Genomic DNA, 114,607 nt, shown 5'->3' on the forward strand with positions numbered 1-114,607 from the left:
CCCTAAAATTCTAAATTTTCCTTTTTTTTAAATAATATTCCCAAATTTGGGGTTGTTTTTTTTTGGGGCGGGGGGGCCACTCTTGGGGGGGGTTTTTTTTGGGCAATTCCGCCCCCAAACCCCCCGACCGCTGCTGTCAGATGACGATACCGAGCGCGGCCAGAAGTGTAGAGGCGCTGAGGCCGACGAGATTGACAAGTCCTCCGAGTACTGCTTCGAGCATTGTCTCGTCCTTTCCTGGGGGACCCGCACTGTGCGGACAACTAGCTAATCGGCGGCTGTGCGCGATGCGTTTCACGGAATTTCCAGAAAAAGAAAATAGCTCGCTGACCGGGGAATGTCGGAAAAAAGCGGTGTTCGCCAGGTGCGGAACGTGCTGGCCAGGTGGACAAATCGGACATTCGGCCGGTCGCGGATTGTTTCCCGGTCGCCGGATGTGGCGGGCAATTGCGGTGACGCTTCGGAATTGCCCGCTCAGTCCTGGGATTTAACTCACTCGTGCTTCTGATCGACCTTCGCCATGGACAGCACATCCAGCCGCCGGTCGAGTTCCTCGAGGCTGAGTTTGTCGCCGATGAGGCCGCGATCGATGACCGTCTGGCGAATGGTCTTGTGTTCCTTCACCGCCTGTTTCGCCACGGCCGCCGCTTCTTCGTATCCGATGACCGAATTCAGCGGCGTGACGATGGACGGCGAGGATTCCGCGAGCCGGCGCAGGCGTTCGGTTTCGGCGACCAGGCCGACGACGCACCTGTCCGCGAACAGGCGCGAGACATTGGCCAGCAGTCGAATCGACTCGAGCACATTGCGGGCCATCACCGGAATGTAGACGTTCAATTCGAACGCGCCGTTGCCGCCGCCCCAGGCGATCGCGGCGTCATTGCCGATGACCTGCGCGGCCACCTGCGTAACCGCTTCGGGCAGTACCGGATTCACCTTGCCCGGCATGATCGAGGAACCGGGCTGCAGGTCGGGCAGCTGCAGTTCGGCGAGACCGGTGAGCGGTCCCGACCCCATCCAGCGAATGTCGTTGGCGATCTTGGTCAGGCTGATGGCGACCGTGCGCAGCGCCCCGGACAGCTCGACCAGGCCGTCGCGCGCGGCCTGCGCCTCGAAGTGATCGCGCGCCTCGGACAGGGCGTCGAGTCCGGTGGATCGCTTGAGCTCCACCACGACCCGGCCGCCGAAACCGTCCGGCGCGTTGAGGCCGGTGCCTACCGCCGTGCCGCCGATGGCCAATTCGCCCAGGCGCGGCAGCGTGGTCAGCAGGCGTTCGATGCCCGCGCTCATCTGCCGGGTGTAGCCGCTGAACTCCTGGCCGAGGGTGATCGGCACCGCGTCCATCAGGTGCGTGCGACCGGACTTGACCACCCCGGCCCACTCCACCGACTTGTCCAGCAGCGCGAGCCGCAGATGCTCCAGCGCCGGAACGAGATCCTTGACCACGCCCTCGGTCGCCGCGACATGCGTTGCGGTGGGGAAGGTGTCGTTCGAGGACTGCGACATGTTGACGTCGTCGTTGGGGTGCACGGTGACGCCCTCGCGCGCGGCGATGCTCGCGATCACCTCGTTGGCGTTCATGTTCGAGCTGGTGCCCGAGCCGGTCTGGAAGACGTCGATGGGGAACTGGTCGTCGTGCTTACCGTCGGCGATCTCGGTGGCGGCCGCGATGATCGCGTCGGCCTTGACCTTGTCCAGCAGTCCGAGGTCCCGGTTCACGGTGGCGCAGGCCGCCTTCAGCAGCCCCAGCGCCCGGATCTGCGCCCGCTCCAACCCGCCCCCGCTGATCGGGAAGTTCTCCACCGCCCGTTGGGTTTGCGCACGCCACAGGGCGTGGACGGGGACGCGAACTTCCCCCATGGTGTCGTGCTCGATCCGGAACTGGGTTTCCTCGGTCATGTTTTCGACCATAGGCCCGGACCGGGGCCGAGTGGGTTGCCACGCCTGAGGCAATGAGCACACCCGGCGGCGGAATACGGTCCGCGAACGCGAACGGCGTACCGGGGCAAGCCGGTACGCCGTTCGGGGATGTCAGCTGCGGGCGCGGGGTGGTCCGGGGACCACTCAGGGCATCGGCGGGGCCGCGTGCTCGTCGCCGACGAAGTCGACCGAGGAGTACTCGCGCAGCTTGGTGAGGCGGTGGTAGGCGTCGACCATCCGGACGGTGCCGGACTTGGCGCGCATCACGATCGACTGGGTCGAGGCGCCGCCGCCGAAGTAGCGCACGCCGCGCAGCAGGTCGCCGTCGGTCACGCCGGTCGCGCAGAAGAAGACGTCGTCGCCGGACACCAGGTCCTCGGTCGACAGGATGCGGTCCAGGTCGTGGCCCGCGTCGATGGCCTTCTGGCGCTCCTCGTCGTCCTTCGGGGCCAGCTTGCCCTGCAGGGCGCCGCCCATGCAGCGCATGGCCGCCGCGGCGATGATGCCCTCGGGGGTCCCGCCGACGCCGATGAGCATGTCCACGCCGGAGTCCGGGCGGGCGGTGGCGATGGCGCCGGCCACGTCACCGTCGGAGATCAGGCGAATGCGAGCGCCCGCGTCGCGGACCTCCTGGATGTGCTTGGCGTGGCGCGGGCGGTCGAGCACGCACACCGTCAGGTCGGAGATGAAGGAGCGCTTGGCCTTCGCGACCCGGCGCAGGTTCTCCGCGATCGAGGCGGACAGGTCGATGACATCGGCGCCCTCGGGGCCGACGGCGATCTTGTCCATGTAGAACACGGCCGACGGGTCGAACATGGCGCCGCGCTCGGCGACCGCGAGCACCGAGATCGCGCCCGGCAGACCCTTGGACATCAGGGTGGTGCCGTCGATGGGATCGACCGCGAAGTCCAGGTCGGCGCCCTCGCCGTTGCCGACGTTCTCGCCGTTGTAGAGCATGGGCGCTTCGTCCTTCTCGCCCTCGCCGATCACCACGATGCCCTTCATGGACACCGTCGACACCAGCTGCCGCATGGCGTCGACGGCGGCGCCGTCGCCGCCCTCCTTGTCACCGCGGCCGACCCAGCGACCCGCGGCCAGCGCTCCGGCTTCGGTGACCCGGACCAGCTCGAGTGCGAGGTTGCGGTCGGGGGCCTCGCGGCGGCTCGGTGCGGGTGTGGGTGCCGTCATTACGGTGCCTCCTAGGTTCGCCTAACTACTGGGTGAATTGTCTCATTGCGGTTCGTGGCTCTAAACAAGTACTGACGTTTCACTTCCGGGCCGGTCAGGAACGCATACGGAACTCGTGCACGTCGCGTGGACTGTGAGCCGGGTCGCATCCGCCCGCCATGGATACTGGGCCTGTGCCGAACACGAAGCCACGGATTTTCAACGACTGGAAAGACCTGCTCTGGTCGCTGCTGCCCCTGGTGCTGATCTGCCTGGTCATCGCGGGCATCGCGAGCCAGTGCACGTTCACCACGGGCGGGCCCACGCAGGGCCGGATCCCCACGTTCGACGCGCACACCTCGCTGACCGAGGACGCGCGCAACCTCGGTTTCCCCATCCGCGAACCCGCGCTGCCCGCCGACTGGACACCCAACTCCGGCGGCAACGACCCCATCGCCGGGGCGGCCACCAGCACCGTCGGCTTCATCACCCCGCAGGGCAGCTACATGCGCCTGACCCAGTCCGCGGCGACGGAGGAAGCGCTCGCCAAGGACGTGGTGGGTACCCGCTACGCCACCGGCACCGAGCAGGTGGGCAACCGCAAGTGGGTGGTCTACGCCGAGCCGGGCACCGAGCCCGCGTGGATCGCGGACCTGGGCGACGTGCGAATTCTCGTCAAGGGCGCGGGCAATCGGGGCGCGTACATCACCCTCGCGACCGCGGTCGGAGCGGCACAGCCACTGCCCGCGCACTGATCCGCGTCAGCCCTGGTCGGTGCGGTGGGCGAGCGCGTCCTCGACCCGCTTGCGCGCACCGGCCAGATGCTCCTCGCAGCGGTTGGCCAGCGCCTCGCCGCGCTCCCACAGGTTCAGCGATTCGTCCAGATCCATCCCGCCCTGCTCGAGCATCTTCACCACGTTGACCAGTTCGTCGCGGGCGCGCTCGTAGCCGAAGCCGGCGATCTCGGTGAGGTCGGTGTCGTTCATGAGGCGGTGGAATCCTTTCGGGGACCGAGGGGTTGGGCGGCGAGCGTGGCGGCGGTGAGCGCGCCGTCGGCCACTCGAATCCGGAGCTGGCTCCCGGGCGGCGCGTCGTCGATGGAACGGACCACTTCGCGATCCTTGCCCGTCACCTTCTGCACCACCGCGTAGCCGCGGGCCAGGGTGGCCGCCGGGCCGAGCGCGGAGAGCTTCTCACGCAGGTGCCGAGTGGCGGTGGATTCGGCGGTGAGGGCGTGGTTCACGGCGCGGCGGGCCGCGGTGCGCAGCCGTTCGGCCTCGTCGTACCGCTGGTCGAGCAGGCGCAAGGGCTCGGCCAGCACCGGGCGCGAACGCAATTGGGCGATGCCGCGGGCCTCGCGATCGACCCAGCCGCGCAGCGCCGCGTTGGCGCGGGCCTGCAGGTCGCGCAGCAGCGCGGCCTCGGCGGCGGCGTCGGGGACGATGCGCTTGGCGGCGTCGGTCGGCGTGGCCGCGCGCAGGTCGGCCACGTAGTCACTGATCGGATTGTCGGGTTCGTGGCCGATGGCGCTGACGATCGGGGTTTTCGCGGAAACGATTGCGCGGCACAGTGTCTCATCGGAGAAGGCGAGGAGATCCTCCACGCTGCCACCGCCGCGCGCCAGCACGATCACATCGACTTCCGGATCCGCGTCCAGCGCGGCGAGGGCCTCGAGGATCTGCGGCACCGCGGTCGGGCCCTGCACGGCGGCGTTGCGAATCTCGAAGCGCACCGCGGGCCAGCGCTGGGTCGCGACCGAGACCACGTCCTTCTCGGCGGCGCTGGCGCGCCCGGTGATGAGCCCGATGCGGTTGGGCAGGAAGGGAATCGGGCGTTTGAGCCGCGGGTCGAACAGGCCCTCGGCGGCCAGCAGCCCCTTGAGCCGCTCGATGCGCGCGAGCAGTTCGCCGATGCCGACCGGGCGAATCTCGGTGACGCGCAACGACACCGTGCCGCGACCGGTGAAGAACGAGAGCTTGCCGTAGACCACGACCCGGCTGCCCTCCTGCAGCGGCACGGGTGAATTGCGCAGCAGGTCCGGATCACACGTGACCGACAGCGACATGTCAGCGGCGGTGTCCCGCAGCACGAGGAAGGCGGTGCGGGTGCCGGGCCGCAGATTGATCTGGGTGATCTGTCCCTCGACCCAGACCGCGCCGAGCCGATCGATCCACTGCGCCACCTTGACGGCGATGGTGCGCACCGGCATCGGATTCTCGGCGGTGCTGCTCGGCTGCCGCGCTGGCTGGTCGGTGGTCACCGTAGTGATTCTGGCAGGAGCCACCGACTCCGTGTGCCACACCCGGCAGACGGCGGTCGCGCCGCACCCGGCGGACGGCGGTCCGCCCGCGGCGAGAGACCGGCCCCGGACAAACGAAATGCGCCGACCGTCCGGGGTACCCACCCGGCCAGTCGGCGCCGCGGAAGCTCGGACTACTTGGCCTGCACCGTGGCGATCCGGTTGGTCAGCATCGTGACGAACGGAGCGCGCGCCTGGGTCTGCTGCTCGTACGCGAGCAGCGCGGTCAGGTCCTCGACGGTGAGCTGACGCAGCCGGGCGCGCAGCTGCGCCAGGGAGATGTTCGCGTAGTCGTACCGGGTGGCGACCTCGGGCTCGACGACGGCGGCGGGTGCCTCGGGCTCGGCGGGAGCGACGGGCTCGGCCGCCACGGCCGCGGCCACCTCGGGCTCGGCCACCGCGACGCTGCCGTTACGGCCGTTGGTGGCGGCCTTGGAAACCGTTGCGGGGGCGGACGATTCGACCGGTTCCGGCGCGGGGGCCGGCTGCTCGGCGACCGCCTCGGCGACCGATTCCGCTTCGGCCACAAACGGTTCCGCGCCCGTCTCGGGGGTGGAATCCACGGGGCTGAACAGATCGAAGCTGCTCTTGCGGGCCGTGCCCGCGGCGGCGCTCGGCGTGTGCCCGAACGGCTCGTCCTCGTCGAAGGTCGCCCATTCGGGCTGCTCCTCCGGCTGGATCAGGCGATCGAAAACGGCGTCGCCCTTGAGCGCGAGACTGGTCACGAACTGCTGGAAATGCATGGTGGTCTGCAGCAGCTGACTGATCGCGGTGATCGGGAAGTTGATGGCGTTGGCGGGTAGCCGTCGAGTTTCCTCGAGGGCATAGACGGCGGCCCCGGCGGCGACCCGGGCCAAGAACGGAGGTCGGAACATGCCCCTAGCCTGCCCGAAACGCCCTGTGATGCAAAGGTTGGAAGTCACATAAAGTGATTCTGACGTCAATTTTTCGCTGTTGTTCACACGGGGTGACCTACCTGCGGCGTCCCTGCGTGTCGCGCCGGTGTGAATCCCGAGCTGGAGCACGGCCCCTGCCGGGTGCCAGTATCCTTGGCGGCATGTCCTCGGCTATCCCTTTGAACGTCGGAATCGTGCGGTCCGCGACGGCTGCGCCCGATGCGCCGAAACGCGTACTGCTCGCCGAACCGCGTGGCTACTGCGCCGGTGTGGACCGGGCGGTGGTCACGGTGGAGAAGGCGCTCGAGAAGCACGGCGCGCCGCTCTACGTGCGCAAGGAGATCGTGCACAACCGCCACGTGGTGGAAACCCTGCGGGACCGCGGGGTGATCTTCGTGGACGAGACCGACGAGGTGCCCACCGGCGCGGTCGTCGTGTTCTCCGCGCACGGCGTCTCCCCGGCGGTGCACCAGTCCGCCGCCGAGCGCGATCTGCACACGATCGACGCCACCTGCCCGCTGGTGACCAAGGTCCATCAGGAAGCCAAGCGCTTCGCGCGCGAGGATTTCGACATTCTGCTCATCGGCCACGAAGGCCACGAGGAGGTCGAGGGCACCGCGGGCGAGGCCCCCGATCACGTGCAGCTGGTCGACGGCCCGGACTCGGTGGACCGGGTCACCGTCCGCGACGAGAACAAGGTGATCTGGCTCTCGCAGACCACGCTGTCGGTGGACGAGACCATGGAGACCGTGCACCGGCTGCGCGCGCGCTTCCCGAATCTCCAGGATCCGCCGAGCGACGACATCTGCTACGCCACCTCGAACCGCCAGACCGCGGTCAAGGCCATGGCCCCGGCGTGCGATCTGGTGATCGTGGTCGGTTCGCGCAACTCCTCGAACTCGGTGCGGCTGGTCGAGGTGGCGCTGAACGCGGGCGCCAAGGCCGCGTACCTGGTCGACTACGCCCGCGAGGTCGACACGACCTGGTTCGAGGGCGTGCGGACGGTCGGTGTCACCTCGGGCGCCTCGGTGCCGGAGATCCTGGTCGAGGGCGTGCTGGAACTGCTGGCCGCCAACGGTTACGGCGAGGTGCAGTCGGTGACCACCGCGAACGAGACACTGGTGTTCTCGCTGCCGCGCGAGCTGCGCCCCGCGCGCGGCTAGGGCGCTCCCGCTCCACGAACGACGAATCCCCGTATCCGCCGCCCTGATTCGCGGCGGGTACGGGGATTCTCGTGTGTTCGGGGTGTGCGGCCGGGCGCGTCGCGCTCCGGCCGCGGGCGGTGCTCAGCGCTCGATGCGGCCGGAATCGCGTTCGCGGTAGCGCACATTCGGGCGCGGGTGCGGGGGCACCTCGCCGCCGGCCTGGCTGCGGCGCCGGCCCTGGCCGCCGGTGCGGTCCGGGGCCGCGGCGCGGTCGCCGGTGGGCGGGATGCGATCGCCGGCGGCCGGGCGCGGCTTGCGCTCCCCGGCCGGTTTGCGGTCACCCGCGGGCTTGCGATCGGTACCCGCGGCGGGTCGCTTGCGCTCACCCGGCGCCGGGCGCGCGGCGCCCTGGCCGGGCGCGGGCTGGCGGGCGTCGCCACCCACCCGGGGCGGGCGCTCGGCGACGCGGCCCGCGGGGCGGCGGCGCGTCGTGCCGGCAGCCGACGCGTCGGCCGCCGGGGTTCCGTCGGCGGCGCGGCCGCGACGGCGAGGGGTGTCCTTCGCGTCCTTGGCGTCGGCGGTCCCGCGACCGCGCGACGGGCGCGGTCCGGCGGACGGGCGCGGGGCCCGGGGGGTCGGCCTGCGCAGCGCGCTCAGCGCGGTGCCGTCGAGTTCACGGCGATGCAGCGCCACCCGGATCGCGCCCGTGATGAGCACGAGCACGGTGGCCAGCGCCATCGTCGGAAACCGGTTCACCAGGGGGATGGCCAGATTGAGCAGCATCTCGCCGACCTTGCTCCGGCCGCTGCCGCCGCCGTCGCCGGAGTTGCCGAGCATGAGCTGATAGGCCAGCGGTACCGAGAGGAACAGCAGCAGCGGCGGCAGCACCATCGTGGTGAACAGGCCGCGGTAGCGGACCGCGGCCACGGCCAGCAGACAGCCGAGCACGTACAGCGTGGCGAAGGTGCCGGTGAGCTCCGAACCACCCGAATCGATGAAGAATCCGATGAAGGTGCAGGTCACCGCAATGAGCACCGCCGCCCCCGCCGGCACTCCGGGAACCGTCGGCACGATCGAACGGTGCGACGAGGGGACCTCGGCTCGCTCGCTTTGGGTAACTGCCACGTCAAGCACACTAAGGCATGCGGGGACCGCGCGAGGGAGCCGACATCACGCGTACTCGAGGAACGGCGTGTGAAAAGGAAGCTGTCCGGTTAGTCGTTTTCCGCGAATCCCACCGCCCGTGGCCAGGATTCCACCCGGCCGATATCGGGGACGGGCGCCTCGGCTATTTCCAGGTCGTGCAGTTTGCGGGCCGTCACCATGACCCGCGTCTCCACGGAGGCCACGGTGTGATTGAACGAATCCACCGCCTTACCCAATTGCGCGCCCAGCCGATCGAGGTGGCGGCCGGTGGTGCCGAGCCGCCCGTACAGTTCCCGGCCGAGCTGCTGGATCACGGCCATGTCCGCGGTCATGGCCTCCTGCCGCCAGCCCAGCGCCACCGTGCGCAGCAGGGCCATCAGGGTGGTCGGGGTCGCCAGCACGACGTTGCGGGTGAAGGCGTATTCCAGCAGTCCCGGATCGGCGCCGAGGGCGGCGTCGAGGAACGGATCGCCGGGGACGAAGAGCACCACGAACTCGGGAGAGGGATCGAACGCCGCCCAATACTCCTTGGCGGCCAGCTGTTCCACGTGGCTGCGCAGGTGTTTGGCGTGGCGGGCCAGATGCGCGTCGCGGGCGCGCGGCTCCTCGGTGGCGGCGGCCTCCAGGTACGCGGTGCACGGCACCTTGGCGTCGACCACGATGTGGCGTTCGCCCGCCAGCCGCACCACCAGGTCGGGGCGGACGACGCCCTCGGTGGCGCCCGAGCTGCCCGCGCGGCGCGTGACCTGGGTGTCGAAATCGCAGTGCCGCGTCATGCCCGCCAGCTCCACCACCCGCTCCAGCTGGATCTCGCCCCAGCGCCCGCGCACCTGCGGGGCACGCAGCGCGGCCACCAATTGCCCGGTCTGCGTGGAGAGTTGGTGCGACATGCGCTGCATGCCCGCGACCTGTTCGCGCAGCCCGGAGTAGGCGTTGATGCGGTTGTGCTCGACCTCCTGGATGTGCCGGTTGAGGGTGCCGACCGCCTCGCGCAGCGGCTCGACCAGCGTGCCGATCGCGTGCGATTGCCGCCGCGCCGCGTCCTCGCTGGCCGCCCCGAGCGACTGGCGCAGCAGCCGTTCGTTGTCGTGCATGGCCGATAGCCTGGCCTCGGCCACCGCCGCGCGCTGACCCGCGCGCGCGGCATGCCCGAGCCAGCCGACGGCCAGCCCCGCGATGAACACCAACAGCAGCGCGAACAGCATCGGTGCGGTCATGGGTGCAGATAGTGCCGTACGCCACCGACAATTTCGGGAAAGCGGCAAACCCTCGGCGATGCATGCGCGCAATTCCGACAGGGTGCCGGGGTACGGCCCGATCTGTCGGTCGCATCGCCTACGGTTCTGCGGCATGCGCATCCTGCACACCTCCGACTGGCATATCGGGCGCACCTTCCACGGCGTCGATCTGCTCGCCGATCAGGAAGCCTCGCTCACCGCCATCGCGGAGGTGGTGGCGGCCGAGCGCGTGGACGCGGTGGTGCTGCCGGGGGACGTGTACGACCGGTCGATTCCGAGCGCGGACGCTATCGCGGTGTGCAATCGGGGATTCGAGGCCATTCGCGCGGCGGGCGCGACGATCGTGGCGACCTCCGGCAATCACGATTCGCCGACCCGGCTCGGGGCGCTCGGGAGTTTCGCGGCGGCGGGGGGTCTGCATCTGCGCTGCCGGATCGCGGATGTGGCGCGGCCCGTAATGCTCTCTGATTCGCACGGAGAGGTCGCTTTCTACGGTATTCCGTACTTGGAGCCGGAGATCACCCGCGTGGAACTGGGCGTGCCGCAGGCGCGTTCGCACGCGGAGATCCTGGACGCCGCCGTGCGCCTGATCCGCGCGGATCTCGCCGGGCGCGCCGGGGTGCGGTCGGTGGTGCTGGCGCACGCGTTCGTGGTGGGCGGGGAGGCCACCGGTTCGGAGCGGTCGATCTCGGTCGGCGGGGTGGAGACGGTGCCGCTGGGGGCGTTCGCCGGGCTGGACTACGTGGCGCTGGGGCATCTGCATTCGCCGCAGACGCTCTCGGAGTCGGTGCGGTATTCCGGTTCGCCGCTGCCGTATTCGTTCGGGGAGCGCTCGCATCGCAAGGCGGTGTGGCTGGTGGAGCTCGGGGCGGAGGGGTTGTCGGGGGTGACGCGGCACGAGCTGCCGGTGGTACGCGGGCTCAGTCAGCTGCGCGGCACCCTGGAGGAATTGCTGACCGCGGCCGAGCACGCCGCGGCCGAGGGCGATTACGTGTCGGCCACCCTGGTCGACGAGGCGCGGCCGGTGGACGCGCTGCGCCGGCTGCGCGAGCGGTTCCCGCACGCGGTGCACGTGGAATGGTCGCGGCCCGAGGGGAATTCGGACCTGCGGTATCGCGAACGGGTGCGCGGGCGCCGGGACACCGAGATCGCGCAGAGCTTCCTGACCGATGTGCGCGGTGCGCCGAGCGCGGGGGAGATGACGTGGCTGGAGCGGGCGCTCGGGGCGGCGGTGCGGGAGCAGGATCGGCCGCGGCGGGGGAGCGGCGCGGCGGCGGAATCCGGCGCGCCGGAGGTCGCGGGCGAGCTGCCCGGCCGATCGGCGCCGGGCGGGCTCTTCGAGGTGGAGACCGGCGACGAGAATCGCGGTGACGCAACCGGGTTGACCGCGTGAACGGTGCGGCGGCGCGGGGCTCGGCGTGTCCTGCCCGGGCGGGCGCGCGCGGGGTAGTTGGATTGTTGACGGCTGTAATTCTCGGAGGGAATGACGCGTGCGGCTGCATCGACTGGAATTGACCGCGTTCGGCCCGTTCGCCGACACCGCCGTGGTGGATTTCGACGAGCTGGGGGCCGATGGGCTGTTCCTGCTGCACGGGCAGACCGGGGCGGGGAAGACCACGGTGCTCGACGCGATCGCCTTCGCGCTGTACGGGAGCGTGCCCGGGGCGCGCGGGGAGATCAAGCAGCTGCACTCCGATCACGCCGACAAGCAGGTCGCGCCGCAGGTGCGGCTGGAGGCCACGCTCGGGGGCCGCCGGTTGCGCCTGGTCCGCAAGGCGGGGTATATGCGGCCCAGCAAGCGCGCGAAAACCGGTGTGACGGAAGAGAAGCCGTCGGCCACGCTGGAGTGGCTGGACGGGCGGGGGCAGAATCTGTCCCGCATTCCCGACATCGGGGACGAGGTGCTGCGGCTGCTCGGGATGAGCGCCGATCAGTTCTTCCAGGTCGTGCTGCTGCCGCAGGGCGATTTCGCGCGATTCCTGCGCGCGGAGAACGAGGAACGCGAGAAGTTGCTCGAAAAGCTCTTCGACACCGAGCGTTTCGGCGCCGCCGAGAAATGGCTGACCGACAAGCGCCGGGAGAGCACCGCGGATCTGGATACCCGCAAACAGGCCATCGACCGCCTCATCGCGAGCGTCGGCACCGCGGCGGGGCTGCCGACCACCGCGACCGCAGGACCGCTGGAATCGGTCGGCTGGTCCCAGTCCCTGCTCGGCGCGGCGCGCATCGAACTGACCGCCGCGACCACCGAACTGCGTGCACAGCAGGGACATTCGGCCGCCACCCGGCGGGCCGCCGAGGCGCAGCGCGGTCTGCACGAGCTGCACCGCCGCCGCGCCGAGGCCCTGACCCGTCTCGAGGAACACGCCGCGGGCGCCGACCGGCGCGAGGCCAGCCAGCTCGAACTCGACCGCGCCCGCCGCGCCGAGCCGGTGGCGGCCGCACTCGCCGAGGCCCGCGCGGCCGCCGTGGCGCTGCGCCGCCGCGAGGACGAGGCCACCCGTACCGCCGAGCAGCTCGCCGACCGGCTCCTCGAGCCGGCGAGCGCAGAGCTGCCGGGAACACGCTGGGCCGCACAGGATCTGGCCGCCGGTGAACTGACTGGCAGCGATCTCGCCGTCGAGCTCGAAGGCATGGAGGAGCCGACGACCGACGCGGGCGCGCCGCACGAGTTCGCGGGCGGGGCCGGTGCCGCGTCCGGTCCCGCCGAGGCGGCGGACGAGTCGATGGCCGATGGCTCCGATGCCGGAGCGGCGGCGGGGGATGCGGCCGGTGCCCGGGATGGGCTGGGCGCGCAGCGGGCCGCGGACCCTGGTGTATCCGGTGGTGCGGGCGGAACGGTGGCTACCTCCGGCGCACCTGGGTCGGGGGCGGCCGAGTCCCGTGATGGCTTGGACGCGAACAGGACCGGGGGCTACGGCCCGGACGGGACCGGTGTTCCTGGGGCGCCGGGTCATTCGGCGGGGGTGACGGCCGAGGTGTCGGCGATGCCCGGGCCGTCTATGTCGGCCGCGCAGTCTCGGCGGTCCGGCCTCGAGGCCGCGGTGCAGCGGTGGAGTGGGCAGATGGGGGCGCTGGACGAGGTACGGGCCGACGCGGAGTCGGCGCACCGGCTGAACGCCGAGCTGGCGCGGTTGCGGGAGGAGCAGCGGGTGCTGGGGGAGCGGACCGCGACCGTGGAGCGGAAGCGGGGGGCGTTGCCCGAGCGGCTCGTCCGGGTGCAGGGGGAACTGCGCGAGGCCACGGACGCGGCGGCGGGGCTGCCGGTGCTGGAGGCCGAGCGGGAGCGGTGGAAGAACGCCGCGAGGGCCGCGTTGGAACTGGACCGGCGGCGGGCGGAATTGGACAGTGCGCGCGCGGATTTCGAGGCGCGGCGCGGCGCCCACCTGGACGCGCGGGAGCGCACCCTCGCGCTGCGCGAGCAGCGGCTGGCGGGGATGGCCGCGGAGCTGGCGGCGGATCTGGTGGACGGCGAAGCCTGTTCGGTGTGCGGGTCGGCCGAGCATCCCGCGCCCGCGCGCCCGGCCGCGCACGCGGTGTCGAAGGAGGCCGAGGAGGCCGCGCTGGCCGCCGAACGCGCGGCCGAGGCGGCCCGGGATCGGGTGGGGCAGTCGATCACCGAGCTCGAACGGGCCGTCGAGGTGCTCGTCGAGCGCGGGGGCGACACCGACAAGGCGGAGCTGGCCGCCGCCCTCTCCGCCGCCGAGACCGGCTGGGCCGCGAGCCGTGCGCTCGCCGGCGAGGCGGCCGCGCTGACAACGGAGTTCGAGCGCCTGCGCGCCGAGGAGGTCAGGCTCCAGGACGAACTGCGCGACTGCGAAAGCCGCGCCAGCGCGACGATGGAACGCTTGGTCGCCGCCGATCGGCGGCTGGCCGAACTGACCGAGCGGCTGCGCGCCGCCGCCGGAGCGGACGGAACCGTGGAGCGCCGGCGCGCCCGGTTGGCCGCGCTGGTGGAGGCGGCGACCGCCGTGCGCGAGGTGCGCGGCGCGGTCGCGCTGGCTCGCGAGCAGGTCGAGGCGCTGGCGGTGCGCGTCGAGAAGCTCGCCGGGGCAGCGGGTGTGGTGGACGCGCCGCCGCCGGTGCTCGGCGCGAACGGCATCGACTACGCCGTGCTGCGCGTGTACGGGCAGGCGGTGGACGCGGCCTCGCGTTCGGCCGCGCAGCAGAGCGAGATCGAGGCCGCGCTGGTCGCGGCCGATCGGGCGCGGGCGCACGCCGAGACCGTGCTGGCCGAGCCGGACATCCGCGCGGCGGCCGACCAGCCGCCCGGTGATCTCGCCGGGCTGGAAAGCGCCGTGGCACAGGCGCAGACGCTGCTGGAGCGCGCGGTGGCGGCGCACTCCGAGGCGGCCCGCCGGGTGGAACAGCTCGAGGAGCTGTGCTCGCAGCTGTGGGCGGCGGTGGATCGCATCGCGCCGCTGCAGCGCACCCACGACGAACTCGCCCGCCTGGCCGAGGTGGTGGCCGGGCGCGGGGAGAACAACCGCCGTATGTCGTTGCGCTCCTACGTGCTCGCCGCCCGGCTGGAGGAGGTCGCGGTGGCCGCGTCGTCCCGGCTGCGCCTGATGTGCGGCGGCCGTTACGAGTTCGTGCACTCCGACGCCGCCGGCCGCCACGGCCGCCGCGGTGGCCTGGGCCTGGACATCCGCGACGACTACACCGGCGCCGTCCGTCCCGCCAAGACCCTGTCGGGCGGCGAAACATTCATGGCCTCACTGGCTCTGGCGCTCGGTCTGGCCGACGTGGTGGCCGCCGAGTCCGGCGGCCTGGTCCTGGACACCCTGTTCATCGACGAGGGTTTCGGCAGCCTCGACGCCGACACCCTCGACGCCGTCATGGGCGTCCTGGACGAGCTCCGCTCCGGCGGCCGCGTGGTCGGCGTGGTCAGCCACGTGGACGAGATGCGCCAGCGGATCCCCAGCCGCCTCCACGTGGTCCGCGGCCGCACCGGCTCCCGCCTCGAAACCTCGATCGGCGCATAGCTTCCGGCGATGGATTGCCGGCGCCATGGGAACTGTGTCACCGTCGAGGGGTGACGGTGCGGCGCGACACGGTCCTGAGCTGCATGCTGATCTTCGGGCTGCTGGCCCTGGGGCTCGGCACGCTGGCCTCGATGGAGATCGGGCATCCGGGTGAGATGACGTTCCCGCTCGGCCTGGGAGTGACGCTGGTGGCGGGTTCCTATGTGGGGAGGCCGATTTCGGTGCCTCCGTCGCGACCGGACAGCTGGGTCGAGCGCGGGCTGGTGGTCGCCGCCCGGGTGGCCGTGGTGGCGGTCGGGGCCTACGTCGGAGTGATTCTGCTCCTCCTGCTGAGTGTTTCGGGCAGCTAGGCCTCGTGATCCAAAAGCCAGCGCTTGATGTCCAGGCCCCAGCGGAAACCGCCGAGGGTGCCGTCCGTGCGCAGGACGCGGTGGCAGGGGACGAACAGGGCCGCGGCGTTGCGGGCGCAGGCGCCGGCGGCGGCGCGGACGGCGTCGGGGCGGCCGGAGCGGGCGGCGTACTCGGTGTAGGTGACGGGGTCGCCCGCGGGGATCTTGCGCAGGACCTCCCAGGCGTGGACCAGGAACGGGCCGGACTGCTGGCGGACGGCGATCGGGTCGATCGCGGTGAGATCGCCCGCGTGGTAATCGGTGACGGCCTTGGTCACCTCGCCGAGCGCGTCGCGCTCGCGCAGTTCGGCCGGGCGCAGGGTGGGGTGGATCAGGCCGCGCAGGTTCTCCGCGTCGGCGGTCCAGCCCGCCGCCAGGACCGCACCCTCGCGGTCGACGAGGGCGGTGAACGGGCCCGCCGGGGTGGTCACGGTCGCGAAATCGGCTGTAGCGGTGGTGTTCACGGTGCTGTTCTCGCTTTCCAGGCGCCGGTGGCGCCATCGGGGACGGGTGCGGGGCCGGCGGGATTCGCCAGCGCGTGTTTCCAGAGGTGCATGGTCAGGTAGGAGCGCCACGGCGCCCAGCGCGCGGTATCGGTGAGGTCGATGCCGAGCAGGCTCGCGCCGCGCCGCACGACCAGGTCGGTGGGCAGCAGTACGTCGGGATCGGCGAGCAGGCGCATGGTGACGTAGTCGGCGGTCCACGGGCCGACCCCGTCCAGCGCGAGCAGGTCGCGCCGGAGTTCGGCGGCGGTGCGCCCGGAATGCAGGACGAGGTCGCCGTCGGCGAGGGCGCGGGCCGCGCCCACGATGGCCTCGACCCGCCGGGCGGGCCCGGTCAGCACCTCCGCGCCGTGCTCGGCGATGGCCGCGGCGGTGGGGAACAGGTGCGGCGCGGGCCCGGGGATCGGCTCGCCCAGCGCCCGAACCAGCCGGGCCACATGGGTATTGGCGGCCGCCACCGAGATCTGCTGCCCGATCATGGTGCGCAGCAGCAGTTCCGGCCCGTCCAGGCAGCCGGGCACCCGGATGCCCGGGGCGAGCACCGCGCCCTGCCCGCCCGCGCGGTGGGTGGATTCCAGTCCGGCGGACAGGGCTTCGTCGATGCCGATCGGGTCGGCGTCCAGATCGAGCAGGTGCCGCAGCCGCGCCACGGTCGGGGCGAGATCGCGCATGTCGTGCAGCGCCAGGGAGGCGCGCACGTGCCCGGGCTGGACCGAGAGCCCGACGGTGGCGTGCCCGTGCGGCGTGCGCAACGCCCGCGTGTAGACGCCGTCCTCCCACAGCTCCAGGCCCGGTGCGGCGTGCGCGGACAGGAACCACTCCAGCCACGTGCGGTCCAGGGGCTCGCGGTACGGCAGCCGCAGCGTCAGCGTGCCGTTGGTGGCGGGCAGGGTGTCCCCGTTGCGGCGGCGCGATTCGTCGCGCAGCGTGGTCGGGCTGACCGCGAACACCTCGCGCACGGTGTCGTTGAACTGCCGGATGCTGGCGAAGCCCGCCGCGAAGGCGATGTCCGACATCGACAGCCGGGTGGTCTGGATGAGCAGCCGGGCGGTGTGCGCCCGGTGCGCCCGGGCCAGCGCGAGCGGGCCGGCGCCGAGTTCACTGGTCAGCACCCGGGTGAGCTGGCGCTGGGAGTAGCCGAGGGTGTCCGCGAGGGCGGGCACGCCGCCGCGCTCGATGACACCGTCGGCGATCAGCCGCATGGCGCGCGCGGCCAGGTCGGCGCGGGTGTTCCAGAGCGGGGAGCCGGGCGCGGCGTCGGGCAGGCACCGGCGGCAGGCCCGGTAGCCGCCCTGCTGCGCGGCCGCGGCGGTGGGCATGAAGGTGACGTTGGCCGGTTTGGGAGTTATGGCGGGGCAGGAAGGGCGGCAATAGATTCCGGTGGTTCGCACCGCCGTGAAGAATTGCCCGTCGAAGCGCGCGTCCCGAGTCGTCACGGCTCGGTAGCAGCGCTCGAAATCCAGATCGTTCGCACTCACACGATCAACGATGGCAGCCCGCGCCGAACTCCGCTAGCGGAAATCGGACGCCACCGTCAGCGGAAAACGGACACACTCAGCAGCAGCGCTGCTGGGGATTGCGGGTGGCCGAGTCGTGCCGTTCCCGCCAGTACTCGCGCTCGCTCGGAATCTCGCAGCCGGGATGGCGCAGCCGCAGATGCTGCACGTACCGCTGGTAGTCGTTGCCGCCGAGCACGGAGTCGAACCACCAGATCAGCGCCCGCACGGCTCGTACGACCGCGCGGCCCGCCGCCCGCAGCAGTGCCGCGGGCGACGGGACACGCGAGGTGTTCATCGGCATATCAGTGCGCGTGCGCCGAACCCGGCGGACGGACCTTGCCCTCGGCGATGAGGGCGTCCCATTCCCGCTGGACCTCCTTCTCCGCCTTGGTCGCCACGAACGAGCTGGGTCCGAAGATCTTGGACGGCACCTCCGGCGACTCGGTGGTCTCGGCGCCGCCCTTGCGCGCGGCGTGCACGCACACCAGCACGCCGACGACCGCGACGATCAGCACCAGCACCGCGAACACGATGGAGAGCGTGCCCTGCACGAACGTGTTGCGGACAATCTTGTCGAGGTCGTCCAGCGCCTTCTGCAGCGCGGCCGCGTCCTTGACCCCGGCGGGCAGCTGCCCGGTGTCCAGGGCCGCCTGGTAGTTCTCGCGCTTGGTGACCGCGTCGCTGTGCGCCCGCCAGTAGCCGATCTTCGGATCGCCGGAGAAGATCTTCTGCCAGGACGCCGTCATGGTGACGACGAGGTCCCAGGCCAGCGGTACGCCCGGAATCCAGGCCCACTTCAGCAGGCCCTTCTTCACCACGATCACCAGCACCACGGTCAGCGCGACGGCCGCGAGCAACTGGTTGGAGATGCCGAACAGCGGATAGAGCGTGTAGATGCCGCCGAGCGGATCGGTCACGCCCATGAGCAGCACCGAACCCCACGCCGCGACCACGATCGCCGAGCAGATGAACACGCCCGGCCACCACGACGGATCCTTGAACTTCTTGGCCGCGCCGCCGAGATTGCCCAGCGCGTCCGAGACCATGAAGCGCGCGACACGGGTGCCCGCGTCGATGGTGGTGAGGATGAACAGCGCCTCGAACATGATCGCGAAGTGGTACCAGAAGGCCTTCCAGCTCGCGCCGCCCAGGAACTGGTGCAGCACTTCGGACATGCCGACCGCGAGGGTCGGCGCGCCACCGGTGAGCGAGACGATCTTCTTCTCGCCGATGTCGGCCGCGGCCTGATCCAGCTCCGCGGCGGTGATGGGCGGCCCGTCGAGCCCGAGGCCGTTGACGTAGGTCGCGGCCTTCTCCGCCGAGTTGCCGGTCAGCGCGCCGCTGGCGTTCATGGCGAAGTACAGGTGCTGATCGATGATGCTCGCGGTGATGATGGCCATGACCGCGACGAACGATTCCATGAGCATGCCGCCGTAGCCGATCATCCGGGCCTGCGACTGCTTCTCGAGCAGTTTCGGCGTGGTGCCCGAGGACACCAGCGCGTGGAATCCGGACAGCGCGCCGCACGCGATCGTGATGAACAGGAACGGGAACAGGCTGCCCGCGAAGGCGGGACCGTTGCTGTTGCCGGCGAACTGGGAGATGGCCGGGGCCTGCAGCGTCGGCATGGTGACCAGCACGCCGACCGCGAGCAGGCCGATGGTGCCGATCTTCATGAAGGTCGAGAGGTAGTCGCGCGGGGCGAGCAGCATCCACACCGGCAGCACCGAGGCGATGAAGCCGTAGGCGATGAGCAGCCACGCGATGGTGGTGCCGGTGAGGGTGAACACCTCACGGCCCCAACCGGATCCGGCCACCCAGTTGCCCGAGACGATGGCCAGCATGAGCAGGGCGAAGCCGATGATCGACACCTCGCCGACCTTGCCCGGGCGCACGTAGCGCAGGTAGAAGCCCATGAGCAGCGCGATGGGGATGGTCATGGCGATGGAGAACACGCCCCACGGGCTGCCGCCCTCGAGGACGCCGGTCTCCTTGTTCGTGGTGGCGGCCAGCGCGTTGGTGACCACGATGCCGAGCACCGCGAGCAGGATCATCATGATGACGAGCACGGCCACGATGGCCGCGACGCCGCCGACCCGGCCCAGTTCCTCGCGGGCCATCTGCCCGAGGCTGCGGCCCCGGCGCTTGGTGGAGGCCCACAGCACCAGGTAGTCCTGCACCGCACCGGCGAACACGACGCCGACGATGATCCAGATGGTGCCCGGCAGATAGCCCATCTGCGCGGCCAGCACCGGGCCGACGAGCGGGCCCGCGCCGGCGATGGCGGCGAAGTGGTGCCCGAAGAGCACCCGCCGGTCCATCGGCATGTAGTCGCGGCCGTTCTCCATCTCCTCGGCGGGAGTGGCCATGTCATCGCGCGGCTTGGTGATCTTCCAGGCGATGAGGCGCGAATAGAACTGGTAGGCCAGCACATAGGTGCAGACCGCGGCGATGACGATCCAGACCGCGTTCACGTTCTCGCCGCGGACCACGGCCAGAATGGTCCACGCGACGGCCCCGAGCAGGGCGATGACGAGGAACACGCCCTTCTTCGCACGCGTCATGGGTGTGCGGTCCACGACGCCGACCGGGGGTAGGTCGGGGTCCGTCCGTAGATATTCGATGGTCGCCATGGGCCAACTCTCCCTGCGGTACAGCGGAATCCAGTGGATCTCGGTGAAATGGTGACAACGTAGCGGAACCGACATGCCGGGAAGTCGGCTTTCTCGCGCCGTTCACCCGGTGTCGCGCCGCGGGGTACGGGTGGCCCGGCGGCGGCATGGTGCCGGGAGCGGGGGTGTCGCGGCCCGGCAGGCTGTCCCGCGCTTCCGCGTGTTCTCCGCGTGTCGCCGGTTGCTCACCGTATGCTGCCATGCTGATCTGCGACCTGGGCCACAGGGTCCGGTGGGTTCGCCAGCGACCGCGAGGAGATCCGATGCCCGTTTCGCCGTCCCGTCGGCGCGCGTTGCCGCCCGGGCCGTCGAATCGTCCATGCCCGTACTGTCGGCGCTCGCGGGCGGCGGGCGATCGGATTGCGACGAGTGGCCGGGCGAGTGCGACGAACGGTAGAAACCGGACGACGAGTGGCGACCGGACAGTGTTGTCCGCGTGCGATTGTCGGGGACCGGCGGTGCGGGGTGACCGTTCGGAGCGGGGAGCGCGAAAGCCACGCGCGCGCTTGCGAGCCGATCACGCGCGGGGCGACGCCGGGCGGACCACGGCCGTGTCGGGCTCCGGAGGCGGAACCACCGCACGGCAGTGCGACCGATGACCGCGCCGCCGGCCGGCCTTCCCCGTGCGGTCGCTCCCGATGCGCGCTTGCCGCAGGCGTTCTCGCGACGCTCGATACTCCGCGCGGCCGCCGCGGCCGCGCCACTGGCGGCGCTCGGGGGCTGTGCCGCGGACGACGATGACGCGGTCACCTTCTTCTTTCAGGCGCGGCCCGAGGAGGCGCGGGCGCGGCTGCGGATCATCGAGGAGTTCGAGCGGCGGCGGCCGGACATCCGGATCCGGACGATCATGTCGGGGCCGGATCCGCTGCAGCAGATGCTGACCTACTGCGCGGGCGGCAAATGCCCCGACGTGCTGATGTCGTGGGAACTGCTCTACGCGGGACTGGCCGAGCGGGGCGTGCTGGTCGACCTGCGGGAGTTCCTGGACCGGGACCCGGGGTACGCCGCCGCGCTGCGGGCGGACGGATACGCGCCGCTGCGGGAGACGTTCGCGTGGCGCGGCGGGCAGTACGCGCTGCCGGAGCAGTGGTCGGGGGTGTTCCTCTACTACAACCGGAAGCTGTTCGCCGAGGCGGGAATCGAGCCGCCGGGCCGGTGGGCGGACGCGTGGACATTCGCGGAGTTCCTGGCCGCGGCCACCGCGCTGACCCGGCGCGACGGTGACGGCCGCACCGAGCGCTGGGGTTTCGCCGACGCCTGGGTGCCGTACTTCTCCGCGGCCTGCTTCGGTATGAACAACGGTGCGGAGTGGTTCAGTCCGCCGGTGCGCCCCGAGCGCACCAATCTCGGCGACCCGCGCTTCGCCGAGGGCCTGCAGTTCTACGCCGATCTCGCGGTCCGGCACCGGGTCGCGCCCGGAGTCGGTGACCGGCAATCGGTCTCGGCCCAGGACCTGTTCCGCAGCGGCCGCGCGGCCATGCTGCTGGGCGGGCACTGGCTGTTCTCCGAGTTCACCGGCCGCGACGATCTGGACTTCGACGTGACGGTGCTGCCCGTCGGCCCGCACGGCGGTCCGGGCGCGATCACCGACGTCGGCAGCACCGGCCTGGCGATCGCGGCGGCCAGCCCCCGCCGCGAAAAGGCTTGGGAATTCGTGAAGTTCGCGACCGGTCCCGAGGGTCAGGCGCTGATAGCGGAGTCCGGCCTGTTCGTTCCGGTCCTGCGATCCGCCATGGCCGCAACGGGTTTCGCCGCAGCGCACCCCGGGATCCGCAACCTCGAGGTCTTCACCGGCGGCCCCGCCGCCTCCCGCCAACTCGCCGTCACACCCCTGTGGGGCAAGGTCGAGTCCTTGCTCGAACGCGGCTGCAACCGGGTCCTGCGCGGCGCGGCCACCGCGGATTCGCTCGCGGGCCGCACGGCGGCGGATATCGACGAACTTCTGCGGGCGGCGACATGAGCGAGTCGCACGCTGCCGCGGACCGGGGTGAAGCGCCGGACGCCGACCTCGCCTCGTACGCGGGCGCCGCCCCGGCTCGGAGCGGCGACCGCGAGCGCGCCGCCATTGCGGCGGCGTCCGGGACCTCGGGTCGAGCTGCCGGGCAGGGTGTCTCGGGGAGCGCCGGTGTCGGCGCGAAGCACGCGGATCGGGTCCGCCGTGAGGCACGGGCCGTTCGCACGGATTCCGACGGCCGAGGCGCCGAGAAGCGCACGGGGCCGTCGGGTTCGGGTGCTGCGAGCCCGGGGCTGGCCCGGCGGCGGGCAAGGGCCGGAGCGTTGTTCATCGCGCCCAACCTCGCGGCGGTGGCGGTGTTTCTGCTTTTCCCGCTGGGGTTTTCGCTCTACCTGAGTTTCCACTCCTGGGATCTGTTCAGCGCGCCGCGGTTCGTGGGTGTGGACAACTACCGGAGGCTGTTCTCCGCGGATCCGCTGTTCTATATCGCGCTGCGCAATTCGGCGGTCTTCACCGTCCTGACCCTGGTGCCGACGGTGGCGGTCAGTCTGGTCATCGCCGCGCTGCTGAATCGGAAGCTGGCCGGTATCGGGGTGTTTCGCACGATCGCGTTCCTGCCGCTGGTGGCCTCCACGGTCGCCATGGCCGTGGTGTTCCGGTTCATCTTCGCCAGTAACGACGGGCTCGCGAATCTGGTGCTGGGGTGGGTGGGGGTCGGGCCGGTGCCCTGGCTGACCGAGCCGGGGTGGGCGCTGGTGACCCTGAGTCTGGTCACGGTGTGGAAGAGCGTGCCGTTCGCGACGGTGATCCTGCTGGCCGCCATGCAGGGGGTGCCCGAGAACCTGTACGAGGCAGCGCGAATCGACGGTGCGGGAGCGCTGCGCCGTTTTCGGTCCATCACCGTGCCGCTGATTCGCGGCGCGCTCTCGTTCGTCTTCGTCATCACCGTCATCAATTCGGTGCAGGCCTTCGATCAGGCGTACGCCCTGACCGGCAGTAACGGCGGGCCGGAAACGGGCACGTATGTCCTGGGAATCATGCTGTTCCAGAACGCCTTCCGTTTCTACGAGGTCGGCTACGCCTCGGCGCTGGCCTGGGTGGTCTTCGCCATCCTGCTGGCCCTGACCCTGATGCAGCTGCGCTTCTCGCGCCGTGCCGAGGCCGAACTGTGAAGCGGGCGTTGCTGATCTACCTCGCCCTGATCGCGGTGGCGTGGGCGGCGCTGGCCCCCGTCCTGTGGGCGCTGACGACCTCGCTGAAGTCCGACGGCGAGCTGGCCGACCCGGCAGCGCTGCCCGCGCATCCCCGATGGTCCAACTACTCGGACGTTTTCGATGTCATCCCGCTCGGCCGCATGCTGGCGAACACCGCCGTCTACGCCGCCTGCGTCACCGCGGGTCAGGTGTTCTTCTGCTCGCTGGCCGGGTACGCGTTCGCCCGCCTGCGCTTCCCGGGCCGCGACGCGGTGTTCCTGGCCTACCTCGGGACACTCATGGTTCCGCTGACCGTCACCGTCATTCCGCAGTTCCTGCTCATGCGCGCGTTCGGCTGGATGGACACGCCCTGGGCGATGATCGTGCCCGGCCTGTTCGGCAGCGCCTTCGGGACCTATCTCATGCGCCAGTTCTTCCTGACGCTCCCCGTGGAATTGGAGGAGGCCGCCACCCTCGACGGCTGCACCCCCTGGCAGATCTACTGGCGCGTCCTGCTCCCGCACGCCCGCCCCGCCGTCATGGTCCTGGCCGTGCTGACCTGGATCACCGTGTGGAACGACTTCCTCTGGCCCCTGATCATGATCCAGCGCAACGACTACGCGACCGCCACCCTCGGCCTGGTCCGGCTGCAGGGCCAGTACTCCACCGACTGGCCCCTGCTGATGGCGGCGGCGATGGTGATCCTGTTGCCCCTGCTGCTGCTCTACGCCGTGACCCAGCGCGCCTTCGTGCGCGGCATCGCCATGTCCGGCCTCGGCGGTCGCTGAGGCCGTGTGAATTCACTGGTGCGCACGGGGGCACTGCCCCATGATTGGCAGGCCGATTCGTCGTCAGGGCCCGGCACGGCGTCCGGGCCGGTGGGGAGAGCCAATGTCCGAGCCGATCAAGCCCGCGATTCTGCTGGATGTGGACGGCCCGCTGAATCCGTTCGCCGACTGCGACCGCCCCCGCGCCGCGACCTACCGGGCGCACCTGTTGCGGCCCAAGATATTTCCCGGCCGTCCCGCCGAGAATCGCACGGTGTGGCTGGATCCCGGGCACGGCGCGCTGCTGCTCGACCTCGCCGCCGCGACCGGCGCGGACCTGGTGTGGGCGACCCTGTGGGAGGACGAGGCCAACAGGCTGCTGGCGGCCCCGCTCGGCCTGCCCGAACTCGAGGTGATTCGCTTCGCGGGCACCGCCTTCCAGCACTCGGACGGCCACCACGCCAAGATTCGCGGCATAGATTCCTGGGCGGGCCGGCGTCCGCTGGTCTGGTTCGATGACCAGTTCCAGCCGCGTGACGCGGGCTGGGCCGGTGACCGTTCCGCTCGTACCGCCCCGACCCACCTCATCCCGATCGATCCGACGATCGGCCTCACGAGCGCCGATGTCGATGCGGCACGGGACTTCCTGCTGACCGTCCGCCGCATGGCCGCCCTCGCACGCCTCGGTGACATGGCCGACCGCGGTGACTTCGACGAGTTCCTGGGCGACGGCGCGAATCACCGCGGCTGAAGGCTCGCCGCTACTTCTCCGGAGGAGTCGATTCGCTGTAGCGCCGGGCCAGGGTGCGCAGGTGCGCCACCAGTTCGGGCGGCCCGTCCACCCGGAAGTCCATCATCAGCATGCTCAGGTAGATCGCGATGGTCTCCAGTGCGTCCGCTCCCGTCAGCAGGCGGCAGGTGTGCTCGGTCAGCGGCTCGACGATGCCCACCGCCGGATTGATGCGGGCGATCACCGTCGCGGCGGGCTGCAGCACGGTGACCTCGGCGTGCACCTTCCAGCCCGAGAGCGAGACCTCGCGCAGCACGAAGCCGACCAGGTCCTGCTGGGGCAGCGGGCGCGGGGCGAAGGGCCGGTCGCCGGGCACGAGTTCCCCGATGGACGCCACCGGCAGCGCTCGCCAGGTGTGGGTGTGCAGGTTGTAGGCCACCAGGAACCAGCGGCGCGTGGCGCTGATCAGGCGGTAGGGCTCGTACTCGACGCCGTCCGCGCGCAGGGTGCGAGCGGCGCGGATGGCGGTGGCGACGGTGGCCAGGGTTTCGGCGGGGACCGGCGCCTCGGGTTCGCGGGAGCCGATGACCGCCGGACCGACGTCGGTGGCGGTGCGTAGCGCGGTCACCTTGCGCTGCAGGCGTTTCGGGAGGATGCGTTCCATCTTCGCCAGGGCGCGCGCGAGGGTGGCGTCGATGTCGGCGACGCCGGTGCTGCCCTTGGCGGTCAGGCCCATCGCGACGGCGATGGCCACCGCCTCCTCGTCGTCGAGCAGCAGGGGCGGCATGGTCGCGCCCTGGCCCAGGCGATATCCACCCACCGCGCCCCGTTCGGCGTGCACCGGATAGCCGAGTTCGCGCAGCCTGGCGATGTCCTGGCGCAGCGTGCGATCGGTGACGGCCAGGCGTTCGGCCAGCTCACGACCGGTATGCGTGCCGTTCTGCAGCAGGGAGAGCAGACGCAGCAACCGGGTTGTGGTGGAGGTCACATTGTTCTCTTTCGGTCAGCGGATCTATTAGGAAGAAAACAAGCCTAATTGCCTCATACCTTTATCTCAACGGATCGAAACGACCGAAACGAACTGAGAGGCAAGACAATGAACGCCACCGAGAACACCGCGAACAACACCCCCGCCGCCGCCCTCGCCCCCGTCTGGCGCGAGGTGCTCGCCACCTCCTACCGGGCGCTGACCGACGCGGTCGCCGGCGTCGCCGACGACCAGTGGCAGCTGGCCACCCCCTGCTCGGAATGGACTGTGACGCAGGTGGTTCAGCACGCCGCCGGGGATCAGCTGGCCTACGCCTCCGCGCTGGGCATCGGCGCCGGCCCGGCCTACGACCCCTTCTCCCCGTCCGGCGCGATCGAGGGCACCCCGGCCAAGCTGATCGCGGCCGCCGTGGAGGAGACCGCCACCGCGTGGGCGACCGTCTCCGACGACACCGAGGCCGTGCCCACCCCGCTGCCCTTCGGTGATCTGCCGACCCCCGTGGCCGGTGTCCTGTGCGCCATGGACGCGGCGGTGCACGCCTGGGACATCGCCATCGCCACCGGTCAGCCGTCCCCGCTCACCGACGAGATCGCCGGGCACCTGCTCACCGCGGCCCGCGGGCTGATCGAGCCGCTGCGCCAGTACGGCGTGTTCGCGGACATCGTCGAGCCGGGCACGCCGAGCGCCACCCCGGTGGTGGACGAGCTGCTGGAGTACCTCGGCCGCGACCCGCGCGCCTGAACTACTGGCAGAATGCGCCTACCCGACGGTAACTTGGTGGGCGGGCCAGCGAGTGGTCTTGCTGGACCCGCCCGGGCGGCACGCAGCCGACGAAGGGAATCCCCGCCGTGCGCATCGCCGCCGTCATCCTCGGAGCGCTCCTCCTGCTCACCGGAGCCGGAGCCGCCGCACCCCCGCCCGCCTTCGAGTGGCAGGCGGTGTGGACCACCGCGACCCAGCGGCCCGGCGACAGCTTCAACTGGTCCACCTCCGGATTCGGGAATCAATCTGTGCGCCAGGTGATTCGGGTCAGCGCCGGGGGTTCGACCCTGCGGCTGCGACTGTCGAACCGATTCGGTGACCGGCCGCTGGTGGTCACCGGGGGGACCATCGCCCGCAGCGCGGGCGGCGCCGCCCTGTACCCGGAAAGCCTGCAGCCCTTGACCATCGGGCGCGAATTCACCTTCCGGATCGACGCCGGGGCCGAGGCCGTGACCGATCCGGTCGCCCTCCCCGTCGCCGCGCTCGAAGCGCTCACGGTCACACTGTATTTCGCCGAGGCCACCGGTCCGGCCACCTACCACGCGCTGACCCCGAACACCGCGTACCTGGCCTGGGACGACCATCGCGCCGACGGCCCCGGCGACGCCTTCGCGGTCACCTCCACCTCCTACTACTACCTGGACGCGGTCGAAGTCGCCGACTCGCACCCGCACCGGCCCGCGGTCGCGCTGTTCGGGGATTCCTTCACCGAGGGCGTCGGATCCACCCGCGACGAGCACAACGCCTATCCCGATCAGCTGGCCGAACTCCTGCTCGCCCAGGACCGCCGGCGCGCGGTGCTCAACCTCGGCATCAACGGCAACTGCGTCATCGCCGATTCGCAGTGGCTCGGTGAAGGCGGGTTGACCCGATTCCAGCGCGACGTGATCGCGCGTCCCGGGGTCGGCACCGTGGTGATCCTGCAGGGCATCAACGACATCTGGGTCGGTGGCGCGAACCTGGCGCTGGGACCGCTCACCGGCGGGCTTTCCGCCGAGGAGGTGATCGAGGGCCTGCGGGGCCTCATCGCCCAGGCGCGGGCCGCGGGCCTGCGGGTGATCGGCGCGACCATCGCGCCGGTCGGCCGCTCCACCTTCGACAGCGGGGACCGGGCCAGGTTCCGCGAGCGCGAGGGGGTGCGCCGGGCGGTCAACGACTGGATCCGCGACTCCGGCGAGTACGACGCGGTGGCCGACATCGCGACCGTGCTGGCCGATCCCGCCGCCACCGATCGGCTCGCCGCGGTCTACGACATCGGTGATCACCTGCACCCCAACGACGCCGGTCACGCGGCCATGGCGGCCGCCGTCGCGGCGGTGCTGGACTGAGCCGTCACGGTCGTGCTCGACCGAGCCGGCACGGCGGTGCCCGACCGGCGCGTGGCGGGGGTGCCTGCCCGATTCGGCGTGGACGCGGGTGAACACCCGCCACCGATTCCGGTTATGTTGTCCGGTGCGGGCCGCGCCGCAACGATCTCGAGGCCGAGGGCCTGTCGCGCGCCGCGGGATTTGCTGTCGGGGAATGCGGGAGTTCGAAGATGCTGCGCAGCGGTGAGGTTTTCGCCGAGTATGTGGTCGAAGGCGAGCTGGGCCGTGGCGGCATGGGTTCGGTGTTCCTGGCCCGGCATCCGCGCCTGCCGCGGTTGACGGCGCTGAAAGTGCTGAATCGGCACCTGTTCTCCGATCCGGAGAGCCGGGCCCGTTTCGATCGGGAAGCCGAACTCGTGGCGCGGCTGGATCATCCCAACATCGTGGCGATCTACGATCGCGGCGCCGAGGGTGAACAGCTGTGGATCTCCATGCAGTACGTGGACGGCCCGGACGCCTCGGCGGTTCCCGATCACGAGATGACCGCCGACCGCGCGGTGCGCATCGTCTCGGAGGTGGCCGAAGCGCTGGATCACGCGCACAGCCGCGGCGTCCTGCATCGCGACATCAAGCCCGCGAACATTCTGCTGGAGCAGTCCGCGAACGGGCGGCCCGAACGAGTGCTGCTGACCGACTTCGGAATCGCGCGCCTGCGCGATGACGCCGGGCATCTGACGCGTACCGGAACCTTCACCGCCACTTTGGCTTACGCGTCGCCCGAGCAGCTCTCCGGCGAGCAGCTCGATGCCCGGGCCGATCAATACTCGCTGGCGTGCACGATGTTTCGGTTGCTGACCGGGGTCGGGCCGTACGAGTCGGATCATCCGGCCGTGGTGATGCAGGGGCACCTGTACGAGCATCCGCCGTCACTGTCCGCCATTCGGCCGGATCTGCCGGTCGCGCTGCACCGGGTGCTGGCGCGGGCCATGGCCAAACGGCCGCAGGATCGGTTCGGATCCTGCGCGGAGTTCGCCGCGGCGGCGCGGCGGGCGCTGGCCGACGGGATCGACGCGACCGCGACCGTGCCGTTCACCGGCGCACCGGCGCGCGCGGAGCAGACGCGGGTGATCGCGCCGCCGAGCGCGCCCGCGCCGCGCCGTTCGCGCCGCGGGCTGTTCGCGGGCATCGGCGCCGCGGTGCTCGCCGTCGTCCTGGCGGTGGCCGCGGGTCTGTTCTTCATGGACCGGGGCGACGCGGGCAATCAGACCTCGGCCGGCGACCTGGACGCGCTGTGGGAGGCGTTCCCGCGCATGGTGCCGGTCGACAAGGGGCGCAAGGAAGGCTTCAACGCCGCCACCTGCAAGAGCTACGAGCCCAAGGATCGCCCGTCGGACAGTGATGACGGTCTGGACGTGGGCCGCTGGACCGCGCAGTGGGAGTGCGACGGCGGCAACAGCTACAAGGACCCGACCTTCCGCTTCTACGCCTATCGCTCGGCCGACGACGTGCGCGCGGTGACCGCCCTGCTCGACCCCGCCACCAGGTTCACCGAGGACAACCGCGGCACCTCGTACGTGAACTATCGCGTGAAGTCGTACTGGGGTGAGTCGATCGTCACCGTCTTCCTGGACACCGACGATCGCGCGCCCTTCCTGATGTACTCGCGCCCGCGTTCCTCGAGCGACAAGCCCGACATCGTCGCGTGGTGGAAGACGACCCGGTTGGATTAGTCGAGTGGGTCGCGGGCGATGGGGCAGGTCATGCAGTGCCCGCCGCCGCGCCCGCGCCCGAGTTCGGCTCCGACGATGGTGATGACCTCGACGCCCTGTCGCCGCAGCTCGGTGTTGGTGTGCGTGTTGCGGTCGTACGCGAACACCACCCCGGGTTCGGCCGCGACCAGATTGTTGCCGCTGTCCCACTGCTGGCGTTGATTGGCGTAGTAGCCGCCGCCGGTCTCCACCACGCGCAGCTTCGCGAGGTTCAGCGCATCCGCCACGACGTCCAGGAACGACGACTTCTCCGCGGTGACCTCGACGCCCGCCGCGGAGTCCCCGGGCCGCAGCGAGAACGCGTGAATCCCGTCCACCACATCGGGATACGCGGTCACCAGGTCGCGATCGGCGAAGGTGAAGACGGTGTCCAGGTGCATGGCCGAGCGCAGTTTGGGCATGCCCGCGGCGATGACCCGGGTCGCGGCGCCACTGTCGAACAGGACCTTGGCCAGCTGGGTCACGGCCTGTCGGGAGGAGCGTTCGCTCATGCCGATCAGTACCGCGCCGTTGCCGATCGGCATGACGTCGCCGCCTTCGAGAGTGGCGTTGCCCCAGTCCTTTTCGGGATCGCCCCACCAGATTCGCGCGCCGGTGAAGTCGGGGTGGAAAGTGTAGATCGCCTTCATCAGCAGCGTCTCGTCATGGCGCGCCGGCCAATACAGCGGATTGAGCGTGACGCCGCCGTAGATCCAGCAGGTGGTGTCGCGGGTGTACAGCGTGTTCGGCAGCGGCGGCAGCAGGTATTCGCGCACCCCGGCCTGTTCGCGGGCCAGCGCGCGGTATCCGGCGGCGTATTCACCGGGCAGGTCCGCGACCGCCATTCCGCCGATGAGGTACACCGCGAGGTCCCGGTCGCTCAGTTCGGCCAGGTACGAGCGCACCTCGTCCACCAGGCCGAGTCCGACCTGGTTCACGGTGATGGTGCGGTCGAGCAGCCAGGCGCGGGCCTCGGGGATCGCCAGGGTGGCGGCCAGGACCTCGTGCAGTTCCACGACCTCGATGCCGCGATCGCGCATCTTGGTGACGAAGTCGAGGTGGTCGCGCTTGGCGTTCTGCACCCACAGCACGTCGTCGAAGAGCAGGTCGTCGCAATTGGACGGGGTGAGCCGGTCGTGGGCCAGGCCGGGGGCGCAGACCAGGACCTTGCGCAGGGCGCCCACCTCGGAGTGCACGCCGAATGCTGTCGGGCTGTTCATGATTCGGTCTCCTCAGATGGATATCAAACCGGTGGCCAGGGCGATGATCGCGGCGATCGCGCCGAGCACGGTGATGGCGAACAGCACCGATTCCGCTGGGCTGAACAGCTTTTCGCCACGCTCACGGCGCGAGAGAATGAACAGGACGGTGCCCGGGGCGTAGATGATGAAGGACAGCAGGACGAATTCGAGGCCGGCGACCAGGATCATGAAGGCGGTATAGAACGTCGCGACGCCCGCGATGAACAGTTCCCGGTTGCGGTCCTGCGGGCGGATCTCGTCGTAGGTCTCGCGGGTGCCCGCCAGTTTCAGCGCATACGCCGCCGCCAGCAGATACGGCACCAGCGACAGCGCGCTGCTGAGTTTGAGCGTGAAGGTGAAGGCGTCGTCGGAGAACAGGGTGGTGAGCAGGACCAGCTGGATCAGCACGGTCGTGAAGGTCACCGCCACGACCGGCACCCGATTGGCGTTGACCCGGGCCAGGAACGAGGGCATGTCGTCGTCCTCGGCGGCGACGAACAGCACTTCCGCGGCCATCAGCGTCCAGGCGAGGTACGCGCCCAGCACCGAGACGATGAGCCCGATGCTGATGAACCACGCGCCCCACGGGCCGACCGCGGATTCGAAGACCGGCGACATCGAGGGCTGCTGCATCGTGGCGAGCCGCTCGCGGGGCACGATGCCGAAGGACACCATGGTGACGGAGGCGAAAACCGCCAGCACGCTGAGGAATCCGAGAATCGTGGCCCGGCCGATGTCCGCGCGGCTGCGGGCGTAGCGGGAGTACACGCTCGCGCCCTCGATGCCGAGGAAGACGAACACGGTGATCAGCATCGTGGCGCGCACCTGGCTGAACAGCGATTCGGTGTAGCCGTCGCCGCCCCAGAAGTTGTCGGCGAACACCCCGGGGTCGAAGTAGAACAGCAGCACGATGACGAAGACCAGGATGGGCACGATCTTCGCGATCGTCACGATCTTGTTGATGGTCGCGGCCTCCTGCACGCCGCGCAGCACGGTGAAGTGGAAGGCCCAGATGAAGACCGTGGACAGCAGCACCGCGGGCACGGTGTTTCCCTCGCCGAAGATGGGCAGCACCTGGCCGAGGGTCGACTTGATCAGCACCCAGTAGGAGACGTTGCCCACGCACGCGCTGGCCCAGTAGCCGAACGCCGAGATGAAGCCGAGGTATTCGCCGAACCCGGCCTTGGCGTACGCGTAGACGCCCGCGTCGAGATCGGGTTTGCGGACCGCGAGGCTCTGGAATACCAGGGCGAGGGTGAACATGCCGGTGCCCGCGATGGTCCAGGCGATGATCGCGCCGAAACCGCCGGTGGCCTGGCCGAAGTTGCGCGGCAGCGAGAACACGCCCGCGCCGACCATCGAGCCGACCACCATGGCCGACAGGGTGAGCAGCGGCATGGTTCTGGTGGGGGTGTGGTGGGTCTTCGTGGCCAAGGCTGCATCCCTTCGACCGGCGGTCGGCTCCCGGGCCCGGGAGCGGCGGACACTCACCGCGATTGGTCAGCTATCTCCGGTGCGGCGTCTTCATCAGTTGTACAAGCCCTTCTCGTGCGGCAAATCGACCATTGCACATCGAAATCGCAAATTACAGGCAATCAATGAACTCTTTGCGGTGCCGACACCGGCGGGTGTGCCCTCGCGCGCGGGGTGTCCGGTCGTGCGGCGCCCGGTGCGCCCGCGGCCCGGGCCGTCCGCGCCGCCCGGCGTGTCCGGGTGGTGAGTGCGCAGGTAAGCTCTCTTTCTCGTGAGTCTCACCCTCGGAATCGTCGGCCTGCCCAACGTCGGAAAGTCGACGCTGTTCAACGCGCTGACCCGCAACGACGTGCTGGCGGCGAACTACCCGTTCGCGACCATCGAGCCGAACACCGGTGTGGTGCCGCTGCCGGATCCGCGGCTGGGGGTGCTCGCGGAGATCTTCGGTTCCGAGCGGCAGCTGCCCGCCGTGGTGACCTTCGTCGATATCGCGGGCATCGTGAAGGGCGCCTCCGAGGGCGAGGGCCTGGGCAACAAGTTCCTGGCCAACATCCGTGAGGCCGACGCCATCTGCCAGGTCGTGCGCGTGTTCGCCGACGACGACGTGGTGCACGTGGACGGCAAGGTCGATCCGCTGGCCGATATCGAGGTCATCGAGACCGAGCTGATCCTGGCCGACATGCAGACCTTGGAGAAGGCGGTCGTCCGCCTGGACAAGGAAGCGCGCATCAAGAAGGACCGCAAGCCGGTCGCCGATGCCGCCAAGCAGGCGCAGGAGATCCTGAACAGCGGCCGGACCCTGTTCGCGGCGCAGAAGGAGCTCGATGTCGAGCTCCTCAAGGAACTCTCGCTGCTGACGATCAAGCCGTTCCTCTACGTCTTCAACGCCGACGAGGCGGTGCTGACCGACGAGGCCCGCAAGGCCGAGCTGAAGGCGGCGGTCGCCCCCGCCGACGCGGTGTTCCTGGACGCCAAGATCGAGTCCGAGCTGATCGAGCTCGACGACGAGTCGGCCCTGGAGCTGTTGGAGTCGATCGGCCAGTCCGAGCCCGGCCTGCACGCTCTGGCCCGCGCCGGATTCCACACCCTCGGCCTGCAGACCTACCTGACCGCGGGCCCGAAGGAGTCCCGCGCCTGGACGATTCACCAGGGCGACACCGCCCCCAAGGCCGCCGGCGTGATCCACACCGACTTCGAACGCGGCTTCATCAAGGCCGAGATCGTCGCCTACAAGGACCTCGTCGAGGCCGGCTCGATGGCCGCCGCCAAGGCCGCCGGCAAGGTCCGGATCGAAGGCAAGGATTACGTGATGGTCGACGGCGACGTGGTCGAGTTCCGCTTCAACGTCTAGGTTTTCGCGCTCGCAGCCAAAGCAGACGCTCTTGCGATCAGCTGGGCCTCATTCGGTAATCGATTGAGGCCCAGCTGATTTCGATCTACGGCCCGCCGGGATCTACCTGAACAGGGTGTTCTTCAACGCCGTCAGGGCTCTCTTCGCCGCTTTGTGGTCGGGGCGTGCTCTCGACTGCTGTCGAGCAAAATAGTGAGCGAACAGCTCCTGACTGGTGCTGCGCCAGGCCGCTGACAACTCGGCAACGCGTAGTTGGCCGAGAACATTCGTAATCTCTTCGCCGAGTAGGTGAAGCGCTGCGAGATCTACATCCAGTTCGGCTTCGATCAGCAGGTCGGTGCGTGCTTCGTAAAGGCTGGATTGGATATCCGTGTCACGCTCGTACCAGCCGCATACGGTGGCGATGTCGGCGGCATCCTTGTATTCGCCGTTGGCGGATCGGTCGCACCATGCCTTCAGCTTGAGTGCGGCGTAGCCGGCAGGGGAGGGGATCCGGGTTCGGTGGCCACTGGAGAGGGGTAGTTCGACCGAGTGGTCGAAGACCTCGCGGAAGCCGAAGACGTCCAATGACTGTGCCCTGCCGGGCAGGGTGGTGGTACCGGCTGGATTCTCGATTTCGCCGAAAGGTACGACGTCGACCGCGATTCCGGCAATCGATACGCGAATTTCCGTCGTTCCGGAGCGAGGTAGTGCCGTGATGATTCGGCGGTATTCGGCATCGCCGTCGACTGCCACGGCAATGTCCACATCGCTGGTGGATCGAAGGGTGTCGGTGTGACCCCACGCGGCGTGCAGTAGGTCCCGGCAGTGGGCGCCGATAACCATGATCGACGATTCGTCGGCCTCGGTGCGCGAGATCAGTTCGCTCACGATTCTGTCGACGAGAGTCAGGGACGGTGCATCGATGCGCAGCGGATCAAACAAGGTTTTCCGTTCGGAGTGTCCTCGCGACCTCGGACTGTCGAGGTTCCCTGGCAGCTATCAGATCTGCGTACACGAGGAGTGGTGGGACAGCGGACTTGCTGAATACGCCGGTGCCGCTCGAATCCGATAGGTTGTCGGGAACTCGCCAGAACTTCCGTCGCACTTCGATATTGGGGTCGTCGGATGCCCGCCACCCGTTCTGGATGGCATCGGTGATATCGAAGTGATCGGTGTAGATCGTGAGTGTGCGTGGTTGGAGCATCACCTCCACAGCGGACTCTCCGCTTATCATGGAACCCTTTGGGATCGAATATTTTTCGATGTCTCCGCTGTACCTGCCGAGTCGTAGTTGCCGCGATAACGGGCCCCTGAACGCCGCGGCCCAAAGGTCCACGAGTTCCTCGCGGCGCCGCAGCGAGCCGCCGATCAAATAGCCGGATTCCCGCATGATCTCGAGGGTCGACTGTGCGATGCCGACCGAGGTCCCCGAGGCTTCCGCGATCTTCCGGACCGGTGCCCCGGCGAAATGCGGCCAGGTCAGCAGAACGAAGACCACCTGCATGCGCCGCGCGCTGAATAAGCTGGCGCCGGATGGGCGGTGGCTCGGCTCCTCAACGGCAAGCCGACGCCCCCGGATATCCACGAGCAGTGGGCCCGAGTCGAGTGAGGCGTTGCCCGCGTAATCGACGTAGTCGATGCCGGCCGCACGCAGCGCATCGCCGGTGCGGCCGGTGACCTGCGGCCCGGTCACCAACTGCCGATGGCCTCGATCCTGTTGGTCGATGCGGGCCAGCTCCGTCAATGTCACGTGCGGCAGCCACGTCATCTGGTAGACCACTTCGAACCCGCGTCGGTTCAACGTGACGAGCGCGGTTCGCTCCGATGTCCACTGGTCCACGGACAGCGTGATCGCGAGCTTCGACAGCGCTTCGGTCAGCGCTTCTTCGACCTCTTGCTGTCGCGTTCGGCTTGCCATGATGTTCAGTTTAATTGAACGTGCGTAAATATTGAACATATCCGGGTGACCCGGGTGGTGCGCGGCTGGTCGGCACCACCCCAGCGGATCCGCAGCTCGGCCCGGGCGCGGCACGGCGTGCCCACCGCCATTCCCGTCCGGCCGGTGGCGCGCGAGGAACGCTGAACGGTCAGTCCCCGGAAAAGCTCACGCCGGTCAGCTCTTCCGACAGTTGCCAGATCCGGCGGGCGTCCTCTGGGCTGCGGAGGCGGGAGTAGAGCTTCTGTTCGGCGGGCGGGCCGCCCAGGTGGCCGGGGCCCTTCGGGCCGTAGAGGCGGCCACCGCGGGCGTCGCGTGCGGTCGCGGCGTAGAGGGCGGGGAGCTGGGCGGTCTCGACGGTGCCGAGGAGGATGCCTCGGGCCGACAGGGCGCGGATCACGCGGACGCCGAGGGTGTCGCGGTCGCGGCCTACCTCGGGGCGGGCGGCGAGCAGATTGGTGGGGGCCACACCGGGATGGGCGAGATTGCTCGTTATCGACCAGTCGTTTTCGCGGGCGCGGCGGTCGAGTTCGAGGCCGAAGAGGCCCAGGGCGATCTTGGATTGGCTGTAGGCGTTCTGGCCGCTGTAGGAGTTCTGCCAGTTCGGGTCCTGCCAGTTGATCGCGCCCCGGTTTGCCGAGACGCTGATCTGCGAGGTGACCCGGGCCCGGCCGGCGCGCAGCAGTGGCAGCAGGCGGGCGACCAGGGCGAAGTGGCCGAGATGGTTGGTGCCGAATTGGAGTTCGAACCCGTCGGCGGTGGTCTGCCGGTTCGGCGGCGTCATCACCCCGGCGTTGTTGATCAGGAGGTGGATCGGGCGATCCTCGCGCAGCAGGGTCGCGCCGAGTTCGGCCACCGAATCCAGCGCGGACAGGTCGAGCCGGTACAGCGAGACCTTCGCCCCGGGCGTGGACCGTTCGATCGTCGCGACGGCCGCCGCGCCCTTGTCCGGATTGCGTACGGGCAGCAGCACTTCGGCCCCCGCGGCGGCGAGGCGGGTGGCGATGCCGAGGCCGATCCCGTCGCTGCCGCCGGTGACGACGGCGCGCTTCCCGGACAGATCGGGAATGGTGATGTCGATGGGCGTGCGCGGCATTCTTCGCTCCTCGTGGATGGGTCCCCGGTACGTCGAAAGCCTCTTCAACATAGAGGCATCCCGCGCGCCGGCCGCCCGTGTCGTCACAACGCCGAGCCCAACCCGGTGTTTCGGGGAGCGCGGCCGCGGGTGCGCCACGACCCGGCGGGGTCGTCACGGACGAGGATCGTGGCGCCGCCCACCGGTCACTCGAACTCCGGGCATCGCTGTCTCAGCGAACGTCGTTCTCCCGCTGCGCTTTACGCTTGGCGCGCGCCATCCGCAGCAGATAGCCCGGCGTCGGCGGCACCCACCCGAGCTGCACCGCCTGACCGAGATCGTCCCGATTGGCCCAGTGCTCGATCACTTTGCCGTCCGCGATCCGCAGCCAATGTGACTGCGTCACAGCGAAAGTCTTCCCGGTGGGCGGGAAGACCTGCTCCACGCTCCCGTCGGCGGCGTAGGTCACGAACGGTCCGGTGTGCCGGCCGTGCATGGTGGTGTGCAGGGCGACCAGGTCCCCCTCCACGACCGCGGACTCGACGGTGTGCCGCAGCTCCGAGTACGCCGAGCGCAGCCACAGCGCCGTCGCGTAGTAGGCCGCGGGACCCCGTCCTCGCGTGTCCGGCGGCTCGGCGGCGGCCTCCCGGTTGGTCGCCTCGGGGTGGATGACCGCGTCGAAGTCGGCGAGTTCGCCGTCGGCCATGATGCACACCGAGCGAATCGCCAGTGCCCGTGCGAATTCGGCGGTGGTCGGGGCGGTGATGTCCATGCGGGACCTCGCAATCCGGAGCGTGTCGGCCTGTGTCCTCAGGAGATATCGGTCGAACCGCCCGTCGCGTTCGATTCGGTAGCGCGCGAGCCCGCGCGCTCGGTCACCGTCGGCGGCCCGCCGAGACCCGTTCGTCGCCTACGGTGAAGGCGTGAACGAGATCGCGACGGTCGAGGCGAACGGGCTGGAATTCGCCTACCACTCGGCCGGTCCCGCCGGTGGTCCGCTGGCGCTGCTGCTGCACGGTTTTCCGGATACGCCGCACTCGTGGCGGCACCTGTCGGGGGCGCTCGCCGGGGCGGGATACCGCGTGATCGCGCCGTATACCCGGGGATACGCGCCGACCGGCGTGCCCGCCGACGGCGCGTACCAGGCCGGGGCGCTGGCGTCGGACGCCAACGCGCTGCACGCGGCGCTCGGCGGCGGCCCGGATGCCGTTCTCGTCGGCCATGATTGGGGCGCGCCCGCGGTGTACGGCGCGATCGCGGCCGCGCCGGAGCGCTGGCGCCGCGCCGTGACGATGTCCATGCCCCCGACCACGGCCCTGCGCGCCGGATTCCTCGGCTACGAGCAGCTGAAGCGATCCTTCTACATCTTCCTGTTCCAGACGCCACTGGCCGAATCGGTCCTCACGCCCGATTTCATCGCCGGCCTGTGGCGCGACTGGTCACCCGGCCACACCGAGGATCTGACCCCCGTCTTCGCAGCCCTGCGCGCCCCCGAGAACATCGCCGCCGCCCTCGGCTACTACCGCACCATGCTGAAACCGTCCCGCCGCCCGGGAACCACTGCCGCGCAGCCCCTTACCGCGAGCAAGGTCCCCACCCTCTACCTGCACGGCGCGAACGACGGCTGCCTGAGCCTCGACGCGATCGATCCCGAGATCGAGAATCACCTGCCGCCGGGCTCGCGCGGAGCGGTCATCGCCGAGGCCGGTCACTTCCTCCAGGTTGAGCAACCGGGTGCGGTCAACACCGCCGTGCTCGAGTGGTTCGACGTCGCGAATCTCTGACCGGCGCGGGAAAGCTCGAAGTGTGCTCGAGGCCGACCGGCGGGTTCGGAACGCGGGCGCTCGGAGCCGCCGCGACCTCGCTCGGCGTTCGGTGCCGTTATCGGGCGTCTCGTCTCGCGCTGTGACGATGAGGAGAAGCCGCATCCGGTACCGCTGCCCGGCACACCCGGGGTGAGCTGCGCCGACACCTCGCGGAGACGAAAGTCGTTGCGGCAGAGAACCGGATGAATCGGACGGTTCGGCGGTTCTCGCGTTGCGTATCGCATTCCGCGAGCGTGTCGCGCCCGGACAATGCCACCCGGCAGCCCGATTCGGGACTATCCTCCGACATCGGCGGGGAAGTGTGCTGGCAATTCGCGGGATCTGTTTCGGTGGGCGTGATTCGGGAAACCCCCTTACTGCTGCAGGCGTGTGCCGGCTATCGGCGCTCGGTGCGGGTGCGCGGTTCCCGGGCCGAGTCGCTTATCGAGCAAGGCGATCAGGAGCGGAGGAACAGCCGTGAATTTTCGACCGACAGCGCTTGGCTACATTCGGAGTGATGTCTCCCGGGTGCAGCAGGCTTGGGACGAGGAGCAGATTCGGAGCCGTGCCCGCAGGCTCGGGTACGACTTCGCGAAAATGATTGTGGTGGACGGGCGTTCCAGCGACCGGCCGCTGGCCGGTTTGAAGGCCACCATCGCGCGCACCCGGGCGGAAGCGGTGTTCGTGCCGGGTATCGAGCACTTCCAGGACGGCGTCGTGCCCGCCCATCTGATCCAGGTGACCGACGTGATCACCGTGAATCCCTTCGCCACCTACGCCAGGTGGTCGAACGGCCTGGTGGATTCCGCGGGGCAGGGGACGGCGGATACGGCCTAGTGCCGCGGCGTTCGCACCGCCGTCCGCAACCCCCGATACCCGCCGGCCCGCGTCTACAGCGGGGATTGGCGGATGGTGGTGAACACGCGCAGACAGTGCTCGGTCATCTCCTCCGGCGAATAGCCGGGATGATCGCGCCACCAGGTGATGGTGGTGGAGACGATACTGAACCACCAGGCCAGCAGGAGCGAGTGATCCTGCGGCGCGGACACGCCCGCGCCCTGCAGCACTTCGGTGACGCCCTCCGAACCCATCGTGTTGAGGGCGCGCTGATAGCCGTGGGCGCGGTCGTACGCCTCGCTCGGGCGGGGCAGCGTGGTGTCGTAGATGATGCGCCAGTTCTGGGTGCGGCCGTCCAGCGCCGCGAAGATACCGGCGAGGGTCGCCAGCGCCTTGCCGTGCGCGCCCGGCACGACCTGGGCGTCGGCGACCGCCGCCACGAGGCTCTCACCGGCGCGCCGCACGCAGGCGGCGTGCAGGCCGTCGCGCGATCCGAAGTAGGTGTAGATGAGGGGCTTGGAGACCCCGGCCGCGGTCGCGATGTCGGCGACGGAGGCGTTGGCGTAGCCGCGATCACCGAACTCGCTCGTGGCGATGTCGAGAATCTGCTGTTCGCGCTGTTCGCGCGGTACGCCCTTGGTCCCGGCGCGGCCCACGGCGCTCATCGCGCCGGTGCCGCGGGGTCGATCAGGACGCCGGGGTTGAGGATTCCGGCGGGATCCAGGGCCGCCTTCGACGCGCGCAGGGCGACCGCGAACGGGTCCGGGCGCTGGGTGTCGTACCACGGGCGGTGGTCGCGACCGACGGCGTGATGGTGGGTGATGGTGCCACCGGCGGACGAGAGTGCCTCGGACACAGCGGCTTTGATCTCGTCCCACTGTTCGACCGTCCGGCCCCACTGCCCGGCGGCGTAGATGCCGAAGTACGGCGCGGGACCGTCGGGGTAGACGTGGGTGAAGCGGCAGGTCACCACCCCGGTGATGCCGAGGGACTCGAAGACCCGGGTGGCCGCGTCGCCGACCGCGGCCCGCAGTTCGTCGAAACGGTCCCAGGTGCAGGCGGTTTCGAAGGTTTCCACGATCATCGACTGCGCGGCGAGGGCGTCGCGCTGGTACGGCATCCGCAGGAAGGACGATCGCCAGGTGTCCGCCGCGCCGGTGCGCGCCGAATCCTGTTCCGAGTCCGAGGAACTCACGCCGTCGGGGGTGCGCCCGCCGTGGTCGTGACAGATCCCCACGGCGCGCGACAGCGCCGCGTCCACCGGATGATCCGCCGATTCGAAGCCGAGTACGAGCACGCCGCCGGACGTTGGCGTACCCGCGTTGAGGAAGGCCTCCATCGGGTCGAGCAGGCGACAGTTCGCCGGGAAGAGGCCGGACTGGGCGATGGTCCGGGTCGCGGCGACCGCGGCGGAGTAGTCGTCGAACAGCACCGACGCCCCGGCTCGCCAGCGCGGTCGCACCTGGACGCGCATCCACGCCTCGGTGATCACGCCGAGCACGCCCTCGGACCCCAGGAACATGCGGTCCGGTGACGGACCCGCGCCCGAACCGGGCAGCCGGCGCGATTCGCTGGTTCCGACCGGCGTCACCACCCGCATCGACTCGACCATGTCGTCGATATGGGTGTAGACCGTGGCGAAGTGCCCGCCCGCGCGGGTCGCCAGCCAGCCGCCGAGGGTGGAGAACTCGAACGATTGCGGGAAGTGCCGCAGGGTCAGGCCCTCGGTTTTGAGCGCCTGCTCCAGGGCCGGGCCGAGCATGCCCGCTTGGATACGCGCGGCCCGGCTGGTGTGGTCGACCTCCAGGACGCGGTTCAGCGCACCCAGATCCAGCGAGACGACGCCGGCGTAGTCGGCGGTGCCGCGCGGTTCGACCCCGCCCACCACCGACGTCCCGCCGCCGAAGGGGATCACGGCGATCCCGGCGGTGGTGCACCAGTCCAGGACGTCGACCACGTCCTGCTCGGTGCGCGGGCGCACCACCAGGTCCGGCACGTTGTCCACGCGGCCGAGCAGTGCGCGCACCACATCCCGGAAAGCCTGGCCGTGCCCGTGCGCGACCCGGTCCCCGAGATCGTGGGAAGCCAGTTCCGCCAACGCTTTCGGCGCTCGGATACGGGATTCGGCCACGGTCAGCTCGCGCAACGCCGGCGCCTCGTGCACCGAGAGGTCCGCGTCCGGCGCGATGGCCGCGACCCGCCGCGTGAGCGCCTCCCGCTCCTTCCCGGTGACCGCGTCCTCGACGTTCCCCCAGCCCCACCACGACCGCGTCACAGCCGCCTCCTCTCGCAGCGCCACTAATTGACCTGAAGGTAATTTACTTCGAAATCAATTACAAGGGGCCGATTCGGCCGCGGCGCGACGCCAGGCCGACGTGCGCAGGAGGCGGAGGCCGTTGAGAGCCACCAGGATCGTGGAGCCCTCGTGGCCGGCCACGCCGAGGGGCAGGGGCAGGGTCGCGACCAGGTCCCAGGTCACCAGGACGGCGATGCACGTGGCGGCGATCGCCAGGTTGGCGATCACCACGCGGCGGGCCCGGCGGGCCAGGGCGATCGCGGCGGGGATGGTGGACAGGTTGTCGCGCACGACGATCGCGTCGGCGGTGTGCAGGGTCAGGCCGGTGCCCGCGCCGCCGAGGGCGATGCCGACGGTGGCGGCGGCGAGGGCGGGCGCGTCGTTGATGCCGTCGCCCACGACCGCCACGCGGTCGCCGTGCGCCTGGTACTCGCGCACCGCGGCAACCTTGTCCTCGGGGAGCAGGTTCGCCCGGACATCGGTGATGCCGAGTTCGGTGGCCAGGCGCCGGGCGGCGGCGGAATTGTCGCCGGTCAGCAGGATCGGGTCGTGGCCGGTCACCTCACGGATCGCGGCGACGGCGGCCGCGGCCTCCGGGCGGGTCTCGTCGCTGAGGGCGAGCACTCCCACGGGGACGCCGTCGCGGGACACGACCACGGTCGTCAGCCCGCTGTGCTGTAGCTGGGCAACGGCTTTCGCGGCGGGGCCGTCGCCGGTCAGGGTCGCGGGGGATCCGACCTCGATGACGTGACCGGCGATCCGTGCCGATACGCCGCGACCGGGCAGCGCGGAGAATTCCTCGGCCTCGGGGAGCGACAGGTCCCGCGCGCGGGCCGCCCGGACGATTGCGGCGGCCAGCGGGTGCTCGCTCGCGTGCTCGGCCGCCGCGGCCAGGCGCAGTAGTTCCGATTCCTCGAATCGTGTGTCCACGCGGTGGATTTCGACCAGATCCGGCAGGCCGCGGGTGAGCGTTCCGGTCTTGTCGAAGGCCACCCGCGAGACGGCGCCCAGCTGTTCGAGCACCACCGCCGACTTGATCAGGACGCCGTGCCGTCCGGCGGTGGCGATGGCGGCCAGCAGCGGCGGCATGGTCGCCAGCACCACCGCGCACGGTGAGGCGACGATCATGAAGGTCATGGCGCGCAACAGGGCTCGCCGCAGGGTGTCGCCCAGCAGCAGGGGGACCGTGAAGACGGCCAGGGTCGCCACCACCATGCCCACCGAATACCGCTGTTCGATCTTCTCGATGAACAGCTGGGTCCGGGCCTTGGTGCGGCCCGCGGTCTCCACCAGCGTGGCGATCCGCGCCACCACCCAGTCCTCGGCCCGCCGATCCACCCGCAGCCGCAAAGTGCCGGTGCCGTTCAGGGTTCCGGCGAACACCTCGTCGCCGATCGTCCGGTCGACCGGCAGCGGTTCGCCGGTGATGGTGGCCTGATCGACCTCGCTGCCGCCGCCGATCACGGTGGCGTCCGCGGGAATTCGCTCACCGGGCCGCACCACCAGTACGTCGCCGATCGCCAGCTCCGCCGCGCGCACCACCTGCTCCGCGCCCGCCGGGGACAGCCGGGTCGCGGTCTCCGGCGCGAGATCGAGCAGTCCGCGCACCGAGTCCTCGGTGCGCGCGGTGGCGAACGCCTCCAGCGCCCCCGAGGTGGCGAAGATGACGATCAGCAGCGCGCCGTCGGTGATCTGCCCGATCGAGGCCGCGCCGAGCGCCGCCACGACCATGAGCAGATCCACGTCCAGGGTCCGGTCCCGCAGCGCCCGCAGCCCCGCCAGCCCAGGTTCCCAGCCGCCCGCCGCGTAGCAGGTCAGGTACGCCGCCCAGTACACCCACGCGGGCGCCCCGGCCAGCTGGGCTCCGAGCCCGAGTGCGAAGAGTGCGAGAGCGGCTGCGGCCCAGCGTGTTTCGGTGAGATCGAAGAGCTGGGTGCGGCGTATCGCGACGGGCTGCGGGGCGGGGCGGCGCGGCGTGAACGTCGGCGCGATCATCGGTCACCTCCGGGTCGTACGGGCGGGGAACGCGGCCAACATATCAGAAGATATGAAGAGGTGTTCATGTGTTGTGGCACACTAAGCTCTCCGGCATGGGACACGGAGTCGACGGGCGTGACCGCCCCCCGGTGCGGCTGGACGCCGCCGCGGCCGCCCATGTCGCCAACACCCTGCAGGCCCTCGCGACCCCGAGCCGGCTGCTGATCCTCACCGAACTGCGGCACGGTCCGCTGCCGGTGAGCGAACTGGCCGAGGCGATCGGCATGGAGCAGTCGGCGGTCTCGCATCAGCTGCGCCTGCTGCGCAATCTCGGCCTGGTCGTCGGCGCCCGCAACGGCCGCAGCATCATCTACAGCCTCTACGACCAGCACGTCGCCCAGTTGCTCGACGAGGCGATCTATCACAGCGAGCATCTGCGGCTCGGGCTGTCGGAGGAACCCGAAACCGCCGCCCCGGGAGCGGATCCCGGCGCCCGTATCGGCCCGAAAAACTACGCCGAATAGTAGGTTGGGCGGGCGGCGCCCGGACGGGCGTCGCGGCCGGAGCGAACGAGGGGCGATGAAGGGGCTGGGAGCGCTCGAGAAGCAGGCCATGGGTGTGCTGTGGGAGAGCGCGGACGCGCTGACCGTGCACGATCTGGTGGCGGGGCTCAGCGCGGGGGAGCGGGTGCCCGCGTACACGACGGTGCTCACCGTGGTGACGCACCTGTGGGAGAAGGGCTGGGTGGTCCGGGAGAAGGTGGGGCGGTCCTACCGGTACCGGCCGCGCCGCACGCGCGCGGAGGCCACCACGGACCTGCTGCGTGAGATCCTGGACGACAGTCCCGACGCCCCCGCGGTGCTGCTGCATCTGGCGCGGACCGCGAGCGCGCGCGAGATGGAAGCGTTGCGGCAGGGGCTGTCCGGCGGCGAGCGGCGGCCATGATCGTCATCACCGCCCTGCTGGCGGCGGGCATCGCGCTGGCGGCCGGCGGGCCCGCGGTGCTGTCGCGCGTCGACTTCCGCGCCGCGCCGGGTGTCGGCATCGCGGCCTGGATCGGGGCGGTCGGTGCGGTGATGTGTTGCGGCGCAATGATATTGATCGCGCTGGCCTGGCCGGGCGATCCGCCCGGCGAGGCGTTCGCGGGCAGTGTGGCGCAGAGCCTGGCGGCGGTCGAGCCGCTGGTGGTCACCTGGACGGCGGGGCTGATCACGCCGCTGGTGGTGATCGGCGTCTTCGTGCCGACCGGGCAACTGGCGCGCATCGCCCTCGGGCATCGCGGACGTGCGGTGGCCCAGCGGCGCAGGCACGAAGAGCTCATCGAGATCCTCGGCCGGGCCGATCCCTCGGGTGCGAATCTGGTGCGGCTCGAACACCCGGTTCCCCTGGCGTACAGCGTGGCCGGGCGCGGGGGCTACGTGGTGGTCACCGACGGTCTCGCGCACTGCCTGACCGATGCGCAGTGGCACGCGGTGCTGGCGCACGAGCGCGCGCACCTGCGCGGCCGTCACCACCACATCCTCGGCGCGTGTCACGTTCTGGCGCGGTCGTTCTCGTGGGTTCCGCTCTTCGCGGCCCTGCCCGCCGCGGTCGCCGCGCTGCTCGAACTCGCCGCCGATCGCAGCGCGGCGGCCTCGACCGATCCGCGGGCGCTCTACACCGCGCTGCACACCGTCGCCGCGCACGCGTCCGCGACGCCCGCCGCGCGACTCGGATTGATCGACGCCGAGCTGTCGACCCGGCTGGAATGTCTGGCGGCCGCGCCGGAGTCGCGGTCGGCCTCCCGCCGGACCGCGACGACGCTGCTGCTCGCGACGACGCTGCTGGTCCCGGCCGCCTCGGTGCTCGCGGTGGGTCTCAGTGCGGGGCTGGTGTTGCTCTTGGCCGGGTAATCGGCCACAAAAAACTATGTTCCATAGTATTTTGACGCACGGGTGCGCGCCGATGCGGGCCGCGTCCGATCGTCACGGGTGCGGATCGCGTCGGCGCTCATTGTGAAATGGAACTAGTTCAGAATTGAGATCCCTTGCGCTGCAACACTTCCCGAAACTGGCGCACGCGCCGCAGCCGCCTGGCGGTACTGGTCGCCGCCGTGCTGACCGCCACCGGCCTCGCCGGGCCCGCCACCGGTGATCCCGCCCCCGAACCCGGGCAGGCCCGCTATTCACTGGTCAACGGCTGCTACCGGATCGATACCCCCGCCGGTCCACTGGTGCCGGCGGCGAGCCCGTATCGCCTGCGCGCCACCGCCCTCGGCGAGTACCTGCTCTACGGGCGCACCCGCGAGGTGCTCGAGGCCGCCGAGGGCACGATCCGGACCGCGAAGAACCCCTCGGACGCCGCCGTGTGGCGGGTGAACGGTTCCGGCGCGGCCGGATTCACCATCGCCAACGGCGCGACCGCGACGCCCGCCACGTTCGTGCCCGACACCGGCTGCGCGGACTTCCCCGAGGCCCAGGCCAATGCCCACGGCACCCCGGGCTCGGGCGCCGGCCCCGACGGATCGATCGTGGGCACCATCGACGCGCACGCCCACGTCACCGCCTACGAATTCATGGGCGGCAACTTCCACTGCGGGCGACCGTGGCACCGGTTCGGCGTGACCGCCGCGCTGGGCGACTGCGCCGGAAACCGCACCGGCACCAACGGTTTGATCGCGAGTTTCCTGGACTACGGCGAACCGTTCCGCAAGACCGACACGGTCGGCTGGCCGAGTTTCCGGGACTGGCCCAAGCCATCTGTCCTTACCGCCGAGGGCGCCTACTGGACCGGCATCGAACGGGCGTGGAAGGCCGGACTGCGGGTCATGACCGTCGATCTGGTGGACAACGAATCGCTGTGCGCCATGATGACCGATCGTCGAAACCCCTGTGACGACATGACATCGGTGCGCACCCAGGCGGCCGGGCTGCGCGCGCTCGAGGATTACATCGACGCCCAGGCCGGCGGCCCCGGGCTCGGCTTCTTCCGCATCGTCACCGATCCGGGCCAGGCCCGTGCGGTCGCCGCGTCCGGCAAGCTGGCCGTGGTCCTGGGCATGGAACTGTCGGATCCACTGGGCTGCGGGGTGTTTCTCGGGCAACCCACCTGCACGCGCGGCGACGTCGACCGCTGGCTGACCGAGCTGCGTGCCATCGGGGTGAGCAGCTTCTTCCCGGTGCACAAGTTCGACAACGCCTTCGGCGGCACCAAGATGGACCACGACGTCACCGGGCTGCTGGTGAACGCGGGGAACTTCATGCAGACCGGCACCTTCTGGAACGTTCAGTCCTGCCCCGGGCCCGAACACGACAGCACCCAGCCCTCGGTGCCCATCGCCGGTGACGTCAACCAGTTCCTGGCCCTGCTCACCGGGCCGCTGCTCGGCGGGGCGCCGTTGCCGCTCTACGCGCCCGGATCCCATTGCAACGCACGCGGATTGACCGATCTGGGTGCGTACCTCATCAACCGGATGATCGACCTCGGGTTCCTCATCGAGGTCGATCACCTGAGTGAGGCCACCGCCGACGAGGTCATGACCATCATCGAGAAGCGCGGCTATCCGGGCGTGCTGTCCTCGCACGGCTGGGATTCGGAGAAGACGACCGCGCGGGTCTACGCCGCGGGTGGTTTCGCGACGCCCTACGCGGGCGGCCCGGAGAGCTTCGTGCGCAACTGGCACGCGGCCCGCGCCATGCCCCGCCCGGGTGAGTTCGGCTTCGGCTTCGGCTCGGATATGAACGGCATCGCCGGGCAGGGCGGTCCCATCGGACCCGGGATCGTCTCCTACCCCTTCACCTCGCACGACGGCAGCGTGGTCTTCGACCGCGAGCGCTGGGGTGAGCGCACCTTCGATATCGGGGCCGACGGCACCGCCACCTACGGCAGCTACGCCGACTGGCTCGAGGCCGTCCGGGTCCTCGGTGGCCCGGAGATCATGACCGATGTCTTCCGCGGCGCGGAGGTCTACCTGCGGCTGTGGGAACGAGTGCGGAGCTGATCGTCGCGGGATGTGAGCGGGATCCCAACATTGACTGTTAACTGACCTTAACTTTTGACTTTCTTTACCTTTGTTCGGGATCCCGGTAGCCTCGACGAAGACCCAGGGGCTCTCCCGCTGGCGACCAATCCTTGATCGTGTTGTGCGGACCTGCCCCGGAGGCTTGTGCTGTGGATGTTTCTCTGACCATGTGGGCGGTGACGGTCGCCGCGTTGAGCGCCCTCATCGCCGTCGACTTCTTCATCGGGCGCAAGCCGCACGACGTCTCCATGAAGGAAGCCGGCATCTGGACCGTGGTCTGGATCGCGCTGGCCGTGGTGTTCGGTCTCGGTCTGCTCTTCATGGGCGAATCCCAGGCGTCCACCGAATTCTTCGCCGGCTTCATCACCGAGAAGTCGCTGAGCGTGGACAACCTCTTCGTCTTCGTGCTGATCATGGCCAAGTTCTCGGTGCCCTCGCACCTGCAGCAGCGCGTGCTGCTGTTCGGCGTGCTGATCGCACTCGTGCTGCGCGCCATCTTCATCGGCGCGGGCGCGGCCATCATCTCCAGCTTCTCCTGGGTGTTCTACATCTTCGGCGCGTTCCTGATCTACACCGCGTGGAAGCTCATCAAGGAGGCACGCGCCGAGGAAGAGGACGAGGAATTCGAGGAGAACCGCCTCCTGAAGTCCATCGAGCACCGGTTCGGCGTCTCCGACCAGTACCACGGCACGAAGCTGTTCATCGTCAAGAACGGCAAGCGCATCATGACCCCGCTGCTGGTGGTCATGCTCGCGATCGGCACCACCGACATCCTGTTCGCCCTGGACTCGATCCCGGCCATCTTCGGCCTGACCCAGGATCCGTACATCGTGTTCACCGCCAACGCCTTCGCGCTGATGGGTCTGCGCCAGCTGTACTTCCTGCTGGGCGGACTGCTCAAGAAGCTCATCCACCTGAGCTACGGCCTGTCGGTCATCCTGGGCTTCATCGGCGTCAAGCTGGTGCTGCACGCGCTGCACGAGTCCGGCGTCCACGTCCCGCAGATCTCCACCCCGCTCTCGCTCGGCGTCATCTGCGGCGTCCTGGTCGTCACGACCATCACCAGTCTCGTCGCGGCCCGCAAACTGGAGGCCGCGGACTCCGGCAAATAGGTATTCAAGTGACCGGGCGGCACCGCCCGGTTCGCACCGCCCGCCGGTCGCCTCGAGCGCCCGGCGGGCGGTTGCCGTTTCGCCGGTCCCGCGGCTCGGTTCGCACCGTCCCGGACACGAGCAAAATCCCCGGTAGTCGGTACGATTCGGGCGATTTCCGGCAGCCGCGGCGGCCGTGTCCGAAGGCGCGCCAGCGACTCTGCGCGACACGCTCAGCGGCGGGGGAGAATTCTCGCGCAGCCTTCCTGGTTGTGAGCGTGTGTTCCGCTATCGTTCATCGCACTGTTCGATGCTGCTACTGGCGCGCCAAGGTTGATTCGTCGATTCCGGAGCACTCGACCGGTCCGGCACTGCCGAAAAGCGAGCCCCCGACCGTCTCCGAAAGATCGAGGGAACGTGCCTGTACCCCTTACTCTCGCCGGCCGTCTGGTACGGCTGGAACCCCTTGCGCCACAGCATGCTTCGGGTCTCGCGGAGGCGGCAGCAGGGAACCGCGACGACTACGCCTTCACCCCCGTGCCGCACGGGGTCGACGAGGCGCTGGAGTACGTCTCGGCCGCGCTGGCCGGACACGCGGCCGGCACGTCGCTGGCCTTCGCCATCATCGCCGTCGCGAGCGGCAGAGTGCTCGGCTCCACCAGATTCACCCGCTTCGACTACTGGCAGGGCCCGGTGGTGTGGCCGCTGGTGCACGGACTGCCGTCCGGCGACCCGCTGCTGGCCATGCCCGACGCCGCCGAGATCGGCAACACCTGGCTGTCCCGCGAGGCCCGCGGGACGGGCATCAACCTCGAATCCAAGCTCCTGCTGCTGGCGCACGCCTTCGACACCTGGCGGGTGCGGCGCATCGCGCTGCGGGCCGATATGCGGAACCTGCGCTCCCGCATGGCCATCGAACGCATCGGGGCGACCAGCGACGGAGTCCGGCGGGCGCACTCGCGCGGACTGGACGGCGAGGTGCGCAGCACCGCGTTCTACTCCATCCTCGACGAGGAATGGCCGCACGTGCGCGAGACCATCCACGGGCAGTTGCGCGCGGTTCCGGCGGCTCGGGACAGACTGATCGACGCGTAGTTTCGCGACTATACTTCCGGGTGTTGCACTGGTCGGTCGCCGAGGAGAGATCAGTCCGAGTCGGGTGACTCGGCGGCCGGCGGAACCCTCGGATCACATAGTCAGCAACCGGGCGCGGGGTCGCGCGCCCAGACGTCCGCCGGGCGGCGGCGCGGGCATGGCGGCCCCCTCTTCCTCGTGAAGGAGACGCGCATGCCCGACCCCATGTCCACCCGGGTCTACCTCGCGGACACCCGCTCCGGCGCCGCGGCGCTCACCCTCTTCCTGGCCCCCGAACCGCGCGTACGCGGCGGCGCCATGCTGCACCTGCTCGAACAGGCCCCGCTGCTGGGCGACCGGCTGCGGCCCACCGACCGCACCCTCGTCGACTGGTTGCAGGTGCATTCGACACCGGCGATGTGCGCCCGCTTCCGGGCCTTCGCACCCGGCCGGCACGACCCGCCCCGCGTGCGGGCGGTGCTGCACGATCACTTCATCGCCGACCCGGCCCCGCTGGGCCTGGACCTCGACGATCAGGCGGAGATGGCCAGGCTCGACCTGCTGCCCGAGCACGCCCTGGGCGCGCGGCGCATCGACGACTTCCACGATCACGCGGTGCGCACGGCCATGCTCGCGGTGTACCGGCACTTCGGGGTGGATCGGCGCATCCCGCTGATCTATCACGGCTTCGCCGCGCCCGAGGACGGGTGGTTCGAGGAGCCCGCCGCGGAAGCGTGAACCGGGCCCGGGCGGTCGCTACTCGATCGGCATGACCGAGAGCAGGGCCCACGGCCGGCGAGGGAAGCTGAACTGGAAGGTCTGCACGTGCATGCGGCGGTCCGAGTCCGATTCCGGATTGCGCATGAGCATGGTGCGCTCGGCGGCCTGCCCGACATCGGTCATATTGCGCCACATGCGATCCCATTCGGGTGTGCGCCGGCACAGGGTGATGATCTCCTCGCGGCGCTCGGGGCGGATCAGACCCTCGGGCAGGTCGCGGAAGGCCGAAACCATCAGCTGCGCTTCGGATTCCCAATCGCTCAGGCGCAGTCGCGACATGGGCTCGAGCATGATGGCGGTCAGCAGGTTCGCGCCCGGCCCGGTGCCGGGAAACAGCTCGCTGAACGCGGAGTTCGTCTCCACCACGTCGTAGGCGCCGTCATGCAGGCAGGCCGGGTGCGGAAGGCTGTGCAGCAGCGCGAGATCGGCGGGCGGCGGGCTGGAGGGGTCGAACACCCTGGCAGTGTGCGGCACCACTCTTCGTTTTCTCTTCGCGCCGGGTTAAGTCCGATCACAAGACTGGGTGTTGTCGCAGAATTTCTGTCATATTGGACATTCGGTTTGGTTTGTTCTTTTGTGGGTATGGGGGTGGCTCGGCGATATGACGACCACGCGAATCGGTGTGCTGGGTCCACTGCACATCAGCATCGACGGCAAGCGGGTACCCCCCGGGGCGCCCATGCAGTGCGCGGTGCTGGGGCGGCTGGTGGCCGCGGGCGGCCGGGTGGTGCCCACCGACCGGCTGATCGACGATCTCTGGGGCGGTGACCCCCCGACCAAAGCCGTTGCCGCGCTTCAGGTGTACATCCACAATCTGCGCCGGGTCTTCGAACCCGACCGCCCGCGCCGGGCGCGCTCGCGCGTGATCGTCTCCGAATCACACGGCTACGCACTCAATCTCGAGCCCGAGCAGGTCGACGCCTGGCACTTCGAACAGCTGCTGCACGGGCACGAAACGGCCATGCGCGATCCCGCCGTCCGGCCCGAACCGCTCGAACAGCTGCGGGTGCTCGACGCCGCGCTCGCCTGCTGGCACGGCAGCGCGTTCGAATCGTTCGCCGGAACCTCCTGGGCGGCACAGGAAATCGCGCGGCTCGCGGCGCTGCGGCTCACCGCGTCGGAACTGCGCGCACAGGCCGCGCTGGAAACGAACCGGCCCGCCGACGTCGTGCTCGCGCTGCGGCCCATCTTCGAGGAGCATCCGGGCCGGGAGGAATGCGCGCGGTTGCTGGCGCTGGCGCAGTACCGGCTGGGGCAGTCGCTCGACGCGCTGGCCACCGTGCGCCGGAGCCGGGAATTCCTCACCCTGGAATTCGGGGTGGATCCCGGACCCGGGCTGCGGGATCTGGAAACCGCCATCCTCACCCATTCGGTCGAGGCGGAGCCGTCCGTCGCGGCGGTCGCGGTGCGGGCGCCCGAGCGGGCTCCGGCCCCGGAACCGGTGGTGGACAGCGGATACGGGGCGCAGCGGGCCGCGATCCTCGAGGCCGCAGCGGCGGCGGAAGCCGGTGAGGTGCGGCTGGTCTGGCTGGCGGGGGAGGCCGGGGCGGGCAAGACCACCCTGGCCGCGACCGTGCTGACGCGCCTGGCCGGACGGTCCTGGGCCACCGTCGTCGCGCGCTGCCCCGAGGTGGACGGCGCGCCGCCGGCCTGGGCCTGGTCCGAGGTGCTCACCGGGCTGGACGCGGGCGATCCCGAAACGTACACCGCCGCAGACGCTTTCACCCTGGCGCGGCGGGTGGTGCGGTCCTGCCGCGAGCGGACCGCGCACGGACCCGTCGCCATCGTGCTGGAGGACGTGCACGGGGCCGACGCCGCCACGCTGCAGGTGCTGCGCCAGGTGGTCAACTGGCTGCGCGACCGGCCCATCCTCATCGTCGCCACCCTGCGCGGCACCGAGGCCGGGCCCGGGGTGCGCGATACCGCCGCGGCCCTGGCGCTGTTCACCGCCGACCGCGTCGAACTCGACGGACTCGACCTGGCGGGGACCAGGCAGGCGGCGCTGGCCGCCGGACTCACCGCGGTCGACGATCGCACGGTGGCGCTGCTGCGCCACCGGACCGGCGGGAACCCGCTGTTCGTGCGCGAACTCGCGAAACTCTTCGCCACCCAGGGCGCGTCGGACGCGCTGCCGGTGACCGTACGCGATCTGCTGGGGCGGCGCATCGCCCAACTGCCGGACACGGTCGTGGAATTGCTGCGGCACCTGGCGGTCTGGGGCGAGCACATCGACGTGGATACCCTGGCCGCCTCGGCCGGGCGGCCCGCGGACGACATCATCGACCTGATCGCGGGCGCCGAGGCCGCCCGGCTGCTGCGCACCGACCGCAGCGGACGCGTCAGCTTCGACCACGCCCTGGTCCGGGAGACCGTGTATCACGACATTCCGGTCCTGCGGCGCGCCCGAATGCACTGGGCGGCTTTCGAACTGCTGCGGTCGAATCCGGGCCTGGCCCGCGCCGGTGGAGTCGACGCGCTGGCCCACCACGCCGCGCTGGGCGCGGGCGTGGACACCGCCGAACTGGCCCTGGGCTACGTGCGGGCCGCCGCCCACCGCTGCGGCGAACGCCGCATGCGCGCCGACGCGGTGCGCCGCTGGCGCTCGGTGCTCGCGCTGCACGAACTCGCCGGACACAATGCGCCCCGCGGGATTCGGCCGACCACGGAGCCCACCCACCAGACCCTCGCCGACTGGCCCGCCCTGACCAGCCGCGAGTCCGGCACCCACCGCGCGACTTTCACCGACCACCTCACCCTCGCCGAACTGGCCGCCGAGGCGAGCGCGGCCGCGTCCCTCGAACGCGCCTCGGCCGCCGAGGTCGCGTGGTCGGCGGTCGATCGTGGCGATACCGCTGTGCCGCACGCGACTACCGGCCACGGTCCCGGCAGCGAGACTTCCGCAGCTAGAACGTCTGGAGCGATGGACGAGGTCGGCTCGTCTGCCGCGACCAGTGACGCTGCCCCGACCGGCGCTTCCGACCCGATCGGCGAAAGCGCCCCGGCCGCAGGGAATGCCGCCGTCGGCGCGTCCGGCCTGGCCACTGGGTCCGGCGCGACAGACGGGCCGGCTGCGACCGCTCCGACCGGTGCGTCCGTTGGGTACGGAGCCGCTGGTACGCGCGGAGCGGCCGAGGTCGAAGGCAGTCTGCGTGGCGCGGGGGACATCGGCCCGGAACCCGTTGTCGCCGAACAGGGGGAGATCCCCGGTGACGTGGCCGGACGTGCGTCCGGGGAGGGCATCTTCGTCCTCGCCGACCGGGTCGCGCCGCGCGAGGAGATCACCGTGGCGCGGGCGGACCGGGTCGCGTTGCTGCGGGCCCGGTGCGAACTCGTCATCGCGCTCGCCTACGACGGACAGCACATCGCCGCGCGCGCCGCGCGGGAGCAGGCGCTCGAACTGGCCGAAACCCTCGGTGACACCGCGTTGCTCGCGCACGCCGCCACCTGCTGGCCGACGCCGCTGATCTGGTCGGTGCACGACTGGCACACCCCCGACCCGCGCATTCGCGGACCGTTGCGCACCGCGCTCGCCGACCCCGCGCTGCCGGTCGCCGCGCAGGTGCGGCTCCAGGTCACCACCGTCTTCGAGCTCGCGCTCGAGGACTTCGAGGCGACCGCGCTGGCGGCGGCCGCGGCCACCGAACTCGCCGAGCCGCACGGTGATCCGGAGCTGCTGTGCACCGCCATCAACGCGCAGGCCTTCGCGGCCTTCGGTGACGGCGGGTTCCTGCGCGCGACGGAGGTGAAGCGGCATGCGACACGGCTGCTTCAGGTGTCGACCGCCGCGCAGCTCACCGAATTCCGCGCGCTCGCACACTATCTGCTGTTCCGCGCCGAACTCGCCGACGCCAATCTGCTCGCCGCCGCCGAACATGCCCGGCACGCCGGCGAATACGCGTCGGATGGGCAGTTGCGCCACCTGCTCGACGCGCTCGCGCCGTTCGACATGATGCTCGAACTGCTGCGCGGAGACACCGACGAGGTGCACTACCTGCTGGCGGTGGGCTTCGCGCCCGTCGAACGCATCGTCGCGCTCTCGGAGGAGGGCGCGGCCGAACCGTCCCGCGATCCCAACACCCTGCACATCGGCATCGCGATCTCGCTCGCCTGGCTCGCCGACGACATGTCCGACTACGTCGACGAACTGCGCGATCGGGTCGCCATCAAACCCGAGCTCTTCGTCTACGGCTACGCACTCGCGCTGGTGCACGCCGGGCGGCACGACGAGGCCCGCCGCGTACTGGCCGACGCGCCGCCGCTGGGCCCGCAGTTCTGGTCCACGTTCAGCGCCGTGCGCGCCCGCGCGGTCATCGCCCTCGGCGACCTGGCCGCGGCCCGCGAACTCTACGATCAGCTGCTGCCCTACGCGGGCACCATCGCCGGCCTGGAGACGGGCGCTGTGGTCCTGAGCCCCATCGACACGGTCCTGGCCGATCTCGCCGCGGCCGTGGGCGATTCCGTCCGCGCCGCCGCCCACCGCGCCGCCGCCGAGGCCCTGGAGGTCCGCCTCCAGGCCGACCTTGACGTCCTCGCAGGCAGGTCCTCCGCGGGCCGGGTCCTGGTGCGCCCCAGAACGTTCCGAGCTCCCGATCCCGAGCCCCGCCCCTGACGGCTCCCACCCCTGCACGCCGCGGCCACGGTCGCAGGACACGCTGCGCCGCAACGTGTCCTGCGCCCGCAGGGCCTGCCGTGTTTGCCGATTGACCCGGTGTGGCTGCCTCGTCGATAGGTCCGGATCCTCGCCGTGAAGAAGTCGGTGGCCACCGGCCCGCATCCACCGGTTTCACGCTGCTGCGCCAGTGTGGAGGTTGTTCGGATCCCACATGCGAACAAGGGAATTCGGCGGGTTCGCGGCCGAATGTTCGCAGTGGTGTCATCGCGCCCGGATGGGTTCGTGTGCTCGGCCCGCGGCGGTGCGCGGGGTCTCGGTGGCGGTGCGGCCGGACACGAGCTGCCCGCCACTGTTATCGCTCGATGGGGCATTCTCGATAACGAGGAGTGCGCCGGGGGAGCCGGGGCGCCGGAGAGCGGGAGGTTTCGGGTGGTCGAGCTGGACGGACGGCGGCGGGCGGGGTCCACGCGGTGGGCGGTCGTGGCCGGAATCCTGGCGGTGCTGGTGCTCGTCGGGGTCGGTGGCGCCGCGGGCGTGCGGTGGTGGCAGGACCGATCGCTGCCGGTGCTGGCGGGGGAGCGGCTGCGGGAGTTCCCGGACGTGGACCGGGAAGGATTGAGCGATACGCAGCGGCGGATTCTCACCGTGACGGCACGGGAATTCCAGGCGCAGGACCCCGGGACCAAATACTCCGAGGGCATCGACGAAGCCTGGTGCGCGGATTTCGTGAGCTGGGTGATGCGCGAAGCGGGACAGCCGCTCGCCAATCCCAATTCGGGGTCGTGGCGGATTCCCGGGGTGTACACCCTCGAGGAGTACTACCGGGGTGAGCGCAGATTCGAAGATCGCGGATATCGGCCGCGCGTCGGCGACGTCGTCCTGTACGCACCCGACAGCGCGTTCAACCACCACACCAATATCGTGATCGACGTCGCCGGCGACACGATTACCACGTTGGGCGGCAACGAATTCGGCGAGATCACCATCCATCGTTACGCGCCCGCCGAGGTTTCGGGACTGGTCGGTTTCGGCAGGTTGTGAACGCGCAGGTTCCACATTCTGGAAATGCCGGGACGCGAGGGTGGGCACTCGCCATCGCACCGCCTACGATGGTTGCGGCGGTGCCCGGCAGCATCGCCGATCGATCCCTGTCCTGCTGCCCCCTCATCGGCAGGACAGGGATCCCCGCCCGAGGAAAGTAGCTGGATGACCCCGTCCGAACCGACCTGGATCGATTACGCCGAATTCGGCGAACGTTTCGTCGCGGCGGCGGTTACCGAATCCAGAATCGACGCGGCCGTGTCCGGAATGGCCGGGCGCGGTATGACGATCGGTCCCTTCTCCATCGGACCCGCGGGCCTGGCCCGATTCGTCGCCAAGGGCAGCGTCGGCAAACCGACCATCATTCGCCGCGGCCCGCACGTGCACTTCGACGTCGCCCTGCCGGTCACACTCCGCGTCGACGTCACCCTGGGCGGTCAGCGCCTCGGGCTCGAGGCGATCGTCGACATCGACCTGAAGCTGCACGCGCGCACCGCCGAGCCGCTGCTGATCGTCATCGACATCGAGCCGGTCACCAATCGCGACGTGAGTTTCGTCATGCGCGCCCAGGCCATCGGCAGCGCCTGGGAATTGCTGCTCGACCCCATCGCCAAACTGGTGCAGCGCGAGGTCGCCACGCGCATCAACGCCCTACTCGCCGACCCGGACGCCCGGCGCGGGCGCACCTTCGACGTGGAAGCCATTCTCGACGGCGCCAAGTCCGGCTACCGCGGACCGGTGGACTACCGGTGGATCGGCTACGACGAATTCGGGCATCGCTTCTTCGAACGCGTGGTGACCGCCGACCGGGTGCGCGAGGCCGTGGAATCCATGGCGGGCAAGCCCATCGAGGTGGGACCGCTGCGAACCGGACCGGGCCGCAAGGCCCAGGTGTCGGTGCAGGGCCAGGTGCGGCTGCCGCGTGTGGTCGGTGCGGGCGAGTCGCCCGAGCGCCCCGAGCCCAAACCCGAACCCCGCATCGCCGAACTGCCGCCCGTGGTTCCGGCCGCGCCGCCCGCCCCCGAAGTGAACGGGGAGACGCTCGCCGCCGCCGACCGCGATCCCGCGCTGGTCGCCTTCGACATGACCATCCCGGTCTCGCTGGACATCACCGTGGACGTGCTCAAGTCCAACCGCTACCGCGCCGAGGTGCAGGTGCCGGTGGCCCTGGTCGCGCGCGCGGCCGACCCCCTGCTCATCGTGATCGAGGCGGAGCCGCCGCACGCCGAGGACATCACGCTGGAATTCGAGGCCGAGGGGCTGCGCGCCGCGGCGCTCGGCCGCGTGGCGGGCATTCGCAAACAGGTCGTCGCGCAGGTGGCGGCGGTCGTGCGCAGGGAGGTCGCCGATCCGTCGCGGCGCACCATCGACGTCGCCGCGCGGTTGAACGGCACCCGCGTCTGACGCTGTCTCACCGGCTCTGACCGTTCTGAGACTATTGGGACTCATGATGCTCGTGTGTCCTGTGCGCCTGGCGATCCCATAGTGATTATGGTGAAATGAGGGCACGTTCAGGGCTCCCGGCGCACAGATGACCGCAGGTCATCGGGGAAGGTGCGCCGGGCACGCCGCCCGCAAGTCTCAGCTCCACCGGATCGTGTTCGACCGGCATGTGCCAGACCAGGCGAGTGTGCGAAGGAGTCCTTCATGCGTTCCGTCCCGATGAACCGCCGATCCCTGCTGTCCGGTGCGGCCGTCCTGGCCGCGGGACTGTCCGCGGGATTCGCGCTCCCCGCTCCCGCCGCCGCGCGCCGGCAGGAGATAGGCACCCTGCTCGACTACGCGGGCGGGGTGCCCGCCGCGCACGCCATCGGCGCCGCGGGCCACATCGGCGTCATCCGCTACGTGTCGGATCGACGGCCGGGCGCGGAATGGATGGCGGGCAAACCGCTGCTCGCGCGCGAGGTCGAGGCGCTCGCCGCCGCCGGACTCTCCGTGGTCTCCTGCTACCAATTCGGCAAGGGCCCCACCGCGGATTGGCGCGGCGGGTACGAGGCGGGCGTCGAGCACGCCACCCGCGGGCAGGTGCTGCACCAGGCCGCCGGCGGCCCCGACACCGCGCCCATCTACGCCTCGATCGACGACAATCCCAGCGACGAGGAGTTCGAGACCCAGATCGAGCCGTACCTGCGCGGCTGGGAATCGGTCATCGGGCACGAGCGCACCGGCGTCTACGCGAACTCCCCGACCATCGACAACATCCTCGGCGCGGGCCTGTGTTCGCTCTACTGGCAACACAATTGGGGCACCCCGCGGGGTTACGTGCACCCCGAGGCGCACCTGCACCAGTTCGAGATCGACAAGCGCGCCGTCGACGGCATCGGGGTGGACGTGAACTCGGTCCTGCACCCGGCCTACGGCCAGTGGTGGTGAGACCGCCCGCTGCTCAGGTCTGACAGTGGCAGGTGGGGTCGGCGCGGAGGTCGGGTTCGTCGGCGACCACGCGGAGTGTCGGCCGGGGGTCGCGATCCTCGCGGCCCTCGCCGAACGCCTGCCGATCGCCCATCCACGAGAACATGGACCAGCGGGACAGGCCGGAGAAGGCGGATCCGAGACTGCCGAACGAGCCCGAGGAAATGATCGAGCCGAACGAGCCCGCGGATCCGATGGACAGCACCGATCCGACGCTGCCGATGGACAGCACCGAATAGGCGGAGCCGATCGACAGGATCGAGCCCTCGGAGCGGATGGACAGGATGGAGCGGCGCGAATGCAGTCCCCGCGCGCGGGATTTCACAGCGGCCATAGGTAGCGGTCTACCACAGAATCGCCGCCCGGAAACGCGTTTCGCCCCCGGGCCGGTCCGCTTGTCGCGGGCCGGAACGGGGGCGGAAGCTCGGGGTCCGGCCGTGGCCGGACCGGCCTACGCGACGGTGAAGAACCCGACGGTCGGCAGGAACGAGCAGGTGCGCGGCTGCGACTCGGCGTCGGCCTGGGTGGTCAGCGAGCCCGACACCACGGCGACGATCCGGCCGGAGCCGGTGTTCGCGATGGTGGACAGGGTGGCCGGGCCATCCGGGTTGATCTTGGCCTCGTCGGTCAGGTTCTGCACACCGCTCTGGCGGGTGTCCAGGTTGATCCACTGCACGGTCATCGGCGGCGTCTGGACCTCGGTGGGCTTCTTGGTGCCCAGCGCGGTGAAGACGAAACCGGTCTGGCCGTTCGCCGGTCCGGGCGGCGGCAGCGTCGCGGGGCCGCCCACGGCCAGCGCGGTGCCGACCGAGTCGCCGCTGTCGCTGATGCAGCCCTTGCCCAGGGTCGGCCACAGGAACTGGGAGATGACGGGACCGTCCTGCGGAATGTCGACGCCACCGCCGCCGCTGCCGTCCAGGAAGGTGATGATTCGTTCCAGCGTCGACTTGATCTGCGGGGGCAGATTCAGCGTCGCCAGAATGGTCCGGGCCTGCGCCAGAATGGCGGCCTGGGGGCCGGGGGCGGCGATATCGGCCGGCCCCGCCGCCGCGCCGATGATGGCGGGCACCAGGGAGGCCAGCGCCTCGACCGGCACGCCCTCCGGAATCATGGGAACAAACGCGGTGGTTTGCGGGGCAGGAGCCGGTGCGGCGGAAGCGGTCGGCACGACAATAGTGGCGCAGGCCGCAAGGGCCAGCGCGGACATTGTGAACCGCGATCCTCGGGTGCGAAGCACTGGTGTAGCCGTCCTTACCTCGGGGTACATCAAGCAGCGATGCAGCGATATGGACATCGCTCCGCGCCACTCTAGGTACCTGGTCGCCCTGTTGTACAGCCAAGGTGTGATCTTGCTGTCCACGATTGCCTCACGCTATCGAACACTCGACCAAATTGTGTGTTACCAGAGTGTCCGGTGATGCGAATGTTACAGCAGTGAGTCCGGGTTTCCCGGCTGTTTCCCCCGTCCGACTATTCTTGTCGCGGCCGAACGCCCGCCGGGATTCTCCGGCGCCCTTGCCGCCCGAACGGAAAGTCCGCGCCGTGAATCGACCTGTCCGACTGGCCGCCCTGGCGCTCGGTATTTCGGTACTGGCCCGTCTGGCCTGGGTCTTACTGCTACCCAACGGCATGAATTTCGTGGATCTCCATGTGTACGTGGATGGTTCGGCCGCGCTCGGCTCGGGTCACCTCTACGAGTGGACCGACCGGAGTCGTACGCCGGACTTCGCGCTGCCGTTCACCTATCCGCCGTTCGCGGCGCTCGTCTTCTATCCATTACACCTGTTGCCCTTCACATTTGTCGCAATTGTCTGGCTACTGGCGACCATGGCGGCGCTGTTCGGCGTGGTGTGGCTGGCGCTGGAGTTCATGGTCGGCAAAGCGGCTCTGCGCGAAGAGTATTGGCGGACCGTCGCGCTGGCGTGGACCGCGGTCGGCATCTGGCTCGAACCCATGCGCATGACCCTGGACTACGGACAGGTCAACGTGTTCCTGGTCCTGCTCGCGCTGTTCGCGGTGCGCAGTGACCGCTGGTGGATCTCGGGCACGCTCGTCGGCGTGGCGGCCGGGGTGAAACTGACCCCCGCCATCACCGGCGTCTACTTCGCGGCGAGCCGGCGCTGGCTCACCGCGGTGTGGTCGGGCGTGGTCTTCTTCGGCACCATCGGCCTGACCTATCTGATCACCCCGGCCGAGACCCGCACGTACTTCGGCGAGTTGCTCGGCGACGCGTCGCGGATCGGCCCGGTCGGCTCGGCGTCGAACCAGTCGCTGCGCGGCGCGCTCAGCCGGCTGCTCGGCCACGACGTGGTGAGCGGCCCGGTCTGGCTGGTCGCGGTGCTGATCGCCGCCGCGCTGGCGGTGCTGGCCTGGCGCGCCCTGGCCGCGGACGACGTGCTCGGCAAGCTGCTCATCGTGCAGCTGTTCGGCCTGCTGGTGTCGCCGATCTCGTGGTCGCACCACTGGATCTGGCTGATCCCGGTGATGCTGTGGCTGGTGTATGGCCCACTGCGGCGCGCCGCCGGGGCGCGGGTGCTGGCCGGGTTCTGGTTCCTCACCACCCTGGTCGGCGTGCCGTGGGTGCTGCTGAATTTCCAGACGTCCATCTGGACGATCTCGCGGCCGGGCCTGATGTCGTGGCTCGGCACCGTCTACGCGGTCGGCGCGGTGGCCTTCTACGTGTGGGTGATCCGCGCGGGACGCGCTAGCTCTGGGCTTGCAGCCGATCTATCTCGTGCGCCAGCGCCACATCCAGCCGGGTGAGGCCGCCGGCGTCGTGGGTGGATAGCGTGAAAGTGACTCGCCGCCATCGGATATCTATGTCCGGATGGTGATTGGCGGCTTCGGCGGCGACCGCGACCCGGCGAACCAGTTCGATACCCGCCAGGAACGAGGCGGCCGAGATCGTGCGCGCGATGCTGTCGCCGGTGCGGGTCCACTCGGGGAGCTCGGCGAGTGCTGCGGCGATGGCGTCTTCGGAGAGCGGTGGGGTGGTCATGTCTCCGGTGTACCCCGCACTCAGGCGGCGCGCGCGGCTTTGAGCCCTTTCTTGAGCTCCTTGCCGTGGCAGCCCGCGGCCTCGAGCTTCTTCATGCGCATGATGACCACGGGGCATTTGAGGCACCGCGTCTTCTTGCGGCAGCACTTCTTCTTGGGCTTCAGACTGGAAACGTCCTTAGCCTTCACCTTGCCCATGTTGGTTAGCTTAGCCTAACTCGGGTGCGTTAAACCTGTGACTTCGGCGGACGGTAGTGTGTAGCTCGCCGCATGCCCGGTGGAATCTCGCTTACTTCCCCATGCATGACCCCGCCGGGTCCGGCCAACCCTTTTCACCAGGAGGAATCTAACGTGTCGTCTGTCGAGTTCCGTAACGTCGCCATCGTGGCGCACGTCGACCACGGCAAGACAACACTGGTCGACGCCATGCTGCGTCAGTCCGGCGCGTTCGCCGAGCGTGCCGAGATGGTCGACCGGGTGATGGACTCCGGGGATCTGGAGCGCGAGAAGGGCATCACCATTCTCGCAAAGAACACCGCGGTGCATCGGCACAATGCCGATGGTTCGGTCACCGTCATCAATGTCATCGACACCCCCGGCCACGCCGACTTCGGTGGCGAGGTCGAGCGCGGCCTGTCCATGGTCGACGGCGTCGTGCTGCTCGTCGACGCCTCCGAGGGCCCGCTGCCGCAGACCCGCTTCGTGCTGCGCAAGGCGCTGTCCGCCTCGCTGCCGGTCATCCTCGTGGTCAACAAGACCGACCGTCCCGACGCCCGCATCGAGGAGGTCGTCGAGGAGTCGCACGACCTGCTGCTCGACCTGGCCTCGGACCTCGACGACGAAGCCTCCGAAGCCGCCGAGCTGGCCCTGGACCTGCCGGTCCTGTACGCCTCCGGCCGCGAGGGCAAGGCCTCGACCACCCGCCCCGAGAACGGCAGCGCGCCCGACGCGGAGAACCTCGACGAGCTGTTCGAGGTCCTCATGAAGCACGTGCCCGCCCCGAAGGGCGACAAGAACGCCCCGCTGCAGGCGCACGTCACCAACCTCGACGCCTCGCCGTTCCTCGGCCGTATCGGCCTGGTTCGCATCCACAACGGCACCCTGCGCAAGGGCCAGAACGTCGCGTGGATGACCCCCGAGGGCACCAAGACCGTCAAGATCACCGAGCTGCTGCAGACCATCGGCGTCGAGCGCAAGCCCGGTGAAGAGGCCATCGCCGGTGACATCGCCGCCGTCGCGGGCATCCCGGAGATCATGATCGGCGACACCCTCGCCGACGTGGAGAACCCGGTCGCCCTGCCGCGCATCACCGTCGACCAGCCCGCCATCTCGGTCACCATCGGCACCAACACCTCGCCGCTGGTCGGCCGCGTGTCCGGGCACAAGCTGACCGCGCGCATGGTCAAGGACCGCCTGGACAAGGAACTCATCGGCAACGTGTCGCTGCGCGTGCTCGACATCGGCCGCCCGGACGCCTGGGAGGTCCAGGGCCGCGGTGAGCTCGCGCTCGCCATCCTGGTCGAGCAGATGCGCCGCGAGGGCTTCGAGCTGACCGTCGGCAAGCCGCAGGTCGTCACCCAGAACGTCGACGGCAAGGTGCACGAGCCGTTCGAAGAGCTGACCGTGGACTGCCCGGACGAGTACCTGGGCGCCGTCACCCAGCTGCTGGCCGCCCGCAAGGGCAAGATGGTCCAGATGAGCAACCACTCCGCCGGGTGGGTGCGCATGGAGTTCATCGTTCCCTCGCGCGGTCTGATCGGTTTCCGCACCGACTTCCTCACCGAGACTCGCGGCACCGGTATCGCCAACGCCATCTTCGACGGCTACGCGCCGTGGGCCGGCGAGATCCGTGCCCGCCACACCGGTTCGCTGGTGTCGGACCGTGCCGGTTCGGTCACCCCGTTCGCCATGATCCAGCTCGCCGACCGCGGCCAGTTCTTCGTGGAGCCCGGCGCGGACACCTACGAGGGCCACGTCGTGGGCATCAACCCGCGCGCGGAGGATCTCGACATCAACGTCACCCGTGAGAAGAAGCTGACCAACATGCGGTCCGCCACGGCCGACGTGTTCGAGACCCTGGCCAAGCCGCTGCAGCTGGATCTCGAAGCGGCCATGGAGTTCTGCACCGACGACGAGTGCGTCGAGGTCACCCCCGAGGTCGTGCGCGTGCGCAAGCTGATCCTGGGCGCGACCGAGCGCGGCCGCGAACTCTCGCGCAAGAAGGCCCGCGACCGCGCCGCGCAGTAGTTTTGGCCTCCGCTCCGCTCCGGCGGGTTCGCGGCCCCTGAAGTCTCGTTCTTCCCTCCCTCCGCTCCTCCGCTTCGCTCCCCCGCTCCACTCAGTCCAGAACGAGACGGGCCGCGAACTGCGGGGCGGGGGGAGTTGTTTGTCCGGTGTTGGCGGGGCGAGTCGGCACTCACCGGGCTCGAACTCGGCGATGGGGCAGTTGCCGTACGGCGGTGTCGGGCGACCCAAGTTGGGGATTTGTTTGTCCAGGGGCCTTTTTGAGGCGGGGGTCTCTCGCTGATTTCCGGCAATCGCCGGTGACCGGGTGCGGAAAGGGCGTTCAAGTAGAGTGCCGAACGTGAAGAGTGGGGCCCCTCGCAGGCGCGGGAAATGGCGCGTGGCGCTGGCCGCGGTGGCGACCGTGCTGACGGTCGCGACCGGCTGCACCGCCAATCCGCCGCCGCCCATCGAGAGCACGGACAGCCCGAAGACCACACCCGCCAAGCCGGGCAAGAATTCGGTCGTGGTGGCGGTGGACGACATCGGCATCGGGTTCAATCCGCATTTGCGCGCGCAGCAATCGCCCGCCGCCGCGGCGGTGTCGTCGATGGTGCTGCCGAGTCCTTTCCGGCCGGTGCCGACACCCGGGGTGCCCGGCGGGTCGGATTGGGTGCTCGATCCCGCGCTGATGGTGTCCGCGGAGGTGTCGTCGCTGGAGCCGTTCACCATCACCTACCAGATCAAGAACGAGGCGTCCTGGTCGGACGGCGCGCCCATCGCGGCCGAGGACTTCCGCTACCTCTGGCAGCAGATGATCACCCAGCCCGGCGTGGTGGATCCCGCGGGCTACCGGCTCATCTCCGATGTCAGCTCGTCCTCGGGCGGTAAGACCGTCACGGTCACCATGACCCAGGAGTACCCGGCCTGGCGGCAGCTGTTCACCGATCTACTGCCCCAGCACCTGGTGAAGGACTCCGGGTTCGAACAGGGCCTGGTCGACACCATTCGCATCTCCGGCGCGCAGTTCCGGATCAAGCTGGTCGATCGCGGCCGCGAGGAGATCCTGCTCGAGCGCAACGACCGGTACTGGGGCAAACCCGCTGTGCCGGACGAGATTCTGCTGCGCCGGGGCGGTACGCCCGCGCAGGTGGCCGAGTCACTGCGGGTCGGTGACGCGCAGATGGCGCTGGTGCACGGCGGCGTCGCGCTGCAGGCGCAGCTGGCGGCGATTCCCTCGGTGCGCACGGCGATCATGGCGCAGTCGCGCGAGATGCAACTCGTATTGAACGGGCGCAGTGGGGATCTCGGCGACGTGCGGGTGCGCCGCGCGGTGCTCTCGCTGCTGGATCCGGTGCTGCTCGCCACGGTGGGCGCGCAGACGGGCAGCTGGGTGGAACCGGCCCGGGCGCAGGTGCTCACGCCGTCGGATCCGGGGTACGTCCCGACCGCCCCGACTCGGATCAGCGCGGAGGAGGCGTTCACGCTGCTGGCCGAGGCCGGATTCGGCCGCGCCCCCGAGGCTCCGGCGTCGCTGTCGCCGACTTCGCCCGCGCCGCAACCGCGTCCGATCGCCAAGAACGGCAAGACGCTGACCATCCGGATCGGCGCGGTCGAGGGCGACGACTACACGCTCGCGGTCGCCAATACCGCCGCCGACCAATTGCGCAGTGCCGGAATCGATGTCATGGTGCGCAGCATCGCGGCCGCCGAGCTGTACGGCAAGGATGTGACCGAGGCCGGGGTGGACGCCATCGTGGGCTGGGAGCGGGCCGGTTCGGATCCGGCGACGGTGCTGGCCTCGCGCTACGGGTGCGCCCCCGTCACGGCCGCCGATGCCGGCGGCGACGGCGATTCGGACGTGGTGCAGGCCGCGAAGAAGGCCCCGTCGAACCTGTCCGGCGTCTGCGATCCGACCCTGCAGCCCGCCATCGAGACCGCGCTGCGCGGCGTCGACGCGGGCAAGGTGATCGCCGAGTCCGAACCCAAGCTCTGGGACCTGTGGACGGTGCTGCCGATCGTGCAGGACACCCAGGTCGCGGCGGCGGGTCCCCGGGTGGACGGCGCGTCGCTGAGCGGGGCCATCCAGGTCGGCGTCTTCGCCGACGCGGCGAACTGGCGGCGGCTGCCGTGAGCGCGGCGGGCGGGACCGGCGGGCTGCTGCTGGTGCACGCGCACCCGGACGACGAGACGATCACCACCGGCGGCACCATCGCGCACTACCGGCGGCTCGGCATTCCGGTGACGGTGGTGACCTGCACCCTGGGCGAGGAGGGTGAGGTCATCGGCGCGCGGTGGGCGCGGCTGGTCGCCGATCAGGCCGATCAGCTGGGCGGCTATCGCATTCTCGAATTGACAACGGCCCTGGCCGAATTGGATGCCGCCCCGCCGCGGTTCCTGGGCGGCGCGGGCCGCTGGCGGGATTCGGGGATGGCGGGCACCCCGGCCGCGCGCAACCCGCGCGCGTTCGTGAACTCCGGTCCGGAGGCGGTAGCGGAGCTGACCCGGATCCTGCTGGAGCTGCGCCCGCGCGTGGTGGTCGGCTACGACCCGCGCGGCGGCTACGGGCATCCGGATCACATCCGCGCGCACGAGATCACCACCGCGGCGGTGGAATCGGCCGCCGAGCGGGGCTGGGACACCCCGAAGACGTACTGGACCGTCACCGACGGCGCGGTGCTCGCCATGCACACCGAGGCGCTCAAGCGGCGCACGGTCGATCAGTTGCCCGGCGCGCTGCCGCGCGGCTGGCGGCTGCCGCACGACGGTGAATTGGCCTGTGTGCCACACGAATCGGTCACCACGGTGGTGGACGTGGCCGACGCGCTGCCGGCCAAGCGGGCCGCGCTGCGCGCGCACGCGACCCAGGTGACCCTCGCGTCCTCCGGTCGCGAGTTCGCGCTCTCGAACGACATCGCGCAGCCGGTGCTGCCGGAGGAGCACTACGTGCTGGTGCGGGGCGAGCGCGGGCCGGTCGGCGCAGATGGTCTCGAGCATGACCTGTTCGCCGGATTGGCGGACACTCCGGGGCCCGCCGCGGCCGAGATGAGACACTGACCCTCATGTACAACTGGGATCTGCAGAACGCGATCGCCGCGTTCGTCGAGAGCCAGCGCCCCAACTTCCAGGCGCAGCACGACCTGTACCTGACGGTGCTCTACGCCTTCGTCGACATGCAGAGCCACCTGTTGACCCTCCTCGGCTTCCCGCCGGTGCCGTGACCTCGGCCCTGAGCGCCCGCGTCGGGCGCACCGCGCGCGAGGGCGTGTTTCCGCTGGGCCTGGACCCGATGGGCGCGGCCATCGCCGGGCTGCTGGTGCTCGACGCGCTGATCACCCTCGTGCTCGAGGTGCTGTTCCTGCCCCTGTACATCGGTCAGGGCACCCTGCCGACGGCCGCGCCCGGGATGGGCGAGGCCGCCGCGCCGATCGCCTCCGGCGTGTCGACGGGTGCGATCGCCCTGCCGCTCTCGGCGCTGGCGGCGGCGGTCATCAATGTGCTGCTGGTGCACGGCATGGGCACGGTGTCGCCGAGTTTCGCGGCCATGTCGCTGCCGCTGAGCGCCTGGACGGTCGGCTTCGCGCTGATGATCTTCTCGGGTCCGGGCGGTGACATCATGCTGCTGCAGGACTGGCCGACCCTGGCGCTGCTGGTCGGCGGGCTGCTGCCCGCGGGTCTGTATCTGTACTGGCGCGCGACCGCGCACTACGCCGGCGAGAGCGGCCGCTGATCGCCGGACCGGCTGCCGATCGGGTGCCGCCGGTCGACCGGCAAGCCGTGTCCGGGCGCTGATCCATCGCGTGTGGCAATCGATCAGCGAATGCACTGACCGCCAAGTTGATTCGGTTCTGTAGTCGATTCGGGATGTTTCCGTTACTCTCCTCCAGACGAGGAAGCGTGACGAAAAGCTCATTTCGGGCGGATCGAAACGAGTTTAAAGGCGCGTCACGCGTTCGGGATCGGAAAGATTTTCAGTGGGCAGCTGGCACAACCTGCGCAAAACGCTTGGTACAACGTCCGATTCGATGGGCAAGGGTCTGCAGGGCCGGCTGGGCGTCCGGGTCCGGCTGCTGTCCATCGTGGTCATCTCCAGCGTCACCCTGCTGGCTATCGGCGGCGGCGCGGCCATATACCTGGTGAACGACGCGCACGAGGCCAAGGACTGGTCCGAACTGGCCAGCAGCACCACCGCGCCCGCGATTCTCATGGTCTCCGCCTTCGAGGAGGAGCGCCGGCTCTCGCTGCTGCGGCTGGTGGGCGACCCGGACGCCGCGGAGGCGCTCGTCGCCGCCAGGCAGCGCTCGGACGAGGCGCTGGCGGCGGTGAAGGAGAAGGGCGACATCGCCTCCGAGCTCAACCCGGACGGTGCCGTCAACGACGTCGAGGCCTTCTTCAAGCTCTTCTCGGCGATTCCGGGCGTGCGCGCCGGAGTGGACAGTCAGCAAACGCCGCCCGCGGACGTCTTCGCCTTCTTCACCTCGGTCATCGGCACGATCGTCGGCGCTTCGCTGCTGGCCGCGCGCGTCGCGCCGGACGCCAAGCTGAGTATGGAACTCAACCACGGGATCGAGGCGCTGCGCGCGGCCGAGGCGCTGTCGCAGGCCGACACCATGGGCGCGGTCGCGGTGATCACCGGCGAGTTCCCCGACATCGCGCTGCTGGAGTTCAGCCACCGGGTCGGCGAGTTCCGCAGTGAGGTGGCCTATTCCACGGTGGTGCTGCAGGGTAAGCGACTGGCGCAGCTGCAGGCCATCATGGCGAGTCCGGCCTGGCAGCAGGTCGTTGCCATGCAGGACGCGCTGCTGTTGCGCGGCGCCTTCTCCGCCAGTGCCGCGGCCGCCGAGAACGCGACCAAGCCCGAGAGCCGGACCCAGGACGCCAGAAGCCAGGACAAGACCAAAACCGAAGAGCCCGAACCGCTCCCGCTCACCGTCGCCGCCTGGCAGGAGGCATCCGGGCAGGTCAACGCCGGTTTGCAGAAGCTGTGGGAGGACCAGAGCCGCGACGCGCACGCCACCGCGCACCAGCAGAGCAACGACGCCACCCGTGATTCGCTGCTCGGCGGCGCGGGCGTGCTGCTCATCGCGGTGCTCGCCTTCCTGGCCGCCCTGGTGCTGGCCAACCGCTTCATCGCGCGTATGCGCCGATTGCGCGACGACACACTGGAATTGGCGACCGAGAAGATGCCGGAGCTGATGCAGCGGCTCGGCGCCGGCGAGGAACTCGATCCCTCGGCGGAGGTGGCGCGGCTGGACTTCGGCACCGACGAGCTCGGCGACGTCGCCGACGCCTTCAACCGCGCGCACGTGGTGGCCGTCGGCGCGGCGGTCGCCGAGGCCAAGACCCGCGCGGGCATCAACGCGGTGTTCCTGAACATCGCCCATCGCAGCCAGGTGGTGGTGCACCGCCAGCTCGCGCTGCTGGACCGGGCCGAGCGCGAGGAGCAGAACGCCGATCAGCTCGAATTGCTGTTCCAGCTCGATCATCTCGCGACCCGCGCCCGCCGCAACGCCGAGAACCTGATCATTCTCGGTGGCGAGCAGCCGGGCCGGCGCTGGCGAAATCCGGTGGCGCTGCTGGATCTGGTGCGCGGCGCGGTCGCGGAGAGCCTGGACTACACCAGGATCGAGACCGGCCGCATGCCCGAGGTGCGGGTCGCCAGCCACGCGGTCGCGGACATCATCCATCTGCTGGCCGAACTGACGGACAACGCCACCGCGTGCTCGCCGCCCGAATCCATGGTCACCGTCACCGGTTTGGTGGTCGGGCGCGGCGTCGTCGTGGAGATCACCGACCAGGGCCTGGGAATGTCCGAGGCCGAGTACGCCGACCGCAACGCGATGCTGGCGAATCCGCCGGACTTCAGCGTCGCGACGCTGTCCGGCAATACCCGCCTCGGTCTGTTCGTGGTGGCGAAACTGGCGTCGCGGCACGGTGTCTCGGTGCGGCTGGTGGAATCGGTGTACAGCGGGTGCCGCGCCATCGTGCTGATCCCGCAGGTGCTGATCGAGGGCGGCAGGCATCACCCGCCGGTGCAGGCGCCGCCGGGCACCGGGCGCAACGGGGTGACCGAACTGCGCGATCCCGGTGTGAACAGCCTGACCTCGCTGGCCGCGCTGGCGGACGCGGTCACCACCGGGTCGCTGCCCGTGCTGGCGCAGCCGCCGGTATCGCGGCCGCCGCTGTGGGAGACCGGAACCGAGGTCATCGTGCCCGCCGAACCGGTCGCGGCTGCGCCCGCGTCCGCACCGGCGAGTGGGCGCCCGGAGCTGCCGCGCCGCAACCGCCAGGCGCACCGCAGCCCGATCGCGCACGCCGCTCCCGTCGCGCCCGCCGCACCGGGGGAGCCTGCCGCCGGTGCCGCTGCCGCTGCCGCGCAACCGATCCCGCCCGCCGCGCAGCCGTCCGCGTACGTACCCCCGCGTCAGCGCACCGCGGAGGAAGCGCGCAATCTCATGAGCGCGATCGCCAAGGGCACCCGGCAGGGCCGGCAGCCGCGCGTCGAACCAGAGAAAGGGCCACAATGACCACCTCCCAGCGAATCGATCTCGGCTGGCTGCTAGACGAATTGGTCAACGGCCTGACCGACGCGCAGTGCGCGGTGCTGCTGTCCACCGACGGGCTGCTGCTGGGTTCCTCGGCGGGGCAGGAGCGGGCGGACGCGGAGCGGTTCGGCGCGATGGCCTCGGCCCTGCACAGTCTGGCCCGCAGCGCCGGGCAGCACTTCAACGCGGGCGGGGTGTGCCAGACGGTCGTGGAACTGGATCAGGCGGTGCTGTTCATCACCGCGGCGGGGGAGAACGCCTGTATGGCGCTCTTGGCTTCGGAGACAGCCGATATGGGGTTGGTGGCCTACGAGATGAATCAGACCGTGCAACGAGTCGGCAGCCATCTGTCGGTTGACCCGCGCAGCAACGCGGGCGGCGCCCAGCATCCATGAACGAGCCGCGCGAGCACTGGTACGAGGACGAGGCCGGGCCCCTGGTCCGCCTCTACGCCCTGACGCGCGGCCGGAGTACGGCCGAGCGTCCCGAACTCAGCGTCACCACGCTGGTGGTCGACGTGGAGCGCGGAAAGCCGTTGCGGCGCACCGAGCCCGAGTACGCCGCCATCGTGCGGCTGTGCCGGACCGCGCTGTCGGTGGCGGAGGTGTCGGCGCATCTGAACCTGCCGCTGACGGTGACCAAACTGCTCATCGGCGATCTCATCGACGACGGCAGGCTGCTCTTCCGCTCGCCGCCCACGGGCAACAGCACCGATATGGGGCTGTTGACCGCGGTGCTGGAGGGCATTCGGGCCATGTAGGGCTCAGCTCAGGCGCGCGGCCAGGCGGGTGGCGTTCATGTAGGCGATGGCCTCGATGCTCACCATGGGGTTGACGCCGGGGGCGGTGGGGAAGCTGGAGCCGTCCGCGACGACGATGTTGGACACCTCCCAGGTCGCACCGTCCGGATCGGTGGCCGACATGTCCGCGGAGCCGCCCATGCGGGCCGAGCCCATGATGTGCAGGGCGCCCATGGCGCATCGGCCCGGACCGTAGCCGGCCGCCTTGGCGGCGGCGTCGAATTCGGCGTGCGAGCCGCGCACGCCGGGCTCGTAGGACACCCCGGCCTGATGGCCGGAGAAGATGCGCTTCGCGCCCGCGGCTTCGAGAAGCTCGGCCGCGCCGACGATTCCGGTGTGGAAGTGCGCGGCGTCGTAATCCGAGATCTGGTACTTCACGATCGGCTCGCCCGAGCCGTCGACGCTCACGGTGCCCGAATCGCGGTCCCGGGTGATGACGCCGATGGCGTTGGAGCGGGCGAAGTCGAGCATGGTGGCGCGGTGCTGCTCCGCGCCGCGCCAGCTCATGAAACCGGTGGCCAGGCCCGGGTGCAGCGGGCCGGTCTCGTAGATGACGCCGTAGCCCTTGCCGTCCAGATCGGCGTGCCTGCGGCTGATCCGGGTCTGCAGACCGCCTTCCCAGGCGCGGATCTCGTCGTCGAAGACGCCGAAGACGGCGCCGGCGGGGTGCAGGCGCAGGTGCCTGCCGATGTTCTTGTTCTTCAGGCCCGAGCGGTGCAGCAGCGCCGGGGTCTGAATCGCGCCCGCCGCCACGACCACCGCGCGGGCGTTGACGGTGATCTCCGCGCCGCCGGAGGTGAGCGCCGACACCGCTTCGGCCCGGCCGTTCTTCACCACGACGCGGCGCACGTTGGCATCGACCACCAGGCGCGCGCCCGCGGCGGCGGCGTCCGAGAGCCAGGTCTTGGTCACCGACTGCTTGGCGCCCAGGCGGCAGCCGTAACCGCAACGGCCGCACTCGGTTCCGGCGTCGCACGCGTCGGAGACGTTGCGCGGCAGGGTGTCGATGTCCCAGCCGAGGGCCTGCGCGCCGCGTTCGAGGACGCCGTCGCGCGCGGACAGCGGTGAGCGGTCGGTCGTGACGCCGATGCGCCGGGACACCACGTCCAGCGCGTCGCCGAACTCGGCCTCGGCGAATTGCTTCGCGCCCAGCTCGGCCCATTCCGCGCGCACGCCGTCCGGGGTCGGCAGCGAGGTGCTCCAGTTGACGACGGTGCCGCCGCCCAGGCAGGTGCCGGCGACCAGGGTGATCTGTCCCTCGGCGGACGAGGGCGGGCCCGGGGCGTACATGTCGGTGATCGCGGCGAGCTCGCCGGAGCCGAAATCGCGGTCGTCGTAGTAGTTTCCGCGTTCGAGCACGATGACGTCGAGGCCGGCCGCGGCCAGGACCGCGGCGGCGGTGCCGCCGCCCGCGCCGGAGCCGACGATCACCACATCGCAGGTGAGCGTGGTGGATTCGGTGAAGCGCAGCGGGGAGAGCGCCGGTTGCGGCGCGGTGGGCAGCGCGCCCGCCGGAGCCGGGTAGCCGATCTCCTTCCACAGCGGATTGACGCCGGTGGGACCGGGAGTCACGTTGTAGGACAGCAGGGCCGCGCCCTTGAGCGCCTGGAAGATGGCGCGCACGGGAGCCAGCGAGGAATCGCCGAGACGCAGCAGGGCGGCTTCGCGCTGCTCCTGCGACAGGGTCGAGAACTTGCGCGGGCCGTTGCCCGTCAGCAGGCCGGTCAGGCGCGAATCCCACAGGCCGAGCAGCATGGCCAGCTGCTTCTTGTCCGCCTCGCGGGGGTTGCGCCCCAGGATCCGGAAGATCGTGTCGACCGCGCCGAGTTCCGAGGCGGGCGGCAGGGTCAGTCCGTCGCCCGGCAGGAACGTATCGCAGATCATGCCCAGTGCCGCCCGCTGCCCGGCCGTTGGTTCCATGACGAAAATCCACCCTTCGTAAAGCTCGGGTGATTTGTACCACAGTGATAGGAATGGCCGCTCACCAACTCGCAGTTCGAGCTGGTGGAACCCGGTGAAGAAATAGTGAATCACCGATTACATCAGGCGTGATTCCACCCGGCCTCGGCGTGCTGTGTCCGGCGTCACATCCCACCCTATGTCACACCCCGTCCCGCCGCGTCGTCCCCTTCACGTAGCCGACGAACAACCTCGCAGAGAAGAGCAGACGATGACCCGCTTCGCCCTGTACGCCAACGAGATCGCCGCCAAGTTCAACAAGCGCCTGGTGACCGCCGCCCGTGTGATCGACGAGTCGCCGCTGCCCAAGCCGACCCAGGAACTGGTGAAAATCCGTGCCTCGCAGATCAACAGCTGCGGCATGTGCCTGGACATGCACACCAAGGACGCGGTGCACGCCGGTGAGACCCCCGTCCGCCTGGCCCTGATCGCGGCCTGGCGCGAGTCCACCGTGTTCACCGACGCCGAGCGCGCCGCCCTGGCCCTCACCGAGGAGGGCACCCGCCTGGCGGACAACTCCCACGGGATCTCCGAGGACACCTGGTCCCAGGTCCGCAAGCACTACGACGACGACCAGATCGGCGCGCTGATCTCCCTGATCGCCACCATCAACGCCTGGAACCGCTTGAACGTGATCGCGGGGATGACGGGTGGTGAGTACGTGCCCGGCCAGTGGTGAGCCCCGCGTCGTTCCGCGAATCAAGGCCCGGCACAGGATCTTTCGGTCCGCCGCCGGGCCTCGTTCGTTCCGTAGTCAGGCGAAGCGATCGTGCGCTGGCCTCCGGCGGCGCGCAGCTGGATAGCGGCCGTGCCGTAGATCGCTGGGGAGCAATGGTTTTCGGGTGGTCAGCGGCTCCCGAGCTGGCCCGGTGTCACCGCCTCGATGAGCGGCCACGCCTCGGCCAGCGGGATGTCGATGATGTGATACCGCTTCTTGCCCGCCGCCGACGCCGCGGTGACGGTCGCGAGCCCCACTCGTCGCTGGAACCAGCTCTGGCGGACGGTCCAGCCGATGACGCCGGGGGCTTCGAGGCAGTCGCGGTCGCGGTCCAGCGACCCGCTGCGGGTGATGAGCCAGGTCGGCTTGCCGTGCGCGGCGGGTACGACCGCGTGCCCGAGGCCCCGGTACCTGTCCCAGGCCAGCGCGATGGCGATCGGCACGGCGAGCAGGTTCAGCGCCCAGATCCACGCCGGGATATGCACGCCCGCAAGCGATAGCACGAGCAGGACGCCGGCAACGGTGCCCACCGGCGACAGCGCCCGTGTGTACCGCCGCCGGTGTGCGGCGGGTCCGTGCGGTGTCAGCTCCACGGCGACCGGCGCCGGCGCGGCGAGCTCGCCCGGCCCGAGCTCGGCCGCGCACGCCTGCGCCGGGAAGGTCGCCGAATCGGCACCGGCGCCGGCGATTACGCCCGCTCGATTCCGATCGGTCGCGCTGCCGGGTGAGGTGTCGATTCCAGGTGCGTCGTCGATCCCGGATGCGGTGGTGGACCCGGGCGGTGTGCCGAGTCCGGATGTGTCGCTCGCTCCGAGCGTGACGTCGGTTGCGGCAGTGTCGCTCCCGGCCGGGGCTGCGGCCGCGGGCGCAGCGGCATTCGTGGTGGCGGTGTGCTTCGCCGGGTCACCCGCGTCCACGCGGGCCGTATCGTCCAGCAGGTGGGCGAGGGTGTGGTCCACGGCCTCGCGGGGGGCCTGGGGGAGGAGTTTCTGGCGGGGGTCGGCGCCGGTCATGATCGCTTCGAGCTCGGCGGCGCCGGCCCAGCGCAGCAGCAGGGGCTCGTTCACCGTCGCGCCGCGCAGGCGGGCCAGGTCCAGGGTGATCTGGCGGGTGGTGAACAGGCCGTGGCGGATGTGCAGGGTCGCGCCGTCGTCGACCACGCGCAGGTCGTGGTAGGTGGCCAGGTAGCGGGCGCAGGCGGCGAGGCTGACGATCAGCACCAGCGCGACGATCAGGGCGGCGACCGCGAGCGCGATGATCTGCACGCCACCGTTTTCCACACCCCGCACGGCGTCGGAGTCGAAGATGACCCCGGCGATGCCGTACTGGAACGCCAGGCCGACGATGGGCGCGATGATGGCGAAACCGGTCAGCGAGAGCGGCGCGTAGCGCACCCATTCGCGCCGCCAGTGCGCGATCTCGACCGGCTCGCGGGTGGGCGGCGCCGGGGTCTCCGCGCCGGGCAGCGTGACCGCCGTCCCCGGCTCGCCGCCGGAAACCTGTTCGGGTGCGGGCGCTTCCGCGCCGCCCCGGGTGTGCGCCAGCAGCTCGGTGCGCAGGTGCGGCACCAGTTTCGCGTCCAGCGAGTCGAGCTTGAACTGGTCCCCGCGCTCGGCCTGCTGTCCGGTGCCGATGGACAGCACCGCCAGTCCCAGCGCCCGGTGCAGCAGATCGGCTTCCACGTCCACCGACCGCACCCGGTTGCGCGGCACCGAAAGCCGTTTGCGCTGAATGAGTCCCGTGCGCAGTTCGACGTTGTCCGGCGTGATCCGGTAGGTGGTGGTGAACCACCGCGTCACCGCGACCACGACGATCGCCCCCACGACGACCAGGCTCCACACCGGGCTGTCCGCCCGCGCCCCCGCGATCAGCGAGGCCAGCAACACCGGAATGAACCGGATCAACTCGGTGACCGGATGCACCAGCAGCATGCGCCGGTCCAGCCGCTCCCAGGTCTCCGCGCCCCCGCCTATCCCGCCGGGACCACCAGGCCCGGCGTAGCCGATCGCGGCCGAATCGCCCTGCCCGCCCGCGCTACTCGGCGTCGCCGGACCGCCGGGCGGTGCCACGCCCGCGGCTGCGACCGGACCGCCGGTGCCGGTGTGACTCCACGGTGCGGCCGCGGCGCTCGCGGCTGGGGGATGTGCTGCCGAATCGCCCTGCGCGCCCGAGTGACCCGGTGCGGACGAGTCGCCCGGGATGCCGGCCACGGTCGCCGCGCCCGACGCGGGCGGGACGATCGGCGCCGCCGGGCCGGTGTGCGGGGCAGCTGTATTCGGGGTTCGAGTCGCATCGCCGCCGGGAGCGTCCGCCGGGGCCGGGTGATCGGGGTCGGGGACGGAGGTCATGTGGCGTCGCCCCGGTGGCGGGCGGCGATCTCGGTCAGGTGGGTGACGGTGGCGCGGGCGTCGGCCAGTTCCAGGGCGCTGATGTGTACCGCGCCCGCGGAGGAGGCGGTGGTGACCGTGACGGTCGCCAGGCCGAGGAGGCGTTCGAGGGGGCCGCGGTAGGTGTCGACCGTTTGCACGCGGGTGATGGGGGCGACGCGGCTCTCCTGGGTGAACCAGCCGGTGCGGGTGTAGACGGCCTCGTCGGTGATCTCCCACCGGTGCACCGCGTAGCGCCACCACGGCACCACGGCGATGTTGAATACCGTTGCCGCGAGCATGATTCCGAGCACGATCAGCTGCACCGTGCGTCTGTCCGGATCCAGCAGCATCCACACCAGCACGGCGAGGATCGGGAACACCCACGACAGGATCGCGCTCAGCGCCCACAGCAGTTTGGCGCGCGGGCTGGGCCGCCGGGCGGGATCCGCGAGGATGCCGCCGGGGGCGGTCGACGTGCCGCCTGCGGCGGTGGGCTCGGACATGCCTGCCATGCTTGCACGATTACCCGCCCGGGCGGGGTTGATACAAGCCGCGCGGTCCCTTTTCGGCAGGGTTCGAGCGTCAGCGCGCGGTGATCCGGAAGAACCCGCTCAGCGTGCCCTGGTACTGGATCTGCCCGGGCGCGATCGTCCCGACCATCTGCAGGGTGTCCTGGATGATGCTCGCGCCGATGGTCTGCTCGGCCTCGACCTTGCCGGTGGCCGCGTCGATCACCGTGTACTTGTACGAGTCGGTCACCGCCCCCGCGCTGCCGGACCCGCCGCCGCTGCCGGTGCCCAGGCTGCCCGAGCCGCCGCTGCCGGAGCCGAACGGCCCGCGCCGGGTGATGGTGTAGATCTTGCCGTCGGCGACCGAGAGTCGCGGGACCGCGGCCGAGGGCACGTCGATGGTCCACACCACCGAGCAGCCCGAGCCGGTCACGTCGATCCGGGTCATGCCGCCGGTGAAGGCCGCGCTCTCGGGCTGACTGGGCCCGGCGTTGGCCGGCAGTTGCGGGTAGGGATAGCCGTAGGTGCTCGCCACGAAGACGCTGTTGCCGGTGGCGACGGGCGAGTTCTCGGTGCCGTTGATCGCCGGGATCGAGCACACGGTCGCGCCGGTCACCGTGTCGAACACCAGCAGGTTCTCCTTGTTCGCGGCGTTGTCGGTGATGGCCAGGTATTCGGTGCCGCTGCCGGGCCCGAAGAAGGTCGGTGTCGCGCCGCTGCCCCAGCTGAGCTGGCCGGGCTTGCGGGCCGGGCCGCGGTCGTAGGCCTGGCGCCACAGCACGCGCGGGTTGCCCGCGGCGTCGGCGTCCACCAGGTACAGCGCGTGCGAGGTCGCGATGGCCACGCCCTCGGGCGCGCTGGAGATGCTGTTGGCCACCGACTCACCCGGTCCGAGCAGGATCGCCTTGGCCGTGCCGGTCGCCGGATCCACGAATCCGGCGGCGGCGTTGTCGGTCGCGAACCACACCCGGCCGTCGTAGTCGGGCATCACCGAGCTCACCGCGTCGCAGCTGCCGCCGCCGCAGTGCGCGGTAACCGCCTGGGAGACATTGGTTCTCGAGGTGATCGACAGTTTCCACCGGCCGTCGGCCCCGCGCTCGTGCCCGATCCGCAGCAGATCCCCGCTGCCGTCCACGGTGACCATGCGGTCCTGCTCGTCGAGGTAGGCGTACACGCCGCCGAGCAGACTGCCCTTGGCGAGATCGAGCGAGGCCAGCGTGTCGCCGTTGGCGGGATCGAGCAGGTAGACGGTCGGCGCGCGGTCGATCATCTTGGTGCACAGCGCCTGTGGGATGCCGTCCGCGCCCTGCAGGATGGTCGGGCAGGCGGCGGCGAGTTCGTGGAAGTCCGCGCGCACGGTCACCGGCCCGGGCCCGGGGAAGGGCGTGGCGTCCGAGGAGGCGGCGTCGCCGTGCATGGTCGCGGTGCCGAGCGGGCCGAGGTACGGATTGGCCGGGGGTAGCGGACCGAATGCCGCCGCGGCCGATCCGTTGGCGATGGTCAGCGTCAGCGTCGCGGCGGCCGCCAGCGACGCGCTCGCGCGGCCGAGTCTCTCGAACACGGATTCCCCGTTTCGTCATTCCCGGGCGATACGGCCCGAGCCCTGCGTATGAGCGTGAATGCGAATATTCGCATCGATGGATGCGATTAATCGTGCCGGACACCATAGAAGAGCAGGTCAACCCTGGCAAGGTTTTGTACCGTTCGGCTTGTCACGCCGTGCCGCCGGGCTTCGGGTGGGTCAGAATATCGCCGGGCTCGCGACGGAATAGCGTGCCGGTACCACCGGTTGCCAGCTTCTATGGCACCCGAGTCGGATCAGTCGGATGGATGGCGCATGATCGAAGACGTGACGGATCTACCGAACCCGAGTCCGCCCGCACCGGCGCCGAGCCCCGCGGGCATGCGCCGGGCACTGCGGCGCGCCCGTGACGGGGCCACCCTGAACCTCGACGAGGCGGTGGTGCTGCTGCAGGCGCGCGGCGCCGATCTGGTGGATCTGTGTACCTCGGCCGCGCGGGTGCGCGACGCGGGGCTCCGCGAGACCGGGTATGCGGGCGAGACCCTCCCGATCACCTACTCTCGCAAGGTTTTCATCCCCCTCACCCATCTGTGCCGGGACAGGTGCCACTACTGCACCTTCGTCACCGTGCCCGGCAAGCTGCGCGCCCAGGGTCGCGGCATGTACCTCGAACCCGACGAGGTTCTCGAGATCGCGCGCAAGGGCGCCGAACTCGGTTGCAAGGAAGCGCTTTTCACCCTCGGTGATCGCCCGGAGGAGCGCTGGCCCGAGGCGCGCCAGTGGCTGGACGAGCGCGGCTACGACTCCACCCTGGATTACGTGCGCGCCATGTCGATCCGGGTTCTCGAGGAGACCGGCCTACTGCCGCACCTGAATCCGGGTGTGATGACGTGGGCCGAACTGTCCCGCCTCAAGCCGGTGGCCCCGTCCATGGGCATGATGCTGGAGACCACCTCCACCCGGCTGTTCACCGAACCCGGTCAGGCGCACTACGGCAGCCCCGACAAGGATCCGGCGGTGCGCCTGCGCGCGCTCACCGACGCCGGTCGGCTCTCGGTGCCCTTCACCACCGGCATCCTGATCGGCATCGGCGAGAATCTCGTCGAGCGGGCCGAGTCGATCATGGCGATTCGCAAGTCGCACAAGGCTTTCGGACACGTACAGGAGGTGATCGTGCAGAACTTCCTGGCCAAGCACGACACCGCCATGCGCGACACCCCCGATGCCGATCTCGAGGAATTCCGCGCCGCCATCGCGGTGTCCCGGCTGCTGCTCGGGCCGAAGATGCGCATCCAGGCCCCGCCGAACCTGGTCTCGCTCGCGGAGTGCCGCGCCCTGCTGGACGCCGGCATCGACGACTGGGGCGGGGTCTCCCCGCTCACCCCCGATCACGTGAATCCCGAACGCCCCTGGCCGAATCTGGACACTCTGGCCGAGGTCACCGCCGCCGCCGGCTACGTGCTGACCGAACGCCTGACCGCGCATCCGAAGTACGTGCTGGCCGGCCACCCGTGGATCGACCCGCGGGTCTCGCGGCACGTGGCCGCGCTCGCCGATCCGACGACGGGTCTGGCGCGCACCGTGAATCCCACCGGCCTGCCCTGGCAGGAGCCGGACCACGACTGGGAGTCGGTCGGCCGCGTCGATCTCAACACCGCCATCGACTCCGAGGGCCGCAACACCGAATCCCGCAGCGACTCCGCGCTCGGCAACGACGGGCTCGGCGCGTTCGGCGACTGGGAGACCATTCGCGAGCAGGTGAAGGAGCTGGCGGTCGCCGCCCCCGAACGCTTCGACTCCGATGTGCTCGCCGCGCTGCACGCCGCGGAGAAGGATCCGGCCGGGCTCACCGACGATCAGTATCTGGCGCTGGCCACCGCGGACGGCCCGGCGCTGGAGGCGATCACCGCGCTGGCCGATCAGCTGCGCCGCGACACGGTCGGTGACGATGTGACCTACATCGTGAACCGCAATATCAACTTCACCAATATCTGCTACACCGGCTGCCGATTCTGCGCGTTCGCGCAGCGCAAGGGTGACGCCGACGCCTTCACCCTGAGCGCGTCCGAGGTCGCCGACCGCGCCTGGGAGGCGCACGTCGAGGGCGCGACCGAGATCTGCATGCAGGGCGGCATCGACCCGGAACTGCCGGTCACGGGATACGCGGATCTGGTGCGGGCGATCAAGGCGCGGGTGCCGGACATGCACGTGCACGCGTTCAGTCCCATGGAGGTCGTCAACGGGGCTTCGCGCGGTGGGCAGAGCATCCGCGACTGGCTCTCGGCGCTGAAAGAGGCCGGGCTGGACACCATCCCGGGCACCGCGGCGGAGATCCTCGACGACGAGGTGCGCTGGGTTCTCACCAAGGGCAAGCTGCCCACCTCGGCCTGGATCGAGGTCATCACGACCGCGCACGAACTCGGCATCCGGTCCAGTTCGACCATGATGTACGGGCACGTCGACAATCCGAAGCACTGGGTCGGGCACCTGCGCGTGCTGCGCGGAATCCAGGACTCCACGGGCGGTTTCACCGAGTTCGTCCTGCTGCCCTTCGTGCATCAGAGCGCTCCGTTGTACCTGGCCGGGGCCTCGCGCCCGGGTCCGACGGTGCGGGACAACCGGGCCGCGCACGCGCTGGCGCGGATCATGCTGCACGGGCGGATCCACAACATTCAGACCAGCTGGGTGAAGCTCGGCACCGCGGGCACCCGGCTGATGCTGAACGGCGGCGCGAACGATCTGGGCGGAACCCTCATGGAGGAGACCATCTCCCGCATGGCCGGTTCCGAGCACGGTTCGGCCAAGACCGTCGAGGAGCTGACCGAGATCGCGACGGGTATCGGCAGGCCGGTGCGCCAGCGCACCACCACCTACGGTGTGCCGCAGCACACTTCGGTGAAATCCTCGCTGGCGCTAGGCTGAGGGGAGCCCGCCCGGCGCCCGTGGCGGACGGTGAACAGCCGCTGTCGCGCGCCCGCGCCGGGATTCGGGGCTCCCGCCGGCCGAGGTGAGCCGGTGCGGGACGGCGAGGTCCCGGGTCGTGAGCACCGCGAACCATCCGCAGCGTCGCGGAGGGTGAAGTTAGGGTTGGCTGACCAGGAGTATTGTTACAGCGCCGGGATACTGTTTCGCGGGGCGGACTATCCCGCAGGGTGTGAGGACAGACTAGGAGAGCGGCAGTGCCGTACATCATCGCTGAACCGTGCGTTGACGTGAAGGACAAGGCGTGCATCGAGGAATGCCCCGTGGATTGCATCTACGAGGGTGGTCGCATGCTGTACATCCAACCGGACGAGTGCGTGGACTGTGGTGCGTGTGAGCCGGTCTGTCCGGTGGAGGCGATCTTCTACGAGGACGACACCCCGGATCAGTGGAGCGGTTACGTGAACGCCAACGTCGAGTTCTTCGACGATCTGGGTTCGCCCGGCGGCGCGACCAAGGTCGGCAAGGTCGACTACGACCCGCCGTTCATCGCCGCGCTACCGCCCATGGCCGCGGAGTAGGCACGACCTTGAGTACGCGTGGCCGGGTCAGTGCGCTGCTACCCGATTTCCCCTGGGACACCATCGCTTCGGTGAAGGCGAAGGCCGCTTCGCATCCGGACGGGATCGTGGATCTGTCCGTCGGCACCCCCGTCGACCCGGTCGATCCGCTGATCCAGCGGGCGCTGAGCGCGGTGGCGGCGGTACCCGGCTATCCGACCACGCACGGCACCCCGGAATTGCGGGAAGCCGTTGTGGCCGCGCTGAAACGGCGTTTCGGCATCACCGGCATCGCCGCCGACGCGGTGCTGCCGGTGATCGGCACCAAGGAGCTGATCGCCGGACTGCCGCGCACGCTCGGCCTGGGCGCCGAGGATCTGGTGGTGATCCCGGAGATCGCTTACCCGACCTACGAGGTGGGCGCGCTGCTGTCGGGTTCGCGGATCCTGCGCGCGGACGGGGTCACGCGGCTCGGCCCGGAATCCCCGGCGCTGATCTTCCTGAACTCGCCGTCCAATCCGACCGGCAAGGTGCTCGGGGTCGAGCATCTGCGCAAGGTGGTCGAGTTCGCGCGCGAGCGCGGTGCGATCCTGGCCTCGGACGAGTGCTACCTCGGGCTGCCCTGGGAGGGCCGGGCGGTCTCGATCCTCGATCCGGAGGTGAGCGACGGTGATCACACCGGGCTGCTCGCGATCCACTCCCTTTCCAAGACTTCGAATCTCGCGAGTTACCGCGCCGGCTTCGTGACCGGTGATCCGGCGCTGGTGGCCGAGCTGCTCGAGGTGCGCAAGCACTCGGGCATGATGCTGCCGTTCCCGATCCAGGCGGCCATGACCGCGGCCCTGGGCGACGACAACCACGAGGCGATCCAGCGCGAGCGCTACCGGGCCCGTCGCGAGGTGCTGCGAAAGGCGCTGCAGGACGCCGGTTTCCGGATCGACGACTCCGAGGCCGGACTGTACCTGTGGTCTACCCGCGACGAGCCGGGGCGCACCACCCTGGACTGGCTGGCCGAGCGCGGCATCCTGGCCGCGCCGGGCGAGTTCTACGGACCCCGTGGGGCACAGCACGTCCGGATCGCGCTGACCGCCACCGACGAGCGCATCGCCACCGCCGCCGATCGGCTGCTGAGCTAGTCCGGTCTCGTGACCAGCTGATTTCATGTACCGGCCGGGTGCGTGATACTGTTTGCGACGTCGCCAGGCCGGATGGCCTGCTTCGGTAAGGCCCTGTGGCGCAGTTGGTTAGCGCGCCGCCCTGTCACGGCGGAGGTCGCGGGTTCGAGTCCCGTCAGGGTCGCAGTATCCGGAAAGGCCGCGAGCATTGCTCGCGGTCTTTTCTGTATTTCCGGGCCGGGCCGCCGAGATGTGCGCGCCGCCCGCGCTGCCGAGTTCTCGCACGCGATCCGCCGGTATTTCGCACCCGCTGTCGCGAGTTTTCGCATGCAAGACTCACTTTGTTAGCCATCGTCATGAACGACACGCTGTGTCGACTCGCCGATAGATATGTTCAGTTTTGTCGAAAAGTGGCACAGCGGCACTTCACTATCCCTATAACAGGTTCTCATCTGAGTCTCGATGAGGAGCCGGTTCATGCGTGGTTTTGTTTATGAGAACACTGTCAGCAGCCAATACGGCAGCGTAGGCAGGGTCGGCCGACGCCGATTCTTGGCTGGAACAGGTGTCATTCTTGGGGCTGTGGCAGCGGGTGCGCTGACCACGAAAGCGGCTCCGGCACGCGCGTTGCCGACCAAACCGCTCGCCGACGGCGACCGGGTGCAGGCTCTGGTGATCGGCTCCGGATACGGCGGCGCGGTGGCCGCGCTGCGCCTGGCCCAGGCCGGAATCAACGTCTCCGTGGTCGAAATGGGCATGTCGTGGGACCAGGCCGGTTCCGACGGCAACGTCTTCTGCAAGATGATCAGCCCCGACGGGCGCTCGACCTGGTTGTCGGACAAGACCGATCAGCCGATCAAGCAGGTCATGGGCATCCCGATCGACAAGTCCGTCCCCCGCTACACCGGCGTGCTGGCCTCGGAGAAGTTCAGCGGGATCCGGGTCTACCAGGGCCGTGGCATCGGCGGCGGCTCACTGGTCAACGGCGGAATGGCCGTGACGCCCAAGCAGGAGTACTTCGGGAGCATCCTGCCGTCGGTGGACGCGGGCGAGATGTACAGCACCTACTACCCGCGCGCCAACGCCACCCTCGGCGTCAACTCGATCGACTCGGCCTGGTTCAACAGCGCCGAGTGCTATCAGTACGCCCGGGTCGGCAAGAAGCAGGCCGAGCGCTCCGGCTTCGCCGCGCCGTTCGTGCCGAACGTCTACGACTTCAACTACATGAAGCAGGAACAGGCCGGCACCGCCACGCGCTCCGCGCTCGACGGCGAAGTCATCTACGGCAACAACCACGGCAAGCGGTCCCTCGACAAGACCTACCTCGCGACCGCCGTCGGCACGGGCAAGGTCGGCATCACCGTCCTGCACACCGTCACCGCGGTATCGCCCACCGACGGCGGCTACAAGGTGGAGATGAAGCAGCTCGACACCAGCGGCAACACCGTCGCCACCAAATCCGTTGTGGCGGAGAAGGTCTTCTTCGCCGCGGGCAGCGTGGGCACCAGCAAGCTGCTGGTCACCATGAAGGCGACCGGCAAGCTGGGCAATCTGCCGGACACGATCGGCACCGGCTGGGGCAACAACGGCAATGTCATGACCGCGCGGCAGAACCACGCGTGGGACGCCACCGGCAAGCTGCAATCGGCCATCCCGGTGCTGGGCATCGACAACTGGGCCGATTCGGGGGGCCGGGCCTTCGCCGAGGTCGCCCCGTTCCCCGCCGGCCTGGAAACCTTCGCCAGTCTCTACCTCGCCATCACCCAGAACCCCAATCGCGCCAAGTTCACCTACAACTCCGGCACCGGCGGGGTGGACCTGAACTGGCAGCGGTCCTGGAACGAACCGAGCATCGCCGCGGGCAAGCGCATCTTCGACAAGATCAACAAGAAGGAGGGCACGATCTACCGCGTCGACCTGTTCGGCGGCCAGAAGCAGTGGAACGACGAGCTCACCTACCACCCGCTCGGCGGCTGCGTGCTGAACCAGTCGACCGACAACTACGGCCGGCTCCCGGGCTACCAGGGGCTGTACGTGATCGACGGATCGCTCATCCCCGGTCTGACCACGGTCAACCCGTTCGTCACGATTACCGCGCTCGCCGAACGGAATATCGAGAACATCATCGCCAACGATCTGGGCTAGCCGGAAGTATTTCGGTGCGTGTCCGGCGCGGCGCCGGTCTTGTTCGCGTTAGCCTGGGATATGGACGCTGTCACGGTTGTCCCCGCCCCCGCAAACGAACCGGTGCACACCTACGCGCCGGGTAGTCGTGAACGTGAACTGCTGACGGGCAGGCTCGCCGAAATCTCCGCAGAATCAGTCGATGTGCCGCTGGTGATCGGTGGCAAACATCAACCCGGCACGGGCGCCCGGGCCGACATCGTGATGCCGCACCGGCACCGCCATGTCCTGGGCGCCTACACCGAGACCACCCACGACGAGGCCCGCTCGGCCGTGGACGCGGCCATCGCCGCGGCCCCGGCCTGGCGGGCCCTGCCGTTCGACGAACGCGCGGCGGTGCTGTTGCGCGCGGCGGACCTGCTGGCCGGGCCGTGGCGCGAGACCATCGCCGCGGCCACCATGCTCGGGCAGTCGAAAACGGTGCAGCAGGCCGAGATCGACGCGCCGTGCGAGCTGGTGGACTTCTGGCGCTTCAACGTGGCCTTCGCGCGCGGGATCATGGCCGATCAGCCGGAATCCTCGCCCGGGGTGTGGAACCGGATGGACTACCGGCCCCTCGAGGGGTTCGTGTACGCCATCACGCCCTTCAACTTCACCGCCATCGCCGGGAACCTGCCCACCGCCCCGGCGCTGATGGGCAACACCGTGGTGTGGAAACCCTCTCCCACACAGACGCTTTCGGCGTACTACACGCTGCAGCTGCTCGAAGCCGCCGGACTGCCGCCCGGTGTGATCAACCTGGTGACCGGCAGCGGCATCCCGGTCTCGGAGGTCGCGCTGGCCGATCCGCGGCTGGCGGGCATCCATTTCACCGGATCCACCACCACCTTCCAGCACCTGTGGCAGCAGGTCGGGGCGAATATCGGCCGCTACCGCGGGTATCCGCGCATCGTGGGGGAGACCGGCGGGAAGGACTTCATCGTCGCGCACTCCTCCGCCGATCCGGACGCCCTGCGCACGGCGATGATTCGCGGGGCGTTCGAATACCAGGGGCAGAAGTGCTCGGCCGCCTCGCGCGCGTACGTCGCGAAATCGGTGTGGCGGCAGATGGGTCAGGATTTCCTGGCCCAGGTCGAGGAGCTCGCCTACGGGGACGTCGCGGACCTGTCGAATTTCGGTGGGGCGGTGATCGATCGGCGGTCCTACGACAAGTGCGTGGGCGCCATCGGGCGCGCCCGGGACGCGGGGGTCGAGATCGCGGCCGGCGGGGTGTACGACGACGCCGAGGGCTTCTTCGTCCGGCCGACCGTGCTGCTCAGCGACGATCCGGGCGACGAGTCCTTCGCCACTGAGTATTTCGGGCCGATCCTGTCGGTGTACGTGTACGACGACAGCACCCCCGACGGCTTCACCGACGTGCTCGACATGGTGGACGGCACCTCCCCGTACGCGCTCACCGGCGCGGTCTTCGCCCGGGACCGGACGGCGGTCGAACAGGCTTCGGGCGCACTGCGATTCGCCGCGGGCAATTTCTACGTCAACGACAAACCCACCGGCGCGGTGGTCGGGCAGCAGCCCTTCGGCGGCGCCCGCGCCTCCGGCACCGACGACAAGGCCGGGTCCCCGCTCAACCTGCTGCGCTGGGTCGCGCCGCGCACGCTCAAGGAAACCTTCGTCCCACCCACGGATTACCGGTACCCGCACATGGAGGCGTGATGAACAGCAGTCACTCGCAACGCCGTCGCGCGGTGTGCCCGCGGCCCGCCGACGACACCGCGCCCGGGCGGCCGGCGAACGACCCGCGCGCGCGACGCCCGCGGAGCGGATGCGTGCTGCGCCCGGCGGCCGGACCGGACGGGGGCCGGCGATGAACCCGCTGCGTCCCGCGATCCTGGCCGCGGCCAACTCGGCGCGGCTGAAGAAGGCCGTGACCTCGACCCCGGTGACCTCGGCGGTGGTGCGGCGATTCGTGGCGGGCGAGACCCGGGCCGAGCTCGCGCCGGTGGTACGGGAGCTGCTCGCCAGCGGGCGTTCGGTCAGCGTGGACTTCCTGGGGGAGTACACGCAGGACCGCTCGGTCGCCGACGCGGCGGTGGCGGAATACATTTCGCTCATCGATCTGCTCGCCGACCTGGATCGGGAAGTGCCGGTCGCGGCCGGCGGGCCGACCACCTCACCGCCGGAGCGCACCGGATCGAGCGGGCCGGCGGCGCGGGATTCGGAGCCGGCCGCCGCGCCGGGTGGGGACGCGGTGCCGCGCGTCGAGGTCTCGCTCAAGCTGTCGGCGCTGGGGCAGGCGCTGCCCGCCGACGGTCCCGCCATCGCGGCGGAGAATCTGCACAAACTGTGCGCCAAGGCCGTCGAATCCCGAGTGTGGGTGACCGTGGACGCCGAGGATCACACGACCACCGAGGACACCCTGGCCGCGGTGCGGCTGGCGCGGGCCGAATTCCCGTGGCTGGCGGTGGCGATGCAGGCGTATCTGCGTGCCGCCGAACGCGATTGCCGGGACGCGGCGAGCACCGGCACCCGGATCAGGTTGTGCAAGGGCGCGTATCAGGAACCCGAGACGGTCGCCTTCCGCCGCCGGGGTGAGGTCGACGCCTCGTACCTGCGCTGCATGGAAGTCCTGATGACCGGCGGCTGGTATCCCATGATCGCCTCGCACGATCCGGCCATGGTCGAGGCCGCGCTGCGCTTCGCGGCCGAGAATCACCGTGGCCCGGGCAGTTTCGAGTTCCAGATGCTCTACGGGATTCGCGACGCCGAACAGCGCCGCCTCACCGCCGAGGGCCACGCGCTGCGCGTCTACATCCCCTACGGCACCCAGTGGTACGGCTATCTGGTGCGGCGCTTGGCCGAACGGCCCGCGAATCTGGGCTTCTTCCTGCGCGCTCTGGCCGATCGCGGCTGAGGGCGGGTCGGGAACCGTTGTGCGAGAGGGATGTCCGTTCGCAGCCGGTTCCCCGGCCGGGGACGGCCGGGAAACCGGCTCGGGCGGAGGTGACCGCCCGTCCGTGCCGGGTCTGCGCGGGGTGAGCGCGCCCGGCTCATCGGGTGCCCGTGCGGCCGTATGTGCCGGAGGTATCACGGGCGTGTGAATCACGCTGTGCCGCGGCGTCGTCCGCCTCCTCTCGCTCGGCGGACGACGCGGCGGTATGCGCGAGCTCAGACCAGCGGACGCCCGAATCGGCGGCGCCGGCGCAGGTCGGCGAGGTAGAAGTTGTAGGGGAACAGCCGGATCACCGTGGGCAGCTTGGACCACACCGTGGACATGACGCGCAGCATCAGGGTGAAGCGGCGTTCGTCACGGGCGGTCCAGGTCATACCCATCTCGGCGCGCAGGTGCGGCGGGAGCAGGGCGGTGGTCACGAACCGGTGGAAAGGTCCGAAGACCCGCTGCAGCCGCGGCGAGATCATCTTCAGATCGGTGAGGGCGTTGAAGTACTCGCGGGTCGGATCGTCGATCGTGCGCGTCTTCAGGGTCTGCTCCCAGTAGACGTAGAACTCGTCGCGGGTGGGCGGCCACATCTCCTGGCGCATCTGCAGGGTGGTGCCGAAGCGCGCGCAATGCTGGTAGAAGGCTTCGGCGAGTTCCGGGGTCATGGGCCCGCGCAGGCGCTGGTACAGATCGTCCAGACCCCAGTACATGCAGGACGCCACCCACAGCTGGAGCTGGGGATCGAAGGCGTTGTACTTGACCGGGCTGGTCGGCTTGGTGCGCACATGGCGATGCACGCTGTTGACCGCGACGCGGTAGGCCGCCCGATCGCCCTCGTCGCCCATCAGCGACACCGCGATGTAGGTCAGCGTGGTGCGCAGGCGCTTCATCGGGACCAGCATGACGCTGCCGGAATGCACGTCGCTCTCCATCACGCCGTACCCCACGGGTTTGAGCGCGAGCTGCATGATCACGTTGGCCGCGCCGCCGAGGAAGGCGGCGATACCGTCGATGTGCTCGCGGACTTCCGCGGTGGTGAGGGAGGGGGGAGCCGAGACCGGTCCAGGAACGGAGTTCAAAGAACCAACCGACTGGTACGAGTCAATGGCATCATCGGACTTGCGCAGGGGGGCGGTCATCGTTGACTCGACTCCTCGTCGTCATACCTCGGCGGTGGAAGAGAATTTGAGAAACTCTCACCCTCACCTTCTCACCGAGGTGTCATACTGTCAATGTGCGATGATTGGTGCCTCATCGTATCTTCGCGACTCGGAAGGGCCCGGACATGGCCAAGCTGGCCAAACTCTTGCCGCTCGTGCGCGGATCCGCTCCCGAGGATCGCAATCAGGCCAAGGTGCTCGACGCCGCCATGCTGGCGTTCCTCGACTTCGGTATCAAGCGGACCAGCATGGTCGAGGTCGCCCGGCGCGGCGGGCTCTCGCTGGCCACGCTGTACCGGCGCTATGCCGGCAAGAACGATCTGATCCAGGCGGTGGGACTGTGGCAGACGCGGCAGTTCATCAACAGCGTGGACACCGCGGTGCAGTCCCAGGTCGACCGGGACGCCAGTGCGCAGGATCAGATCGTGACGCTGTTCATCGCCTTCCTCGAGGGCCTGCGCGGCAATCGACTGCTGGTGCGGCTGCTCAAGACCGAGCCCGAGATCGTGCTGCCGTACCTCACGGTGCAGGGCGCGCCGGTCATCGAACTCGGCCGCGACTACCTCGCCGAATTCATCACCCGGCTGCAGGCCGAAGGCAAACTGCCCGAGTACGATCCGCTGCCGCTGGCGGAGATGGTCGCGCGCAACGCGCTCTCGCTCGCGCTCACCCCGCAGACGGTCATTCCCCTCGACGATCCGATCGCGCTGCGGCGCTTCGCGATCGAGCACGTGGTGCCCGGCTTCCGGATTCACTGAGGCGCTCGGTGTTCCCGGCCGATCCGGGGGCGTCGGTGTGATGCCGCACCGCTGGGACGCGGTGCGGCCCGGGGATTTTCAGACCAGCTTCAGGCCCAGCCGGCGGCGCAGGCGCATGTCCATCAGATAGGCGTTGATGGGCAGCACGCGAATCGACGTGGGGAGCAGGGCGCTACCGGTGCCTATCGCGCGCAGGGTGTGCGCGAGCAGGCGATCCTGGCGCGGGGTCCAGGTCATACCCATCTCGTCCCGAAGATGTTGCGGGAGCAGGCCGATCACGAAGAACCGGTGCACGCGCGCGAAGGGTAGCTGCAGCGGGCGGGGGAGCATGCGCAGATCGATGAGATCGTCGAAGTAGGCCGCGATGTGCGGATCGATGCGGGTCTTGGCGAGATTCTCGGTCCAGTACCGGTGGAAGGCGGCTCGATCGGCGGGCCACATGTCCGCGCGCATCTGCAGCGTGGTGCCCAGGCGAGCGGAATAGCGGTAGAAGGCGTCCGCGTCCTTCTCGTTCATGGGACCGTGCATGCGCTCGTAGAGATCCTGCGCGCCCCAGTACAGGCAGGCCGCCACCCAGAGCTGGAGTTCGGGATCGAAGGCGTTGTACCGCACCGCGCTTCCCGGCGCGGAGCGCACCTGCCGGTGCGAGGTGTTCACGGCCTCGCGATAGGCGGCGCGATCCTCCTCCGAACCCATCAGGGCCACGGCCAGATACGTGATGGTGGTGCGCAGCCGCTTGATCGGGTGGATCATGACGTTGCCGCTCTCCACCGGGGATTCGACCACGCCGTAGCCGACGGGGCGATTCGCGAGCTGCATGATCACATTGGCCGCGCCGCCCAGTAGTCCGGACGCGCCGTCGATGAATTGTCGGATATCGATGGGCGGCTCGTCGATCGGGGAACGCTGCTGCCGGGGTGCGCGAAGCGGCCTGGTCATCGTTGACCACATCCTCAGGTGAGAAGGTTATGCATAAATCCTCTTACCCACTCGCGGGGGCTGTCAATCCGCGGGCGACCTTCGCACCCGATTCGTGTCCCGGGGCCGAGTGGGCAGCGCGCCGGGCGGTAGCGTGAGCGGGTGTCGTACAGGTCGCCGCTCCTGCTGAGTTCGCTGCATCCGGCCGCCGTGGCCGCCGGAGACGATATTCCCGACGCCGTCACCATCGAGGGCGTGACCCTCTCGCGCAGCGATCTGCTGGGCGCGGCCACCTCGGTCGCCGAGCGCGTGGCGCGTGCCGAGCGCGTCGCGGTGCTGGCGGCGCCGACGGTGAAGACCGTGCTCGCGGTGGTGGGCTGTCTGCTCGCGGGCGTCACCGTGGTGCCGGTGCCGCCGGACGCGGGCAGCGCGGAACTGGCGCACATTCTCGCGGATTCGGGCGCGCAGGCCTGGCTCGGTGACGCGCCGGAGGGCACCGAACTGCCGGTGATCCCGGTGCGCAAGCACGCGCGCTCCTGGCACGTCTACGGCGAACCGGATCCCGCCGCAACGGCTTTCATCCTGTACACCTCCGGCACCACCGGTGCGCCGAAGGGCGTCATGCTCAGCCGGCGGGCCATAGCCGCCGGGCTGGACGCGCTCATCGCGGCGTGGGGGTGGAAGGCGAGCGACACGCTGGTGCACGGGCTTCCGCTGTTCCACGTGCACGGACTCATCCTGGGCGTGCTGGGACCGCTGCGCGTGGGCGGTCCACTGGTGCACACCGGCAAGCCCACGCCCGAGGCGTATGCCGCCGCTGCGGGCACCATGTACTTCGGCGTACCCACCGTGTGGTCGCGCATCGCCGAGGATGCCGACGCCGCACGGCAATTGGCCGAGGCCCGGGTGCTCATCTCCGGGAGCGCACCGCTGCCGGTGCCGGTCTTCGAGCGCCTGCGCGAACTCACCGGCCACGCGCCCATCGAGCGCTACGGCATGAGCGAAACCATGATCACCCTCTCCACCCGCCCGGACGGCGAGCGCCGCCCCGGCTGGGTGGGCACCCCGGTCGACGGCGTCGAGACCCGATTGCGCGACGAAGCGGGCGAACCCGTCCCGCACGACGGTGAGAGCGTCGGCGGGCTGCAGGTGCGCGGCCCGATGCTGTTCGACGGCTACCTGAACCGTCCCGAGGTGACCGCCGAGAACTGGACCGAGGACGAGTGGTTCAAGACCGGTGACGTCGCGGTGATCGATCCCGAGGGCTTCCACCGCATCGTCGGACGGGAGTCGGTGGACCTCATCAAATCCGGCGGCTACCGCATCGGCGCCGGTGAGATCGAGACGTCGTTGCTCGGGCATCCGGCGGTCGCCGAGACCGCGGTGGTCGGGGTGCCCGACCCGGATCTGGGGCAGCGGATCGTGGCGTTCGTCGTCTTGCGCTCCGGGGCAACGGGTTCCGAGCCGCAGCAGCTCATCGATCATGTGGCGGGGGAGCTGGCCGCGCACAAGCGGCCGCGGGAGGTGCGGGTGGTGGATTCGCTGCCGCGTAACGCGATGGGCAAGGTGCAGAAGAAGTTGCTGCTGTAGGGGTGATCGGCCACCGCTACCGGCGCGGCCGGACGACCACCGCCGAGCGCCGATACCAGAAATTGGCGTTGTTGCCCTCGTTGCCCATGTAGCCCTGTACCTCCGAGGCGAACGGTTCCATGGAAGTCGTTGCGCTCGTGCACAACTCCGTGTGCCAGACCCGGGTCGTGTCGGGCTTTCCCGCGGCGCCGGAACGATCGACCAGCCAGGTCAGGGTGAAGCCGGACCAGCGCAGGTCGCCGAGGTAGTCGGAGCCGGGGGCGAGCGGGAGTTCGGACCTCAGCGGAAAGTTCGTCGTGTTCGCCACGATCGGGTCGATAATGTCGCCCTCGTCGTTGAAGTCCACCTCGGAACTCTCGACGCATTTCCACCCGCCCGCGACGCGTTCCCAGCGCTCCCGGTAGATCAGCCTCGTGATCGTGTAGTCGTCCTCGTCGTAGGACTCCTCGAGCTCTCCCAGCGCGAGTGCCGTGTCGTACCCGGCGATCTCGGCCGCCGCGAGCAGCATGCCGGCGCGGGCCGCGTCGCCGCCCTTGAGCCGATCCCACCCGAAGCCGTTCCGGGAGTACTGATGATCCAGCAGATAGACGAGCCGGGTCGGCCGGTGGGCGTGCCGGGAGGGCGCTTCCGGATCGCTCGGGGGAGCCAGGTGTGCACGCAGCTGCTCGGCCAGCAGGGTGATCGACGGATGGCGGGCGAAGTCGGCGGGGTCGAGCCCACTCCGGCCACGCGCTATCAGGTTGTAGGTCAGCACGATTCGGAATCCGTCCGTGACCGGCAGCACCTCGTGCTCGCAGTCGCTGTAGAACGCGGTGAAACACACCCGCTCCGGCGAACCCGCGTCGACCACCCGCGTCCCCTGCTGCTCGATCACCAGCTCGCCGCCGGTGAACGCCGACGGCAGCGTCACCACCAGGGTGCCGATCATGCCGGCGGCCTTCTCCGAATCCTGGTGGCGCTGAAAGAACTGACCGGCCTCGTAGACGAGCATCGAATGGAGTTCGGCGGACAACTCGCATTCCGGCGCCAGACCCAGTTCCGCCCGCACCCTGTCCAGCACGGGCCCCAGCGTCCCGTGCCACCGGGCTTCGTCCACGGTGATTCGCTCCCGTGGAATCTCCCACGTGTGCCGCACACTCGCGTCCAGCAGCGTCTGCTCGCGCAACCCGTAGCGCGCCGGCCGCGCGATCTCACACAGTCGCCGCGCCTGCTCCGCCGGCACCGGCATCCCGAGCCGGCCCATCCCCTCCACCTCGATCACGAGATCCTCCGCCGAGCCGCTGTGCCGCGCGGCGAATGACCCCGCCGTCGGCGCGGCGGCCATGAGCTCCCCGATCGCCCGCAATGCGCTGTCCGACATGCCATCTCCCTCGTTCGTCGCCGTTCCCGGGCATCTTGCCCGCGCTCACCGACAACCCCATGCCGCGGCAATGCGAACCGTACGACTGATCAGGGCCACTGATTCCCCGACCGGTGCGGCGGCCGTCGGTGCGGGCGCCCCGATCCTCGCCGCGCTCGCCCGGATACGCCGCTGACCGGCGCGCATCGAAGCGGCCGGTCAGCGGGTCGAGCGGGGGCGGTCGGTCGTCAGGCGTCGCGGCGGGCGAAGTCGAAGGAGCCGCCGTCGATGCCCCAGGAGATCACGCGGTCGGGGTGGATCCGGATGATCGCGCGTTCCTGGTGGGGGAAGGGCGGCTCCTGATCGTCGAGGGCCTCGGCGGTGCCGCGGACCTCGATGCCGCGAATCACGTAGGGCTCCCAGGACACCTGCTGGTCGATGACGAACGAAACCCGGCTGCCCGCTTCGACATTGCGGTACTTGCGGCTGGGGCGCATCCGCATCCCGCCGATGTCGATGGTGCCGTCGGCGTTGACCCGGTAGCCGGTCGGATTGTTCTGCACGGTGCCGTCGGGGGCGACCGTGGCCAGGCGGCCGATGCCGGCCTCGGCGAGGAACTGCTGCTCGTTGCTGGTGAAGGTCATGACGGTTACTCCTTGGTGCGCGGGGTGGCGGATCGAAAACAGCAGGGGCGGTACGGGATAGGCGTGCGAGGTCAGAGCAGGATCAGGGTGGCGCAGAGGCCGGCGACGGCCAGGAACTGCAGGGAGACGCGGTACTTCAACATGCTGTCCCAACGGTCCTGCAGCGCACGGGCATCGGCGGGGATGACCCCGCTGAGCGCGGCGGCGGTCTGCCGGGCGTTGATCGGCTTGGCGACCCGGACGTAGATGGTGAGCCAGAGCGCCAGCGCGGCCACCGCGTTGCCGGCCGCGATCGCCGCCCCCGATTGTCCGGCCGCGATGGCGATCACCAGGGTGAGGACCGCGGCGATCACGCCGCCGGCCCCGACGATCGGCATGCGCCGATCCCCGTAGTAGTGCCCCCAGCCGGCGCTCAGGGTGACGGTCGCGTCGTCGAGCTTGCGGTAGACGGCCCGGGTGATCACGGCCCCGCACACGTCGGTGCCGTAGACGACGGCATTGGCGAGAACGGCGGCGACGGCGACCAGTTGTCCGGTGACGATGAGCATTTCGAATTCCCTCTCCCGATTCCTAGCGTCGCTAGGTGTTGAAGCAACGGTAGCATTGGGTTGCTAGCTTGTCTAGCGTCGCTAGGTAATGGGTACCGACCGCCCCTGCGGCAGGGGATGGAGCTGCCGCTATCGTCGAAACGACCATCGGAGGTACCGAGTCGTCGGGGCGCGCGGAATGGAAATCGGATGACCGAAGCGAGTTCGACCATGCAGTCCGCGGCGGGCACCCGGCTCAATCGCAAGGGGCGCGAGACCCGCCAGCGCCTGCTCGACATCGCCATCGACTGTCTGGCGCAGGGCGGCGGCGAGCCGCTGTCGGCGAATCGGGTCGCCCGGGCGGCCGGGGTCAGTTGGGGGACGCTCAAGCACCAGTTCGGCGACATCGACGGACTCTGGGCCGCCGTGCTCGCCGAACTGACCGATCGCACCGGGGCGAACAGTCCCGAGACCTGGCCCCGGGCAACGGGTTCGGTGCGCGAGCGGGTGTGGGAGATGGTCGACGCGATGTGGGCGATCCTCGATACCCCCGGCGGCCGGGCGGTCGAGGCGCTGCGCGGCGGGCTGCCGACCGGCGCTCGCGAGCGCGCCGAGACGTTTCCGCTGACCGTCGCCGCCCTGGCCGACTACGAGAACGCCTGGCTGCGCGCCTTCGAATACTTCCTCGCGGACCTGCCCCTGGATCCCGCCCGGGTGCACCGGGTGCAGGCGCTGATCCCAATGGCCATGCGCGGCATCAATAACGAGCGCGAGCTGTCCTCGGCCGCCGAACTGGCCGAAGCCCGGCACTGCCTGGTCGATGGGATGGCCTTCTACCTGGGGTGACGCCCATTCTTTGAGAACCCTCGTTGACAATTGCGAAGGGGAGGTCCACTGTTACCTCCAGCTTTCGCGATCCCGTCAGGAGTGATCCATGTCTCCGTCTTCCGATGATCAGGGCATGCGCCTGCAGCGCAGCAGCCGCGACACCGCGGCCCTGATTCCCAGCCTCACCGCCTGGCTGGCGACGCAACTACCCGAGGATTCCGGCCCCGTGCTCACCCTCGGATCCGGCATCGACAGCAACGGCATGTCGGCGGAGACGCTGACCCTCACGCTCGAATGGCGCGACGGCGGTGCGACCCGGACGGCGGAGTTGATCGCGCGAATCGCGCCCGCCCCCGGCGACTTTCCCGTCTACGAGCACTACGACCTGCCCGGCCAGGCCGAAGTCATGCGCATCGTCGCCGCCGCGACCGACGTCCGGGTGCCGCGGGTGCGCTTCGTCGAGCCGACCGGCACCGTGCTCGGCTCGCCGTTCCTGCTGATGGATCGCGTCGAGGGCGCGGTGCCGCCGGATGTCATGCCGTACACCTTCGGAGACAACTGGCTCTTCGACGCCGATCCCGAACAGCGGCGGCGGGTGCAGGAGAGCACCGTCGAAACCCTGGTGAAACTGCACGCGATCCCGGACGCGGCAACGACTTTCGCGTTCCTGGACCCGCCGTACGCCGGCGACCACGTGCTCGAGCGCATCCTGAACCGCGCCCGCGCGTGGTACGAGTTCTCCGTACGCGACACCGGCCCCGCACCGCTGGTGGAGCGAATCCTGAAGTGGCTCGGGGAGAATCTGCCCGCCCCCGGCTCCTACGAGACCGTGCTGTCCTGGGGCGACGCGCGCCTCGGCAACTGCATGTACCGGGATTTCGAACCCGTCGCGGTCCTGGACTGGGAGATGGCGACCATCGGCCCCCGCGAACTCGACGTCGCCTGGATCACCTTCGGGCACCGCGTCTTCCACGGCATCGCCGTCAACTTCGGGTTCCCGGGCATGCCCGACTTCCTGCGCGAGGACGCGGTGCGCGCGAGCTACGCGCGCCACGCGGGCGTCGAACTCGCCGACCTCACCTGGTACACGATGTTCGCCGCCCTGAACTACGCCGTGGTCTTCCTGCGCGCCGGCGGGCGGCAGATCCACTTCGGCGAGATGGAACGCCCCGCCGACATCGAGGTGCTGCTGCACCACCGCGCCATCGTCGAAGCGATGCTCGCCGAACTCGGCGCCTGACTCGCACCCTGTCCGACAACTACCGGGGAAGAACCACTCTCGTGAGCGATCAACTGAACGAACTGGCCTACTACTGCATCACCCGCCATCCTGCCGACGCCCGGGTCCTGCTGCCCGAGGCGCGCGACGCGGAACGACTCGGCCTGGGGTCGTGCATGATCGGCGAGCGGATGACCGTCAAGGACTCCGCCGTGCTGTCCGGCGGCCTGGCCGGGTGCACCACCGACCTCGGCATCGCCGCGGCCGCCACCAACCACCACACCCGGCATCCGATGGTGACCGCGACCATGGGCTCGACCATGCAGGCCATGACCGAGGGCCGGTACGCCATGGCCTTCGGGCGCGGAATGGCCGCGAACTGGAAGGCGATCGGCCTGCCCGCGGTCACCGAGGCCGCCCTGCGCGACTTCGTGGGCATCCTGCGCAGGCTCTGGAACGGCGAGACGATCCTGAACCACGACGGTCCGGCCGGGGCGTGGCCCGTGCTCTACCACCAGAACGGGCTCGACGAGGCGCCGCCGATCGGCTTCGTCGCGGTCGGCCCCAAGACCCTCGAACTCGCCGGGGAGATAGGCGATTTCGTCGTCCTGCACACCTTCTTCTCCGACGAGGCCACCGCGAAGTCCGTCGCGGCCGTGCGACGCGGCGCCGAACGCGCGGGCAAGGATCCGGACAGCGTCCGCATCTGGTCCTGCCTGGCGACCGCGAGCGACGCCCTCACCCCGGAGGATCAGCTGCGCCGCCGGACCGGGCGGCTGGTCACCTACCTGCAGGCGTACGCCGACATCCTGATCAGCGCCAACGGCTGGGATCCGCAGGTGTGGGAGCGAATTCGCGCCACGCAGCTGTTCCAGGACGCCGCGGCCGCGGGGCCCATCGACGCCTCCGCCTCGGTCGAGGTGCTCGAACAGTTCGACGCCCTGATCCCCGACGAGTGGCTGGCCTCGGCCGCCTACGGCACCCCGGAACAGTGCGTGCGCAAGATCTCCCGGGAATACGACCTCGGCTGTCACTCGGTGATCATGCACGGCGCGAGCCCGCACGAGCTGGCCTCGGTCGTGGACGCGTACCGGGCCGATCGGCCCACCCTGCGGCGGGCCGTCGCCGCGAATCCGGGAAAGTTCGCGTGAGCGCACGACTCTCGCGGGGCCGGAGCGACGCGGGATCCCGGCCCTTGACCTCGACCGCACTCGAGGTTCTACGGTCGAATCCATGATCGCAACGTTCTCGCCCGCCCAGCTCGACTACCTCGCCGGTCAGCGGCTCGGCCGCCTCGCCACCGTGCGCCCGGACGGGCAGCCGCAGAACAACCCGGTGGGATTCCGGTACAACGAGGCCCTCGGCACCATCGACATCGCGGGATACAACATGGGCGCGTCCCAGAAGTTCCGCAATCTCGCCAAGGAGGAACGGGTGTCGTTCGTGGTGGACGACGTGCCGTCGGTGAATCCGTGGACGGTGCGGTGCCTCGAGATCCGGGGCGTGGCACAGGCGCTGCGGGATGTGGACACCTACATCGGCGGGACGAACCGCGAACTCATTCGCATCACCCCCGAGCGGGTCATCGCCTTCGGCATCGAGTAGCCGAGCGTGGGACCGGATTTCCCCCGATGAGCGCCGAACGACACCGCGCCCCTTGCGAATCCGATTCGCGAGGGGCGCGGGTGGTTGTGCGGCACGGCTTCTCGCCGCGCGGGATCAGTCGTTCGCGTGCAGGGCCGCGTTCAGCTCGACGCCGGTGCCCTTCTTGGCCACCACCTCGACCGCGCCGGAGACCGAATTGCGGCGGAACAGCAGGTTGGACTTGCCGCTCAGCTCGGCGGCCTTGATGACCGCGCCGTCCGGCAGGGTGACCTTGGTGCCCGCGGTGACGTACAGGCCGGCCTCGACCACGCAGTCGTCGCCGAGCGAGATGCCCAGACCGGAGTTCGCGCCGAGCAGGCAGCGCTCGCCGAGCGAGATGACCTGCTTGCCGCCGCCGGACAGGGTGCCCATGATGGACGCGCCGCCGCCGACGTCGGAGCCGTCGCCGACCACGACACCGGCCGAGATGCGGCCCTCCACCATGGAATTGCCGAGGGTTCCGGCGTTGAAGTTCACGAAGCCCTCGTGCATGACCGTCGTGCCCGAGGCCAGGTGCGCGCCGAGGCGGACCCGGTCGGCGTCGGCGATGCGCACGCCCGAGGGGACCACGTAGTCCACCAGACGCGGGAACTTGTCCACGCTGTACACGGTGACCGGGCCGCGAGCGCGCAGCTTCAGGCGGGTCAGCTCCAGCTCCTCGAGCGAGCACGGGCCGTGGTTGGTCCAGGCCACGTTCGCGAGCAGGCCGAAGATGCCGTCCAGGCTCAGCCCGTGCGGGCGGACCAGGCGGTGCGAGAGCAGGTGCAGGCGCAGGAACGCGTCGTGCGTGTCGACGGGCGCGGCATCGAGATCGGCGATGGTGGTGCGCACCACCACGACCTCGACCCGGCGGGCCTCGTCGGGGCCGACGACATCGGCGAACTTGGCGTACTCGACATCGGAGGCATCCAGGCGGACCGAACCGGTCTCGGCGAATTCGCCCAACTCCGGGTACGGGTACCAGGTGTCGAGTACCGTGCCGTTGACGGTGATGGTGGCGAGGCCGACTGCTTGTGCTCCCTGAGTGCTCACGGCTGTTCAGGTTACCGGCCGGCATTTCGCTTGTCCGACCCTCCTCCGCTGCGCGGACACCGAAACAGTGAGACAAAACAGACACAGCCCTTTTGTGCCAAGGCCGTGGCGATGAAGAGAACGGGCGATAACGCTCGCTTAGGGTGGGCGGGTGACCATCGATCTCAGCGCTGACCCCATCGCCCTGACCGCCGCTCTGGTGGATATCCCGAGCGTGTCCAAGGACGAGGCGCTCATCGCCGACATCGTCGAGAAGGCCCTGCGCGAACAGACCACCGGGTTCGAGATCCTGCGGCACGGCAACACCGTCCTCGCACGCACCCGGCGCGGGCTGCCGACCCGGGTCATCCTCGCCGGGCACCTGGACACCGTGCCCATCGCCGACAACGTGCCCAGCCGCTTCGAACTCGGCCCGGGCGGACAGCGCCTGCTGTACGGCTGCGGCACGGTCGACATGAAATCCGGTGACGCGGTCTTCCTGCACCTGGCGGCCACCGTCGCCGAGCCGGTGCACGACCTGACGCTGATCTTCTACGACGCCGAGGAGATCGCCGCCGAGTTCAACGGGCTCGGCAGGATCGAACGCGAACTGCCCGAATGGCTCGAGGGCGACCTCGCCATTCTCGGCGAACCCTCCGGCGGCTGGATCGAAGCCGGCTGCCAGGGCACCCTGCGGGTCCGGCTCACCACCTCCGGCGTACGCGCGCACACCGCGCGAGCCTGGCTGGGCGACAACGCCATTCACCGCCTCGCGCCTATCCTCGAACGGCTCTCCACCTACGTCGCCCGCGAAGTGGAGATCGACGGCTGCGTCTACCGCGAGGGCCTGTCCGCGGTGCGCGTCTCCGGTGGCGTCGCGGGCAACGTGGTGCCCGACGTGGCCGAGGTCGACGTCAACTTCCGGTTCGCCCCGGACCGCACCCTGGACCAGGCCACCGAGCACGTCCGCGAGGTCTTCGCGGGCCTGGACCTGGACTTCGAGCGCACCGACGGCGCCCCCGGCGCCCTGCCCGGCCTGGCCGCGCCCGCCGCCAAGGACCTCATCGACATCGTGCACGCGCACGGCAGCGGCGGCGTGCGCGCCAAGTACGGCTGGACCGACGTCTCGCGCTTCGCCGCCCGCGGGATGCCCGCGGTCAACTTCGGGCCCGGTGACCCGAACCTCGCGCACAAGCGCGACGAGCACCTGCCGGTCGAGCAGATCACGCAGGTCGCGTCCATGCTGCGCAGCTACCTGCTGGGCGAGCAGGACTGACCGGGACCCGTACATCCGTGCGATGAGGCGACGCCACCGCCTCGCCGTCGGAGGCGATCTCACGCACGTCACCCGCGCGCGTGCGGCGGATCTGCGAACGCGCGGTCGTATCGGCGTGTCGTAGACCCCCGGGAGTGCCGTGCGCATCCGCGCCGAGACCCATCCGGATAACCTTGGCCGCATGTCTGCTGAGGGTGCCAAGACGCCGCGGTATCGCGGGCCGATAATGCTGCGACGTGACCGGAAGAAGGGCATCGGGACCACCGATCAGCATTTGCTGGACGAGCGGGGACCGTGCGACTGGGTGCACACCGACCCGTGGCGCGTGCTGCGCATCCAGGCCGAATTCGTCGAGGGCTTCGGCGCGCTGGCGGAGGTGCCGCGCGCGGTCTCGGTCTTCGGATCCGCGCGCACCCCGGCCGATTCCGCGGAGTATCAGGCGGGCGTCGCCATCGGCGGTGCGCTGGCGCGCGCCGGGTTCGCGGTGATCACCGGCGGCGGGCCGGGCGCGATGGAGGCGGCCAACCGCGGAGCGTCGGAGGCGGGCGGTTACTCGATCGGACTCGGCATCGAGCTGCCGTTCGAGCAGGGCCTCAACGAATGGGTCGATCTCGGCATCAACTTCCGGTACTTCTTCGCGCGCAAGACCATGTTCGTGAAGTACTCGCAGGCCTTCGTCTGCCTGCCCGGCGGTTTCGGCACCCTCGACGAGCTCTTCGAAGCGCTCACCCTGGTGCAGACCCGCAAGGTCAACCAGTTCCCGATCATCCTGTTCGGCACCAAATACTGGGCGGGACTGGTGGATTGGCTGCGGGACTCGCTGCTCGGCTCGGCCAAGATCGCCCCCGGCGACATGCGCCTGCTGCACGTCACCGACAGCGTGGACGAGGTGGTGGCCATCGTGACCGCGGCCGCGCGCGAGCGCGCCGAACTCGACGCCGAGGGGGAGGAGGCCGACGATGAGTTCGAACGCTGAGTCCGGCGCCGAGTCGACCGCGTCGTCCTACGCCGTCTGCGTCTACTGCTCGGCCAGCGTCACCGATGCCGCGGCGCTCGAACTGGCGCGCGCGGTGGGCGCCGAAATCGGCCGCCGCGGCTGGCAATTGGTCTCCGGCGGCGGACACGTCTCGATGATGGGCGCGGTCGCCACCGCCGCCCGCGCGGCCGGCGCGCGCACGATCGGGGTCATACCCAAGCGCCTGGTGCACCGGGAGATGGCCGACGTGGAATCGGACGAGCTGATCGTCACCGACACCATGCGCGAGCGCAAACAGGTGATGGACGAACGCGCCGACGCCTTCCTCACCCTGCCCGGCGGCATCGGGACCCTCGAGGAGCTCTTCGAGACCTGGACCGGCGGCTACCTCGGCATGCACGACAAGCCTGTCGTGGTGCTGGATCCGGACGGTCACTACGCCGGATTGTTCGCCTGGATGGAAGAACTGCGCACCCGGGGGTTCGCCGGGGACGAGGCGATCAACCGCGTCACCGTCACCGCGGATTTCGACCTGGCGTTCACCGCGCTCGAACCCTGAACTCCGGGCGCGTGGTTGCCGGTGGCCACGGGCCGGCCGGTGCGCCAACGGTTCTCGCGGTACCTGTCACCGCCGGCTCGGCCGGGCGCTCGCGTCGTCGGTGGGGTCGTGCCTCGCACCGCTCACGCGGACCGGGCCGGTTGACCGATCGCGCCAGACCGCCGCGTTCTCGCGCGGGTGGTGTCGTGCGCCCTCGACAACTTCTTACTCATCGGTAGGGTGGGCGCGGAGGTGTGTCGCGGCGCACACCGACCGAGTTGCGCGGGTGAAGGAGCGGGCCACGTGAGTACCGATGTCCGATCGACGGTGGGGCTGCTGGAACTGGCACGGCGGTTGCCGGGTATGGCGTTCGAGGCACCCGGAATGCTGCGCACCGCGCGGCACATGCTGGTGAACTCGGCGTCCGAGGCGTCCATCGGATTGTTCTTCCAGCGGGCCGCGGCCAAACATCCGGAGCGGCCGTTCCTGCGCTTCGAGGGCCGCGAATACCTGTGGGGCGAAGCCAATGCCGAGGTGAACCGGTACGCCGCCGTGCTCACCGCCCGGGGCGTGCGCCGGGGCGACGTGGTCGGCGTGCTCATGACGAACCGGCCCGAGACGCTGTTCACGACCCTGGCCGTCGTGAAACTCGGCGCCACGGCGGGACTGCTCAATCACAATCAGCGAGATCACGTGCTGCAGCACAGTTTCGGGCTGCTGAACTCGGTACTCGATGTGGTCGGTGAGGAGTGCGCCGAGGTGCTGGACAGCCTGGCCGAACCGCGGCCCGGGGTGCTGTGGTCGGACGAGCTGGCCGCTGCCGCGCACACCGCCGACGATCGCGATCCCGCTGTGTGCGAACGGATCACGGCGGGCGAGCGGGCCTATCTGATCTTCACCTCCGGCACCACCGGCCTGCCCAAGGCCAGCGTCATGACCCACCTGCGCTGGACCAAGGGCATGGCCGGACTCGGCGGCTTCGGCGTCCGGCTGCGCGGGGACGACGCGCTCTACTGCTGCCTGCCGCTCTACCACAACAACGCGCTCACTGTCGCGCTGTCCGCGGTCGTCGCGGGCGGCTCGACTTTCGCGCTGGGACGCAAGTTCTCGGCCTCGCGCTTCTGGGACGAGGTCATCGAGACCCGCGCCACCGCGGTGATCTACATCGGCGAACTGTGCCGGTACCTGCTCAACCAGCCCGCCCGCAGCGTCGATCGCGCGCATCGGGTCCGGCTCGCGGTCGGCAACGGACTGCGCCCGGAGATCTGGGACGAATTCCGGAAACGGTTCGGCATCAAGCGAATCGTGGAGTTCTACGGTGCGAGCGAGGGCAACGTCGCCTTCATCAACGCCTTCGGCATCGACAAGACCGCCGGCTTCACCCCGCTGCCCTTCGCCATCGTCGAATACGACGAGGCGACCGGAAAAGCGTTGCGCGGCACCGACGGAAAGCTACGGCGCGTACGCGCGGGCGGCGTCGGGCTGCTGCTGGCCAAGGTCACCGACCGGTCGCCGTTCGACGGCTACACCGACGGCGCCGCCACCGAATCCAAGCTGGTGCGTGACGGATTCGCCACGGGGGACTGCTGGTTCGACACCGGCGACCTGGTCCGCGATCAGCGCTGGGGCCACATCGCGTTCGTGGACCGGCTCGGCGACACCTTCCGCTGGAAGGGCGAGAACGTGGCCACCACGCAGGTCGAGGGCGGCTTCACCGGCATCGAGGCCATCACCCAGGCCGTGGTGTACGGCGTGGACGTCCCCGGCGCGGACGGCAAGGCCGGCATGGCGGCGGTGACCCTCGCCGAGGGCGCGACCCTGGACGGCCGGGCCGTGGCCGCGGCGCTCTACGACCGCCTCCCCGCCTACGCCGTCCCGCTGTTCCTGCGCGTGGTGCCCGAACTCGAACAGACCTCCACCTTCAAGAGTCGCAAGGTCGAACTGCGCAAACAGGGTTACGCGCCCGACGGCGACAGCACCCTGTACGTCCTGGCCGGCCGCTCCGACGGCTATGTCCCGGCGTACGAGGACTACGCGGCGGAAGTGGCCGCGGGGCGCGCGCCGGGCAACTGAGCGCGCCGGGCGGGCGGACCCGGCCCGCGGCCGGTGGAGTCGAGCAGAGCCAGACAAATCAGGCGGCACAGGGGTCGGTACATTGGAGGCCATGTGTGCGCCGTTGCCGACATTGTGCGGGAAGCCGGTGGCGACGGATCGGGCGCTGGTGATGGCGATCGTGAACCGGACGCCGGACTCGTTCTATGACCGGGGCGCGACGTTCACCGACGAGGCCGCCATGGGCGCCGTCGAGCGCGCGGTCACCGAGGGCGCGGACCTCGTCGACATCGGCGGGGTCAAGGCCGGGCCGGGCAGCACCGTCGACGCCGCCGAGGAAGCGCGGCGCGTCGTGCCGTTCGTCGCCGCCATCCGCGAGCGCTATCCCGACCTGCTGATCAGCGTCGACACCTGGCGCGCCGAGGTCGCCCGCGCGGCCGTCGCCGAGGGCGCGAACCTCATCAACGACACCTGGTCGGGGGCGGATCCGGACCTGGTCGGCGTCGCCGCCGAACTCGGCGTGGGGATCGTGTGCAGCCACACCGGCGGCGCGATCCCGCGCACCCGCCCGCACCGGGTGCGGTACGCCGACGTGGTGGCCGAGGTCACCGAGACCGTGGTCGCCGCGGCGGAGAACGCGGTGGCGGCGGGGGTCGCCAAGGACTCGATCCTCATCGACCCGACCCATGATTTCGGCAAGAACACCTATCACGGGCTCGAATTGTTGCGGGCCGTGGACGTTCTTGTGAATACCGGGTGGCCGGTCTTGATGGCGCTGAGCAATAAGGATTTCATCGGAGAGACTCTTGGTGTCGGCTTGTCCGAGCGATTGGAGGGCACATTGGCAGCGACCGCATGGTCCGCCGCGGCGGGCGCCCGCGTCTTCCGAGTGCACGAGGTCGGGGCAACCCGGCGGGTCGTGGACATGATCGCCGCGATCCAGGGCAACCGCCCGCCCGCCAGAACGCTGCGGGGACTCGCGTGAGCGGGGCGAAGCGGGACACCGCACACCACGCGCACACCGCCGCCGAGACGCAGCACGCGATGCCCGCGCCGCCGGCGCCGGACGACTGGGCGGCCGGCAATACCTGGGACCAGCCCGGCTGGACCGTCGACGAACTGGTGGCCGCCAAGGGCGACCGCACGGTCTCGGTGGTGCTGCCCGCGCTGAACGAGGAGGAGACGGTCGCCGCCGTGGTGGCCAGCATTCGGCCCCTGCTCGGCACGCTCGTGGACGAACTCGTGGTTCTGGACTCCGGCTCCACCGACGCCACCTCCGAACGCGCAGCGGCCGCCGGAGCCCGCGTCGTCACCCGCGAGCAGGCCGTCCCCGAACTCGATCCCGTCCCGGGCAAGGGCGAGGTGCTCTGGCGCTCGCTCGCGGTGACGACCGGCGACCTGATCGCCTTCGTCGACTCCGACCTCATCGACCCGGACCCGATGTTCGTGCCCAAGCTGCTCGGGCCGCTGCTCACCGTCGACGGCATGCACCTGGTCAAGGCGTACTACCGCCGCCCGCTGCGCCAGGGCGCGAGCATCGATGACAACGGCGGCGGGCGCGTCACCGAACTGGTGGCCAGGCCGCTGCTCGCGGCGCTGCGCCCCGCGCTCTCGAATGTGCTGCAGCCCTTGGGCGGTGAGTACGCGGGCACCCGCGAACTGCTCACCGCGGTGCCGTTCGCGCCCGGCTACGGCGTGGAGATCGGCCTGCTGCTGGACACCCACGACATGCTCGGGCTCGCCGCCATCGGACAGGTGAATCTCGGTGTGCGCCAGCACCGCAACCGTCCGCTGTCCGAACTCGGCGTGATGAGCCGGCAGATCCTGGGCACCGTGCTGGGCCGGGCCGGGGTCTCGGACTCGGGCGCCGCGCTCACCCAGTTCCCGCTCGTGGACGGCGAATTCACCGCGCGGGCCACCGAGGTCTCCCTCGCGGATCGCCCGCCGATGAACACCCTGCGCCCGGAGTCGGCCGCGGCCTGACCGGTCGGCTCGGGCGAACACGCTCGCGCACGCGGCGGACTCGACAGCGGTGCGCGTGCTTCGCCGAGCCGCCGACGAGCGCGCGGCTCTCACTCGCCGATCGGGGCCTCCGCGGGTCCTGCGGTGCCGGCTCGGACCGCTCAGCGATCGTGGCGGTAGATCGGGGTCAGGAGATCGGCCTCGATCGGCTCGCCCGTCGAGCGGTCGTAGCGCACGCCGACCACGGCCGAGAACGGGTGGGTGGCGGCGCGTTCGTGAAGGGTGGCCAGGCGCGTGGCCAGCAGGCGGATCGCGCCCAGGGAGGCGGGCGGATGCAGGCCGTCTATCACCAGGACGGTGCCCTTGCCGTCGGGGCGGGGCAGGCGGGCCAGATAGGCGATGTCGTACGGTTCGGTGCCGCCGGGGCGGTACACGCGGCGGGCCGCGCGATCCTCGATGCCGCGGCGGATGCGCCCGGCGCGGGCCACGGTGCGGCGCAGGCGCGGGTCGGCGGCCACCAGGTAGCGCAGGCTCGGCGACAACTCCGGCCCGCCGAGCACGATCAGGCCGTCACGATCCAGATCCAGGGGTCTGCCGGGCAGGAAGCGCTGCACCGCGGCGGTGAACCCCAGCTCGCGTAGTAGCTCGACCAGGCGGTGCGGGGCGGCCGCGTCGGGCGCCCCGACCAGGGCGAGCGAGCGGGTGTTGCTGCGCACGTCCGGGGTGAGGATGGTGAGCGGCCCGTGCCCGAAGAACAGACCTTCCGGTACCGGCCCCTGGGTGCTGACCTGATGGATGCGGGCGCGGGAAAGTCCGGCGGCCGCACCGATTCTGGCGAACGTCCAGCCCTCGGCGTGTAGTTCGCGGATCACGGCGCGGCGTATGCGCGTCAACTCGTTTATCTGTTGCTGCGCCGCCGCCACTCCGTCGGTGGCGGCTTTGAGTCGCTCGACCTTGTCTTCGATCGCGAACACCCGTGCCACCTCGTCGGCTGACATGTGCGCAGTCTAGATACCTGAACAGCCAACGGTGTCTAGTCCGGTTGACGCGGGAGATCTCAGGTGGCGTCCGGATCGAGGGGCGGACGTTCGTTGCGTTCGAGCGGTTTCTGCTGCTTCGGCATGCCGTACTCGCCGAAACCGCTGCTCGGAGCGCTGGACGGTTTCTCGAAGGACGGCGGCTCGAACGCTTTGGTCAAGAATGAATCATCGCCGTCGAGAAGATGTTTCGTGACCATCGACCGCGGATTCATACCGCGCAGTTCGTTGAGCTGCTCGAGCGGCTTGCGGATCTCGTCGAACTCCGGACCGAGCTCCTGCTTCAACTGCGCGGTCGCGCCGGTGGCGTAATCGCGCACCTGCCGCAGCGACTTCGTGGTCCAGCGCACGGCCCCGGGCAGTCGCTCCGGGCCGAGAATCACGAGTGCGGCGACGAGCAACACGAGCATCTCGCCCCAGCTGACATTGCTGAACACGGGTTCAGGCTACCTGTGCCCGAATGCGCGCGCCCCGCCGCCGCACGTGCGCTGAACCACTTCGCGCATCAGTCCGATTCCAGGGTGACCGGAACATCGACCTCGCGCCCGTCACGGATCAGGCGCACGTTCACCGTCTGCCCGATCTCGTGCGACTGCACGGCCACGGTCAGCTCCTCCGGACCGGTCACATCGCGGTCGCCGACCTTGACGATGACGTCGCCCTCGACGATGCCCGCCTTGGCCGCGGGACCGCCGGCCTGCACGTCGGCCACGGCCGCACCGCTCATCACGTCATTGGCGACGATCTTGGTCTTGGCGCTCACGCCCAGCCTCGGATGATTCACCTTGCCGGTCTGGATGAGCGCCTGCGAGATCCGCTTCACCTGATCCACCGGGATCGCGAAACCCAGGCCGACCGAACCGCCGCTCTCGGACTTGATGGCGGTATTGATGCCGATCAACCGGCCCTGCATATCCACCAGCGCGCCACCGGAGTTGCCGTGGTTGATGGCCGCGTCGGTCTGCACCGCGTCGAGGGTGGCGTTCGTGTCGGTGCCCTCACCGCCTACCTTCACCGGCCGATGCAGTGCCGACACGATGCCCGAGGTGACCGTCTTCTCCAGGCCCAGCGGCGAACCCAGCGCGAGCACGTCGTCACCGACCTGCACGTCCGCGGAATTGCCGAGCTGAATCACCGACAGGTTCTTCACGTCGACCTTGAGCACCGCCAGATCGGACTTGGTGTCGCGACCCACGATCGAGGTCGGCACGCGGGTGCCGTCGGAGAACACGACCTGCAGCTGCGCCTTGCCGCTCTTGTCGTTGGCGGCCAGGGACACGACGTGGTTGTTGGTGACGATGTAGCCCTCGCCGCTGATCACGACGCCCGATCCCGAGGAACCGCTGTCGCCGACCCAGGCGCGCACGGTCACCACCGACGGCATGACCGCGTCGACGACCTTGGTGATCTGCCCGTGCGGCTCGTCATTGCCGGGCGCGGACTGCAATTCGACCTTGCGCGAGGTCAGCGCCGAGGTGGAGTCGGAGGTGAACGCGCCGACCGCGCCGCCCGCCAGACCGATCACCAGGGCGATGGCGGCCAGCGTCGCCAGCGCGCGGCCCGACGCCTGCCCGCCGAACAGCACATCGCGGGCGCTGAGCCTGCTGCCCGGCGGCAGCGGCTCCGGCCGCGGGGTGGCCACGGCCGGAGAGCCGAGCCGGGCGGCGGACGCGGGATCGCGCCACGGATCCGCCGGCGCGGCGGGCGCGGCGCTGTCCCGGTTCGCCTCCGGATCGCGCTGCAGCAGTTCATCCGAACCCGCCGGGCGGCCGAACGCCTCGGCCAGCACCGCGTCCGGCGGGCGATTGGTCACCTGCGGGCCATCTGTGGCGGCACCGGCCACCGCGGCGGCGGCCGAGCGCGGCGCGAAGGACCCGTTCTGCCCGCTCGGGCGGCGGAAGGCATGTGCGGTGTGATTGTCGACGTGCGGCCGATAGACCGGCCGCGGCCCCAGGACCGGTGCGTCCGACGGCCTCAGGTTCCCCCGATCGGCCGCCGAATCCGAAGCCTGCGCAGATCGCGACAGGTTGTCCGCCGCGGGCCCCTCACCCGGAACCGGGCCCGTGTTCTTCGATTCGGTGGTCACCCGATGAACTCTACTTGCGCCACCAGCTTGTCCACCGTCTGCTGTCGAACGAATCTTGGCGCAGCCCGAAGGAACTCGCGCCGGGAGCGAGCATATTGCGGTCACTGATCGGCGGGTGTTCCGCGCCGGGCAGTTCGGACAAAGGGATCCGGCTCAGAGTGTCGTGCAACCGCAGGGGCGCGGAGATCTGCGTCGACTGCTGCAGTGCGCTGCGCGCCTGCTGCTGTGACTCGACCTCGACGGCGCATTCCCGGCACACGGAAAGATGATGAGCGGCACGCAGATACGCGTTCATCCGCAGTTCGCCGTCCACATAGGCGGCGATGGCCTCCGTAGCCAGATGCTCGGTGGGGGCGAAACGAGGTGGACGACGCGGAGTTCTGTCCGGCCCACTCATAAGCTGCACACCTTTCGGAAAGGACCACCTGCGCTGCACGCGAAAAGCCGGCGCGCGAGGTGCTGGAACCGCGCCTTACCCGACCTTCTCGGTGGCGGCGTTCCGCCGCTCCACCCCATTATGCTCGAGGTGCTCGCGCAGTGCCTGACGTCCTCGGTGGATGCGGCTGCGCACGGTACCCAGTTTGACGCCCAGCGTGGCGCCGATCTCCTCGTAGGACAGGCCTTCGATGTCACAGAGCACGACCGCCGCGCGGAATTCCGGCGCCAGCGAGTCGAGCGCCGCCTGCAGGTCGGGATCGAGGTTGGCGTCGTGGTAGAGCTGCTCGGGACCCGGGCCCTCGGAGGGGACGCGGTCGTAGTCCTCGGGCAGCGCCTCCATGCGGATGCGGTTGCGTCTGCGCACCATGTCCAGGAACAGGTTCGTGGTGATGCGGTGCAGCCAGCCCTCGAAGGTGCCGGGCTGGTAGTTGGACAGCGAGCGGAAGACGCGGATGAACGTCTCCTGGGTCAGGTCCTCGGCGTCCTGCGGGTCACCGGTGAGGCGATAGGCCAGCCGGTACACGCGGTCGGCGTGTTCCCGGACCAGTTCGTCCCAGGTCGGCATCTTGTGGCGATCACCGGTGGCGTCGAAAGCGGCCGTTCCGGACAGCAGTGCGATATCGGGCTCGCCGTCCTGCGGCAGCTCGGTGTTCGGCTCGAAGGATTGCGGGAGCAGTCCGGCGGAGTCACGCGCCTCGTCGACCATGTGGATGGGAGTACCTCCTACTCGGGACCGGGGCTTCGTCCCCTGTACAACCGACCTGGTGGGTCACGTTGTTCCCGGGGCCGGGCCGCCGGTCGCTGGCCTGGCGTAGGCAATACTCTTGCCGGTCCTGATGTGGCAGCCGTATGCGCAGGCTGAGGGACACCTGAGAAAAATCGCCACACCGGCCGGTCACCGCCACGCGATACCGCCCCCGCGCCGTTAGCCTCATACCCGTGAGTCAGACTCCGGCGGCATCGAACCTGCAGCGCAACCTCGCCTACGTGGAGGAATCCGTCGCAGAGGACGAGATTCTCGTTTCCGCGCGCGAACGCGCCCTCGAACTGGGGGCCGCGCCCGTACCCCCGTCGGTGGGGGCACTGCTCAGCATGTACGCACAGCTGCTCGGCGCGCGCGCCGTCGTCGAGGTCGGCACCGGCGCCGGCGTCAGCGGGCTGTGGCTGCTGGACGGCATGCGCGAGGACGGCACGCTCACCACCATCGACTCCGAACCCGAACATCAGCGCGCCGCGCGCGAGGCGTTCAAATCCGCGGACATCACCCCGGCGCGCACGCGGCTGATCAACGGCCGCGCGCTGGACGTGCTGCCGCGCCTGGCAGACGGGGCCTACGACCTGGTGTTCATCGACGCGGCGCCGCTGGAGCATCCGCAGTACGTGGACCAGGCGGTGCGATTACTCCGCGAGGGCGGGGCGATCCTGCTGCACAACGCGCTGCTCGGCGGGCGCGTGCCCGATCCGGCGCAGCGTGATCCGCAGACCCAGGCGGTGCGGGCGGCCACGCGGGCCATCGCGGAGGATCCGCTGCTGACGAGCGTGCTGATCCCGGTGGGGGACGGGCTGCTCTGCGCGTCGCGCGGGTAGCGGTCGACCGGGCGTTTCGAATTCTTTACACCTTCTTGCGGGTCGACCTATTGCCAGGGAATTGAACAGGTGTTTAACGTATTGAACGTGCGTTCAGCCGATGATTTGAGCACCCGGGCCCGGATTCGCGATGCCGCGATCACCGTGTTCGGGGAAGAGGGGTTCGGGGTGGGGGTCCGCGCCATCGCCGCCGCGGCCGGTGTCTCACCCGGACTGGTGAATCATCACTTCGGGTCCAAGGACGGGCTGCGGGAGGAGTGCGACGACCGGGTGCGCGAGGTGATCCGGGCGGCCAAACTCGAATCGATGGAACGGCCTTCGGCGAACGGGCTGCTCCAGCAGATGGCCGAACTGGAGGATTTCGCTCCGTACCTGGCCTACCTGGTGCGCAGTCTGCAGTCCGGCGGTTCGTTGACGACGACCTTCTTCGACCACATGGTCGAGGACATCGAGGGCTACCTGACGGCCGGCATCGCGGCCGGAACACTGCGCGCGCCAAGGGATCTGCGTGCGACAGCGAAGTACTTCGCCATCACCAACGGTGGCGGGATCGTCATGTTCCTGCAGTTGCACGCAGCCCAGAACGAGGGCCGCGTCGATTTTCGGAAAGCCCTGCGCGAGTACGCGGATCAGATGATGCTCCCCGCGCTGGAAATCCTCACCAACGGTCTGCTGACCGACTCGATGATGCTGGACACGCTGACACAGCAGCACGACAACCCATAAATCGTTTTCCGCCTAGGAGATTCGATGAACAGTCCGGCACAACCGGCCATCACCGTCCGGGACCTGCACAAGCACTTCGGACAAGTCCACGCCCTGGACGGCCTCGACCTCGAGGTCGACACCGGCGAGGTGCACGGCTTCCTGGGACCCAACGGGGCCGGGAAATCCACCACCATTCGCGTGCTGCTCGGCATCCTCGCCCGCACCTCCGGCACCGCCGAGGTACTCGGGCGCGACCCCTGGACCGACGCGGTCGCCCTGCATCGCGACATCGCCTATGTGCCCGGGGATGTCACGCTCTGGCCCTCGCTCTCGGGCGGGGAGACCATCGACCTGCTCGCCCGCATGCGCGGGGGGCTGGATCAGGCGCGGCGCGCCGAACTGATCGAGCGGTTCGAACTCGATCCGAAGAAGAAGGCGCGCACCTACTCCAAGGGCAATCGGCAGAAGGTGGCGCTGGTCTCGGCGTTCTCCTCGCACGCGAAACTGCTGCTGCTGGACGAACCCACCTCCGGGCTGGACCCGCTGATGGAACAGACCTTCCGCGAATGCGTGCGGGAAGCGTCCGAGCGCGGCTGCACGGTGCTGCTGTCCAGCCACATCCTGTCCGAGGTCGAGGCGCTGTGCCGGCGGGTCACCATCATCCGGGCCGGCAGGACCGTCGAATCCGGCACCCTCGCGCAGCTGCGCCACCTGAGCCGGACCTCCATCACGGCCGAGATGACCGGGGACCCGGGCGATCTCGGCCGCCTGCCCGGCGTCGCCGACGTCACGGTCGAGGATCACACGGTGCACCTGCAGGTCGACAGCGAGCACCTGGGCGAGCTGATCCGCGTGCTCGGCGACGCGGGGGTGCGGAGCCTGGTCAGCCAGCCGCCGACGCTGGAAGAGCTGTTCCTGAGGCACTATTCGATCAATGGCGACGAGGCGGACGCCGAAACCGGCAACGGGCACGCCGCCCGCGACGGCAACGGATCGGCCGAGACCGCCGCTGCCCCGAAGCAGGTGGCGAAATGACCGCCGCGGTTCGTCGTTGCCGGGCCGCGGTGCGCGGTGCCGCCGATGCCCGCGCGGCCATCGCTCGGAGTGGAAAGCGGGTGGCGAAATGACCGCCGCGGTAACCCATCCCGGCCACCACCGGGCCGAAACCGCTTCCCGCGCCGGTAACTTCACCGGGACCGGGCAGCTGCTGCGGCTGTACCTGCGCCGGGACCGGGTCGTGCTGCCGCTGTGGGTGCTGCTGCTGTCGCTGCCGCTGGGCAGCGTGTACATCGACAGCATCTCCTCGGTGTATCCGAGTGAGCAGGACCGCGCCGGATTCGCGGACTCCATTCTCGCCAGTCCCGCCCAATTGGCCATGTACGGGCCGATTTACAACACGAGCCTGGGTGCGGTCGGGGTGTGGAAGGCGGGGATGTTCTACAGCCTCATCGCCATCGCCACGATCCTCACCGTCATCCGGCACACCCGCGCGGAGGAGGAGACCGGGCGCGGGGAACTGGTCGCCGCGACCAGGGTCGGGCGGTTCGCCGGGCTCACCGCGACGCTCGTGATCGCCTACGGCGGAGCGTTGGCGACCGGGCTCATCGGGTTCGCGAGCCTGGCGAGCAGCGACCTGCGCGGCACCGACGGCGACCTGGCCGGATCGCTGGCCTTCGGGCTGGCGCTGGCGGGTTCGGGCGCGGTCTTCGCGGCGGTGGCCGCGGTCTGCGCACAGCTGACCACCGGTGCGCGACTGGCGCGCGGGATCGCCCTCGGCATTCTCGGCGCGACCTTCACCCTGCGCGGTATCGGGGACGCGCAGGCCGGGGACGGGCCCGCCGGGCCGCTCACCTGGCTCGCCCCGCAGGGCTGGTCGCTGCAGGTGCGGCCGTTCGCCGGCGACCACTTCGCGGTGCTCGGGCTGCACGCGGCCGCCGTACTGATCCTGACCGGGATCGCGTATCAGCTACTGCGGCACCGGGATCTGGGTGCGGGACTGATCGCCGAACGGCCCGGCGCGGCCGCGGCGGGCCCCGGCCTGAGCGGTCCGTTCGGACTGGCCTGGCGGCTGCAGCGCGGCACGCTCGTGGCCTGGACCGCCGGACTCGGCCTGTACGGGCTGATCATCGGCAGCGTGGTGCACGGCATCGGCGACGAACTGGGCAGCAGCCAGACGATTCGCGACCTGATCACCCGCATGGGCGGTTCGGACTCGCTGGAGAATTCGATGATCACCTACGCCTTCACCATGATCGGCGTGGCGGCCGCGGCGTACTCGATCTCGGCGGCGCTGCGCCTGCACAGCGAGGAGAGCAGCCAGCACACCGAGACCCTGCTGACCGGAGCGGTGTCCCGAACCCGCTGGGCCGCATCGCATCTGCTGTTCGCGCTCGGCGGCCCCGCGGTCGCGCTGCTGGTGGCCGGGTTGCTCGGCGGCCTGGTCTACGGTCGCGCGGCCGGTGACATCGGCGCGAAACTCCCCGGCGTCCTGGCCGCGGCCCTGATCCAGCTGCCCGCCGTCTGGATCTTCGCCGCGATCACCGTGGCCCTGTTCGGCCTGGCCCCGCGCTGGACCCCCGTCGCCTGGGGTGTACTGACCGCCGCCGTAGCGGTCTTCCTCCTCGGCGCGATTTCCGGTGCCCCCCAATGGCTCCGGGACCTGGAACCCTTCGAGCACCTCCCGAAGGTCCCCGGCGCGTCCTTCACCCCCGCCCC

At 69.9% G+C, this 114,607-nt stretch carries 99 protein-coding genes and 1 tRNA gene (1 of these 100 only partly in view); 59 read left to right on the plus strand and 41 right to left on the minus strand.

The window, feature by feature from the left end:
• Window positions 1-492: 492 nt before the first annotated feature.
• Together ACWIGI_RS13705 and glpX are read right to left on the minus strand one after the other, a co-directional pair.
• A complete protein-coding gene (locus tag ACWIGI_RS13705) occupies window positions 493-1,899 on the minus strand; it encodes a class II fumarate hydratase (RefSeq protein WP_454202709.1) in 1,407 nt (468 codons plus the stop codon).
• Between the two features lie 165 nt (window positions 1,900-2,064).
• Window positions 2,065-3,108: a class II fructose-bisphosphatase gene (gene glpX / locus ACWIGI_RS13710; RefSeq protein ID WP_354989148.1), complete on the minus strand. Its 1,044-nt coding sequence runs from the start codon at window positions 3,106-3,108 to the stop codon at window positions 2,065-2,067.
• A gap of 173 nt (window positions 3,109-3,281) precedes the next feature.
• Between glpX and ACWIGI_RS13715 the strand changes: the two genes are divergently transcribed.
• Window positions 3,282-3,842: a DUF4245 domain-containing protein gene (locus ACWIGI_RS13715; protein ID WP_454202710.1), complete on the plus strand. Its 561-nt coding sequence runs from the start codon at window positions 3,282-3,284 to the stop codon at window positions 3,840-3,842.
• 6 nt (window positions 3,843-3,848) lie between these two features.
• Here ACWIGI_RS13715 and ACWIGI_RS13720 read toward each other — a convergent pair whose 3' ends face one another.
• From ACWIGI_RS13720 to ACWIGI_RS13730, 3 genes are all read right to left on the minus strand, one after another.
• Window positions 3,849-4,073: an exodeoxyribonuclease VII small subunit gene (locus ACWIGI_RS13720; RefSeq protein ID WP_354989150.1), complete on the minus strand. Its 225-nt coding sequence runs from the start codon at window positions 4,071-4,073 to the stop codon at window positions 3,849-3,851.
• On the minus strand, window positions 4,070-5,347 hold the full coding sequence (xseA, locus tag ACWIGI_RS13725; RefSeq protein WP_454202711.1) for an exodeoxyribonuclease VII large subunit: 1,278 nt from the start codon (window positions 5,345-5,347) through the stop codon (window positions 4,070-4,072). Before xseA ends, ACWIGI_RS13720 begins: the two co-directional genes overlap by 4 nt.
• A gap of 173 nt (window positions 5,348-5,520) precedes the next feature.
• Window positions 5,521-6,261, minus strand: a complete 741-nt coding sequence (locus ACWIGI_RS13730; RefSeq protein WP_454202712.1) for a lipid droplet-associated protein — start codon at window positions 6,259-6,261, stop codon at window positions 5,521-5,523.
• A 182-nt stretch (window positions 6,262-6,443) separates the two neighbouring features.
• Between ACWIGI_RS13730 and ACWIGI_RS13735 the strand changes: the two genes are divergently transcribed.
• Window positions 6,444-7,445: a 4-hydroxy-3-methylbut-2-enyl diphosphate reductase gene (locus ACWIGI_RS13735; protein ID WP_454202713.1), complete on the plus strand. Its 1,002-nt coding sequence runs from the start codon at window positions 6,444-6,446 to the stop codon at window positions 7,443-7,445.
• Window positions 7,446-7,568: 123 nt separating this feature from the next.
• On the opposite strand, the gene ACWIGI_RS13740 is transcribed toward ACWIGI_RS13735, so the two are convergent.
• Window positions 7,569-8,552, minus strand: coding sequence for a DUF6542 domain-containing protein (locus ACWIGI_RS13740; protein ID WP_454202714.1), 984 nt, complete (start codon window positions 8,550-8,552; stop codon window positions 7,569-7,571).
• 89 nt (window positions 8,553-8,641) lie between these two features.
• Window positions 8,642-9,790: a DNA recombination protein RmuC gene (locus ACWIGI_RS13745; RefSeq protein ID WP_454202715.1), complete on the minus strand. Its 1,149-nt coding sequence runs from the start codon at window positions 9,788-9,790 to the stop codon at window positions 8,642-8,644.
• Window positions 9,791-9,923: 133 nt separating this feature from the next.
• Between ACWIGI_RS13745 and ACWIGI_RS13750 the strand changes: the two genes are divergently transcribed.
• From ACWIGI_RS13750 to ACWIGI_RS13760, 3 genes are all read left to right on the plus strand, one after another.
• Window positions 9,924-11,204, plus strand: coding sequence for an exonuclease SbcCD subunit D (locus ACWIGI_RS13750; protein WP_454202716.1), 1,281 nt, complete (start codon window positions 9,924-9,926; stop codon window positions 11,202-11,204).
• 97 nt (window positions 11,205-11,301) lie between these two features.
• The gene (locus ACWIGI_RS13755) at window positions 11,302-14,796 is read left to right on the plus strand and encodes an AAA family ATPase (protein ID WP_454202717.1); all 3,495 of its coding nucleotides are present in this window, start codon (window positions 11,302-11,304) and stop codon (window positions 14,794-14,796) included.
• A gap of 50 nt (window positions 14,797-14,846) precedes the next feature.
• Window positions 14,847-15,146: a hypothetical protein gene (locus ACWIGI_RS13760; RefSeq protein ID WP_454202718.1), complete on the plus strand. Its 300-nt coding sequence runs from the start codon at window positions 14,847-14,849 to the stop codon at window positions 15,144-15,146.
• Here ACWIGI_RS13760 and ACWIGI_RS13765 read toward each other — a convergent pair.
• From ACWIGI_RS13765 to ACWIGI_RS13780, 4 genes are all read right to left on the minus strand, one after another.
• Window positions 15,143-15,649 carry a methylated-DNA--[protein]-cysteine S-methyltransferase gene (locus tag ACWIGI_RS13765; protein WP_454202719.1) on the minus strand — a complete coding sequence of 169 codons (507 nt, stop codon included), beginning with the start codon at window positions 15,647-15,649 and terminating at the stop codon, window positions 15,143-15,145. The genes ACWIGI_RS13760 and ACWIGI_RS13765 overlap by 4 nt on opposite strands.
• Entirely contained in the window at window positions 15,646-17,166 is a 1,521-nt protein-coding gene (locus tag ACWIGI_RS13770; protein ID WP_454202720.1) for an AlkA N-terminal domain-containing protein, read from the minus strand. Before ACWIGI_RS13770 ends, ACWIGI_RS13765 begins: the two co-directional genes overlap by 4 nt.
• A 76-nt stretch (window positions 17,167-17,242) precedes the next feature.
• Window positions 17,243-17,413, minus strand: a complete 171-nt coding sequence (locus ACWIGI_RS13775) for a YbdD/YjiX family protein (protein ID WP_454202855.1) — start codon at window positions 17,411-17,413, stop codon at window positions 17,243-17,245.
• 76 nt (window positions 17,414-17,489) lie between these two features.
• Window positions 17,490-19,820: a carbon starvation CstA family protein gene (locus tag ACWIGI_RS13780; RefSeq protein WP_454202721.1), complete on the minus strand. Its 2,331-nt coding sequence runs from the start codon at window positions 19,818-19,820 to the stop codon at window positions 17,490-17,492.
• 634 nt (window positions 19,821-20,454) lie between these two features.
• Between ACWIGI_RS13780 and ACWIGI_RS13785 the strand changes: the two genes are divergently transcribed.
• The 4 genes from ACWIGI_RS13785 (at window position 20,455) to ACWIGI_RS13800 (ending at window position 24,524) form a co-directional block, all read left to right on the plus strand.
• Window positions 20,455-21,819, plus strand: a complete 1,365-nt coding sequence (locus ACWIGI_RS13785) for an ABC transporter substrate-binding protein (protein WP_454202722.1) — start codon at window positions 20,455-20,457, stop codon at window positions 21,817-21,819.
• Window positions 21,820-22,106: 287 nt separating this feature from the next.
• Window positions 22,107-22,985, plus strand: coding sequence for a carbohydrate ABC transporter permease (locus ACWIGI_RS13790; RefSeq protein WP_454202856.1), 879 nt, complete (start codon window positions 22,107-22,109; stop codon window positions 22,983-22,985).
• A complete protein-coding gene (locus ACWIGI_RS13795; RefSeq protein ID WP_454202723.1) occupies window positions 22,982-23,794 on the plus strand; it encodes a carbohydrate ABC transporter permease in 813 nt (270 codons plus the stop codon). The genes ACWIGI_RS13790 and ACWIGI_RS13795 overlap by 4 nt, the downstream gene beginning before the upstream one ends.
• 103 nt (window positions 23,795-23,897) lie before the next feature.
• Window positions 23,898-24,524 (plus strand): HAD domain-containing protein, encoded by a 627-nt coding sequence (locus ACWIGI_RS13800; protein ID WP_454202724.1) that lies wholly within the window; start codon window positions 23,898-23,900, stop codon window positions 24,522-24,524.
• 10 nt (window positions 24,525-24,534) lie between these two features.
• On the opposite strand, the gene ACWIGI_RS13805 is transcribed toward ACWIGI_RS13800, so the two are convergent.
• Complete coding sequence (locus ACWIGI_RS13805) at window positions 24,535-25,491, minus strand: helix-turn-helix transcriptional regulator (protein WP_454202725.1); 957 nt, start codon at window positions 25,489-25,491, stop codon at window positions 24,535-24,537.
• Window positions 25,492-25,599: 108 nt separating this feature from the next.
• On the opposite strand from ACWIGI_RS13805, the gene ACWIGI_RS13810 reads away from it, so the two are divergent.
• From ACWIGI_RS13810 to ACWIGI_RS13820, 3 genes are all read left to right on the plus strand, one after another.
• Window positions 25,600-26,232 (plus strand): TIGR03086 family metal-binding protein, encoded by a 633-nt coding sequence (locus ACWIGI_RS13810; RefSeq protein ID WP_454202726.1) that lies wholly within the window; start codon window positions 25,600-25,602, stop codon window positions 26,230-26,232.
• A 107-nt stretch (window positions 26,233-26,339) separates the two neighbouring features.
• Window positions 26,340-27,581, plus strand: coding sequence for a GDSL-type esterase/lipase family protein (locus tag ACWIGI_RS13815; protein ID WP_454202727.1), 1,242 nt, complete (start codon window positions 26,340-26,342; stop codon window positions 27,579-27,581).
• A gap of 209 nt (window positions 27,582-27,790) precedes the next feature.
• Window positions 27,791-29,290, plus strand: coding sequence for a serine/threonine-protein kinase (locus ACWIGI_RS13820; protein ID WP_454202728.1), 1,500 nt, complete (start codon window positions 27,791-27,793; stop codon window positions 29,288-29,290).
• Here ACWIGI_RS13820 and ACWIGI_RS13825 read toward each other — a convergent pair.
• Window positions 29,287-30,528, minus strand: a complete 1,242-nt coding sequence (locus ACWIGI_RS13825) for an arginine deiminase (RefSeq protein WP_454202729.1) — start codon at window positions 30,526-30,528, stop codon at window positions 29,287-29,289. The genes ACWIGI_RS13820 and ACWIGI_RS13825 overlap by 4 nt on opposite strands.
• A 12-nt stretch (window positions 30,529-30,540) precedes the next feature.
• Entirely contained in the window at window positions 30,541-31,983 is a 1,443-nt protein-coding gene (locus tag ACWIGI_RS13830) for a basic amino acid/polyamine antiporter (RefSeq protein WP_454202730.1), read from the minus strand.
• 310 nt (window positions 31,984-32,293) lie between these two features.
• Here ACWIGI_RS13830 and ychF point away from each other — a divergent pair, with 310 nt between their 5' ends.
• Window positions 32,294-33,373 carry a redox-regulated ATPase YchF gene (gene ychF, locus ACWIGI_RS13835; protein ID WP_454202731.1) on the plus strand — a complete coding sequence of 360 codons (1,080 nt, stop codon included), beginning with the start codon at window positions 32,294-32,296 and terminating at the stop codon, window positions 33,371-33,373.
• A 102-nt stretch (window positions 33,374-33,475) separates the two neighbouring features.
• Here ychF and ACWIGI_RS13840 read toward each other — a convergent pair whose 3' ends face one another.
• The 4 genes from ACWIGI_RS13840 to ACWIGI_RS13855 form a co-directional block, all read right to left on the minus strand.
• Complete coding sequence (locus ACWIGI_RS13840; protein ID WP_454202732.1) at window positions 33,476-34,243, minus strand: hypothetical protein; 768 nt, start codon at window positions 34,241-34,243, stop codon at window positions 33,476-33,478.
• 46 nt (window positions 34,244-34,289) lie between these two features.
• Complete coding sequence (locus ACWIGI_RS13845) at window positions 34,290-35,273, minus strand: type IV toxin-antitoxin system AbiEi family antitoxin (protein WP_454202733.1); 984 nt, start codon at window positions 35,271-35,273, stop codon at window positions 34,290-34,292.
• Between the two features lie 169 nt (window positions 35,274-35,442).
• Window positions 35,443-36,387 (minus strand): SDR family oxidoreductase, encoded by a 945-nt coding sequence (locus tag ACWIGI_RS13850; protein ID WP_454202734.1) that lies wholly within the window; start codon window positions 36,385-36,387, stop codon window positions 35,443-35,445.
• Between the two features lie 211 nt (window positions 36,388-36,598).
• Window positions 36,599-37,138 (minus strand): ester cyclase, encoded by a 540-nt coding sequence (locus ACWIGI_RS13855; protein ID WP_454202735.1) that lies wholly within the window; start codon window positions 37,136-37,138, stop codon window positions 36,599-36,601.
• A gap of 151 nt (window positions 37,139-37,289) precedes the next feature.
• On the opposite strand from ACWIGI_RS13855, the gene ACWIGI_RS13860 reads away from it, so the two are divergent.
• A complete protein-coding gene (locus ACWIGI_RS13860) occupies window positions 37,290-38,150 on the plus strand; it encodes an alpha/beta fold hydrolase (protein WP_454202736.1) in 861 nt (286 codons plus the stop codon).
• Window positions 38,151-38,699: 549 nt separating this feature from the next.
• Window positions 38,700-39,008 (plus strand): hypothetical protein, encoded by a 309-nt coding sequence (locus ACWIGI_RS13865; protein WP_454202737.1) that lies wholly within the window; start codon window positions 38,700-38,702, stop codon window positions 39,006-39,008.
• A 53-nt stretch (window positions 39,009-39,061) separates the two neighbouring features.
• On the opposite strand, the gene ACWIGI_RS13870 is transcribed toward ACWIGI_RS13865, so the two are convergent.
• From ACWIGI_RS13870 to ACWIGI_RS13880, 3 genes are read right to left on the minus strand one after another with little or no spacing between them, the layout of a single operon-like run.
• On the minus strand, window positions 39,062-39,673 hold the full coding sequence (locus tag ACWIGI_RS13870) for a TetR/AcrR family transcriptional regulator (RefSeq protein WP_454202738.1): 612 nt from the start codon (window positions 39,671-39,673) through the stop codon (window positions 39,062-39,064).
• The gene (locus tag ACWIGI_RS13875) at window positions 39,670-41,283 is read right to left on the minus strand and encodes an FAD-binding oxidoreductase (RefSeq protein ID WP_454202739.1); all 1,614 of its coding nucleotides are present in this window, start codon (window positions 41,281-41,283) and stop codon (window positions 39,670-39,672) included. The genes ACWIGI_RS13870 and ACWIGI_RS13875 overlap by 4 nt, the downstream gene beginning before the upstream one ends.
• 54 nt (window positions 41,284-41,337) lie before the next feature.
• A complete protein-coding gene (locus ACWIGI_RS13880; RefSeq protein ID WP_454202740.1) occupies window positions 41,338-43,299 on the minus strand; it encodes a heavy metal translocating P-type ATPase in 1,962 nt (653 codons plus the stop codon).
• 95 nt (window positions 43,300-43,394) lie between these two features.
• On the opposite strand from ACWIGI_RS13880, the gene ACWIGI_RS13885 reads away from it, so the two are divergent.
• From ACWIGI_RS13885 to ACWIGI_RS13915, 7 genes are all read left to right on the plus strand, one after another.
• Entirely contained in the window at window positions 43,395-43,805 is a 411-nt protein-coding gene (locus ACWIGI_RS13885) for an ArsR/SmtB family transcription factor (RefSeq protein WP_454202741.1), read from the plus strand.
• Between the two features lie 55 nt (window positions 43,806-43,860).
• Window positions 43,861-44,226 (plus strand): BlaI/MecI/CopY family transcriptional regulator, encoded by a 366-nt coding sequence (locus ACWIGI_RS13890; protein WP_454202742.1) that lies wholly within the window; start codon window positions 43,861-43,863, stop codon window positions 44,224-44,226.
• The gene (locus ACWIGI_RS13895) at window positions 44,223-45,173 is read left to right on the plus strand and encodes a M56 family metallopeptidase (protein WP_454202743.1); all 951 of its coding nucleotides are present in this window, start codon (window positions 44,223-44,225) and stop codon (window positions 45,171-45,173) included. Before ACWIGI_RS13890 ends, ACWIGI_RS13895 begins: the two co-directional genes overlap by 4 nt.
• Window positions 45,174-45,307: 134 nt before the next feature.
• Entirely contained in the window at window positions 45,308-47,260 is a 1,953-nt protein-coding gene (locus ACWIGI_RS13900) for a peptidase (RefSeq protein WP_454202744.1), read from the plus strand.
• Between the two features lie 170 nt (window positions 47,261-47,430).
• A complete protein-coding gene (locus ACWIGI_RS13905) occupies window positions 47,431-48,393 on the plus strand; it encodes a TerC family protein (protein WP_454202745.1) in 963 nt (320 codons plus the stop codon).
• Window positions 48,394-48,789: 396 nt separating this feature from the next.
• On the plus strand, window positions 48,790-49,467 hold the full coding sequence (locus tag ACWIGI_RS13910) for a GNAT family N-acetyltransferase (RefSeq protein ID WP_454202746.1): 678 nt from the start codon (window positions 48,790-48,792) through the stop codon (window positions 49,465-49,467).
• 192 nt (window positions 49,468-49,659) lie between these two features.
• Complete coding sequence (locus tag ACWIGI_RS13915; RefSeq protein WP_454202747.1) at window positions 49,660-50,184, plus strand: hypothetical protein; 525 nt, start codon at window positions 49,660-49,662, stop codon at window positions 50,182-50,184.
• Window positions 50,185-50,202: 18 nt separating this feature from the next.
• Here the strand turns inward: ACWIGI_RS13915 and ACWIGI_RS13920 are convergent, their stop codons facing one another.
• A complete protein-coding gene (locus tag ACWIGI_RS13920) occupies window positions 50,203-50,682 on the minus strand; it encodes an MmyB family transcriptional regulator (RefSeq protein ID WP_454202748.1) in 480 nt (159 codons plus the stop codon).
• Window positions 50,683-50,827: 145 nt separating this feature from the next.
• Here ACWIGI_RS13920 and ACWIGI_RS13925 point away from each other — a divergent pair, with 145 nt between their 5' ends.
• The 4 genes from ACWIGI_RS13925 to ACWIGI_RS13940 all read left to right on the plus strand — a co-directional run bounded on the left by ACWIGI_RS13925 (window position 50,828) and on the right by ACWIGI_RS13940 (window position 58,252).
• Window positions 50,828-54,835: a BTAD domain-containing putative transcriptional regulator gene (locus tag ACWIGI_RS13925; protein WP_454202749.1), complete on the plus strand. Its 4,008-nt coding sequence runs from the start codon at window positions 50,828-50,830 to the stop codon at window positions 54,833-54,835.
• A 432-nt stretch (window positions 54,836-55,267) separates the two neighbouring features.
• On the plus strand, window positions 55,268-55,879 hold the full coding sequence (locus ACWIGI_RS13930; protein WP_454202750.1) for a CHAP domain-containing protein: 612 nt from the start codon (window positions 55,268-55,270) through the stop codon (window positions 55,877-55,879).
• A gap of 165 nt (window positions 55,880-56,044) precedes the next feature.
• On the plus strand, window positions 56,045-57,283 hold the full coding sequence (locus tag ACWIGI_RS13935) for a hypothetical protein (RefSeq protein ID WP_454202751.1): 1,239 nt from the start codon (window positions 56,045-56,047) through the stop codon (window positions 57,281-57,283).
• 243 nt (window positions 57,284-57,526) lie between these two features.
• The gene (locus ACWIGI_RS13940) at window positions 57,527-58,252 is read left to right on the plus strand and encodes a DUF1906 domain-containing protein (RefSeq protein ID WP_454202752.1); all 726 of its coding nucleotides are present in this window, start codon (window positions 57,527-57,529) and stop codon (window positions 58,250-58,252) included.
• A 13-nt stretch (window positions 58,253-58,265) separates the two neighbouring features.
• Here ACWIGI_RS13940 and ACWIGI_RS13945 read toward each other — a convergent pair whose 3' ends face one another.
• Together ACWIGI_RS13945 and ACWIGI_RS13950 are read right to left on the minus strand one after the other, a co-directional pair.
• Window positions 58,266-58,625 (minus strand): hypothetical protein, encoded by a 360-nt coding sequence (locus ACWIGI_RS13945; protein WP_454202753.1) that lies wholly within the window; start codon window positions 58,623-58,625, stop codon window positions 58,266-58,268.
• Window positions 58,626-58,742: 117 nt separating this feature from the next.
• Entirely contained in the window at window positions 58,743-59,498 is a 756-nt protein-coding gene (locus ACWIGI_RS13950; protein WP_454202754.1) for an Rv1157c family protein, read from the minus strand.
• Window positions 59,499-59,833: 335 nt separating this feature from the next.
• Between ACWIGI_RS13950 and ACWIGI_RS13955 the strand changes: the two genes are divergently transcribed.
• Window positions 59,834-61,054, plus strand: a complete 1,221-nt coding sequence (locus tag ACWIGI_RS13955) for a mannosyltransferase (RefSeq protein WP_454202755.1) — start codon at window positions 59,834-59,836, stop codon at window positions 61,052-61,054.
• Here ACWIGI_RS13955 and ACWIGI_RS13960 read toward each other — a convergent pair.
• The gene (locus ACWIGI_RS13960; protein ID WP_454202756.1) at window positions 60,996-61,289 is read right to left on the minus strand and encodes a 4a-hydroxytetrahydrobiopterin dehydratase; all 294 of its coding nucleotides are present in this window, start codon (window positions 61,287-61,289) and stop codon (window positions 60,996-60,998) included. The genes ACWIGI_RS13955 and ACWIGI_RS13960 overlap by 59 nt on opposite strands.
• A gap of 20 nt (window positions 61,290-61,309) precedes the next feature.
• Window positions 61,310-61,486 (minus strand): hypothetical protein, encoded by a 177-nt coding sequence (locus ACWIGI_RS13965; protein ID WP_354989248.1) that lies wholly within the window; start codon window positions 61,484-61,486, stop codon window positions 61,310-61,312.
• A 105-nt stretch (window positions 61,487-61,591) separates the two neighbouring features.
• Here ACWIGI_RS13965 and typA point away from each other — a divergent pair, with 105 nt between their 5' ends.
• From typA to ACWIGI_RS14005, 8 genes are all read left to right on the plus strand, one after another.
• Window positions 61,592-63,535, plus strand: a complete 1,944-nt coding sequence (gene typA, locus ACWIGI_RS13970) for a translational GTPase TypA (RefSeq protein WP_454202757.1) — start codon at window positions 61,592-61,594, stop codon at window positions 63,533-63,535.
• Window positions 63,536-63,863: 328 nt separating this feature from the next.
• On the plus strand, window positions 63,864-65,645 hold the full coding sequence (locus ACWIGI_RS13975) for an ABC transporter family substrate-binding protein (protein WP_454202758.1): 1,782 nt from the start codon (window positions 63,864-63,866) through the stop codon (window positions 65,643-65,645).
• On the plus strand, window positions 65,642-66,568 hold the full coding sequence (gene mshB / locus ACWIGI_RS13980; RefSeq protein ID WP_454202759.1) for an N-acetyl-1-D-myo-inositol-2-amino-2-deoxy-alpha-D-glucopyranoside deacetylase: 927 nt from the start codon (window positions 65,642-65,644) through the stop codon (window positions 66,566-66,568). The genes ACWIGI_RS13975 and mshB overlap by 4 nt, the downstream gene beginning before the upstream one ends.
• Before the next feature lie 5 nt (window positions 66,569-66,573).
• Complete coding sequence (locus ACWIGI_RS13985; protein ID WP_354989252.1) at window positions 66,574-66,732, plus strand: hypothetical protein; 159 nt, start codon at window positions 66,574-66,576, stop codon at window positions 66,730-66,732.
• Window positions 66,729-67,241 carry a hypothetical protein gene (locus ACWIGI_RS13990; protein ID WP_454202760.1) on the plus strand — a complete coding sequence of 171 codons (513 nt, stop codon included), beginning with the start codon at window positions 66,729-66,731 and terminating at the stop codon, window positions 67,239-67,241. Before ACWIGI_RS13985 ends, ACWIGI_RS13990 begins: the two co-directional genes overlap by 4 nt.
• A 295-nt stretch (window positions 67,242-67,536) precedes the next feature.
• Window positions 67,537-70,038, plus strand: a complete 2,502-nt coding sequence (locus ACWIGI_RS13995; RefSeq protein ID WP_454202761.1) for a nitrate- and nitrite sensing domain-containing protein — start codon at window positions 67,537-67,539, stop codon at window positions 70,036-70,038.
• The gene (locus ACWIGI_RS14000) at window positions 70,035-70,451 is read left to right on the plus strand and encodes a roadblock/LC7 domain-containing protein (RefSeq protein ID WP_454202762.1); all 417 of its coding nucleotides are present in this window, start codon (window positions 70,035-70,037) and stop codon (window positions 70,449-70,451) included. The genes ACWIGI_RS13995 and ACWIGI_RS14000 overlap by 4 nt, the downstream gene beginning before the upstream one ends.
• Window positions 70,448-70,816 carry a DUF742 domain-containing protein gene (locus tag ACWIGI_RS14005; RefSeq protein ID WP_454202763.1) on the plus strand — a complete coding sequence of 123 codons (369 nt, stop codon included), beginning with the start codon at window positions 70,448-70,450 and terminating at the stop codon, window positions 70,814-70,816. The genes ACWIGI_RS14000 and ACWIGI_RS14005 overlap by 4 nt, the downstream gene beginning before the upstream one ends.
• Window positions 70,817-70,819: 3 nt before the next feature.
• Here the strand turns inward: ACWIGI_RS14005 and ACWIGI_RS14010 are convergent, their stop codons facing one another.
• Window positions 70,820-72,775: a GMC family oxidoreductase gene (locus ACWIGI_RS14010; RefSeq protein ID WP_454202764.1), complete on the minus strand. Its 1,956-nt coding sequence runs from the start codon at window positions 72,773-72,775 to the stop codon at window positions 70,820-70,822.
• Window positions 72,776-73,025: 250 nt separating this feature from the next.
• On the opposite strand from ACWIGI_RS14010, the gene ACWIGI_RS14015 reads away from it, so the two are divergent.
• Window positions 73,026-73,493, plus strand: coding sequence for a carboxymuconolactone decarboxylase family protein (locus ACWIGI_RS14015; RefSeq protein ID WP_454202765.1), 468 nt, complete (start codon window positions 73,026-73,028; stop codon window positions 73,491-73,493).
• Between the two features lie 167 nt (window positions 73,494-73,660).
• Here ACWIGI_RS14015 and ACWIGI_RS14020 read toward each other — a convergent pair whose 3' ends face one another.
• The 3 genes from ACWIGI_RS14020 to ACWIGI_RS14030 form a co-directional block, all read right to left on the minus strand.
• Entirely contained in the window at window positions 73,661-75,880 is a 2,220-nt protein-coding gene (locus tag ACWIGI_RS14020) for a PH domain-containing protein (protein ID WP_454202766.1), read from the minus strand.
• Complete coding sequence (locus ACWIGI_RS14025; RefSeq protein ID WP_454202767.1) at window positions 75,877-76,413, minus strand: PH domain-containing protein; 537 nt, start codon at window positions 76,411-76,413, stop codon at window positions 75,877-75,879. Before ACWIGI_RS14025 ends, ACWIGI_RS14020 begins: the two co-directional genes overlap by 4 nt.
• Before the next feature lie 70 nt (window positions 76,414-76,483).
• A complete protein-coding gene (locus ACWIGI_RS14030; RefSeq protein WP_454202768.1) occupies window positions 76,484-77,971 on the minus strand; it encodes a hypothetical protein in 1,488 nt (495 codons plus the stop codon).
• Between the two features lie 276 nt (window positions 77,972-78,247).
• Between ACWIGI_RS14030 and ACWIGI_RS14035 the strand changes: the two genes are divergently transcribed.
• From ACWIGI_RS14035 to ACWIGI_RS14065, 7 genes are all read left to right on the plus strand, one after another.
• Window positions 78,248-80,854: a bifunctional FO biosynthesis protein CofGH gene (locus ACWIGI_RS14035; protein WP_454202769.1), complete on the plus strand. Its 2,607-nt coding sequence runs from the start codon at window positions 78,248-78,250 to the stop codon at window positions 80,852-80,854.
• A 257-nt stretch (window positions 80,855-81,111) separates the two neighbouring features.
• Window positions 81,112-81,435: a ferredoxin gene (gene fdxA, locus ACWIGI_RS14040; protein WP_067572375.1), complete on the plus strand. Its 324-nt coding sequence runs from the start codon at window positions 81,112-81,114 to the stop codon at window positions 81,433-81,435.
• An 8-nt stretch (window positions 81,436-81,443) separates the two neighbouring features.
• Window positions 81,444-82,550, plus strand: coding sequence for a succinyldiaminopimelate transaminase (gene dapC / locus ACWIGI_RS14045; RefSeq protein WP_454202770.1), 1,107 nt, complete (start codon window positions 81,444-81,446; stop codon window positions 82,548-82,550).
• An 89-nt stretch (window positions 82,551-82,639) separates the two neighbouring features.
• Window positions 82,640-82,713, plus strand: a tRNA-Asp gene (locus ACWIGI_RS14050).
• 398 nt (window positions 82,714-83,111) lie between these two features.
• Entirely contained in the window at window positions 83,112-84,674 is a 1,563-nt protein-coding gene (locus ACWIGI_RS14055; RefSeq protein WP_454202771.1) for a GMC oxidoreductase, read from the plus strand.
• Between the two features lie 60 nt (window positions 84,675-84,734).
• Window positions 84,735-86,369, plus strand: coding sequence for an L-glutamate gamma-semialdehyde dehydrogenase (pruA, locus tag ACWIGI_RS14060; protein WP_454202772.1), 1,635 nt, complete (start codon window positions 84,735-84,737; stop codon window positions 86,367-86,369).
• 151 nt (window positions 86,370-86,520) lie between these two features.
• Entirely contained in the window at window positions 86,521-87,567 is a 1,047-nt protein-coding gene (locus tag ACWIGI_RS14065; protein WP_454202773.1) for a proline dehydrogenase family protein, read from the plus strand.
• Between the two features lie 254 nt (window positions 87,568-87,821).
• Here ACWIGI_RS14065 and ACWIGI_RS14070 read toward each other — a convergent pair whose 3' ends face one another.
• Window positions 87,822-88,733, minus strand: coding sequence for an oxygenase MpaB family protein (locus ACWIGI_RS14070; protein WP_454202774.1), 912 nt, complete (start codon window positions 88,731-88,733; stop codon window positions 87,822-87,824).
• A gap of 146 nt (window positions 88,734-88,879) precedes the next feature.
• On the opposite strand from ACWIGI_RS14070, the gene ACWIGI_RS14075 reads away from it, so the two are divergent.
• Window positions 88,880-89,512 carry a TetR/AcrR family transcriptional regulator gene (locus ACWIGI_RS14075; RefSeq protein WP_454202775.1) on the plus strand — a complete coding sequence of 211 codons (633 nt, stop codon included), beginning with the start codon at window positions 88,880-88,882 and terminating at the stop codon, window positions 89,510-89,512.
• Between the two features lie 78 nt (window positions 89,513-89,590).
• On the opposite strand, the gene ACWIGI_RS14080 is transcribed toward ACWIGI_RS14075, so the two are convergent.
• Window positions 89,591-90,451 (minus strand): oxygenase MpaB family protein, encoded by an 861-nt coding sequence (locus tag ACWIGI_RS14080; protein ID WP_454202776.1) that lies wholly within the window; start codon window positions 90,449-90,451, stop codon window positions 89,591-89,593.
• Between the two features lie 141 nt (window positions 90,452-90,592).
• On the opposite strand from ACWIGI_RS14080, the gene ACWIGI_RS14085 reads away from it, so the two are divergent.
• The gene (locus tag ACWIGI_RS14085) at window positions 90,593-92,020 is read left to right on the plus strand and encodes an acyl-CoA synthetase (RefSeq protein WP_454202777.1); all 1,428 of its coding nucleotides are present in this window, start codon (window positions 90,593-90,595) and stop codon (window positions 92,018-92,020) included.
• Window positions 92,021-92,036: 16 nt separating this feature from the next.
• On the opposite strand, the gene ACWIGI_RS14090 is transcribed toward ACWIGI_RS14085, so the two are convergent.
• The 3 genes from ACWIGI_RS14090 to ACWIGI_RS14100 form a co-directional block, all read right to left on the minus strand.
• The gene (locus tag ACWIGI_RS14090; RefSeq protein WP_454202778.1) at window positions 92,037-93,380 is read right to left on the minus strand and encodes a 2OG-Fe(II) oxygenase; all 1,344 of its coding nucleotides are present in this window, start codon (window positions 93,378-93,380) and stop codon (window positions 92,037-92,039) included.
• A 227-nt stretch (window positions 93,381-93,607) separates the two neighbouring features.
• The gene (locus tag ACWIGI_RS14095; RefSeq protein WP_454202779.1) at window positions 93,608-94,003 is read right to left on the minus strand and encodes a PPOX class F420-dependent oxidoreductase; all 396 of its coding nucleotides are present in this window, start codon (window positions 94,001-94,003) and stop codon (window positions 93,608-93,610) included.
• Between the two features lie 71 nt (window positions 94,004-94,074).
• Entirely contained in the window at window positions 94,075-94,551 is a 477-nt protein-coding gene (locus tag ACWIGI_RS14100) for a DUF1772 domain-containing protein (RefSeq protein WP_454202780.1), read from the minus strand.
• Window positions 94,552-94,740: 189 nt separating this feature from the next.
• On the opposite strand from ACWIGI_RS14100, the gene ACWIGI_RS14105 reads away from it, so the two are divergent.
• The 4 genes from ACWIGI_RS14105 to ACWIGI_RS14120 all read left to right on the plus strand — a co-directional run bounded on the left by ACWIGI_RS14105 (window position 94,741) and on the right by ACWIGI_RS14120 (window position 98,182).
• Entirely contained in the window at window positions 94,741-95,376 is a 636-nt protein-coding gene (locus ACWIGI_RS14105) for a TetR/AcrR family transcriptional regulator (RefSeq protein WP_454202781.1), read from the plus strand.
• Between the two features lie 88 nt (window positions 95,377-95,464).
• Complete coding sequence (locus ACWIGI_RS14110; protein WP_454202782.1) at window positions 95,465-96,598, plus strand: phosphotransferase family protein; 1,134 nt, start codon at window positions 95,465-95,467, stop codon at window positions 96,596-96,598.
• Between the two features lie 41 nt (window positions 96,599-96,639).
• Entirely contained in the window at window positions 96,640-97,728 is a 1,089-nt protein-coding gene (locus tag ACWIGI_RS14115; protein WP_454202783.1) for a TIGR03857 family LLM class F420-dependent oxidoreductase, read from the plus strand.
• 82 nt (window positions 97,729-97,810) lie between these two features.
• The gene (locus ACWIGI_RS14120) at window positions 97,811-98,182 is read left to right on the plus strand and encodes a PPOX class F420-dependent oxidoreductase (RefSeq protein WP_454202784.1); all 372 of its coding nucleotides are present in this window, start codon (window positions 97,811-97,813) and stop codon (window positions 98,180-98,182) included.
• 114 nt (window positions 98,183-98,296) lie between these two features.
• Here the strand turns inward: ACWIGI_RS14120 and dapD are convergent, their stop codons facing one another.
• On the minus strand, window positions 98,297-99,253 hold the full coding sequence (gene dapD / locus ACWIGI_RS14125) for a 2,3,4,5-tetrahydropyridine-2,6-dicarboxylate N-succinyltransferase (RefSeq protein WP_454202785.1): 957 nt from the start codon (window positions 99,251-99,253) through the stop codon (window positions 98,297-98,299).
• Window positions 99,254-99,404: 151 nt separating this feature from the next.
• Between dapD and dapE the strand changes: the two genes are divergently transcribed.
• The 6 genes from dapE to ACWIGI_RS14155 all read left to right on the plus strand — a co-directional run bounded on the left by dapE (window position 99,405) and on the right by ACWIGI_RS14155 (window position 106,057).
• Entirely contained in the window at window positions 99,405-100,508 is a 1,104-nt protein-coding gene (dapE, locus tag ACWIGI_RS14130) for a succinyl-diaminopimelate desuccinylase (protein WP_454202786.1), read from the plus strand.
• Between the two features lie 181 nt (window positions 100,509-100,689).
• Window positions 100,690-101,484, plus strand: coding sequence for an LOG family protein (locus ACWIGI_RS14135; protein ID WP_454202787.1), 795 nt, complete (start codon window positions 100,690-100,692; stop codon window positions 101,482-101,484).
• Window positions 101,468-102,043 (plus strand): LOG family protein, encoded by a 576-nt coding sequence (locus tag ACWIGI_RS14140; protein WP_454202788.1) that lies wholly within the window; start codon window positions 101,468-101,470, stop codon window positions 102,041-102,043. Before ACWIGI_RS14135 ends, ACWIGI_RS14140 begins: the two co-directional genes overlap by 17 nt.
• 282 nt (window positions 102,044-102,325) lie before the next feature.
• The gene (locus ACWIGI_RS14145; protein ID WP_454202789.1) at window positions 102,326-104,095 is read left to right on the plus strand and encodes a long-chain-acyl-CoA synthetase; all 1,770 of its coding nucleotides are present in this window, start codon (window positions 102,326-102,328) and stop codon (window positions 104,093-104,095) included.
• Window positions 104,096-104,186: 91 nt separating this feature from the next.
• Window positions 104,187-105,059, plus strand: a complete 873-nt coding sequence (gene folP / locus ACWIGI_RS14150) for a dihydropteroate synthase (RefSeq protein ID WP_454202790.1) — start codon at window positions 104,187-104,189, stop codon at window positions 105,057-105,059.
• 59 nt (window positions 105,060-105,118) lie between these two features.
• Window positions 105,119-106,057, plus strand: coding sequence for a glucosyl-3-phosphoglycerate synthase (locus ACWIGI_RS14155; protein ID WP_454202857.1), 939 nt, complete (start codon window positions 105,119-105,121; stop codon window positions 106,055-106,057).
• A gap of 140 nt (window positions 106,058-106,197) precedes the next feature.
• Here ACWIGI_RS14155 and ACWIGI_RS14160 read toward each other — a convergent pair whose 3' ends face one another.
• The 5 genes from ACWIGI_RS14160 to sigE all read right to left on the minus strand — a co-directional run bounded on the left by ACWIGI_RS14160 (window position 106,198) and on the right by sigE (window position 110,303).
• Window positions 106,198-107,034, minus strand: a complete 837-nt coding sequence (locus ACWIGI_RS14160; RefSeq protein ID WP_354989517.1) for a hypothetical protein — start codon at window positions 107,032-107,034, stop codon at window positions 106,198-106,200.
• 59 nt (window positions 107,035-107,093) lie between these two features.
• On the minus strand, window positions 107,094-107,510 hold the full coding sequence (gene tatB / locus ACWIGI_RS14165) for a Sec-independent protein translocase protein TatB (RefSeq protein WP_454202791.1): 417 nt from the start codon (window positions 107,508-107,510) through the stop codon (window positions 107,094-107,096).
• Between the two features lie 68 nt (window positions 107,511-107,578).
• Entirely contained in the window at window positions 107,579-109,159 is a 1,581-nt protein-coding gene (locus tag ACWIGI_RS14170; RefSeq protein ID WP_454202792.1) for a S1C family serine protease, read from the minus strand.
• A gap of 10 nt (window positions 109,160-109,169) precedes the next feature.
• Window positions 109,170-109,556: a hypothetical protein gene (locus ACWIGI_RS14175; protein ID WP_454202793.1), complete on the minus strand. Its 387-nt coding sequence runs from the start codon at window positions 109,554-109,556 to the stop codon at window positions 109,170-109,172.
• Window positions 109,557-109,631: 75 nt separating this feature from the next.
• The gene (sigE, locus tag ACWIGI_RS14180; protein ID WP_454202794.1) at window positions 109,632-110,303 is read right to left on the minus strand and encodes an RNA polymerase sigma factor SigE; all 672 of its coding nucleotides are present in this window, start codon (window positions 110,301-110,303) and stop codon (window positions 109,632-109,634) included.
• Window positions 110,304-110,536: 233 nt separating this feature from the next.
• Between sigE and ACWIGI_RS14185 the strand changes: the two genes are divergently transcribed.
• The 4 genes from ACWIGI_RS14185 to ACWIGI_RS14200 form a co-directional block, all read left to right on the plus strand.
• The gene (locus tag ACWIGI_RS14185) at window positions 110,537-111,184 is read left to right on the plus strand and encodes an O-methyltransferase (protein WP_454202795.1); all 648 of its coding nucleotides are present in this window, start codon (window positions 110,537-110,539) and stop codon (window positions 111,182-111,184) included.
• 87 nt (window positions 111,185-111,271) lie between these two features.
• Window positions 111,272-111,910: a TetR family transcriptional regulator gene (locus tag ACWIGI_RS14190; protein WP_454202796.1), complete on the plus strand. Its 639-nt coding sequence runs from the start codon at window positions 111,272-111,274 to the stop codon at window positions 111,908-111,910.
• A gap of 24 nt (window positions 111,911-111,934) precedes the next feature.
• Window positions 111,935-112,927: an ABC transporter ATP-binding protein gene (locus ACWIGI_RS14195; RefSeq protein ID WP_454202797.1), complete on the plus strand. Its 993-nt coding sequence runs from the start codon at window positions 111,935-111,937 to the stop codon at window positions 112,925-112,927.
• An 88-nt stretch (window positions 112,928-113,015) separates the two neighbouring features.
• Window positions 113,016-114,607, plus strand: partial view of an ABC transporter permease gene (locus tag ACWIGI_RS14200; RefSeq protein WP_454202798.1) — the 5' portion only. 79 nt of this gene lie beyond the right edge of the window; 1,592 of the gene's 1,671 nt are visible here — the first part of the coding sequence; it begins with the start codon at window positions 113,016-113,018; its stop codon lies beyond the right edge, outside the window.

The sequence above is a fragment of the Nocardia sp. NPDC055321 genome, assembly GCF_053645575.1.

What these genes read in the sequence shown, in the direction of transcription:
- ACWIGI_RS14035 (WP_454202769.1), top strand. Translation starts at nt 78,248, where the DNA reads ATGATCGAAGACGTGACGGATCTACCGAACCCGAGTCCGCCCGCACCG.
- ACWIGI_RS13800 (WP_454202724.1), top strand. Translation starts at nt 23,898, where the DNA reads ATGTCCGAGCCGATCAAGCCCGCGATTCTGCTGGATGTGGACGGCCCG.
- ACWIGI_RS13730 (WP_454202712.1), bottom strand. Translation starts at nt 6,261, where the DNA reads ATGTTCCGACCTCCGTTCTTGGCCCGGGTCGCCGCCGGGGCCGCCGTC.
- ACWIGI_RS14195 (WP_454202797.1), top strand. Translation starts at nt 111,935, where the DNA reads ATGAACAGTCCGGCACAACCGGCCATCACCGTCCGGGACCTGCACAAG.
- ACWIGI_RS13935 (WP_454202751.1), top strand. Translation starts at nt 56,045, where the DNA reads ATGACCCCGTCCGAACCGACCTGGATCGATTACGCCGAATTCGGCGAA.
- ACWIGI_RS13885 (WP_454202741.1), top strand. Translation starts at nt 43,395, where the DNA reads ATGGGACACGGAGTCGACGGGCGTGACCGCCCCCCGGTGCGGCTGGAC.
- ACWIGI_RS13925 (WP_454202749.1), top strand. Translation starts at nt 50,828, where the DNA reads ATGACGACCACGCGAATCGGTGTGCTGGGTCCACTGCACATCAGCATC.
- ACWIGI_RS14075 (WP_454202775.1), top strand. Translation starts at nt 88,880, where the DNA reads ATGGCCAAGCTGGCCAAACTCTTGCCGCTCGTGCGCGGATCCGCTCCC.
- ACWIGI_RS13940 (WP_454202752.1), top strand. Translation starts at nt 57,527, where the DNA reads ATGCGTTCCGTCCCGATGAACCGCCGATCCCTGCTGTCCGGTGCGGCC.
- ACWIGI_RS13895 (WP_454202743.1), top strand. Translation starts at nt 44,223, where the DNA reads ATGATCGTCATCACCGCCCTGCTGGCGGCGGGCATCGCGCTGGCGGCC.
- ACWIGI_RS14080 (WP_454202776.1), bottom strand. Translation starts at nt 90,451, where the DNA reads ATGACCAGGCCGCTTCGCGCACCCCGGCAGCAGCGTTCCCCGATCGAC.
- ACWIGI_RS14065 (WP_454202773.1), top strand. Translation starts at nt 86,521, where the DNA reads ATGAACCCGCTGCGTCCCGCGATCCTGGCCGCGGCCAACTCGGCGCGG.
- typA (WP_454202757.1), top strand. Translation starts at nt 61,592, where the DNA reads ATGACCCCGCCGGGTCCGGCCAACCCTTTTCACCAGGAGGAATCTAAC.
- ACWIGI_RS13960 (WP_454202756.1), bottom strand. Translation starts at nt 61,289, where the DNA reads ATGACCACCCCACCGCTCTCCGAAGACGCCATCGCCGCAGCACTCGCC.
- ACWIGI_RS14175 (WP_454202793.1), bottom strand. Translation starts at nt 109,556, where the DNA reads ATGAGTGGGCCGGACAGAACTCCGCGTCGTCCACCTCGTTTCGCCCCC.
- ACWIGI_RS13820 (WP_454202728.1), top strand. Translation starts at nt 27,791, where the DNA reads ATGCTGCGCAGCGGTGAGGTTTTCGCCGAGTATGTGGTCGAAGGCGAG.
- ACWIGI_RS14140 (WP_454202788.1), top strand. Translation starts at nt 101,468, where the DNA reads ATGAGTTCGAACGCTGAGTCCGGCGCCGAGTCGACCGCGTCGTCCTAC.
- ACWIGI_RS14110 (WP_454202782.1), top strand. Translation starts at nt 95,465, where the DNA reads ATGTCTCCGTCTTCCGATGATCAGGGCATGCGCCTGCAGCGCAGCAGC.
- ACWIGI_RS14090 (WP_454202778.1), bottom strand. Translation starts at nt 93,380, where the DNA reads ATGTCGGACAGCGCATTGCGGGCGATCGGGGAGCTCATGGCCGCCGCG.
- ACWIGI_RS14120 (WP_454202784.1), top strand. Translation starts at nt 97,811, where the DNA reads ATGATCGCAACGTTCTCGCCCGCCCAGCTCGACTACCTCGCCGGTCAG.
- glpX (WP_354989148.1), bottom strand. Translation starts at nt 3,108, where the DNA reads ATGACGGCACCCACACCCGCACCGAGCCGCCGCGAGGCCCCCGACCGC.
- ACWIGI_RS13890 (WP_454202742.1), top strand. Translation starts at nt 43,861, where the DNA reads ATGAAGGGGCTGGGAGCGCTCGAGAAGCAGGCCATGGGTGTGCTGTGG.
- ACWIGI_RS13825 (WP_454202729.1), bottom strand. Translation starts at nt 30,528, where the DNA reads ATGAACAGCCCGACAGCATTCGGCGTGCACTCCGAGGTGGGCGCCCTG.
- ACWIGI_RS13870 (WP_454202738.1), bottom strand. Translation starts at nt 39,673, where the DNA reads ATGAGCGCCGTGGGCCGCGCCGGGACCAAGGGCGTACCGCGCGAACAG.
- ACWIGI_RS13915 (WP_454202747.1), top strand. Translation starts at nt 49,660, where the DNA reads ATGCCCGACCCCATGTCCACCCGGGTCTACCTCGCGGACACCCGCTCC.
- ACWIGI_RS13995 (WP_454202761.1), top strand. Translation starts at nt 67,537, where the DNA reads ATGGGCAAGGGTCTGCAGGGCCGGCTGGGCGTCCGGGTCCGGCTGCTG.
- ACWIGI_RS13850 (WP_454202734.1), bottom strand. Translation starts at nt 36,387, where the DNA reads ATGCCGCGCACGCCCATCGACATCACCATTCCCGATCTGTCCGGGAAG.
- ACWIGI_RS13720 (WP_354989150.1), bottom strand. Translation starts at nt 4,073, where the DNA reads ATGAACGACACCGACCTCACCGAGATCGCCGGCTTCGGCTACGAGCGC.
- ACWIGI_RS14015 (WP_454202765.1), top strand. Translation starts at nt 73,026, where the DNA reads ATGACCCGCTTCGCCCTGTACGCCAACGAGATCGCCGCCAAGTTCAAC.
- ACWIGI_RS13705 (WP_454202709.1), bottom strand. Translation starts at nt 1,899, where the DNA reads ATGACCGAGGAAACCCAGTTCCGGATCGAGCACGACACCATGGGGGAA.
- ACWIGI_RS14100 (WP_454202780.1), bottom strand. Translation starts at nt 94,551, where the DNA reads ATGCTCATCGTCACCGGACAACTGGTCGCCGTCGCCGCCGTTCTCGCC.
- ACWIGI_RS13855 (WP_454202735.1), bottom strand. Translation starts at nt 37,138, where the DNA reads ATGGACATCACCGCCCCGACCACCGCCGAATTCGCACGGGCACTGGCG.
- ACWIGI_RS13750 (WP_454202716.1), top strand. Translation starts at nt 9,924, where the DNA reads ATGCGCATCCTGCACACCTCCGACTGGCATATCGGGCGCACCTTCCAC.
- ACWIGI_RS14155 (WP_454202857.1), top strand. Translation starts at nt 105,119, where the DNA reads ATGCCCGCGCCGCCGGCGCCGGACGACTGGGCGGCCGGCAATACCTGG.
- ACWIGI_RS13745 (WP_454202715.1), bottom strand. Translation starts at nt 9,790, where the DNA reads ATGACCGCACCGATGCTGTTCGCGCTGCTGTTGGTGTTCATCGCGGGG.
- ACWIGI_RS14000 (WP_454202762.1), top strand. Translation starts at nt 70,035, where the DNA reads ATGACCACCTCCCAGCGAATCGATCTCGGCTGGCTGCTAGACGAATTG.
- ACWIGI_RS14025 (WP_454202767.1), bottom strand. Translation starts at nt 76,413, where the DNA reads ATGGCAGGCATGTCCGAGCCCACCGCCGCAGGCGGCACGTCGACCGCC.
- ACWIGI_RS13880 (WP_454202740.1), bottom strand. Translation starts at nt 43,299, where the DNA reads ATGATCGCGCCGACGTTCACGCCGCGCCGCCCCGCCCCGCAGCCCGTC.
- ACWIGI_RS14160 (WP_354989517.1), bottom strand. Translation starts at nt 107,034, where the DNA reads ATGTCAGCCGACGAGGTGGCACGGGTGTTCGCGATCGAAGACAAGGTC.
- ACWIGI_RS13735 (WP_454202713.1), top strand. Translation starts at nt 6,444, where the DNA reads ATGTCCTCGGCTATCCCTTTGAACGTCGGAATCGTGCGGTCCGCGACG.
- sigE (WP_454202794.1), bottom strand. Translation starts at nt 110,303, where the DNA reads ATGGTCGACGAGGCGCGTGACTCCGCCGGACTGCTCCCGCAATCCTTC.
- ACWIGI_RS13965 (WP_354989248.1), bottom strand. Translation starts at nt 61,486, where the DNA reads ATGGGCAAGGTGAAGGCTAAGGACGTTTCCAGTCTGAAGCCCAAGAAG.
- ACWIGI_RS14135 (WP_454202787.1), top strand. Translation starts at nt 100,690, where the DNA reads ATGTCTGCTGAGGGTGCCAAGACGCCGCGGTATCGCGGGCCGATAATG.
- ACWIGI_RS13810 (WP_454202726.1), top strand. Translation starts at nt 25,600, where the DNA reads ATGAACGCCACCGAGAACACCGCGAACAACACCCCCGCCGCCGCCCTC.
- ACWIGI_RS13945 (WP_454202753.1), bottom strand. Translation starts at nt 58,625, where the DNA reads ATGGCCGCTGTGAAATCCCGCGCGCGGGGACTGCATTCGCGCCGCTCC.
- ACWIGI_RS13780 (WP_454202721.1), bottom strand. Translation starts at nt 19,820, where the DNA reads ATGGCGACCATCGAATATCTACGGACGGACCCCGACCTACCCCCGGTC.
- ACWIGI_RS14020 (WP_454202766.1), bottom strand. Translation starts at nt 75,880, where the DNA reads ATGACCTCCGTCCCCGACCCCGATCACCCGGCCCCGGCGGACGCTCCC.
- ACWIGI_RS14070 (WP_454202774.1), bottom strand. Translation starts at nt 88,733, where the DNA reads ATGACCGCCCCCCTGCGCAAGTCCGATGATGCCATTGACTCGTACCAG.
- ACWIGI_RS14105 (WP_454202781.1), top strand. Translation starts at nt 94,741, where the DNA reads ATGACCGAAGCGAGTTCGACCATGCAGTCCGCGGCGGGCACCCGGCTC.
- folP (WP_454202790.1), top strand. Translation starts at nt 104,187, where the DNA reads ATGTGTGCGCCGTTGCCGACATTGTGCGGGAAGCCGGTGGCGACGGAT.
- ACWIGI_RS13845 (WP_454202733.1), bottom strand. Translation starts at nt 35,273, where the DNA reads ATGGCAAGCCGAACGCGACAGCAAGAGGTCGAAGAAGCGCTGACCGAA.
- ACWIGI_RS13985 (WP_354989252.1), top strand. Translation starts at nt 66,574, where the DNA reads ATGTACAACTGGGATCTGCAGAACGCGATCGCCGCGTTCGTCGAGAGC.
- ACWIGI_RS14095 (WP_454202779.1), bottom strand. Translation starts at nt 94,003, where the DNA reads ATGACCTTCACCAGCAACGAGCAGCAGTTCCTCGCCGAGGCCGGCATC.
- ACWIGI_RS14005 (WP_454202763.1), top strand. Translation starts at nt 70,448, where the DNA reads ATGAACGAGCCGCGCGAGCACTGGTACGAGGACGAGGCCGGGCCCCTG.
- ACWIGI_RS14010 (WP_454202764.1), bottom strand. Translation starts at nt 72,775, where the DNA reads ATGGAACCAACGGCCGGGCAGCGGGCGGCACTGGGCATGATCTGCGAT.
- pruA (WP_454202772.1), top strand. Translation starts at nt 84,735, where the DNA reads ATGGACGCTGTCACGGTTGTCCCCGCCCCCGCAAACGAACCGGTGCAC.
- ACWIGI_RS13785 (WP_454202722.1), top strand. Translation starts at nt 20,455, where the DNA reads ATGACCGCGCCGCCGGCCGGCCTTCCCCGTGCGGTCGCTCCCGATGCG.
- ACWIGI_RS13950 (WP_454202754.1), bottom strand. Translation starts at nt 59,498, where the DNA reads ATGTCCGCGCTGGCCCTTGCGGCCTGCGCCACTATTGTCGTGCCGACC.